Consider the following 112,127-nt stretch of genomic DNA (forward strand, 5'->3'; position numbering starts at 1 on the left):
TCACCAGCGCCCTGACCAGCGAAGTGAAGGGCGACGGCCAGAAGGTCACCGGCCTGATCTACAAGGACCGCAACTCCAGCGAATTCCATTCGCTCGAGCTCGAAGGCATCTTCGTGCAGATCGGCCTGGTACCCAACACCGACTGGCTCAAGGGCACCGTCGAGCTGTCGCCGCGTGGCGAGATCGTGGTCGATGCCCGTGGCCAGACCTCGCTGCCGGGCATCTTCGCGGCGGGCGACGTCACCACCGTGCCGTACAAGCAGATCGTGATCGCGGTGGGCGAGGGCGCCAAGGCCTCGCTGGGTGCCTTCGATCACTTGATTCGCAGCTCGGTATAAAGGCTACGGAAACAAAAAAGGGGCAGACGTGAGTCTGCCCCTTTTTATTGGTCCGAGTTCGTCAGACGCTAGCGATGGCTTCGGACGAAACGCCTTCGAGCTGGGCGACTTGCTGGTTGATCCAGTCTTCGGCGCGTTGGTTGAGCGCTGCGATCGCGCGTGGCCCTTCGCCTTCGGTATGTAGCGCAGGACCGATCACCACCTGAATGGTGCCAGGGTGCTTGGCCCAGCCAGCCTTCGGCCAGAACGAACCGGCGTTATGCGCGATTGGCAGGACCGGCAAGCCGGCATTGGCGGCCAGCGCCGCTCCACCACGGGAGAACTTGCCCGTCTGGCCTACCGGCACCCGGGTGCCTTCCGGGAAGATCAGCACCCACACACCCTGCTTGAGGCGCTCGTCGCCTTGTTTGGCCAGCTGCCGGAGAGCGGCCTTGGGATTGTCGCGGTCGATGGCGATCGGCTTGAGCAACGCAATGGCCCAGCCGAAGAACGGCACGAACAACAGCTCGCGCTTGAGGACCTGGCTCAGCGGTTCGAAGTACGCCGAGAGGAAGAAGGTCTCCCAGGTGCTCTGGTGCTTGGCCAGGATCACGCACGGCTGCGCCGGGATATTCTCCTGGCCGCTGACTTCGTAGCGGATGCCGACGACCACCTTGGCCAACCAGACGGCGCTGCGGCACCAGGCCTGTACCACGAAGCGATAACGAGCCCTGAAGGGCATGAAGGGCGCACAAACCATGCTGACCAGGCACCAGGCAAAGGCGCTGAAGGCGAGCAGGAAGTAGAACACGCCGGTACGAAGAGACTGCACGAAGCTCATCGCGTCTTCCCGAGTAGATGGTCCGCAACGGCGGAAAGGTCGTCGAATACCTGGGTGCCAGGAGGCAGGGGGTTCTGTAGCGTGCGTTGACCCTTGCCGGTCTTCACCAGACAGGGCACTCCGCCCAGCAGCATACCGGCGTGCAGGTCGCGATGGCTGTCGCCCACCACCGGTACGCCCGACAGGTCGGGCAGCTTGAAGTGATCGGCGATGCGCCGGAACAACCCCGGCTGCGGCTTGCGGCAGTCGCAGCCGTCGTCCGGGCCATGGGGGCAATGTACGATCAGGTCGATGCGACCGCCATGATCCATCGCCAGGCACTGCATCTTGAAATGCATGTCGCTGAGAACCGAGGCATCGAACAGGCCACGCGCCAACCCCGACTGGTTGGTCGCCACGGCGACCGTCCAGCCGGCTTGGCACAGTCGACCGATGGCTTCCAGCGAACCGGGGATGGGTATCCATTCCTCCGTCGTTTTGACGAAGTTGTCGGAGTCCTGGTTGATCACCCCGTCGCGGTCGAGAACGATCAGCTTCAAGGTTCTAACCCAGCGCGGAGATATCGGCGACGCCAAGGAACAGTCCTCTGAGTCGGGCCAGCAGCGCATAGCGGTTGGCACGCACCGAAGCATCTTCGGCGTTGACCAGTACCGCCTCGAAGAACGCATCGACCGGCTCGCGCAACAGCGCCAGACGCTCCAGGGCTTCGCGGTACCGCCGCTCGGCGCCCATCGGCAGGACGGCGTGTTCAGCCTGCTGGATGGCCGAGTACAGCGAAAACTCGGTCGCGTTGTCGAAATAACGGGGTTCCACCGCTTCGGGCAATTTGCTCTCGAACTTGCTCAGCAGGTTGGAGACACGTTTGTTCACCGCGGCGAGCGCTTCGGCTTCGGGCAACCGACGGAAGGCCTGGACCGCCTGTACGCGCTGGTCGAAGTCCAAGGCCGAGCCCGGCTGTACGGCACGTACCGCCAGGTAGGACGACACGTCGATGCCTTCGTCCTCGTAGCGCGCACGCAGGCGATCGAAGATGAATTCCAGTACCTGGTCAGCCAGTCCGGCGCTGTTGACCTTGTCGCCGAACTGGCCGATGGAGAAGTGCACCGCCTGGACCAAGTCCAGATCGAGATCCTTTTCGATGAGGATACGCAGCACGCCGAGGGCGGCGCGGCGCAGCGCATAGGGGTCCTTGCTGCCGGTGGGCAGCATGCCGATGCCGAAGATGCCGACCAGGGTGTCGAGCTTGTCGGCGACCGCCACGGCAGCACCAGTGAGGGTGCTCGGCAGCTCGGCGCCGGCACCGCGCGGCATGTACTGTTCGTTCAGCGCCAGGGCGACGTCTTCGGGCTCGTTGTCGTTGAGCGCGTAGTAGTAGCCGGCGACGCCCTGCATCTCGGGGAATTCGCCGACCATCTCGGTGGCCAGGTCGCACTTGGACAGCAGGCCGGCACGCGCCGCCCGCTGGCGATCGCCACCGATGCGTTCGGCGATGAAGGCGGCGAGGCGGGAAACGCGCTCGGCCTTGTCGAACACCGAGCCGAGCTGGGCCTGGAACACCACCTTGGCCAGGCGCTCGTTGAAGCGCTCGAGCGGCTGCTTCTTGTCCTGCTTGAAGAAGAACTCGGCGTCGGTCAGGCGCGGGCGCACGACCTTCTCATTGCCAGCGACGATCTGCTTGGGGTCGAGGCTCTCGATGTTGGCCACGGTGATGAAGCGCGGCAGCAGCTTGCCGTCGGCGTCGAGCAGGCAGAAGTACTTCTGGTTGTCCTGCATCGTGGAGATCAGGGCCTCCTGGGGCACGGCGAGGAAGCGCTCCTCGAACGAACACACCAGCGGAACCGGCCATTCGACCAGTGCGGTGACTTCATCGAGCAGCTCGCTGGGAACGATGGCGCGGCCCTGGTGCTCGGCGGCGAGTTCGGCGACCCGCTTGCCGATCAGCTGCCGGCGTTCGGCAAAATCGGCGATCACATGGGCGCTGCGCAGCTCGTCGAGGTAGCTCGACGGGCGCGAGATGCGCACCGCTTCCGGGTGATGGAAGCGATGGCCGCGCGATTCTCTACCGGCGTTCTGCGCCAGGATCTCGCAGGGTACGACCTGATCGCCGAGCAGCATCACCAGCCACTGGGTCGGGCGGACGAACTCGTCCTTGCGTGCCGCCCAGCGCATGCGCTTGGGAATCGGCAGGGCGCTGAGGGACTGCTCGACGATGCCGGGCAGCAGGTCACGGGCGGGCTGGCCGGGAATGCTGCGGCTGAAACGCAGCTTCGGGCCGCTGGTGTCGACTTCCGAGAGATCGACGCCGCACTTGCGGGCAAAGCCCAGCGCGGCCTGGGTCGGCTTGCCTTCGGCATCGAAGGCCGCCTGCAGCGGCGGGCCGTCGAGGTTGACGCTGCGATCGGGCTGCTCGGTGGCGAGCTGCTCGACGACGACCGCAAGACGGCGCGGCGCGGCATAGGCGCGGGCGCCGGCATGGTTCAGCCCGGCGTCGCGCAGGCCGCTTTCGATGCCGGCGAGAAAGGCGTCGGCGAGTTTCTTCAGCGCCTTGGGAGGCAGCTCTTCGGTACCCAGTTCGACCAGGAAATCCTGAGCGTTCATCATTCGGCCTCCTTCAGCTTGGCCAGTACTTCATCGCGCAGCTGTGCAGTGGCCATCGGGAAGCCGAGCTTGCCACGTGCCTGCAGGTAACTTTGCGCCACGGAGCGGGCGAGGGCGCGCACGCGCAGGATGTAGCGCTGGCGCTCGGTTACCGAGATGGCGCGACGCGCATCGAGCAGGTTGAAGGTGTGCGAGGCCTTGAGGACCATTTCGTAGGTCGGCAGGGGTAGCTCCAGCTCGATCAGCCGGTTGGCCTCGCTTTCGTAGAAGTCGAAGAGTTCGAACAGCTTCGGCACGTTGGCGTGCTCGAAGTTGTAGGTGGACTGTTCCACCTCGTTCTGGTGGAAGACGTCGCCGTAGGTGACGGTGCCGAACGGGCCGTCGGTCCAGATCAGGTCATAGACCGAGTCGACACCCTGCAGGTACATCGCCAGGCGTTCCAGGCCGTAGGTGATTTCGCCGGTGACCGGATAGCACTCAAGGCCGCCGACCTGTTGGAAATAGGTGAACTGGGTGACTTCCATGCCGTTGAGCCAGACTTCCCAGCCCAGGCCCCAGGCGCCCAGGGTCGGCGACTCCCAATTGTCCTCGACGAAACGCACGTCGTGTACCGAGGTGTCGACGCCGATGCGGCGCAGCGAACCCAGGTAGAGGTCCTGGATGTTCTCCGGGTTGGGCTTGAGCACCACCTGGAATTGATAGTAGTGCTGCAGGCGATTGGGGTTCTCGCCGTAGCGGCCATCCGCCGGACGGCGCGAAGGCTGGACGTAGGCGGCGTTCCAGGTTTCCGGACCGATTGCACGCAGGAAGGTGGCGGTGTGGAAGGTACCGGCGCCCATCTCCATGTCGTAGGGCTGCAGGACCACGCAACCCTGTTCCGCCCAGTAGCTTTGCAGGGCGAGGATCAGGTCTTGGAAGGTGCGCACGGCAGGCGTAGGCTGGGTCAAAATTTCACCTGTGCTGGGCTTCGACAGAAAGCCTCGGAGTATAACCGAATCCACCGGCGTACCGCCGTGCGGATCGAGCCCGCCGCTGTCGCCCAACCAGCCTTTCTGCCCGAGAAATTCCATGCCGCGCTGCGCCTGGTGTACTGACGACCCCCTCTACCAGCACTACCACGACAACGAATGGGGCGTGCCTCAACGCGACCCCCAGCGGTTGTTCGAACTGCTGCTGCTCGAAGCCTTCCAGGCGGGGTTGTCCTGGATCACCGTACTGAAGAAGCGCGAGCGCTACCGCCAGGTGCTGTTCGGCTTCGATCCGGCGCAGGTGGCACTCATGACCGACGCGCAGATCGAGGTCCTGATGCAGGATCCCGGAATCATCCGCAACCGACGCAAGCTCGAAGCGGCGCGCACCAATGCCCGGCGTTGGCTGGAGCTGGAAGACCCGTCCGGTTGGCTGTGGAGCTTCGTCGGTGGTTCGCCGCGGATCAACGGCTTCGAGCACCGCGAACAGGTACCGGCGGTGAGCGAGGAGGCCGTCGCCATGAGCAAGGCCCTGAAGAAGGCCGGCTTCAGCTTCGTCGGGCCGACCATTTGTTACGCCTACATGCAGGCCGCCGGGATGGTCATGGACCACACCCGAGACTGTGATCGCTACGCGATTCTGGGCAGCGGCCGGTGACCAGCGCCCGCATCGAAGCAGTTACACTAGGCGTTTGATTGTCGGGGAGTTCTCCTGTTGGAAAAGCTCAAAGGTGCCGTTGCGGTTGGATGTCTTCGGCTGCTCGCGTTGTTGCCGTGGGGCGCGGTGCAGCGGCTCGGCGATTTCATCGGCTGGTTGATGTACAAACTGCCCAACCGTTCGCGTGAAGTCGCGCGGATCAACCTGAGCAAGTGCTTTCCCGAGCTGAGCGAGGATGAGCAGGAGAAATTGCTGCGCGAAAGTCTGCGCGGGATCGGCAAGAGCTTTACCGAGAGCGCCTGCGCCTGGATCTGGCCAGCGCAGAAATCCATCAACCTGGTCAAGGAGGTCGAGGGGCTGGAGGTGTTGCAGGCCGCGCTGGCGTCCGGCAAGGGCGTGGTCGGCATTACCAGCCACCTGGGCAACTGGGAAGTGCTCAATCACTTCTACTGCGCGCAGTGCAACCCGATCATCTTCTACCGACCACCCAAGCTCAAGGCGGTGGACGAACTGCTGCAGAAGCAGCGCGTCCAGCTCGGCAACCGGGTCGCGCCCTCGACGCGCGAAGGCATCCTCAGCGTGATCAAGGCGGTCAGGCGCGGGGAGGCGGTCGGGATTCCAGCCGATCCCGAGCCTGCCGAATCCAGCGGCGTGTTTGTGCCCTTCTGCGCCACCCAGGCGCTGACCAGCAAATTCGTGCCGAGCATGCTCGCCGGGGGCAAGGCGCTCGGGGTCTTTCTCCATGCGTTGCGTCTGGAGGACGGGTCGGGCTACAAGGTGATCATCGAAGCCGCACCGCAAGAGATGTACAGCGAGGACGTCACCACCGCGGTCGCGGCCATGAGCGGGGTGATCGAGCGTTACGTACGGCAATGGCCGACCCAGTACATGTGGACCATGAAGCGCTTCAAGAAGCGACCACCGGGCGAGGCCCGTTGGTACTAACGTCAATCCAGCCAAACCAAGGGACGGACATGAGCAAACGGCAATATCCACGGACCGCGATGAAATGCCGAATCAAGATCAGCCACCCCTCGTTCGGCGAGGTGCTGGGCCAGACCCGCGACCTCTCCGACGGCGGTGTCTACGTCCGTCACCCGGAGCTGGCTGCGCTGGGCGTCGGCGATGTCGTCACCGGGCAGGTGCAGGATCTGCCGATCGAGGCACCGGCGCCGGTGCTGGAGATGGAAGTGATGCGCGTGGATGCCGAAGGCGTCGGCCTGCGCTTCGTCAACTGCGAATGACCCGGCCGCTCAGTGCGCTTCGTTGACTGCACTGAGAAAGGCCTGGGTACGCTCCTCGCGGGGATTGCCGAACAGCTCGGCCGGCGTTCCCTGCTCATGGATGTTGCCCTTGTGGAAGAAGCACACGCGATCGGCGAACTCGCGGGCGAAGCCCATCTGGTGCGTCACCATCAGCATCGTCAGATTGTGCTCGGCTCCCAGCTTACGAATCACCCCGAGTACTTCGCCGCACAGCTCCGGATCCAGCGCCGAGGTCACCTCGTCGAAGAGCATCACCTTCGGCCGCATGGCCAGCGCTCGAGCGATGGCCACACGCTGCTGCTGGCCTCCTGAAAGCTGCGACGGGTAATGTTGGTGCTTGTCACCCAGGCCCACCAGGTCGAGCAGCTCGCGTGCCCGTTCTCCAGCCTCCCGCTTGTTCATGCCGAGCACCTGTACCGGCGCTTCCATCACGTTCTGCAGCGCGCTCATGTGCGGGAACAGGTTGAAGCTCTGGAACACCATGCCGATCTTGCCGCGCACCCGCCGCTGGTGTCGTGCGTTGGCCGGGACCAGCCGGCCGGAGCGGCCGGGCATGTGCGTCAGGGGCTCGTCGTCGACGACGATCAGGCCGTCGTCGATCTGCTCGAGCGTCATCAGCGCGCGTAACAGGGTGGACTTGCCGGAACCGCTGGGACCGATGATCGCCACCTTTTCCCCCGCTTCGACGCTGAGGTTCAGGTTGTCGAGTACCGTGAGGTTGCCGTAGCGCTTGGTGACATCGGTGAAGCGAACGATGGGGCGGGGCATGGAGAGACTCCCTTGGAAATCGTAGGGTCAGCGCGGAGCCTGTTCCATGCGCGCTTCGAGACGTCGCACGAACCAGGCCAGGATCAGGCTGACCACCAGAAAGAACAGGCCGACCAGGGTGATGGGTTCGAGATAGCGGAAGCTTTCCGAACCGATGTTCTTGGCCTGCTGCATCAGCTCGACGACGGTGATCGCCGACAGCACCGGCGTGTCCTTGAGCATCGCCACCAGGTAGTTGCCCAGCGCCGGCAGGACCGGGCGTAGCGCCTGCGGCAGGATCACATCGCGGTAGGCCGTCAGCGGCTTCATGTTCAGCGCCGTGACCGCTTCCCACTGGCCACGTGGTACCGCGTCGAGGCCGGCGCGGTAGACTTCGGCCGTGTAGCAGGCGTAGTGCAGCGCAATGCCGATGATGCCGGCCTGCAGCGCGGTAAGGCTGATTCCGTAGTTGGGAAACACATAGAAGAGGAAGTACACCTGGATCAGCAGCGGGGTGCTGCGAATGAATTCGATCAGCCCCGTGGCCGGCCAGGAAAACACGGCCAGGCGACTGCGCCGCGCGATCGCCAGCAGCAGGCCGAGCACCAGGGCAATGGCGAACCCGACGGCTGTGATGTACAGCGTATTGAGCGAGGCGCGCAGCAGGTCGGGAAGAATGGCGAGCGCGAAGTCCCAGTCGAACAGCTTCATGACATCCCCCCGCGCATGCGGCCGCGACTCAGGCGGCGGTCGAGCAGGCGCATCGCCAGGTTGATCGCCTGGGCCATGATGAAATAGAGCACCAGGGTCAGGCCGAAAATCTCCAGGGTCATGAAGGTCGCTTGGTCCAGCTGGCGGGCGCGGAACGTCAGGTCCGAGAGCGTGATCAGCGACACCAGCGAGGTGTTCTTGAGCAGCTCGATCAGCAGGTTGGTCCCTGGCGGAATGGCCGCCAGCAGGGCCTGGGGCAGCACGATCCGGTGGAAACGCCGGACCGGGCTCATGTTCAGCGCCTGGCAGGCCTCGTACTGTCCCTTGTGCACCGAACGGATGGCGCCACGCATGACCTCGGCCCCGTAGGCGCCGATATGCAGGCCCAGGCCGATCACTGCGACGCTGAAGGCGCTGAGCTCGATGTTGAACGGCGGCATCGGCAGCACGAAGTACAGCCAGAACAGCTGTACCAGCAACGAGGTTCCGCGGAACAGTTCGATATAGGTCACTGCCAGCCAGCGTACTGGTGCAATAGGCGAAAGCCGGCCCAGAGCGCCGAGGATGGCCGAGGCGATGGCCAGCAGCGAGCCCCAGAACGTGACTTGCAGAGTCATCCAGGCGCCCTGCAGCAACAGGGGAATCAATTCATTCATAAGGGTCCCGATGCGGTCCGCGTGATACAGGCAGGCCGCCGTCGAGCGCTGCTCGCGGCGGTTGCCGTTCGGGCCTTACTGACCGCAGAGCTCTGCGGCGGTCTTGTCGGTCAGGTTGGAGCGGTCGAATCCGAATGGCTCGACCGTCGACAGGTGATCGTCGCTGCCCAGCCATTCCTTGAGCTGGTCATTGACCGCATCGCGCAGGGCCTTGTCTTGCGGGCGGAACGCCAGGGCGCCGTAGCCGGTGTGGGCCGGGTCATCCTTGAAATCGGAGATGGCCTCGACGCGGTCACCGCCTTTGTCGGCCAGCCCCTTCATGGTCAGCTGCGTGCCGACCGCGGCATCGGCGCGGCCACTGCGTACCGCCTGCAACTGCGCGGTGGTGTCGGGTACCTGGAGGATCTGCGCGTCGATGATGCCGGCGCCGCGGGCATAGCCGAGGTTGACGGTACCGGCCATGATCGCCAGTTTCACCTCGGGATTGGCGGCGATGTCTGCATAGCTGCCGAGCTTCTTTGGATTGCCCTTGGCCACCAGCAGGGTGTCGGGCAGCTGATAATGCGGGTCGGTGAAGAGCACCTGCTTGCAGCGCTCGGGGGTGATGTACATGCCTGCCGCGATCAGGTCGAAGCGGCCGGCGCCGAGGCCGGGAATCAGCGAGCCCCATTCGGTGAGCACCGGGTTGATTGTCTCGACGCCAAGCCGGTCGAAAATCTTGCGAACGATTTCGGGGGATTCGCCGGTCACCTTGCCGTCGAGTTCGGTATAGGCGAAGGGGGTTTCGTTGGCATAGCCGATGCGCACGCTGCTGCTGGCCTTGACCTTGTCCAGGGTATCGGCCATGACCAGGCCGCTGGCGAAAGTGGCGCAAAGCATCGAGCAGGCGATCGCCAGCCGAGCGAAGGAAGTGGTGCCTTTGGCGCTGCTCATCGTTGTATCTCCTAGTTTCTTGTCATCCACCCCTGGGTGGAACGCGCTTTTCATAGGAGGCAGTAATCAAGAGCGAGAGGTTGGAAACCCCAGGTATGGATTTTTTTTGATTTCTGTCGTGACTGTTCCAACCTGGTTCGAGCATACAAAAGGGCGTTTCGCCATTCGATTGCACTAGGACAATAGAGTTGGCAGCAGCGGCAGGGGATGCTTGCATGGCTCAATCGGACAAAGAGGCGGACATGCAGCACTGGAAACAGGCCCTATCCGCGGTGCGCTGCGGCGAGACCAAGTACAAACGGCTGGTACACGCCATCGTCGCCGATATCGAACAGGGCCGGCTCGGCGATGGCCAGCGGCTACCGCCCCAGCGCCAGATCGCCACCGCCTTGGGCATCAGCATGCAGACGGTGACCAATGCCTACAAGGAGCTCGAGCGCCAGGGGCTGGTGCGCTGCGAGGTGGGACGTGGCAGCTTCGTTTCCCGGCGCACCAGCGAGCGGGTCGCCACCTCGATGCTCGACAGCGAAGGCGAGCTGCTGGATTTTTCCAGCGCCCGCATCGTTCATACCCTCGAGCACGACCGTCTCTGGCAGCAGACCTGCCTGGAGCTGGCCGGCGAAGCCGAACAGCCGTGGATGCGCGCCTTTCGCCCGATCGCAGGCTTCGAGCGGCATCGCGAAGCGGCGGTCGGCTGGCTCGCTCATCTTGGTCTGACGGTGGAAAGCCGCGACCTGCTGCTGACCAATGGCGCGTCCCACGGTATCTTCCTGGCCCTGGCGTCTCTGGCGGGTCCCGACGACGTGGTGCTCTGCGCCGGGCTGTCCGACCACGGCGTGATCGGCGCATCGCAGGTGCTGGGCTTCACCCTGCGCAGCCTGGAAATGGATGCCGACGGGATCGATCCGGAGCACTTCGAGGACCTTTGCGCCAATGAGCGGATCACCGCCCTGGTCTGCACGCCGAACCTGAACAACCCCACCAGTTGCGTGATGCCCGACGCCCGGCGCCGTGAGATCGCCGGCATCGCGCGGCAATACGGCGTGCACGTGATCGAGGACGACGTCTACGGTCCGCTGCTGGCCGGCCAGCAGAAGGCGCGGCCGATCAGCCATTACTTGCCGGAACTGTCGTTCTATTGCACCAGCATGACCAAGTCGGTGCTTTCCGGCTTGCGCCTGGGCTACCTGGCGATGCCCAAGCGTCTGGCGCTGCGCACCGAGAGCATCCTGCGGGTCAATAGCTGGATGGCCACGCCGCTGCTGGGCGAGATCGCCACGCGCTGGATCGAGGGCGGCCAGGCCGAGGCGCTGGTGCAACTGCAGCGCCAGCTGCTGGCCAACCGGCAGGCCATGGTCGAGCAGGAGTTGGGTGAGCACCTGCTGCGCAACCATGTCTACTCGCTCAATGCCTGGCTGCGGGTGCCGGATTACTGGGAAGCCGAAATGCTGCAGCGCGAGCTGCGCCAGCGGCAGATCGCCCTGACCCTGCCCGATCCTTTCATGCCGCCCGGTGCCCCGCGTCCGCGAGCGATGCGCCTGTGCGTAGGGGCCGAGTGCAGCGAGGCGCAGATGCGCCAGGGGTTGCAAGCGGTGCGCGAAGTCTTCGAGCAGTACCCGCACATCCATCAGGATTTCTGACGCAGGCCTGTGTGAGCGGCGCTTTCGGGCCGATTGCCATGCCTGAAAAAAATAGCGTCCTAGTACATTCAGCGATTGTGCGGAGCACTTTTACACTCGCCCGAAATCGGACTTCACGGGAAGACCTTCGGGCCATGCAGACCCTCCAGCCAGACGCGATACAGGCCGCCCGCCAGCACATCGGTGAGCTGGTGCGGGTGACGCCGCTCGAACCTTCGGCGAGCCTTTCACAGCGGCTCGGCGTGCCGGTGTGGCTCAAGCTTGAATCGCAGCAGGCCACCGGCAGCTTCAAGCTGCGCGGTGCGGCCAACGCGGTGGCGCAGCTTTCGGCCGAGGCACGCCGCGGCGGCGTGGTCACCGCCTCGACGGGCAACCACGGGCGGGCCCTGGCCTACGCCGCCGCGCAGCAGGGCGTCAGGGCCACCGTATGCCTGTCGCGCCTGGTGCCGGCGAACAAGGTCGAGGCGATCCGTGCGCTCGGCGCCGAGGTGCGCATCTGCGGTGACAGCCAGGACGCCGCCGAGGCAATGGCGCTGAGCCTGGCCGCCGAGGAGGGCGCCACCTACCTGCCGCCGTTCGACCATCCGCACATCATCGCCGGCCAGGGCACCCTAGGGCTGGAGATCCTCGAGCAGTGCCCCGAGGTCGCCGAAGTGCTGGTGCCGTTATCCGGCGGCGGCCTCTTCGCCGGCGTGGCGCTGGCGCTCAAGAGCGCGCGTGCGCAGATCCGCCTTCACGGCATCAGCATGCGTCGCGGCGCCGCGATGCACGCCAGCCTACAGGCTGGCCATCCACTGGAAGTCGAAGAGCTGCCGACCCTGGCCGACTCGCTGGGCGGCGGTATCGGCCTGCAGAACCGTTACACCTTCGCCATGACCCAGTCGCTCTGCGACGAGCTGCACCTGCTCGACGAGCCGGCGATCGCCGCCGGCATCCGCCACGCCTACCGCGAGGAGCGGCAGGTGGTGGAAGGCGCCGGCGCCGTGGGTATCTCGGCCCTGCTCGAAGGGCTGATCGAGCCGCGCGGGCCGGTGGTCGTGGTGGTCAGCGGGCGCAACATCGACATTCAACAGCACCTGCGGGTGATCAACGGCGAGGTCAGCTGATCCGGCGGCGCCGGACAGCGATTCGGAGGAATACCATGGCGAACGTCGTTCTGCTCAATGAATCCGATCTGCGCGCCTGCGTCGGGCTCGATCACGCCAGCCTGGATGCCGTGGAGCAGGCCTTCGCGCTGCTGGCTACCGCGGCGGTAGCGATGCCGCCGATCCTGCGTCTGGACATTCCCGAGCATAACGGCGAGGTGGACGTGAAGACCGCCTACCTGCCGGGCATCCCGCGTTTCGCGATCAAGGTCAGTCCCGGCTTCTTCGACAACCCCCAGCGCGGCCTGCCGAGCCTCAACGGCATGATGATGCTGCTCTCGGCTGAAACCGGTCTGCTCGAGGCGCTGCTGCTCGACAACGGCTACCTGACCGCGGTGCGTACCGCCGCCGCCGGTGCGCTGGCGGCCAAATGGCTGGCCCGGGAAGACGCCAGCCGCGTCGCGATTCTCGGTGCCGGCGAGCAGGCACGTCTGCAGCTTGCCGCGCTGCGCCTGGTGCGGGATGTGCGCGAGGTGCGCATCTGGGCACGCGACGCCGGCAAGGCCGCCGCTTTCGCTGCCGACATCGAAGGGCTCGATGCCCGCGCCTGTTCGAGCATCGACGAGGCGCTGGCCGAGGCCGACATCGCCCTGACAACCACGCCCAGCCGCGAGCCGCTGATCGAAGCGCGCCACCTGCGTCCGGGGCTGCACATCACCGCGATGGGCTCGGACGCCGAACACAAGAATGAAGTCGCCCCGGCCGCACTGGCCGCGGTCGATCTCTACATCGCCGACCGCCTGAGCCAGACCCGTCTGCTCGGTGAACTGCACCACGCGCTGGAGGCGGGTTGCGTCAGCGACGAGAACGGATTCACCGAGCTGGGACGGGTGATTGCCGCAGAGCATCCCGGCCGCACCTCGCCGCAGCAGGTCACGCTGTGCGACCTGACCGGCACCGGTGCGCAGGACACCGCCATCGCCAGCTTCGCCTTTGCGCGCGCGCAAGCGCTCGGAAAGGGTTTCGCGTTTTCTTCCTAGTGCCAGCGGCAGGCGCCCGGGTCTCACTGCCAACGCCGTAACCCCATTATCGAGCCATACATGAGGGCAGTTGCATGTCCGAAATCGTCGTCAATCTCCCGTTCAGCCGGGAGGAATATGCCACGCGCATCGCCAAGACCCGCAAGGCCATGGAAGCGCAGGGCATCGAACTGCTGATCGTCACCGACCCGTCCAACATGGCCTGGCTGACCGGCTATGATGGCTGGTCCTTCTATGTCCACCAATGCGTGCTGTTGCCGATGGAGGGCGACCCGGTCTGGTTCGGCCGTGGCCAGGACGCCAACGGCGCGCGGCGCACCGCTTTCATGGGCGATGCCGACATCATCGGTTACCCGGATCACTATGTGCAGTCGCGGGTGCGTCACCCGATGGATTACCTGTCGCTGGAAGTCATCGTCGCCCGCGGCTGGGAGCGCCTCGGCATCGGTGTCGAGCTGGACAACTACTACTTCAGCGCCGCGGCCTACGGGTCGCTGCGCCGGCATCTGCCCTGCGTGCGCTGGTGCGATGCGACAGGGCTGGTCAACTGGCAGCGAGCGATCAAGTCGGCGAAGGAGATCGAATACATGCGCGTCGCCGCGCGCATCGTCGATCGCATGCATGAGGCGATCTACGAGCGGATCGAACCGGGCCTGCGCAAGAACGAGCTGGTCGCCGAAATCTACCGCGCCGGTATCTGCGGCGTGGAGGGTCATGGCGGCGACTACCCGGCCATCGTCCCGTTGCTGCCTACCGGTGCCGATGCCAGCGCGCCGCATCTGACCTGGGACGACACGCCTTTCAAGCGCGGTGCCGGCACCTTCTTCGAGATCGCGGGCTGCTACAAGCGTTACCACTGCCCGCTGTCGCGCACCATCTACCTCGGCAAGCCGCCGCAGCATTTCATCGATGCCGAGCAGGCGGTGCTCGAGGGCATCGCTGCGGGCCTGGAGGTGGCCAAGCCCGGCAACACCACCGGCCAGGTCGCCGCGGCGCTGTTCAACGTGCTGGAGAAGTCCGGCATCCACAAGGACAGCCGCTGCGGCTACCCCATCGGTCTGAGTTATCCGCCGGACTGGGGCGAGCGCACCATGAGCCTGCGGCGCAGCGATGAAAGCGTGCTGCAGCCGGGGATGACCTTCCACTTCATGCCGGGACTGTGGATGGAGGACTGGGGGCTGGAGATCACCGAAAGCCTGCTGATCACCGAAACCGGAGCCGAGACGTTCTGCGATGCGCCGCGCAAGCTGTTCGTCAAGGATTGAGCGCTTTGCCGCCTGGCCGCCCTGTCTGCAGGCGGACCACCGCGCAGCGTTTGTTCACCCGCCCACTGACGTCGAAGGCGGACAAGCCTTCGGCGTGTTCGCCCTCGCTGGATATCTGTCATGACCCCACTGCGCGACAACCCCATCAGCCCCACCGTGGATTTCGACCGCGACGGGGTACAGCACGGCTTTCTCAAACTGCCCTATTCGCGGGACGACTCCGCCTGGGGCGCGATCATGATTCCCCTGACTGTGGTGAAGAACGGCGCCGGCCCCACCGCATTGTTCACCGGCGGTAACCACGGCGACGAGTACGAAGGGCCCCTGGCCCTCACCAAGCTGGCGCGAGAGCTGGACGTCGAACAGGTGCGTGGACGAGTCATCATCGTCCCGTTCATGAACCTGCCGGCCGTGCACGCCGGCACCCGCACCTCGCCGATCGATCGCGGCAACCTCAACCGCAGCTTTCCGGGCCGGCCGGACGGTAGCGTGACGGAGAAGATCGCCGATTATTTCCAGCGCACTCTACTGCCGATGGCCGACCTGGTGCTGGACATCCACTCCGGCGGCAAGACCCTGGATTTCCTGCCCTTCGCGGCCTGCCACCTATTGCCCGACAAGGCCCAGCAGGCACGCTGCGAAGCGGGCATGCGCGCCTTTGCCGCGCCCTACTGCATGCAGATGCTCGAACTCGACGCGGTGGGCATGTACGACAGCGCCGCCGAACAGCAGGGCAAGGTGTTCGTCACCACCGAACTCGGTGGCGGCGGCAGCAGCACGGCAAAGAGTTTGGCCATCGCCGAACGTGGAGTACGCAACCTGCTGATCCACTTCGACATGCTCGAAGGCGAGCTGGAGCGGAGCGAGTCGGTGATCCTCGACATGCCCGACGACGGTTGCTTCCTGTGCAGCGAGAGCGACGGGCTGCTGGAGATGTGCAAGGACCTGGGCGAGACCGTGCAGACCGGCGAGCTGGTCGCGCGGGTCCACGACGCCCGCCGCACCGGCGTGGCCCCGGTGGAATACCGCGCGCGGCGCGGCGGCCTGATCAGCGCGAGGCATTTCCCCGGGCGGGTGCAGAGCGGGGATACGCTGGCGGTGATTGCGGAGGTGGTGGGGTGAGGGGAGCCTGGTCAGGTTTCCCTCATCTGTCCTGCGGCACCTTCTCCGGAGGGAGAAAGGAATCTGAAGCGCGTTTGCGGCGCGCTCTTTGAAGGGGTAAGCCCATGCACAAGATCGACCGCTATGACCTGAAGATCCTGCGCATCCTGTCCGAGGACGGGCGGATCACCAAGTCGGCGCTGGCCGAGGCCATCAACCTGTCGGTGACCCCGGCCTGGGAGCGCGTGCGCAAGCTCGAGGCCGCCGGGCTGGTGCGTGGCTATCGCGCGCTGATCGACTGGGGCGCGCTGTTCCGCACACAGCAGGTGCTGGTGGAAATCAGCCTCGCGCGGCACACCGCGCAGGACATGCGCCGCTTCGAGCAGCGCTTCGCCGAAGCCCCGGAAGTCGCCTTCTGCTATGCCACCGGCGGCGGCGTCGATTACATCGCGATGATCCGAGCCCGCGACATCGACCACTATCAGCGCTTCATCGACGCGCTGCTGCTGGAAGACCTGGGGATCGAGCGCTACTACACCTACATCGTGACCAAGACGGTGAAGACAGCCGAAGACCTTCCCCCGGCCGACGCCTACGAGTAGCTCACTCGGTGGCATCGACTGACGTAGGCGCGTCCTGCAGCTTCAGCTGCCTCGCGCGCGGTACTCGGGCATGATCGCAGCTTTGACCCACCGGAGACGCTGTCTTGGCCCTTGACCCGATTTCCCTCAAGCTCTTCATCCGGGTGGTCGAAGAGGGCCGCATCGCCGCGGCGGCGAACAGCGAGCACATTGCCGCGGCGGCGGTGAGCAAGCGCCTCGGCGAACTGGAAGCGACCCTCGGCACGCAGCTGTTGATTCGCACCAACAAGGGCGTGGTGCCCACGGCGGCCGGATTGGCTTTGCTCGGTCCTGCGCGCGCCGCGTTGCGCGGCCTGGAGCAGATCGAGTCGCAGATGGAGGACTACCGGCTCGGCGTTCGCGGCGACGTCCGGATTGCCGCCAACATCTCTTCGCTTTCGCAGTTCCTGCCCGGCGACCTCAAGGCCTTTTCGGCACGCTACCCACAGGTGAACATCCACTTGGAGGAAAGCGTCAGCACGCGGACGCTGCAGGCTGTCGCCAGCAATTCGGTCGACCTCGGCATCTTCAGCTACGGCAGCCTTCCGGTGGATCTGGAGGTGCGCCCCTATCGCCGCGATCAGCTCATGCTGATCACGCCGGCCGACCATGTTCTCGCGGGAAGGCAGAAGGTCCGCTTCCGGGACACGCTCGATTACCCGTACGTGGGCATGCGCGCCGACAGTGCCCTGTCGATCATGATGGCGGCGGCCGCAAACGAGATGGCGCGCCCCTGGCATGTACGGATGCACGTGGCCAGCTATGACGTGCTGTGCCTGATGGTCGATGCCGGGCTCGGGCTGGCGCTGCTGCCGAAACAGGTGGCCAGACACCACGCCAACCAGCTGGCGCTCGCGGTGGTCGAGATGGACGAGACCTGGACTTATCGCGAACTCAAGCTTTGCGTGCGGGATTACGCCGCGCTTCCGGTGGCCGCTCGCCTCTTGGTCGATCACCTGCAGGGCAAGCTCTGATCCAGCCTCTCGCCTGCTAGTCATCGCGAAACGCGATGGCGGGCTCGCAATCCATTGCTATGCAGCTCTGCCGGAACGCCCCTACATTGCCTCCAAACAATGATAAGGAGACGGCGATGGCAGAGGCCAAAACGCTCTTTCAGAAACTGTGGGACAGCCACCGGGTCGTCGACCTGGACGACGGCGAAGCACTCGTCTACATCGATCGCCATCTGGTCAACGAAGTGACCAGCCCCCAGGCGTTCGAAGGCCTCGGACGGCGTGGCCGAAAGCCCTGGCGAGTCGATGCGGTGCTCGCGGCCGCGGATCACAACGTACCCACGCTGATGCGCTCGCAGGGCATCTCCGACCAGCTGGCGCTGGTGCAGGTTCGCGCCCTGGCGAGCAACTGCCAGGCCCTGGGTATCACCCACTACGGCATGGATGACGCGCGCCAGGGCATCCTGCATGTCATCGCGCCTGAACTGGGCATCACCCAGCCCGGAATGACCATCGCCTGCGGCGATTCCCACACCAGTACGCATGGCGCCTTCGGTGCGCTGGCCTTCGGCATCGGGACCTCGGACATCGAACACCTGCTGGCGAGCCAGTGCCTGCGCATGCGGCCGCTCAAGACGCTGCGCATTACCGTCAGCGGCACGCTCGGCAAGGGCGTCTCGTCCAAGGATCTGGCCTTGGGCATCATCGCCCGGCTGGGTGCATCGGGCGGGGCCGGGCATGCCATCGAGTTCGCCGGCGACACCATCGAATCGCTGTCGATGGAAGCGCGCATGACCCTGTGCAACATGTCCATCGAGGCGGGCGCCAGGGTCGGTCTGGTCGGGGTCGACCAGACGACGATCGATTACTTGCAGGGACGGGTGGCGGTGCCCTCGGGCGATGCCTGGGAGCAGGCGCAGGCCTACTGGCGAGAATTCGTCAGCGACGAGGGCGCGCGCTTCGATCGCGAACTGGCCATCTCGGCGGAAAGCATCCAGCCGATCGTCACCTGGGGCACCTCTCCGGACATGTCCTGCACGATCGATGGTCGCGTGCCCCTCCCCGAGGACATCGAGCCGACGCGCAGGGACAGTTACACCCAGGCCCTGTTCTACATGGATCTCTGTCCGGGCATGGCCATCAGCGATATACGCCTGGACAAGGTCTTCATCGGCTCCTGTACCAACGCCCGCATCGAAGATCTGCGCATCGCCGCCTCGGTGGTGAAGGGACAGCGGGTGGCCTCCAGCATTCGCCAGGCGCTGGTCGTTCCCGGCTCCGGCATGGTCAAGGCGCAGGCGGAGGCCGAAGGCCTGGACCGTATCTTCGTCGACGCCGGATTCGAGTGGCGCGAGCCCGGTTGCTCCATGTGCCTGGGCATGAACGAGGATCGGCTGCTGCCCGGCGAGCGCTGCGCCTCCACTTCCAATCGCAATTTCGAAGGTCGTCAGGGGGCCGGTGGTCGATCCCATCTGGTCAGTCCGGCGATGGCCGCCGCGGCTGCCATCGCGGGGCATTTCGTAGACGTGCGCACCTGTTGAGGAGTCGGCTCATGCAACCTTTCACCACGCTAGATGGCCTGGTCGTTCCACTGGACAGGCGCGACGTCGACACCGACGCGATCATGCCCAAGCAGTTCATGAAATCGATTCGGCGCACCGGGTTCGGACAGAACCTGTTCGACAGTTGGCGCTACCTCGATGAGGGCGTGCCGGGTGCCGACTGCAGCAACCGACCGCTGAATCCGGAGTTCTCTCTCAACCAGCCTCGTTACCAGGGCGCGCAGATCCTGCTGTGTCGCGACAACTTCGGTTGCGGCTCCAGTCGCGAGCACGCCGTCTGGGGCATCGAGGAGTTCGGCTTCCGCGTGTTGCTGGGTACCAGCTTCGCCGACATTTTCTTCAATAACTGCCTGAAGAACGGCGTACTGCCCATACGGCTGGCGCCCGAGGTCATCGATTCGCTTTTCGTTCAGGTGGAGCAAACGCCGGGGCTGCGACTGCAGGTCGATCTGCCGCAGCAGCAGGTTCGTTGTGGCGAGCAGCAATGGCGCTTCGACATCGACGGCCACCGCAAGCATTGCCTGATCGAGGGGCTGGACGACATCGACCTGACGCTTGCGCGCACCGACGAAATCGAGCGGTACGAGCAGCAGCGGCAGCGACGCACGCCCTGGCTGTTCGAACCGGTCGAAGGACTGTAACGAGGTCGGATCTCGACGACATCAGGGCACCTTCCGACGCGGCGGATTCCGGCGCGTCGTAGCGCGGCTGGCCGCAAACACCCTCCGCGCGCGTTTCAGCTTCCCATTCCAATAACAAAACGGGGATATTCCTACGTGCTGACAATCATCATCATTCTGGCCATCCTGTCATCGATTGGTATCGGCTATTGGCTGAACATCAACATCGGCCTGCTGGCGATGGGCTTCGCCTACATCATCTCGGTGCTGGTGATGGGGCTGAGCAGCAAGGAGCTGCTGGGCTTCTGGCCGATCAACCTGTTCTTCATCATCTTTGCCATCACCTTCTTCTTCGGCTTCGCCATCAGCAACGGCACGCTGGACAAGATTTCCCACCGCACCGTCTACATGGCGCGGCGCATGCCGGCGATGATTCCTTTCGCCCTGTATGGCCTGGTGATGCTGATTTCCGGGGTGGGACCCGGGCACTACGCGGTATTCGTGTTCCTTTCGCCGCTGGTGATGTCGGTAGCGGCGCGTACCGGGATGAGCCGCGTGCTGGGGGCGATCATCGTCGTCTGTGGCGGCATGGCCACGACCTTCGTGCCCATCAGCATGGGCGGCCGGGTCACCCAGGGCATTCTGGAGAATGCCGGCTACGATGTGCTGACTGCGGCCAACCATACGCATGTGCTGCTGATCGACGCCTTTGTCGTCAACACGGTGATGTTCCTTGCGGCCTACGTCCTGCTCAAGGGCTACCGAACCCGCCACCTGGACAGCGAGCCGCCGGAGCCGCTGGACCCTGCGCAGCGGCGCACGCTGGCGCTGATTCTGGCGGTGATCGCCGCCATCGTGCTGCCAAGCGTGCTCGCCGCCGCGATGCCCTCGGTCGCCTTGCTGGGCACCATCGCCTCGCGGATGGATGCCACCTTCGTCTCGATCATCGGGATCGTACTGGCGCTGGTCCTGCGCGTCGGAAACGAAAAGGATGCGCTGGCCAAGGTGCCGTGGACGATCATCGTGCTGCTGTGCGGCATGGGCATGCTCATCGCGGTAGCGGTGAAGGCCGGGACCATCAGTGCGCTGTCGCAGTGGCTGGCGACGCACGTCAGCGCCGCCAATGTTCCCTACGCGACCGGCGTCTCCGCGAGCCTGATGAGCTTTTTCTCGAGCACGCTCGGTGTGGTGATGCCCACTCTCTTTCCGATGGCGCCGAGCCTGGCGGCGCAGACCGGCACCAGCGAGACGCTGCTGCTGGCAGTGATCATGCTTTGCGCCTCGATGACCGGCTTCTCGCCGTTCTCTTCCGCCGGTGCGCTGGCCCTGGCCGGCGTACAGAGCGAGGTGGAGCGAGGGCGACTGTTCTTCCAGCTGCTGCTGTTGCCGTTCATAGGCGTGTCCTGTGTCCTGCTGCTGGTGTTCTTCAGGCTGATCGGCTAACACCGATTCGGCGTCGACTGCCCCTTGGCGATCCTCGGTCGCCAAGGGGCCATTCCGCGAAGCGGTCATGCGGCGCGCATCATGCCGGTGAACACGGCGAGCTGGCTCGCGTCTGGCCATCCGACGCGACGAAAGCGCTGGCTGGTCCCCGCCGGCGGGGCTAGAATGCGCGCCGCCTCGGCCTGTCGGCGAGGCAATGGGTTCCCTCACCCCATCACCCTCAAAAAGGACATGCCATGCTGCAGATCCCTTCGTCGGTCCGCCGCGCCACCCTGGCCGGCCTGATCGCCTTCCACATCCTCATCATCATCGCCAGCAACTACCTGGTGCAGCTGCCGATGACCCTGTTCGGCTGGCACACCACCTGGGGGGCGTTCAGTTTTCCGTTCATCTTCCTGGCCACCGATCTGACCGTGCGCCTGCTCGGCAAGGGGCCTGCGCGGCGGGTAATCGCCCGAGTGATGATCCCGGCGTTGGTGGCCTCCTATGTGGTCTCGGTACTGTTTCACCAGGGCGTGTTCGGTGGCTTGGCCGCGCTCGGTGAGTTCAATCTGTTCGTGTTCCGCATCGCGGTGGCCAGCTTCCTCGCCTATGCGCTCGGCCAGATCATCGACATTCAGGTGTTCGACCGCCTGCGGCGGCTGCGCCAGTGGTGGGTCGCGCCGAGTGCTTCCACGGTATTTGGCAACCTGCTGGACACCTTCGTGTTCTTCTCCATTGCCTTCTGGCACAGCGACGATCCCTTCATGGCGGCGAACTGGGTGGAGATCGCCAGCGTCGACTACGTGATCAAGCTGATCATCAGCCTGGCGCTGTTCGTGCCGCTCTACGGCATGCTGCTGAACGTCATCGTGCGTTTGCTGCAGGGCAAGCAGACGGCCACGGCCTAACGCTGAGCGCCGACAGGGGCGCTGGGGGCTGGTCGAGCGGTCGCCGCCAGCCGCCTCGCCCGCGTCTGGCGTACGGTGTAAAACAGGCCCTTAGGCACCGAACGCGCCGACGGTCCACCATCGCGGCTGTGCCTCCAGCGTTTTGCCGTTTCACCCCCGGCAAACAGAAATTTCCGCTAGCGCATAGGCCTGCTACGGGAAAAACCCCAAGCCGCCCTTCCCTAGGATGTCTCCCATGCCACACGGCCCGGAGACGTCGTCATGCCGCTCAAACACCCCCTGCTGTTCAAATCGCTCTGCTACGTCGACGGCCAGTGGATCCACAGCCGCAGCGGCGCCAGCATCGCCGTACAGAATCCCGCCAACCAGGCCGAGATCGGCCATGTGCCAATGCTCGAGCGCGAGCAGATCGTCGCCGCGGTCGATGCCGCGCAGCGCGCCTTCGGACCCTGGCGGGCGCGTAGTCTGGACGAGCGGGCGGTCCTGCTGCGGCGTTGGGGCGAATTGATTCTCGAGCACCAGGAGGACCTGGCCTGGATCCTCAGCCAGGAGCAGGGCAAGCCGCTGGCCGAGGCGCGGGGCGAAATCCGCTACGCCGCCAGCTTCATCCCCTGGTTCGCCGAAGAGGCGCGCCGGCTCCATGGGCAAACCATTCCGAGCCACATCCCCGGCGCCGAGCTGGCCACGCTCAAGCAGCCGGTCGGCGTTTGTGCGCTGATCACGCCGTGGAACTTTCCCTCGGCGATGATCACCCGCAAGGCCGCGGCAGCGCTGGCGGCCGGTTGCTCGGTAGTGGTCAAGCCGGCACACGAGACGCCCTACTCGGCCTTCGCCCTGGCGCAGCTCGCCGAAGAGGCGGGATTGCCCGCCGGGGTGTTCAACGTGGTGCTCGGCGAGCCGCAGCTGTGCATGGAAACCCTGGTCGGTGACACCCGTGTACGGGCGGTGAGCTTCACCGGCTCGACCCGTGTTGGCAAACGGGTGCTGCAGGCGGTTGCCGAGGATGTGAAAAAGGTAGCGCTGGAGCTGGGCGGCAACGCGCCGCTGATCGTCTGCGACGATGCCGACCTGGAGCACGCCGTGCAGGTGGCGCTGGACGCCAAGTTCCAGACCAGCGGCCAGGACTGCTGCGCCGCCAACCGTATTCTGGTGCAGCGCCCCGTCTACGAAGCCTTTCTGCAGCATTTCGCCCGGGCGATCCGCGAGCTGCGTGTCGGCCCGGGCCTCGAGGAGGGCAACCGCATCGGCCCGCTGATGCACCAGGCAGCTTTCGACGCCACTGCCGAGCGGGTGGCCGACGCGCTGCAACAGGGCGCGCGCCTGCTGGTCGGCGGCGAGCCCCATGCTCTTGGCGGCTGGTTCTGGCAGCCGACACTGCTGGCCGACGTCAGCGTCGGCATGCGTATCTACCGCGAGGAAAACTTCGCGCCCATCGCCGGCGTGCGCGCCTTCGACAGCCTCGATGAAGCCGTGGCGATGGCCAACGATACCGAGTACGGCCTGGCGGCCTACGTTTGCAGCAACCGCCTGGACCGTGTGCACGCGCTGATCGCTCGTCTCGACCATGCCATGGTCGCGGTCAACGGCACGAAATTCACCGGCCACCCGGTCCCCTTCGGCGGCATGAAGGCGTCCGGCCTTGGCCGCGAGGGGGGTAGCGAAGGCTTCGAGCCCTTCGTCGAGACCAAATACGTCTGCATCCATACCCAGGGGCAACGTTACCAGGCGTAAACGCACACCCAGGACCATCCCCTTTCCACCGGGAGAGGGCCGGGTAGGGGACACGGAATTCGCGCCCCACCCATCACCGTCAACGGAGAAGCCCATGAGCCACCTCGAAACCCTGTTCGAACAGGACCGCGCGCACTTCATGCACCCGTCCACCCACGCCCATGACCATGCGAGCGGTGCGCTGCCGGGCAAGATCATCACCGGCGCCAGCGGTGTGCACATCCGCGATCACCAGGGCCGCGAATACCTCGATGCCTTCGCCGGCCTGTACTGCGTCAACGTCGGCTACGGCCGTGATGAAATCGCCGAGGCGATCTACAAGCAGGCCAAGGAGCTGGCCTACTACCACACCTACGTGGGCCACTCGAGCGAGGCGATCATCGAGCTGTCGACGCGCGTCATCGGCTGGGCGCCGCAGGGCATGAAGAAGGTCTACTATGGAATGTCCGGCTCCGATGCCAACGAGACCCAGATCAAGCTGGTGCGTTACTACAACAACGTGCTCGGACGCCCGCAAAAGAAAAAGATCATCTCCCGTCAGCGCGGCTATCACGGCTCGGGAATCATGACCGGCAGCCTGACCGGCCTGGCCAGCTTCCACCAGCACTTCGACCTGCCGGCGCCGGACATCAAGCACGCTGCCTGCCCGCACTTCTATAAGGCCCCGACCGGCATGGACGAGGCGGCGTTCGTGCGCCACTGCGTCGAGGACCTGGAGCGGCTGATCCAGGCCGAGGGGCCGGACACCGTGGCCGCCTTCATCGGCGAGCCGGTGATGGGCACCGGCGGCATCATCGTGCCGCCAGCCGGCTACTGGGAGGCGATCCAGGCAGTACTGGCCAAGTACGACATTCTCTTGATCGCCGACGAGGTGGTCTGTGCCTTCGGCCGACTGGGCGACCGCATGGGCAGCCAGCGCTACGGCATGCGCCCGGACCTGATCACCACCGCCAAGGGCCTGACCAGCGCCTACGCGCCGCTCTCTGCGGTGATCGTCGGCGAAAAGGTCTGGGATGTGATCGACTCGGCCTCGGCCCGCGACGGTGCCATGGGCCACGGCTGGACCTACTCGGGCCACCCGATCTGCGCGGCCGCGGCGCTGGCCAATCTGGATATCCTTGAGCGGGAGAACCTCACCGCCAACGCCGCCGAGGTTGGCGCCTACCTCAACGGGCAGTTGCGTCAGGCGTTCGAAGGCCATCCGCTGGTAGGCGAGGTGCGCGGTGACGGCATGCTCGCGGCGATCGAATTCATGGCCGACCGCGAGGCCCGCACGCCGTTCGACCCGGCCTTGAAGGTCGGCCCGAAGGTCTCGGCGGCCTGCCTCGAGCGTGGCATGATTGCCCGTGCCATGCCCCACGGCGACATCCTTGGTTTCGCTCCACCGCTGGTGCTGAGCAAGGCCCAGGCCGACGAGATCGTCGGCATCGCCAAGGCGGCGGTCGACGCGGTGGCCAGCGAGGTGCTCTGAGGGAACGCGCAGCGCCGCGGCGCTGCAGTGCGGCAGCGGGTCTCTGGCGTGATGCGCGCGGCTGTGCCTTTGCGCATTGCATCGCCAGGGCGGGCTCCCTAGAATGCGCGGCCTCGCGCCGGTTCCGCTAAAAGTCAGAACATCGCCGGCCGAGCAGGCCTCGCCGCCCGTCTTCATGCTCGATGACGTCCTGCACCGGGACGCTCCAGGCGCGCTCATGCCCACGCTCAAGGGCCTCGCAGCCGCGCCTTCCGCACCACCAAGCGCAACGCTTCACTCGTGTCCACGCAACCTGCTGGCCGGCCAGAGGGCTTTCCCCGTGCCTTGCGGCACCGTTGGCGGACACGCCATGCAATTCTTCCGTAGTAGGCAATTTCCTTCCATGAAAAAACTGTTAGTGGCACTGCTGGGCTTCAGCCTGATCGGCTGCTCCAAGCCAAGCGAGCCGGAAAAGACCGTCGACGTCTTGTTGATCGGCGGCGGCATCATGAGCGCAACCCTGGGCACCTACCTGCACGAGCTAGAGCCGGGCTGGAGCATCGACATCTACGAGCGACTGGACGCCGTCGCTGACGAGAGCTCCAACGCCTGGAACAACGCCGGTACCGGCCATTCCGCGTTCTGCGAGCTGAACTACACCCCTGAGACAGCCGATGGCAGCATCGACATCAGCAAGGCGGTGGCGATCAACGAGTCCTTCGAGATCTCCAAGCAGTTCTGGGCGCACCAGGTGCAGAACGAGGTACTTAAAGAGCCCAAGCGCTTCATCAACAACGTGCCGCACATGAGCTTCGTCTGGGGCGACGACAACGTCGAATTCCTGCGCAAGCGCCACGAGGCGCTGCAGCACAGCTCGCTGTTCCGCGGCATGGAGTATTCCGAGGACCCGGCGCAGATCGAGCAGTGGATCCCCCTGGTGATGGAAGGTCGTGAGGCGACGCAGAAGATCGCCGCCACGCGCATGCCGATCGGCACCGACGTCAACTTCGGCGAGATCACCCGCCAGCTGGTGGGCGCGCTGACCCGTAGCGACAACGTCAACCTGCACCTGCAGCACGAAGTGCGCGGCATCACCCGCAACGACGACGGCACCTGGACGGTGATGGTCGCCGATCTCGCCAAGGGCGAGGCCGAAACCCAGGTCAAGGCCAAGTTCGTCTTCATCGGTGCCGGTGGCGGCGCGCTCAAGCTGCTGCAGATGACCGACATCCCTGAAGCCAAGGGCTATGCCGGCTTCCCGGTCGGCGGCCAGTTCCTGGTGACCAAGAACCCGGAAATCGTCGCTCGCCATCAGGCCAAGGTCTATGGCCTGGCTTCGGTCGGTTCGCCGCCGATGTCGGTGCCGCACCTCGATACCCGCGTGATCGACGGCGACAAGGTACTGCTGTTCGGACCGTTCGCGACCTTCTCTACCAAGTTCCTGAAGAACGGCTCGCTGATGGACCTGCCGAGCTCGATGAGCACCGACAACGTCATCCCGATGATCCAGGCCGGTACCGACAACTTCGATCTGAGCAAGTACCTGATCGGCCAGTTGATGCTCGACCAGGAAGACCGTATCGCCGTGCTGCGTGACTACTTCCCCGAGGCCCGCTCCGAGGATTGGGAGCTGTGGACCGCAGGCCAGCGTGTGCAGATCATCAAGGACGATCCGGCAAAGGGCGGCATCCTGCAGTTCGGCACCGAGGTGGTGAGCTCCGCCGATGGCAGCATCGCCGCACTGCTGGGGGCTTCCCCAGGTGCTTCGACCGCCGCGCCGATCATGCTCAACCTGCTGAAGAAGAACTTCGCCGAGCGCGTCGAGTCGCCTGAGTGGCAGGCCAAGCTCAAGCGGATCATCCCCTCCTATGGTCGCCAGCTGAACAACGACCTGGCACTGACCAACGAGATCCGTGCGTACAGCAGCGAACACCTGCAGTTGCGATTCGACGAGGTCATGCCCGAGGACGGGCAGACCGCATCGCTCGCCGACGCCCGCTAACCAGGCGGAAAAAAGGAGCCCGCTTCGGCGGGTTTCTTTTTTTGGGACGAGCGAAACCCTTCAGAAGGGCTCGTTTCTGCCGACATCGTGCACAAGAAATCCGGCTGGCCGCATAAGAACAATCTCCAGCGTTTCGCACTAGAAAATGTTTGTCATTGGAGATGTTTTTATGAAGAGCTGGTTTGCAAACATCAGCGTCACCAAGAAGCTGGCGCTGGGTTTCGGCGTAGTCCTGGCGCTAACCGTGATGCTGGCCTGGAACGGCTGGAACAGCCTGGGCAGCGTGATTCAGCGCAGCCTGTGGATGACCGAGATCACCCACCTCAACACCACCTGGACCAACGTGCGCATCGCCCGGCTGCAGTTCATGGTGGACAACGCCGATCAGGTCAGCACCGACCGGCTGAAGACCAACCTGGGCATTTACATCGACCAGCAGAAGAAGCTGCTGGCCACCTTCAAGAATCCTGTGAACGTCGAGATGCTGAAGCAGCAGGCGGCCATCAACGAGGACTACCAGCGTTCGCTCCAGGTCATGTTCGATGCCTATGCGCTCGCCAACGGTGCCCGCCAGGAGGTTGCCGCACAATCGGAGAAGGCCAAGCAGGCCATCGCCGGCATCACCGCGGCCACCCTGCGCCTGCCCGCCGAGAACGACAATCGCTTCGCGCGACTCCTGGCCACCACTGAGATCAAGGAAGACCTGCTGCAGCTCGACTACCTGATGGCGGCCTACCGCGCCAGCGCCAACCCGCAGACCGAGCAGGCCCTGCTACAGTCTGTCGACGACATGGTCGCAAGCGTGCCGCAGCTGGCGAGCGCCATGTCCGGCGACGAGCGCATGCTGGTGCAGCAGATCGAAGGGGCCGTCAACGCCTATAAGGCGGCGGTAGGCAACTACACCAAGGCCAACAAAACCATTGCCCGGTCGCGCCAGGAAATGACCCTGCAGGGCTATGAAATCAACAAGATCAGCGACGCACTCTACAAGTTCCAGGTCGATCGCCTAGGAATCGAGAGCGGCGAGGCACGTAACGTCCAGCTGATCAGCGCGTTGCTGGCGGTGCTGTTCGGCGTGCTGGCAGCCTGGCTGATCACCCAGCAGATCATTCGTCCGCTGCGCGAAACCATGACCCATGTGGAGCGTATCGCCTCCGGTGACCTGACCAGCAGCGCGCAGATCACCCGCCGTGACGAGATGGGCGTGTTGCAGCAGGGCATCCAGCGCATGGGTTCGACCTTGCGTGAGCTGATCAGCGGCATCCGCGACGGTGTTAGCCAGATCAGCAGCGCCGCCGAAGAACTGTCGGCGGTGACCGAGCAGACCAGCGCCGGGGTCAACAGCCAGAAGGTCGAGACCGACCAGGTGGCGACTGCCATGCACGAGATGTCCGCCACCGTGCAGGAAGTCGCGCGCAACGCCGAGGAGGCGGCGCAGGCGGCCGTCGAAGCCGACAACGAAGCCCGCGAAGGCGACCGGGTTGTCGCCGAAGTCGTCGCCCAGATTGAGCGTCTGGCCAGCGAGGTGGGTCGCTCCACCGAAGCGATGAAGGTGCTGGAGAAGGAAAGCAACAAGATCGGCAGCGTGATGGACGTGATCAAGGCGGTCGCCGAGCAGACCAACCTGTTGGCGCTCAACGCCGCCATCGAGGCCGCTCGCGCCGGTGAGGCCGGTCGCGGTTTCGCGGTGGTCGCAGACGAGGTACGCGGGCTGGCCCAGCGCACCCAGAAGTCCACCGAGGAGATCGAGGAGCTGGTCGCCGGCCTGCAGAGCGGTACCCAGCAGGTTGCGACCGTGATGCAGAGCAGCCGCAACCTCACCGACAGCAGCGTCGAGCTGACCCGTCGCGCCGGTGGTTCGCTGTCGAACATCACCCGCACCGTGTCGAACATCCAGTCGATGAACCAGCAGATCGCCGCGGCGGCCGAGCAGCAGAGCGCGGTGGCCGAGGAAATCAGCCGCAGCATCCTCAACGTGCGCGACGTTTCCGAGCAGACCGCCGCGGCCAGCCAGGAAACCGCCTCTTCGAGCGTGGAGCTGGCGCGCCTGGGCAACCAGCTGCAGATGTTGGTCAGCCGCTTCCGCGTCTGACCGGGGCGGTCGGCGCGCGCAGGCGTGCCGGCCCTTGCGGGTCAGCGCTGCTTGTCGAGCTTGCGCAGAAACACCGTCATTTCCTTTTCGGCCTGCTTGTCGCCCTTTGCCTGGGCGGCGGCCAGGCCCTGCTCCCAGGCCGCGCGCGCGGCCTCGGCGTCGCCACGCTGCTGGTGCGCCTTGCCGAGCAGCTTCCACGCCGCCGAATAGCCCGGATCCTGCTTGACGCAGCGTTGCAGGTGCTCGCTGGCGCGGGCCGCATCGCCGGCATCCAGATAACCCTTGCCGAGGCCAAAGCGCAGCATCGGGTTGTCCATGCCCTTGGCGAGCATCTTTTCCAGCGATTCGAGCATCGGTACCCCTCCGGGCGGCGTGCTAGAAGAACGTCAGGCCGGCCTGGAACAGCCGTTCGACGTCGCGGATGTGCTTCTTGTCGACGAGGAACAGGATCACATGGTCGCCCGACTCGATCATCGTGTCGTCATGGGCGATCAGCACCTGCTCGTCGCGGATCACCGCACCGATGGTGGTGCCCGAGGGTAGGGCGATCTGTTCGACCGTTCGCCCGACCACCTTGCTCGATCGCGGGTCGCCGTGGGCGATCACCTCGATGGCTTCGGCGGCGCCGCGGCGCAGCGAGTGCGCGCTGACGATATCGCCCCGGCGCACATGGGTCAGCAGCGAGCCGATGGTGGCCTGCTGCGGGCTGATGGCGATGTCGATCTCGCCGCCCTGCACCAGATCCACGTAGGCCGGGTTGTTGATGATGCTCATCACCTTGCGTGCGCCCAGGCGCTTGGCGAGCAGCGAGGACATAATGTTGGCCTCGTCGTCGTTGGTCAGGGCGAGGAACACGTCGGCCTCGTTGATGTTCTCTTCCACCAGCAGGTCGCGGTCCGAGGCGCTGCCCTGCAGCACGATGGCGCTGTCGAGGGTCTCGGACAGATAGCGACAGCGCGCGGGGTTCATCTCGATGATCTTGACCTGGTAGCGGCTCTCGATGGCTTCGGCCAGGCGCTCGCCGATGTGGCCGCCGCCGGCGATGACGATGCGCTTGTAGCTGTCGTCGAGGCGGCGCATTTCGCTCATCACCGCGCGGATGTGGGCACGCGCGGCGATGAAGAAGACTTCATCATCCGCTTCGATGACGGTATCGCCCTGGGGCAGGATGGCGCGGTTGCGACGGAAGATCGCCGCCACCCGGGTGTCGACGTTGGGCATGTGCTGGCGCAACTGGCGCAACTGCTGGCCCACCAGCGGGCCGCCGTAGTAGGCGCGTACCGCGACCAGCTGCGCCTTGCCTTCGGCGAAGTCGATCACCTGCAGCGAACCGGGATGCTCGATCAGCCGCCGGATATAGTTGGTGACCAGCTGTTCGGGGCTGATCAGCACGTCGACCGGTATCGCCTCGTTGCTGAACAGGCCGCCGCGGATCAGGTAGGCGGACTCGCGCACCCGGGCGATCTTGGTCGGCGTGTGGAACATGCTGTAGGCCACCTGACAGGCGACCATGTTGGTTTCGTCGCTATTGGTCACCGCCACCAGCATGTCGGCGTCATCCGCACCGGCCTGGCGCAGCACGGTGGGAAAGGAGCCGCGGCCGTGGATGGTGCGAATATCCAGGCGGCTGCCGAGGTCGCGCAGGCGATCGCCATCGGTGTCGACCACGGTGATGTCGTTGGCCTCGCTGGCCAGGTGTTCGGCCAGCGTTCCGCCGACCTGCCCGGCGCCGAGAATGATGATCTTCACTGAAGGTTCTCTGTGCTGCGCGGGCCCGCCGCGATCTTGATCAGTTTGGCATAGTAGAAGCCGTCATGGCCGTCGGGCTGTGGCAGTAACTGGCGGCCATGGGTCTGCTTGAGGCCGAAGTCGCCGGCAATGTCCAGCTCGCGCGCGCCGGGAGTGCGGGCGAGAAACGCCGCGATCACCTCGCGGTTCTCGGTCGGCATCACCGAACAGGTCGCATAGAGCAACACGCCGCCGACCGCCAGGGTCGGCCAGAGCGCATCGAGCAGCTCGCCCTGCAGCGCCGCCAACGGTGCGATGTCTTCGGGCTGGCGGGTCAGCTTGATGTCCGGATGGCGACGAATCACGCCGGTGGCCGAGCAGGGCGCGTCGAGCAGGATGCGCTGGAACGGCTGGCCGTCCCACCAGCGCGCGGTGTCGCGGGCATCGGCGGCCACCAGCTCGGCGGAGAGGCCGAGGCGGGCGAGGTTCTCCTCGACGCGCGCCAGGCGCTTGGGTTCGAGTTCCAGGGCAACCAGCCCGGCAAGACCCGCCTCGCGTTCGAGCAGGTGGCAAGTCTTGCCGCCGGGGGCGCAGCAGGCATCGAGCACGCGCTGGCCGGGTGCCAGGTCGAGCAGGGCGGCGCTGAGCTGCGCGGCTTCGTCCTGCACACTGACCCGTCCCTCGGCGAAACCCGGCAGCTGGTGCACGTCGCAGGCCTGGGCCAGGCGGATGCCATCTTCGCTGTAGCGGCAGGCCGCCGCCTCGATACCCTGTGCGGTGAGTTCGGCCAGGTAGGCGTCGCGCGAGCCGTGGCGACGGTTGACCCGCAGGGTGAATGGCGGATGGGCGTTGTTGGCCGCGCACACCTGTTCCCACTGCTCGGGCCAGTGCGCTTTCAACGCTTTTTGCAGCCAGCGCGGATGCGCCACGCGAATCACTGGGTCGTGCTCGAGTTCGACGAACAGGGCTTCGCCGTCGCGTTGCGCCCGGCGCAGCACGGCGTTGAGCAGGCCTTTGGCCCAGGGCTTTCTCAGCTTATCGACGCAGCCGACTGTTTCGCCGATGGCCGCATGGGCCGGGACGCGGGTGTAGAACAGCTGGTAGAGGCCGACCAGCAACAGCGCCTCGGCGTCGCGATCGGCCGCCTTGAACGGCTTCTGCAGCAGGCGCTCGGCGAGCCCGGCCAGGCGCGGCTGCCAGCGTGCGGTGCCGAGCGCCAGCTCCTGGGTCAGGCCGCGGTCGCGGGCGTCTACCTTGGCTAGCGCATCGGGCAGGGCGCTGTTGAGCGAGGCCTTGCCGGCAAGCACCGAGGCCAGGGCGCGGGCGGCGGCCAGGCGAGGATTCATCGGCAGGCCCTCATTGGCCCAGCACCGCGCCGAGTGCGAACTGCTCGCGGCGGCTGTTGTAGAGATCGCCGAACGCCAGCGGCTTGCCGCCGGGCAGCTGCAGGCGGGTCAGCAGCAAGGCGCCTTCGCCGCAGGCGACCAAGAGACCGTCGCGGCTCGCTTCGAGCAGGGTGCCCGGTGCGCCCATGCCTTGGCCGAGTCGCGCGGCATGGATCTTCAGGCTCTCGCCCTTGAGGTTGCTGTGGCAGAGCGGCCAGGGGTTGAAGGCGCGAATCTGCCGCTCCAGCTCGGCGGCCGGGCGGCTCCAGTCGAGCAGCGCCTCCTCCTTGCTCAGCTTGCGCGCGTAGGTCGACAGGCTGTCGTCCTGCGGCTCGCCGATCAGGGTGCCAGCGGCCAGCGCATGTACGGCCTCGACCACCGCCTGGGCGCCGAGCGTGGCTAGCCGGTCGTGCAGGCTGCCGCCGGTGTCCTCGGCGGTGATCGGCGTATTGACCTTCAACAGCATCGGCCCGGTGTCGAGGCCTGCTTCCATCTGCATCACGGTGACGCCGCTTTGCGCGTCGCCCGCTTCGATCGCCCGCTGGATCGGTGCCGCACCGCGCCAGCGCGGCAGCAGCGAGGCGTGGCTGTTGATGCAGCCCAGGCGCGGCGTGTCGAGCACCACCTGCGGCAGGATCAGCCCGTAGGCGACCACCACCATGAGGTCAGCCTGTAGCGATGCTAGCTCGGCCTGGGCGGCCGGGTCGCGCAAGGTCGCCGGCTGGCGAACCTCGATGCTGTGGTTCACCGCGAGCTGCTTGACCGGGCTTGGCATCAGCTTCTGGCCGCGGCCGGCAGGTCGGTCCGGCTGGGTGTAGACGGCCACCACCTGCTGGCCGGCATCGAGCAGGGCCTGCAGGTGCTGAGCGGCGAATTCGGGGGTGCCGGCGAAAACGATGCGCATGGGTATCTCGCTACGAAAAAAGGCTTGCCGCGGCAAGCCTTTCTGGGACGGAAGAGGCGGATCAGGCCTGCTGGCGATGGAGCTTTTCCAGCTTTTTCTTGATCCGGTCGCGCTTGAGCGTGGACAGGTAATCGACGAAGAGCTTGCCGTTGAGGTGATCGCATTCGTGCTGGATGCACACCGCCAGCAAACCTTCGGCGATCAGCTCGTAGGGCTGGCCGTCGCGGTCCAGCGCCTTGACCTTGACCTTCTGCGGGCGGTCCACGTTCTCGTAGAAGCCGGGCACCGACAGGCAACCTTCCTGATACTGGTCCATCTCCTCGGTCAGCGGCTCGATCTGCGGGTTGATGAAAACCCGCGGCTCGGTCTTGTCCTCGGACAAGTCCATCACCACCACCTGTTTGTGCACGTTGACCTGCGTCGCCGCCAAGCCGATGCCCGGTGCGTCGTACATGGTCTCGAACATGTCGTCGACCAGCTGGCGAATGTTCTCGTCCACTTCGGCGACCGGTTTGGCGATGGTGCGCAGCCGTGGATCAGGAAATTCGAGGATGTTCAGAATCGCCATATGCGTTTGTGATGCACTTATGGAATAAAGTCAAAATCCGCTGCTAAGATGCCCAGCAGCTTGGAAACGGCTTCACGCCGCGTCCTACAAGGGTTTCGCGGCGCTAGGGCGCTTTACGTGAAGACACATAATAAAGGGATTCACCACATGAGGAAATCACTACTCGCCCTGTTGCTAGTGGCCGTCGGCGGGTTGGCCCAGGCTGCGGTGCAGCTGAAGGACGGGCATCCGGAGCGGTATACCGTAGTGAAGGGGGATACGCTCTGGGATATTTCCGGCCGGTTCCTGCGCGAGCCCTGGAAATGGCCTGAGCTCTGGCATGCCAACCCGCAAATCGAAAACCCGCACCTGATCTACCCCGGCGATACGCTGAGTCTGGTCTACATCGACGGTCAGCCGCGTCTGACGCTCGATCGCGGCGCATCGCGGGGCACCATCAAGCTGTCGCCGCGCGTTCGCAGCACGCCGATGGCCGAGGCGATCCCGACCATTCCGCTGGAAGCGATCAACAGCTTCCTGCTGAAGAATCGGATCATCGACAGCCCCGCCGAGTTCCAGGGCGCGCCCTATATTGTCGCGGGTAACGCCGAGCGCGTGATCAGCGGTTCCGGCGACCGTATCTACGGCCGCGGTCAGTTCCAGGAAGGCCTGCCGGCTTATGGCATCTTCCGTCAGGGCAAGACCTATACGGATCCGGAAACCAAGGAATTCCTCGGCATCAATGCCGATGACGTCGGCGGTGCGGAAATCGTCGATGTCGAAGGCGATATCGCCACCCTGTATCTGCTGCGCACCAACCAGGAAGTCCGCCTGGGCGACCGCCTGTTCCCCACCGAAGAGCGTGCGGTCAATTCGACCTTCATGCCCAAGGCGCCGGAAGCCGAGATCAACGGCCTGATCCTCGACGTTCCTCGTGGCGTGACCCAGATTGGTCAGTTCGACGTGGTCACCCTCAACAAGGGCGCTCGTGACGGCCTGGAGGAAGGCCACGTGCTGGCTGTCTACAAGACCGGCGAAACCGTTCGCGACCGGGTCACCGGCGAGTACGTGAAGATTCCGGACGAGCGTGCCGGTCTGCTGATGGTGTTCCGCGCCTACGACAAGCTCAGCTACGGGCTGGTCCTCCAGGCGACCCGGTCACTGTCGGTGATGGACAAGGTTCGCAACCCCTGAGTCAACCAGAGCCCCGCCGATGCGGGGCTTTTGCTTTATGCTGCACTCGCCGCACGGACGCGGTGTTTCGAACAAGGATGTCCCATGCCTGCCATTTCCCCTGCCGAGCTCGAAGCCCGGCTGCGCCTTCATCTGATCCCCGAGCTGGGTCCCCAGCGCCTGCGCAAGCTGATCAGTGCCTTCCCCGATGCGTCTTCTGCGATGAGCGTGCCCGCCAGTGCCTGGCGCGCGCTGGGTTTGCCGAGCGTCTGCGCCGAGGCACGGCGCAGCCCACAGGTGCGTGAGCGGGCGGCCGAAGCCCTGGGCTGGCTGGAGGCGAGCCATCATCGCCTGCTGATGTGGGACGATCCGGATTACCCGGCGCTACTGGCCGAGCTGTCCGATGCGCCGCCACTGCTGTTCGTCGAGGGCGATTCCGCACTGCTCGAGTTGCCGCAACTGGCCATGGTCGGTAGCCGTCGGGCCTCCCTTGGCGGTCTCGACAACGCTCGGGCGTTCGCTCGCAGCCTCGCCGGCGCCGGTTTCGTGATCACCAGTGGGCTGGCGCTGGGCATCGATGGCGCGGCCCATCAGGGCGCACTCGATGCCGGCGGGCGGACGGTCGCGGTGCTCGGTACCGGTCTGTGCAGGCTCTATCCGCACCGCCACAAAACGCTCGCCGCGGATATCGTCGCCGGTGGCGGTGCACTGGTCTCGGAATTGCCGCTGGATTGCGCGCCGCATGCGAGCAACTTTCCCCGACGCAATCGGATCATCAGCGGTTTGTCCCTGGGCGTACTGGTGGTGGAGGCGAGTCCGTCGAGCGGGTCGCTGATCACCGCTCGTTTGGCGGCAGAGCAGGGCCGCGAGGTGTATGCGATCCCCGGGTCGATCCATCATCCCGGCGCGCGTGGTTGCCACCAGTTGATCCGGCAGGGCGCGGCGCTGGTCGAGTGTGTCGAAGACGTGTTGCAGGCGTTGCGCGGCTGGCAGCAAGTGACGGCGGAGAACATTCCGGTTTCGTCCGAGTCCGCACCGGTTCATCCCTTCATCACCGAGCTGCGCGCCGCACCGCTCAGCAGCGAAGCGCTTGCGCTGGCGTTGGATCAGCCGCTGGGCCAGGTCCTTGGCGAGCTGACAGAACTGGAAGTGCAGGGCCTCATCGCCTGCGAGAACGGCCGCTGGACGGTGCTCGGACAGTCCGGCCACTACTGATCGCCCCAGGCCTTGGTTACACTGCCGGCAGCCTTGGGTTAAGGGGAACGGAGATGATCAATAGCTGGCGAGTGAAACAGGCGGCGCGGGTAGTATGGGCCGGCGGGGTGATCGCCTATCCGACCGAGGCGGTCTGGGGGCTGGGGTGCGACCCCTGGGACAGCGATGCGGTGCACCGGCTGCTGGCGCTCAAGGAGCGGCCAGTAGACAAGGGATTGATCCTCATCGCCGACAATCACCACCAGTTCGACTTTCTCCTCGACGACCTGCCGGACGCATGGCTGGACAAGCTCTCCAGTACCTGGCCGGGCCCCAACACCTGGCTGGTGCCGCACCAGAACCGGCTGCCGCAGTGGATCACCGGGCAGCACGACACCGTTGCCCTGCGGGTCACCGATCACCCACTGATCGGTGAACTCTGTGCGCTGACCGGCCCGCTGGTTTCCACCTCGGCCAATCCGGCCGGGCGCCCGGCGGCGCGCAGTCGCCTTCGTGTCGAGCAGTACTTTCCGCGTGAACTCGACGCCGTGCTCAACGGCCCGCTTGGCGGACGCCGCCATCCGAGCACGATCCGCGACCTGCGCAGCGGTGAGGTGATCCGCCCGTCCTGAGCCGGCGGGCGGGCTTGGCGTCAGGGCAGCAGGATGGTCGAACCGACCGTCTGCCGCGCCGAGAGCGCCTCCTGCGCCTTGGCCGCGTCCGCCAAGGCATGGCGTTGGCCGATTTCCACCTTGATCTTTCCACTGCCGATCATCTCGAACAGCTCGTCGGCCATGGCCTGCAGGCGCTCGGCCGAATCGGCGTAGCCGGCCAGTGTCGGGCGGGTGAGGAACAGCGAGCCCTTCTGCGCCAGTACGCCAAGGTTGACGCCGGTGACGGCCCCTGACGCGTTGCCGAAGCTCACCAGCAGCCCGCGCGGTGCGACGCAATCAAGCGAGGTTTCCCAGGTGCTCTTGCCGACCGAGTCGTAGACCACTGGGCATTTTTTGCCGTCCGTGAGTTCCATGACGCGGCTGACGACATCTTCCTGGCTATAGTCGATGGTCGCCCAGGCACCGAGCGACTTGGCGCGCTCGGCCTTTTCCGCCGAGCCGACCACGCCGATCAGTTTCCCGCCCAGCGCGTTGGCCCACTGGCAGGCGATCGAACCGACCCCGCCGGCCGCGGCATGGAACAGGATGGTTTCGCCTGCCTGGACCTGGTGGGTCTGACGCAGCAGGTATTGCACGGTCAACCCCTTGAGCATCACCGCGGCGGCCTGCTCGAAGCTTATCGTTTCCGGCAGCTTGACCAGGTGACGGGCCGGCAACAGATGATGCTCGCCATAGGCGCCCAGCGGCCCGGTGGCGTAGGCCACCCGGTCGCCCGGCTTGAACGTGGTGACCCCATCGCCCACCGCTTCGACCACCCCGGCTCCTTCGGTGCCCAGGCTCGACGGCAGGCTCGGCGGCGCATAGAGACCGCTGCGGAAGTAGGTGTCGATGAAGTTGAGGCCGATCGCATGGTTACGCACCACCACCTCGCCGGAAGAGGGCGTGGGCGTGGCCACGTCTACCATGTCGAGTACCTCGGGGCCACCGTGCTGGCTGAATTGGATGCGCTTGGACATGTCGGTTCCTCGGGACGGAAAAGTCCCTATCCAACCTCCCCGAGCGGCTGTTCGTCAATCGGTCCGATGCTATGCTTGCCGGCCAACCGCCAGGTTGAACGCATCATGCGGGCCGCAAAGGCCGGCCGTCGTCCAGACCGATGCCGCGTCGGTCGCTGCTGGGGTGAACTCTTGAACACGCAAACCGAAGCCGTCAAAACCTACCTGCTGGACCTGCAGGACCGAATCTGTGATGCCCTGCAAGCCGAGGACGGCGGCGCTCGTTTCGTCGAGGATGCCTGGGAGCGCCCGGCTGGCGGTGGCGGACGCACCCGCGTGCTGGAGAACGGTGCGCTGATCGAGAAAGGCGGCGTCAATTTCTCCCACGTGTTCGGCGCCGGGCTGCCGCCCTCGGCCAGCGCGCATCGACCGGAGCTTGCCGGCCGTGGATTCCAGGCCCTCGGCGTGTCGCTGGTGATCCATCCCGAGAACCCGCACGTGCCGACCTCCCACGCCAACGTGCGGTTCTTCATCGCCGAGAAAGAGGGCGAGGAGCCGGTCTGGTGGTTCGGCGGCGGCTTCGACCTGACGCCCTACTACGGCAACGAGGAGGACTGCCGGCACTGGCACCGGGTAGCGCGTGACGCCTGTGCGCCGTTCGGCGCGGACGTCTATCCCCGCTACAAGGAATGGTGCGATCGCTACTTCCACCTCAAGCATCGCAACGAGCCGCGTGGCGTGGGTGGCCTGTTCTTCGACGATCTGAACGAGTGGGACTTCGACACCAGCTTCGCCTTCATGCGCGCTGTGGGCGATGCCTACATCGAGGCTTATCTGCCCATCGTTCAACGCCGCAAGGCGACGCCGTTCGGCGAGCGCGAGCGGCAATTCCAGATGCTGCGCCGCGGCCGCTACGTCGAGTACAACCTGGTCTACGACCGCGGCACGCTGTTCGGTCTGCAATCGGGCGGGCGCACCGAGTCGATCCTCATGTCGCTGCCGCCGCTGGTGAGCTGGGGCTACGACAAGCACCCCGAGCCCGGCAGCGAGGAGGCCCGGTTGACCGAGTATTTCCTGCAGGATCGCGACTGGCTGGGCGAGGCGGGGATTTGATGGATCGCTATGGCGTTTTCGGCAATCCCATTGGGCACAGCAAGTCGCCGCAGATCCACCGGTTGTTCGCCGAGCAGACCGGTCAGGCGCTGAGCTACGAGGCGCTGCTGGCGCCGCTGGATGACTTTCCAGGCTTCGCCCGCGGGTTCTTCGCCGAGGGCCGAGGCGCCAACGTCACGGTCCCGTTCAAGGAGCAAGCCTTCGTCTTGGTCGACGAACTCAGCGAACGGGCACAGCTTGCCGGCGCGGTGAATACCCTGCTCAAGCGCGACGATGGCAGTCTCTATGGCGACAACACCGATGGCGCCGGTCTGCTGCATGACCTGCTCGACAACGCCGGCGTCACCTTGCGGGGCAAGACCATCCTGCTGCTGGGGGCAGGCGGCGCCGTGCGCGGCGTGCTCGAACCGCTGCTGGCACAGGCGCCAGCAGCGCTGGTGATCGCCAACCGTACGCTGGAAAAGGCCGAGGCGTTGACCCGCGCTTTCGCCGATTTTGGGCCGGTGGCAGCCGCAGGCTTCGACTGGCTCGAGGAGCCGGTGGACCTGATCATCAACGGCACCTCGGCGAGTCTCGGCGGGGAGCTGCCGCCGCTCGCGCCGGGCCTGATCGTGCCCGGCCACACCCTCTGCTACGACATGATGTACGCCGCCACGCCCACTCCGTTCTGCCAGTGGGCCGCGGCACTCGGCGCGCAGACCCGCGACGGGCTGGGCATGCTGGTCGGCCAAGCGGCCGAAGCCTTCGAGCTCTGGCGCGGCGTTCGGCCGGACACCGCGCCCGTGCTGGAAGCGCTGCGGCGTCAGCTCAGCGTTGCCTGAGGCGAGTGCTCAGGGCTCAAGGACAAAGTTGATCCGTTCATGGATGTGCTGCGGCATTTCCAGCTCGTCGACGATACCCGCCGCGATGCGTCGCAGCTGGTAGCGCGGATCGTCCGGCCTGTCCTTCGGCACCACGCTCAGGTCGTCGATCGACAGGCCGTGACCGGCGGGCGGCGCGTTGACCAGCGTCCAGCCCAGCGGATGCACCGCCAGTCGCTGGAGGGCTGCCTCGACCTCCGGCGCGCTGGCCAGGGTATCGAAGTCTGCGATCAGGATCAGCCGATGCACCTGCACCCGTGGCAAACCCACCAACAAGGCATCGACCGCCTGATAGAAACCTTGCGGCCCCTGGGGGGCGGTGTGGTCGGGTGAATGGGGCAGGCGAGGGCTGTTGTGCAGGCAGATGACGGCATCGAATCCCGCCACGCTTTCGCTGACGCTTTCCGGATCCTGGAGATCGGCCAGCTTGGTGCGCAGCCCGGGCCGCGCAGCCAGCGAATTGAGGTCATCCATCAGCGCCACCGCCTCATGCTGGCGGCTCAGCAATTCACAGATCAACGCACTGCCGAGACTCGAGTGCGCCCCGTATAGGGCGAACTTGAGCCTCGGCGTTTCGGCGTTCCTCATGGCGAGGGGATTCGCTCAGCGGCGAGTGACCAGATAACCGATCAGCGCGCAGGCGCCGGCGGCCAGGGCCAGGGTGGAAAGGGGATGTTCGCGGGCGCAGTCCTTGGCCATGCGGCTGGCTTCGCGAGTCTTGCGAGAGAGGTCGGCGTAATGCTCGTCGAGGTGGACATCGTTCCACAGAGATTCAGCGCGCGAGCGCAGCGAGGCGAGGCGGTGGCGTGAGTCGCGATTGGCGCTGTGCTTGAGCTCGTCCAGGGCGCTCATCAAGCTGTGGATCTCGTGCTCGATGTCTTCACGGGTGGTCGACTTGCGTGCGAACAGGGACATGATCAGTCCTCCCCTTTGCTGTAAATGTCAGCGTTGGACCGTGGGTTTGGACAGACGTGCGATGCGCGACGCACCGGCGGACGGGAGTCAACGGGCCGGCCCGCCGCGGCGATGCATTCGAAGCTTGTAGTTGATCTATAATGTTATGTTATAACGTATAGATACGAAACTAGGCCGATACGCTGAGGTTGCTGTAGTGGGCGTCAGGCAGGCGCGGTGAACGGACGGGCCGCAACCCGAGCCGACGGCAAGGCAGCGGCTCGCCGTGCTTGCCGTTGTCCTGACGCTCTGTTTTGATGCACATCACTTCAGGTGTCCCATGCACGGCATGGGGTTAAACGGGAAGCCGGTGCGTCATCTCAAATGATCAGTCCGGCGCTGCCCCCGCAACGGTAAGCGAGCGAAGCATTCGAAGGACCACTGTGCCTCGGCATGGGAAGGTGAATGGCTTCATGACCCTCGCAAGCCCGGAGACCGGCCTGAAGGTTCGATTGGCAACCCGCGGTGGGCGGGCGCAGGCCGGTTTTCGGACGCTTGCCGTCCGCGACTCCTCATGCGTGTTTCCCTCCGGGCCTTGGTTCTTCTTCTTTCAAGTGGAATGACATGTCCCGCATTTCCTCTTCTGCAACAAAACGGCTGGCGCTGGTCGGCGGCTTTGCTCTGACGGTGCTGCCCCCTGGGGCTATAGCCGAAGACGACGACGATCCTTCGACCCTGACGCTACCACCGATGGCCGTCATCCATGAGGGTCACCGGGGGGAGTCGCCGAGCGCCCCGGCCCGCACCGGCTCACGCCTCGACCTGCCGGCAAGGCAGATCCCGGCCAGTACCAGCACGCTCGACGAGCACGCCATCTCCCAGCGCAACAACCTGTCGGTGCAGGACGCCGTCACCCGAATTCCAGGTATCACCTCCATCGCCAACCCGGGCAATGGCAACACGGCGCTTTCGGCGCGCGGTTTCACAGGGCATACATCGGTCATGACCCTGTTCGACGGTAACCGGCTGTACACCGGCGCCGGTACCCAGACTTTTCCGGTCGACCCCTGGATGGTGGAGCGCATCGAGGTGATTCGCGGGCCGGCTTCGGTGCTGTACGGCGAAGGGGCTACGGGCGCGGCGGTGAGCATCGTGCCGAAGAAGCCGTTCGAGGGTGAGATCCTCAACCGGATCCGTGTCGGTTACGGCTCGGACGATCACCAGCAGCAGGCCCTGGACAGCGGCGGCTCGCTGTCCGAGACCCTCAGCTATCGCCTGACCCTCAACCGTCAGGCCAGCAATGGCTGGGTCGACCGCGGCGACTCGCAGAGCCATGCCTTGAGCGCTGCGCTGCGCTGGCAACCCAGCGACGACCTGAATGTCACCCTGGCCCACGAGCGCGGCGACAGCGAGCCGGCCCGCTACTTCGGTACGCCGCTGATTGGCGGACACCTGCTCAGCAGCCTGGAGGAGAACAACTACAACATCCGCGACGCCGTGCAGCACTACCGCGACGAGTGGACCCGCCTCGACACTGACTGGAACCTGAGCGAGGCCATCAGCGCCAGCAACCAGCTCTATTTCATCAAGAGCCGGCGTCACTGGCGCAACGCCGAGGCTTACCGCTGGGACGACAGTCGCGGGCAGCTGCTGCGCGGGGACTATCTGGAGATCCGCCACAACCAGGAGCAACTCGGCGCGCGGCAGAGCTTCACCATGGAGCATTCCTTGTTCGGCCTTTCCAGCAAGACCGTGGTCGGTACCGAGTACAACCGAATTCGCTTCGGCGCCGACAACAATGCGCCCTATACCGATGTCGGTGGCGATTACATCGATCCCTGGAATCCGGCCGACGGCTATTTCCAGAGCGCATCGCCCTATGGCCCGAACAACCGCAGCCGTACGCGTACCTTCGCTCTGTTCGCCGAGAACGCGACCCGGCTGTCCGAGCGCTGGACGCTGGTCAGCGGAGTTCGCCGCGACCAGAACCATATCGACCGTGACGACGAACGCGCCGGCACGCGGAGCGGCCGCAGCCTGAGCGGCGGTAACTGGCGCGCCGGTCTGGTGTTCGCCCTGACGGACGAGCTTTCTCTCTACGGGCAGTACGCCACCAGCCAGGACGGGATCAACAACCTCATCTCGCTGACGCCCAGCCAGCAACAGATGGCGCTCACCCGTGCCCGGCAAGCCGAGTTCGGCCTCAAGCAGAGCTTCTGGCAAAGCCGCGGGCAGTGGACGCTTGCCGCTTTCCAGATCACCAAGAAGAGACTGTTGAGCCAAACCGCAGCCAACGAGCCGACCCAGCAGATTGGGCAGCAGTCGTCCGAAGGGCTGGAGGCATCGCTGGAGCTGGCGATGGCCCGAGGCTGGCATCTGTCGGCCAATGCCTCGCTGCTGCGCGCCGAATACGACGATTTCAGCGAGGCCGTCGGCGGCGCGCTGATCTCGCGTGACGGCAACACGCCGGTCGGCGTGCCGCGCAGGACGGCCAATCTCTGGGTCAGCAAGCGGATCGGTGCGGATCTGGATGCCGGGCTCGGCCTGCGTTACGTCGACAAACGCTACGCGGACACCGCCAACATCGGCTCGCTGCCCGGCTATACGGTGCTCGACGCCAACCTGGAATGGGCCGCCACCCGCGACATCCGTATTGGGCTCGAGGCCTACAACCTGCTCGACCGGCGTTATGCGAGAACCTACTACGGCAGTGCCGAGCAATGGCTGCTGGGCCAGCCGAGGTCGTTCCTGGTCACCGCCGATTACCGCTTCTGACCCGTCACGGCGCGACGGCCTTGCCGCCCGCCTGGAGCAAATGCCATGTCATCGTTGCACCTGCGAGACGTCAGCTGGTCACCCCGCGAAGCCAAGCGCGAGGCCCCGTGGCTGATCGACGCCGTCGACCTGTCGGTACGACCCGGCGAGTTCGTCGGGCTTATCGGACCCAACGGCAGCGGCAAGACCAGCGTTCTGCGCTGCGCTTACCGCTTCAACACGCCTCTGCGGGGTGGGGTACGGCTCGACGGGCAGGATCTGGGCCGCGTCTCCGAAAGGTGGACGGCGCAACGTATCGCCGTCGTCCTGCAGGAGTTTCCGCAAGAGTTCGGACTCACCGTGGAAGATGTCGTGCGTATGGGGCGTATCCCCCACAAGCGCTTCTTCGACACCGACGGGCCGGGCGACGAGGCGCTGGTGAAGCGGGCGTTGCAGGCGGTCGGAATGGGGCCGCTTCGCCGGCGGGTGTTCGAGCAGCTGTCGGGCGGCGAGAAGCAGCGGGCTCTGGTTGCCCGGGCGCTGGCTCAGGAGCCGACCCTGTTGATTCTCGACGAACCGACCAATCATCTGGACCCGCGCTTTCAGATCGAACTGCTGAGGCTGCTGCGCGGCCTGCGGTTGAGCACCCTGGCCAGCTTTCACGACCTCAACCTGGCTGCGGCCTTCTGCGACAGGCTCTACGCCATCCAGGATGGCCGCATCGTGGCGCAGGGGACCCCCGAAGCGGTGCTCACCGCCGAACGGGTCAAGCAGTTGTACGGTTTGAACGTCATCGTCGACCGCCATCCCTATGCCCACCACCCACGCCTGACCTGGATTACCTGACCGTGAACCTTCGCCATGTCCTGCTCTGCCTCGCTGGCGCGCTCTCGTTGCCGGCTTCCGCCTCCAGCTATCCGCTGACCGTACGCAGCTGCGACCGCGAAGTGGTCTTCGAGCGTGCGCCGACACGGGCCGTCAGCCATGACATCAACATGACCGGCATGCTGGTGGCGCTCGGGCTGACCGAGCGCATGGGCGGCTATACCGGCATCAGTGGCTGGAAGACCCTCGACCCGGAGCTGAGCGAGGCCCTGCAGGGGCTGCCGGAGCTGGCCAGCCGCTATCCCTCGCTGGAAACGCTGCTCGATGCCGGTGCGGATTTCTTCTTTGCCGGCTGGAGCTACGGCATGCGCGCCGGAGGGCCAGTCACGCCGACCACCCTGGCCCCGCTGGGCATCCCGGTCTACGAACTGAGCGAATCCTGCTCGAGGATCGGCCGGCGGGACCGTGCGAGCCTGGAAGACCTGTATCGAGACATCCAGGCCCTCGGCCGGATCTTTTCGGTCGAGTCACGGGCCGAGGCGCTGGTGACGCAGATGCGCGAGCGGGTTTCGGCCGTCCAGGCGCGGATCGATGGCCAGGCCAGGAGGCCCCGGGTGTTCCTCTACGACAGCGGCGAGGATCGGCCGACGACCTCGGGCAGTCTGGGCATGCCCCAGGCACTGATCGAGGCCGCCGGCGGTAGCAACATCATGGAAGACGTCGCGGCCAGCTGGACCCAGGTCGGCTGGGAAAGCGTCGTCGAGCGCAACCCGGAAGTGATCGTGATCGTCGACTACGGCCCCCTGTCCTGGCAGCAGAAGCGCGATCTGCTGCTGCGTCAGCCGGCGCTGGCCGATGTCGAGGCGATCCGGCACCAGCGGTTCGTCGTGCTGCCCTACATCGCGGTCACGCCCTCGGTACGCAACGCCGATGCCATCGAGGTCCTGTCCGATGCCCTGAATCCACAGAAGCAAGGGCAGGCCCATTGAGGCAGGCGGATACCTCGCTTCGCTACTCGGCGCTCATCGCGCTGCTGTTGGCGACTTTGGGGCTGTCGAGCCTGTTGTCGCTCGGCCTGGGCGCCGCCCAGATGAGTCCGGACCGCCTGCTCGGCATCCTGGCCTACAAGGCCGGGCTGGCGCCTGCCGGTAACTGGAGCGCGGGCCAGGAACATATCGTCTGGCTGATCCGCGCGCCGCGGGTGCTGCTGGGCATGTTCGTCGGCGCCGGGCTGGCGCTGATCGGCTCGGCTTTGCAGGCGGCCACGCGCAATCCGCTGGCTGATCCGCACCTGCTCGGCGTCAGCTCCGGCGCTGCCCTCGGGGCGGTGATCGTGATTCTCTACCTCGGCGAGTTCATCGGCGCGGCGAGCCTGCCGCTGGCTGCCTTTCTCGGCGCCCTGGGCAGCACCTTCATGGTGTTGCTGGTGGCGCGCCGCGGTGGTCGTTTCGATGGCGAGCGGCTGGTGCTGTCCGGCGTGGCCGTGTCATTCGTGTTGTCGGCCTTGACCAGCCTGCTGCTATTCACCGGCGACCACCGTGCGGCGAGCTCGGTGATCTTCTGGATGCTGGGTGGGCTGGGGTCGGCCCGCTGGGAGCTGGTCTGGCTGCCGGCGGTTTCGGTCGTCGCCGCCGGGATGGCGCTGGTGGCCTGGGCGCGGCCGCTCAATGCGCTGATGGCCGGCGAGCAGACCGCCGTGAGCCTAGGTGTCAGTCCTGCGCGGCTGCGCCTGTTCATCTTCGTCTCCACCTCGGCGCTGACCGCCGTGCTCGTTTCGCTGACCGGCGCCATCGGCTTCGTCGGGCTGATGATTCCCCACATGGCCAGGCGCCTGGTGGGAGCCGATCATCGCCGGCTGATCCCGGTGGCCGCGCTGATGGGCGCGCTGTTCGTCGTCTGGGTCGATGCCTTCGCGCGTACCGCGCTGGCGCCCGAAGACTTGCCGATCGGCATCGGCACCGGTCTGCTGGGCGGGCTCTACTTCATCTACCTGCTCTGGCGCCGGGACGGTCGCTGAAGGCGCCGCGGGGTGTCCGCGATCGATGCTCCGTCGATGCAACGATGGCGACCCGTCCCACTCAAACGACTACACCGTCTTCAGACGCACCGGGAAGCGACCGTCGAATGAGCACGCCTGACAACACCTATGTCGACTGGCTGGTCAGCCAGTCCATGCTGCACGCCGCCCGCGAGCGGGCACGTCTCTATGCCGGCCAGTCCCGCCTGTGGCAGCGCCCTTACGCCCAGGCCCGGCCGCGCGACGCCAGTGCCATCGCCTCGGTCTGGTTCACCGCCTACCCGGCGGCCATCGTCACCCCCGAGGGCGGCACCGTGCTCGAAGCCCTCGGTGACGACCGCTTGTGGAGCGCGCTGTCGGAGCTGGGCGTGCAGGGCATCCACAACGGGCCGATGAAGCGCTCCGGCGGGCTGCGTGGACGCGATTACACGCCGACCATCGACGGCAACTTCGACCGCATCAGCTTCGAGATCGACCCCAACCTCGGCACCGAAGAGCAGATGTTGCAGTTGAGCCGCATGGCCGCGGCGCACAACGCCATCGTCATCGACGATATCGTTCCGGCCCATACCGGCAAGGGCGCTGATTTCCGCCTGGCCGAAATGGCCCATGGCGATTACCCGGGCCTCTACCACATGGTCGAGATCCGCGAGGAAGACTGGCCATTGCTGCCCGAAGTGCCGGCCGGACGCGATGCGGTCAACCTTTCGCCAGTGGTGGTCGACCAGCTCAAGGACAAGCACTACATCGTCGGCCAGCTGCAACGGGTGATCTTCTTCGAGCCGGGCATCAAGGACACCGACTGGAGCGCCACCGGCGAGATCACAGGCGTCGACGGCAAGGTGCGGCGCTGGGTCTATCTGCACTACTTCAAGGAGGGCCAGCCCTCGCTGAACTGGCTGGACCCGACGTTCGCCGCCCAGCAACTGATCATCGGCGATGCGCTGCATGCCATCGATGTCTCCGGGGCGCGGGTACTGCGGCTCGACGCCAATGGCTTTCTCGGCGTCGAGCGGCGTGCCGAGGGCACCGCCTGGTCGGAGGGCCACCCGCTGTCTGTCACCGGCAATCAGCTGATCGCAGGGGCCATCCGCAAGGCTGGCGGCTTCAGCTTCCAGGAACTGAACCTCACCGTCGACGACATCGCCGCCATGTCCCACGGCGGGGCGGACCTGTCGTACGACTTCATCACCCGCCCGGCCTATCACCACGCGCTGCTCACCGGCACCACCGAATTCCTGCGGCTGATGCTCAAGGAAATGAACAGCTTCGGCATCGACCCGGCCTCGCTGATCCATGCGATGCAGAACCACGACGAGCTGACCCTGGAGCTGGTGCACTTCTGGACGCTGCACGCCTACGACCATTACCACTACAAGGGCCAGACGCTGCCCGGCGGGGTCCTGCGCGAGCACATCCGTGAAGAGATGTACGAGCGCCTGACCGGCGAACATGCGCCCTACAACCTCAAGTTCGTCACCAACGGCGTGGCCTGCACCACGGTCAGCGTCATCACCGCCGCCCTCGGCATCCGCGACCTGAGCCGCATCGGCCCGGCCGAGATCGAGCAGATCCAGCGGCTGCATATCCTGCTGGTGATGTTCAACGCCATGCAGCCGGGCGTCTTTGCGCTGTCCGGCTGGGACCTGGTCGGCGCGCTGCCGCTGGAGCCGGAGCAGGTCGAGCATCTGATGGGCGACGGCGACACCCGCTGGATCCACCGCGGTGCCTACGACCTGGCCGACCTCGCACCGGAGGCCGAAACCTCCGCCGAAGGCCTGCCGCGGGCCCGCGCGCTGTACGGCAGCCTGCCCGAACAGTTGCAGAACACCGGCTCCTTCGCCTGCCAGCTCAAGCGCATCCTCAGTGTGCGCCGCGCCTACGACATTGCCGCGAGCAAGCAGATCATGGTGCCGGACGTGGAGGCGCCCGGGCTGCTGGTGATGGTCCACGAGCTGCCGGCAGGGAAGGGCGTGCAGATCACCGCGCTCAACTTCAGTGCCGAGCCGATCAGCGAAACCCTCTGTCTGCCCGGGGTTGCGCCGGGGCCGGTGGTGGACATCATCCATGAGCGGGTCGAGGGAGACCTCACCGAGACCTGCGAGATGACGCTCAACCTCGACCCGTACGAGGGCCTTGCGCTGCGGGTGGTGAGCGCCGCGTCATCGGTGCTCTGATTACCTGTGCCGGTTGTTCGGGTCGCCGTTCGGCGCGGCAGGTGCATTGACCGCGGCGTCGAGTGCTTCCAGCGCGACTGGCTTGACCAGGTGGGTCTCGAAGCCTGCCTGCTTGGAACGCTCGAAATCCTTGGTCTGCCCGTAACCGGTCAGCGCCACCAGGCGCAGCCGTTCCGGGGGGAACGAGGCGCGCAGGGCTTTGGCCAGCGCGTAGCCGTCCATGCCGGGCAAGCCGATATCGAGCACAGCGACATCCGGGTGGAACTGCTCGGCCAGCTGCAGCGCCTGCAGCGGCTCACTCGCCGTCCTCACGTCGTGGCCCTGATGGGCAAGATAGTCGCGCAGGCTTTCCAGCGCATCGATGTTGTCGTCCACCACCAGCACGCGAACCGCGGCGTGCCGCAGTCCGGGTACAGCGTCGCTGGCGTGGGTGATGATCGCTGGCTGGTTCAGCAGCGGCAGCGAGACCCTGAAGGTCGAACCGCAGCCGATGCCCGCACTGCTGGCCGTGACCGAGCCCTCGTGCAGTTCGACAAAGGATTTCACCAGCGCCAGCCCGATGCCGAGTCCGCCCTTGGCGCGATCGATGGTGGCGCTGCCCTGCTCGAAGATCTTGAACAGCTTGGGAAAGAGGACTGGGCTGATGCCCGAGCCGTTGTCGCGCACGGAAATCGTGACCTGTTGCCCCGACGTTTCCAGGGTGACCTCGATACAGCCGCCGCGGTCGGTGTATTTTGCCGCGTTCGACAGCAGGTTCGCGAACACCTGCATCAGCCGGGTCGGGTCGCCGAACACCCAGACCGCCTGCTCGGGTAGGCGTGTGGTCAGGGTATGGCCGCGTTCGTGGAACAGTGCGCTGGCCGCCTCGATGGCGCGTTCGAGCAGGTTGGTCAGGTCCAGGGGTTCACGCTTGAGCTCGACCTTGCCTCGGATGATACGGGTGACGTCGAGCAGGTCGTCGAGCAGGCGAGACAGATGCTTGGCCTGGCGCTCGATGATTTCGTGCTCACGCGGCAGCGGCTGGCCCTTGCTGCGCAGCTTGACCAGATCCAGGACGGTGATGATGGGCGCCAGCGGATTACGCAATTCGTGACCGAGCATGGCGAGGAACTCATCCTTCGCGCGGCTGGCCTGCTCCCGTTCGAAATCCGCACGTGCGGTCTGCACGCCCGTGGTGGCGAGCGACGCAGCCGCGCGCAGAAACGCGAGTTGGGACGTGGTCGGGAAATCCTCCCGGTCCGAGCCGAACCAGATATTGCCCCCGAAGTTGCCGTAACCCATGCTCAGCCGCACCACGCGCATCGGCTGGAGCGGCGTCGCCAATTCATGGATACGCCCGTCCGGCAATCGAGTCTGTTCCCATTGAGCGGCCGCAGCCTCCCAGGCTATGCGCTCGGGCTCTTCGACGTTGCGCCCATCCAGGCGCAGCAGGCAGTACCTTGGGGTGTCTGGGAGCAGATCGATGCCGGCCATGGCGAAGCGGATGGGCACGATGCGCTCGGCTGCCTCGATGGTGATTTGTAGGATGGTCTTTCCGTCACGCCCGGCCCACATGGCAGGCAGGGCCAGCAGTCCCATCAGATCGCGGATGCTGTGGTCGTCTACGGAGCTGCCCAGACGGCCTGGCGCAGCTTCCGTTTCAGGTTTGACCTGCCCTGGCCCGGATGAGGGGTCATTCGGCATGTGTGGCGTGACGTTTGGCTTCTCGGCTGCGCAGCTCTTCGAGCATCTCCGAGGCGGGCGTATAGAAAGGATTCTCCTGCACGATGCCGTTGATCAGCGTAAGAGGATGGGTCCGCAGCAGGTCCATCATCATCGAGCCGCTGAGTTTGGACGTGTCGTAGACGCAAATGGCCGGGTGGCGATTCTGCGACAGCACTTCGTTGACCTCTGCCTCGTAGGCCAGAAGATCGCGGGCGCCATTCTTCTCGACGAACAGCCAGTCCATGTTTCCCATGATGCGCACGCGCGGAAATCCGTCCTCGGTGGCCGCCTTGCAGATCGAACTCAGGTTTTCGAGCATCCGGTCCTTGTCGAACTCACCCTCGTCGTCCAGGTAGGCACCCCGCCAGGGTTGCAGCTCGAGCTGACCGCAAGCTTCGCAGCCATGGGCGTCGATGCCCGCATCGATCAATCGCTGACGGTGCTCGTCCAGGAGCGCCGGATTGAGGATGTGGATGGTTTTCTCTCCCTGGTCGATCGCTTCCTTGAAGAAAGGAAGCAGGACTTCGTATTCCTGCTCGCGGCTGTCGAAAAATGCGCAAACGTGAAAATGTTCGATCGGTGTGCCTGCCAGCGAAAGCTCGTTCATGATTCGGTCCTCGTTCAAAACGCGGGAGATGGCCACTCGGAGAGAAGTGGCCAGTCGCCATTTTAGCGATGACGCCGTCGGTTGTTCGTAAACCTCGGGTCGTTTGCGATAAACGGTCCGGCCTATACCTGCGTGGCCGGTTGTGCACAACCGAATGGGCTGGCTTTCGTGCCGCTCGCGTATGCGGCGCGGACATTGCCACAACACGTCGGACCTAGCCACCGCTGTCGTTCGGCCCCGGACGGTCGGCCAGCATAGATCGCCCCGAGGCCGCACCTTGTATCGGCGTATCTGCCTCCGTTCGCCGCATACCCAGGCTCGATCCTCTATCATGCGGCGCTCTTTCGGGCCCGGACGACCTCATGATTCCCAAGCTGCGTACCCTCCTGATCGTTTCTGTCTCCGTCGCGCTGTTGGCGGGCGCAGCCGCGATCTGGATGCAGGACGACCCGCTCGACGAGCAGGCCGTGGCATGGATGGAGGCCGTCAACCAGCAGGGTGGGAGCAGCGAGGGTTATCTCTATCTGCTCGGGCTGGACGCCGCGCAGGAGCCGCTGGCCGCCGGGCGGGCGCGCCAGGCCGAATACCGGCGATGGCTCGATAGCCGTTCGGTGGTCGATTCGTCGTTTCGGCCGGCGGTGGTCGAGCCCCTGCCACGATCCCTTGTCGAGCAAAGCTGCGGCGGCGAATGGCTGTATTGCCTCGAGCAGGTTCTGGCAGGCAAGCGGGACGTCGACGCGCTGCTGGAGGATGGTGCTCAGGTGCTAGAGCGCTATCGCCGGGTTATCGGCTTCGAGCATCTGCTCAGCCGCTCGGCACTCACCGCGTCGTCGCCACTGCCTAGCTATTCGGCTTTGATCGCGGGCAATCGACTGCTCGCCCTGCAGGCCTATCGGCTGATCCTCGAGGGGCATGCCGACCAGGCCAGGGCGCTGCTCGAAGCGGATTTTGCCCGTTGGCGGCTGCATCTGGCCGAGGCCGATACCCTGATCCAGAAACTCGTCATCTCTCACCTGATGGCAGCCGATGTCGGCACCCTGAGCGTGCTGCGCCAGCGAAATCTAATCGCTGCGCCGGTCGAGCTGGAGCCTCTATCGGTTGCCGAGCGCTCCCTGCAGATCGCCATGCGCAGCGAGTTCGTGATGGTCGCCAACGGCTACGCGGCCATGCGCGACGACCCCCAGATCATCCGCGAGCAGGGCCGGTTGTTTATGCGTGTACTGTTCAAACCGAACATGAGCATCAACGCCACGCTGCCAAGCTACCGCAGCGTGGCCGACGCCTCGCAGCAGGACGCGGCGACATTCGTCGAGTGGCTCCGCCAACCGCAACCGGCCGTCAGCCGGGATTGGCGCAATCCTGTCGGCAACGTGCTGCTCGATGTCTCCAGCGTCGACATGAACCGCTACCTGGGGCGCCTGCATGACCTCGATGCGCGCATCCACCTTTATAACCGCCTCAATACCCTCGCCCCGGGCTTCACCGAGGCACAGGCCGTTGCCGCCGTCGAGGGCGGCAACCCCTACGCCATGCATCCGGCCAGGGTGCTCGAAGACAAGCCCCGCTGGCTCTGCTACGACGGCCCCCTGAAAGACCGCAGGCATCTGCGCTGCCTGCCGCTCGTCACTGGCGGGCGCTGACGCAAGCCCCAAGCGTGACGGTGTCCGCAGGCGATTCGTCGGCTGCCCGGCACGGCCAGGAACCATCCTCTCGCTGCACGCCTCTGCTGACTACCTGGGTCGCCATTTGCCTGGCAAGCCAAGCGCAGCGGGCGCTGACGTCCCGTTACAAGCAACGCGAGGTGACGGACATGAATGACGTGGAACAACGCATACGCGAACGGGCTTACCAGCTCTGGGAAGAAAACGGCCGCCCCGAAGGCCGTGACGTCGATTACTGGCTACAGGCGCGCGATGAAATCGAACCCTTCTACAAGGAAGGCGACGCTACGGCCGGCAGCGTGGAAAGCAGTGTCGCGATCCCTATGCCGAGGCGGGAGGACGACGAGTAGCGCCTGGTTACCGGCGAGTTGACCGGCAGGCTCGCATTCCCAGATGCCTGCCGCGAGACCTTGAAAGTATCGCCTCATAAGCCTTCATCAGCGGGCGGCAGCGCGGCGGGGTCGAACTCCACCTTTCGATAGGTCCCGCCGGCCCGGACGTTGTGGCCGAACCCGCAGTCGGTGCCATCCTGGTCGACCGTCAACACATCACGCTCTGTAGTGAAGGTGAACGTGCAGGCGTAATCCGGGCTTGCCTCGGCCATTGAGTAGCTGGCCCGGCCGTCCACGAAGTCGAGGGTGGCGCTCAACTGGCCCATGTTGGGCCCGTAATACATGGCCATCAGGCCCGGAGCGTAGCCTTGAAACCATGCCTGATACTGCGCACCCGCCTTGCGCAGGGAAACCACGTTCCACAGCGACTTGCCCGCATAGAGCCAGTAATCACCCTCCAGGCTGCGGCTCGCGTCCGACTCGGCTTGTTCGATTTGCGTCTTGTACTTGCCACGGTTGAATACCGACTTGGCATCCTGCGCATCAATGCCAAGCCAGGCGCGGGCCTTGAGATAGTTGCCTTCGTGCAGGTGCGTCAGGGCGACGTTGTTGTAGGCCGTGGCAATTCGGCCAGCGTCGAGCTGACAGCTTTCCGACCAGGCGGCTTGGGCCTCGTAGCGCTCTCTGGCCTCGGCATAGGCTTTGACGCGATACAGTCGATCTCCCTCTGCCGCGAGGTTTTTGACGTTGTTGCAGTCAGCCTCGGCTTGCTCGGCGGTGACCTGGGCGTGGGCTAAACCGCAGAGCATGACGAGGGACAAGCCGGCTAGGGTGATCTTCATAAGTAGTCCTTCTCATCGATAGTTACCGATGTAATCGAGGCCCGAGAAAACGGCGCATGCGCACGTGCTACCCGCCGCGCCACCTTTCCTGGACGAGATAGCGCACCCTGGCCGAACGCGCGGGCCTGGCCTGCCTTTACCCGACGCCAGCTCGGCGCCATCAACGCGCTGCGAACAGCCACGTCCAATAATGCTTATACGCATTACGATTCCTCGGTGCGGTGGGCAAGCCGACACTAGGAGCACAGGTGGCAGGTTTATGATCGGCACCGGGCGTTTCGGCGAGTGTCGACGGGCGGTCTGCGCGGAGCGTGAGTGGAGAAGGCCAAGGGGCTATTTACCAGCTGCCGTACGGGATGCCGTACTTTTCTACATAGCGTTTTGAAAAGTCGGATTGCGGGTAATAGTGCCCGCCCGATTTACCCAAATGCGGCCCTAGCGGCTCGATCTCGGCCTGCGCCCGAGCGACTTTTACCGTGTTACTGCACTCGTCTCGCACCCATACCTGCACCGTGCCGCCGGGTGCCAGGCCGAGGTATAGCGATGCCGCGTAGCGGGGGGCCTGGCCAGGGGTTTCTGCACACGGTCGGCGAGTTGAAAAGTGCATGATCTGCCGGGCCTCTTCGGGTATGTCCACCCAGGCACGATAGGTTTGGGGTTCCACCACGGACTGCCAACGTACGTAAACACGTTTGGGCAGGTCTGCACCGACAACACCACGTACACGGCCTCCTAGCGCACGCGGCCAACCCCGAGCCAACTCACTGGCATTGCCGTAATCCACGCTGCCAGTGCCAATGACGCCACCGCTGCCATGGTCGAGAAGCCGGCCTTTGACGTCTTCCACCTGGCTGGCCTCAACCCAGCCGGTCATATAGATCGGCGCCATAAACTCAAGGCTCCACCATGGCTCTTTCGCGTAATGTTTCTCGGACAGCGGGCCGGTCGCCTGGCAGCCGTTCAACAGCAGAATGCCCAGCAGGACAATCAATGGCTTCATCACAATATTGTCCATTCAGGTACATGGGGATGTTGTACGCGCACGCCATTGGCGTTGGGGGCATTGATATAGACCATCTGTAACCCGCTGGGCATTGCCTTTCCAAGCGGGTGATTCCAGTGCGCAGACACATGAATGTACCGCTCTTTGAGCAGCGCTTCGTCTGCAGCGGTCGTGCTGTAATCACCCGCCACAAAGCGGTCATGAAGTGATCGGAGCTCTGCTGGAATGAAATGGCTGGGATCATTCTCGTCGATTGCTTCGAAAGGTACGCCTTTCTGTTTGGCCAACTCGTACATTACCCGCATATAGACCCGCGATAGCTCCGCCCTCACCCTGCGCTTGAGCTGCAAGCCGGCGTACACCCGTTGTTGCCTGGGAGTCAGGCGGTCCTGAGGGTCGGCGGGAAGCAACGTCGGGGGCGGCGTGACGATTTCCAGCACGGACGCCGGCCATCCTTCCGAGATCATTTTGGCCCTGGCCTGGACGGCATCGCGGTAGATCGAGGTCGTCTTTACATCAACGCCCTGCCGTACGGTCAGCGCCTGCATGGGGCTGACCAGCACTCGTTCTTCGGCATCGACCCGATAGCCCCCTCCGATATCGGAGTGTGCGCCGGGCAGGACGATTTCCTGATGGTCAGGTTTCACGGTGCTCAGGGCAAAGTTCGCGCGCAGTTCGTCACGAGCCACCAGATGTACGACATTGCTGAAATACTTGGGGGCCAAGTGCAGCTTGACGCCCGGCGTGATGGCGCTGCGGACATTGCCCAGGTTGGTCAGGCCGGCCACCGACGCGACGGTATCGAACAGGCCGATGAAGCCCATGTTGATGTCGCGCTGGTACTGGTCGACAAAGGTCGAGCTGAAGGCCCGGGCATTGTCCCGAAGGGCCGAGCCCAATGCTCCTTGCCGGCCGCGGACGACTTCGTTGGCGAAGTGCCGGGCTGCCGCGGCGCCTCGGCTAAAACCGAAAGCATCGAACGTTAATGAACTGATTTCAGCGTCTGGATTTCCTTTAAGGACATCCTTGATGAGCGCATTGATCAAACCAAAAGCCTGTTGTACCCGCCCCTCGACACCTGTAACGCCCCGGCCAGTACCGGAACCGATTAGGCTGTCTTTATCACCTGATTTCGTGCCGATTCCCTCTACATATAGCACTCGTGAGGTACGGCTGTACTGGCCCTCTCCCTGTAGCGCTGGAGTATCCAGATAGAGGTCACTCAGCTTTCTGACATTAGTCACATCGTTGCCATAGCTGCTATCCGGATCACCCATATACGGCCTGCAACTGGCGTCGAGGTCTTCCTGTCGCACCGGATGGTGCGCGCCGCAGAGCACTCCGAATGCGCTGTTGCTGGCGTTGTTGCCGGTGCCGTCAAAAAACAGCCCGATCCGCAAGGCGATCTTTATCTTCTCCGCCGGCGGGGCAGGCTCCTTGCTGTACTTCTCGTATTCCGCCCATCGCTGCGCGTGAAGATCTGTGGGCGTGACCCGTTCAAGCTCGGCTTCCCGTTTGGCCTGGGGAATATTGGCGACGTAACCACTCATTCCTGATACCTGTCCTTGGTAAGAGCAACGCTGCACGATAGCCGTATCTCAACGGCAGCTCTGCCTATTCAGGCGCATTTCGAGCAATGAAGCGGACCCATGGGTCACGCAGCCAAGGTGAGGCTGTGTTCTGAACGCACCCACCCGCTCCTGGTCGGAAATTAAACAACCACCGGGAGACGCAGCGATGACGACAGCCAGCAATCTTTTATGGGGCGCTCTGGCGATAGGCGTGGTGACGGGCATGCGCAGCATGCTGGCGCCGGCCATGGTGAGCCGGGCGCTGGCCGAGCGGCCGGACATCGGCGAGGCGGACGAGCCGGCGCGCACGCTGGCGTCGCAACGTACGCGCCAGTTTCTGATGCCGCTGGCAGCCGCTGAGCTGCTGGGCGACAAGATGCCCTTCGCCCCTGACCGCACCATCGCGCCCTCGATGCTGGCACGCGCCCTGTCCGGTGGGGTCAGCGCGGCAGCGTTGGCGGCGATTCGGCGGCAACCGGTGCTGGTGCCGGCGCTGATCGGGGCGACGGCTGCCTGCGTGGCGGCCAAGGTCGCGATCGACCTGCGCAAGCGCTACCGCACCAATGACCTGGTCAATGCCGCCTTGGGGTTCACCGAGGATTGCCTGGCCATCTCCCTCGGCAAGGCCGGGCTGCGGCGCGCCCTCTAGAGCCGTTTGATGCTCGTGGAGCCGGCTGCCGTAGGGTGGACAACGCTTTGCTTGCCCACCGGCTTCGATACGTCGCATCGCTCCGTTCGGCTCGGCCGCGAGCATGGAGTCTGGCAACCCCTTCGGTCGGCCGCAGGGCCTGTGACGCATCGCTTTCTCGTGGATGGGCGTGCATCATGGCCGCCCCTTGAATCGATCCGCCGCATCTCATGAACCTGCGCTTCTGCCTCATCGCCATGACCGCGCTCGCGGTCGTTACCGATAACCTGATCATCCCGTTCTATCCGCAGTATTTCGCGGAGCGTTTCGGCAATCCGCCCGCCTCCCATGTGGGACTGTATCTGGCGGCGATCAGCCTGACCGTGATGACCGCTTTTCCCTTCTGGGCCCGGCTGGGCAAGCGCGTGCATCCGGTGCGCATCCTGGTCAGCGCCCAGTTCATCGCCGGCAGCCTGACCGCCGCCTGCACCTTCATCGACTCGCTGCCGCTGTTCTGGGTGGTCTCGCTGGTGATGATCGTGTTCAAGGGCAGCTATCTGCTGATGTACCCCTACGTGATGAGCCTTCAGCAGCAGGAAAGTCATACCCAGACCATCGGCACGCTCTCGGTCGTGGTGCACTTCGGCGCCATCCTGGGCGCGGCGGTGGGTGGGCTGATCCTGCAGGTGATGAATATCGGCGATGTTTTCCTGATCATGGCCGCTGGCGACTTCATCCAGATGGCGATCTGCATGCACCTGCTGCGCCGCGGTCTGCCCGACGCCGGCTCGCCGAGCGAGCAGGCCGCCGAAGCCCCTGCGCCTGAGGACGCCGGGGGTCGGGGCCGCAGCCTGGTGGCCATCTACAAGCTGTGCGTCGTGATGCTGCTGTTCTATTGCGTGGGCTACATCACCCGGCCGTTCTTTGCCGTGTATTGGCAGGAAGTGGCACGCTGGAACAGCGAGCTGATGGCCGGGTTCGTCTACTCGCTGCCCGGTGCCATCGCCGTGCTCGCGTTGTGGTGGAGCCGGCGTGCCGCCAACAAGGGCTCCACCCGCGACGGCATTCTCGCGGGACTGCTGCTGGGCGCCGCCGCGACCTTCCTGCAGGGCTTCGAGAACCAGTGGCTGATCCTGCTCGGCCGGGTGCTGTTCGGCTGGGCGCTGTATCAGGTGACGGTACGCCTGGACGCGCTGCTCTTCGAGCTGAGCACGCCGGAGAACTACGCGGTGGACTTCAGCAAGGTGAACATCTTCCAGTGCCTGGGCAACATGGGCGCCGCCTATGGCGCCGGATTACTGGTGAGCCACTACGGCACGGCGATGCCGTTCTGGGTGGGTGCGGCCGGGCTGGTGCTGACGGCGCTGCTGTTCCCCTGGCTGGTCCGCGCGCCGGCAACCGCTCGCACGGCGCAGGCCTGAAGGATTCGAGCGAGCGGCACGCTTTTGTGGGAGTGGCCTCGACGAGCGGCAAGCTATGGCGCCTGCGCCTCGTCCGGCGGGATCTTCAGCAGGGCCTTGGCGATGGATTCGGCCAGGTATTCCACCGAGAACACCCCGCCGTAGGTCCAGGTGGACGGCAGCGAGCCGAAATGCCCGGCTTTGACGAAGGGCATGGCCTGCCACAACGGCGTGCCGAAGATCGCGTCCTGCTGGGCGAAGGGTTCGATATGCAGCACTACGCCGTCACGGATCGCGCCCAGGGTGGTCACCGACGTCTGGGTGATGCCCCAGTCGCTCGCCGGCTGCGGGAAGGCCGGTTCCAGCTGCAGGAGGTCCATGGCCCGCTGCACCATCGAGTTCTGCCCATTGATGTACACCACCGTGGGCGACGAGAAACGGATGACGGTGACCTTCGGCGGCTTGCCTGAGAAATGCGCGAAGAGCTGCTGGCGCAGTGCGTCGATGTGCGATTCCATCTCCGCCAGTCGCTCCTGGGCGAGCGCTTCGCGCCCAAGATGCCGTGCCAGGGCGAGATAGCTGTCGCGCTGCAACGCGTAGTTGTCGGCATCGCGGGCGAAGCTCCTGTAGGACAGCACCGGCGCGATGCGTTCGAGCGTCTTGCGCATGTCCTCCAGCATCGGCGGTATCACGATCAGCCCGGGACGCAGCCTGGCCAGCAGCTCCAGGTTCGGCTCGGTGCGAGAGCCGACGTCGACCACCTGTTCCGGCAGGTCCGGGCGGACCACCCAGGCGCGATAGTCGCCCGCGTCGGCCACGCCCAGCGGCGTAACGTCGAGCTTGAGCAGGTGCTCGGCCGACTCCCAGCTCAGGGCGACCACCCGGGCCTCGTCGGCCGAGGCGGTGAAGGCCAGCGCCGCGCCGAGCAGCGCCAGCAGGCGAGCCCACCTCATGCGAGCCTCCGGCGGACCAGCAGGTAGACGAAATAGGTGCCGCAGATGACCGAGGCAACGATGCCCACCGGTATCTGCAGCGGGAAGATCAGGGTGCGCCCGAGCCAGTCGGCCAGCAGCATGAGGGAGGCGCCCAGCGCCGAGGCCAGCAGCATCTGCGGCAGCGCGCGGCGCGCCCCGAGGATCGCGGCCATGTGCGGCGCCAGCAGGCCGAGGAAGGCCACCGGCCCCATCAGGCTGGTCACCAGCGCGCATAGCAGCGACACCAGCACCAGCAGCCCGACCCGGGTCAGGGTGACGTTCAGGCCCCGGCTGCGCGCCACGCCGTCGCCGATGGAGATCAGGGTCAGGGCGCGATGGAACACCAGGCTCAGGCTGCCCAGCACCAGCACGCCGACGGTCAGGGCGACGGCCTGGGCGGGACTCACCCGGTAGGTGGAGCCGGCCAGCCAGCCGAGCAGCGCGAAGGCATCGGCGGTGCCCTTGGCCAGGCCGAACTGCAACGCCGCATTGAGCAGGGCCGTCAGGGAAATGCCCACCAAAGCCATCAACGCCGGCGAATAGGCATGGCGCCGGCCCAGCAGCAGGAGGATCGCCAGCACCACCAGGCTGCCGACGAAGGCCGCAATGGGCGCCGTGAAGCCCAGCAGCGAGCCGCCGAAGAGCATCAGCGCGACCATCACCGCTAGGGTGGCGCCGGCGGAAAGGCCGAGGATGTCCGGACTGGCCAGCGGATTGCGTAGCAGGCGTTGCAGCATCATCCCCGAGATCGCAAGCCCGCAGCCCGCTGCAGCGGCGGTGAGCATGCGCGGCCAGCGCAGCGACCAGATCAGTGCGTCCGGCCAGGCGAACGACCAACCGTCGAGGCTGCGGGCAAGGGCGACGCTGACGGTCAGCGCCGCGACGGCGAACAGCACGGCCCAGGCCAGATGGCGGCGGTCCATGCGCTCGGCGCCATCGGGAAGCTGCAGGCCACGCGGATCCTCAGCCGAGAGCTGGCGCCGGGACAGCCAGAGCAGGGCCGGCGCGCCGATCAGGGCGGCGGCCGCGCCGCTGGGCACCAGGTCCGTCGTCCAGGTGTTGATGTACAGCGCGACGGCGTCGGTGGCCGTCAACAGCACGGCGCCGAGCAGGGTGCTGAACAGCAGCTCGTCACGCGAGGTCCGCGCACCGAACAGCCGCGCCAGGTTGGGCGTCAGCAGACCGATGAAGCCGATGAGCCCGACGGCGGTAATCGACACCGAAGTCAGCCAGATCGACACCAGGAACAGCGTCAGCATCACCGGCCAGAGGCTCAGGCCGCGCGCCCGCGCGCCGTCGGCGCCCAGCTGCAGCAGGGTCAGTGCGCGGGGTGCCAGCGCCATCACCAGCAGACCCACCAGCAGCTTCGGCCAGAGCCATTCCACCCGGTGCCAGTCGATCTGCGCCAGATCGCCCGCGCCCCAGACGAACAGCCCGCGGGTGTACTGGTTGTTGACCAGGGTGACGCCTGCCGCCAACGCGCCGAGCAGAAGATTCATGGCCATGCCGGCCAGCACGATGGGCAGGCCGGCGATGCCGTCGCGCCCGGCGATCAGCAGCACCAGCCCCACGGCGAACAGGGCGCCGGCGAGCGCGGCCCATTGACCGTGACCGGCCGCCACCGAGGGCAGCCAGAGCGTGGCGCACACCAGGCCCAGCCAGGCACCGGAGCTGGCGCCGATGGTCATCGGCGAGACGAGCCGGTTCTGCGTCATCTGCTGCAGCACGCTGCCGGACAAGCCCATGGCCGCGCCGACCAGCAGGGCCATCACCAGCCGTGGCAATGCGGAAAGACCGAACTCCAGCGCCTCGAAGCTGCCTTCGGCCGCGCCGGTGATGACCGCCCATTGCCGGGCGAAGGGCAGGGCGCTTGCCAGATGCAGGTGGGCGAACACCAGGGGAATGAGCAGCGCGAGCGTCAGGATGTAGCGCCAGGCGTCGCCACGCCGCGCCGGCAGCGCCGGCTCGGCCAGGGCCCGGCTCATCACGGTGCCACCACGGCGATCCGCCGGGCGGCCCCTGGTTGCTCGACCAGCTGGATGTCGATGTCGTAGAGCGCGCTCAAAAGCTCACTCGAAAGCAGTTCGTCCGGCGTGCCGTCGAAGAACACGCGGCCCTGCTTGAGGGCGATGACGCGGTCGGCGAAACGGGTGGTGAGGTTGACGTCGTGCAGAATGGCGACGATGCCGCGGCCGGCCGTCTGGTTGAACATGCGCAGCAGGGCCATGAGTTCGTACTGGTGCGACAGGTCCAGCGCTGACGTGGGTTCGTCCAGCAGGATCAGCGGCGACGCCTGAGCCAGCAGCATGGCGATCCAGGCCCGCTGGCGCTCGCCACCGGACAGGGTGTCGGCCAGATGGTCGGCGAACTGGAGGACGTCGGTCTCGCGCATCGCCTGCTCGACCGCGTCGAGGTCCTCGGCGCGCCAGCGCCCGAGCAGGCCGCGCCAGGGGAAGCGACCGAGCCGCACCAGCTCGCGCACGGTCAGCCCGGCCACTTCGGGCAGGCGCTGCGGCAGAAAAGCCACGCGCCGCGCAAACTCGCGCTGGCTGTAGGCGTCGAGCGGGCGGCCGTCGAGGCGCAGATGACCATGGGCCGGTTCGGCCTGCCGGGCGATGAGGTTCATCAGCGTCGACTTGCCCGAGCCGTTATGGCCCAGGATGACGGTGAAGGCATCCTCTTCGATGTCCAGATGGGGAATGTCCAGGGTGACGCGTCCATCGTGGCGGACGGTGATGTCCTGCATGTTCAGCATTCGGCGGCCAACTCCTGGCGCAAACGTTCGATCCGTTCCGCCTCGCGAATTTTCGGGCAGGTACTGCACAGTACGCCATCGGATCGACGGAAATGTTGGCAGCAGACCTTGCGGCCCAGAGCCAGCCGGTCGCGACCGTCGTCGAGGTGGACGTCGATCAGCGTGCTGTCGCCCTTGAGGCCCAGCGCGGTCAGCCAGCGCTCTTCCAGCACATGGGCCTGGTCGTTGCACAGGCGCTGCTGGCGCTGGACGAGCAGCAGCGCCGCCAACACGTGGTCGGCGGCCAGACGGTTCGCCATCTTCGTGTGGATCGGCGTAATCGCTTGAAATTCTTCCAGCTGGCGCACCATCTGCTCGCGCAACTGCTCGGCGGCAAAATCGATCAGCGCTGTCTGGGCGGCATGGCGCGGGCAGTGCTCGGGGAGGCAGAAGCCGGCCACCACGCCGTCGTTGACCGACTGGCCCATGCCGGTGAGGCATGGCGCGCGCTCGGCCAGGTGTACCGCCAGCAGGCTGAGGTAGATGGGTTGCCAGACCAGCAGCGTCCAGCTGCGGGCGGACCAGTAATGCGGCCCGGCCTCCGGGTGCGCCAGGCGCAAATAGGTGTGCAAGGCGGCGATGCGTTCCTGGTTGCCGATGTCCCCGACCTTCAGTTGGTCGCGCTCGGCTTCACCGACACGGCCGGTAAGCCCCGGAAGGCTATGGGCGGTGACGTCGAGCAAATGCAGAAGGTCGGGATTGGCCTGATACATCGTGGTCGCGTGGAAGCAAAAGAGTGATGCCGGTAAATGCCGGGACGGAGCCGGCAGTTTACTCATCCATTCGCGATTGCATCAAATTATCATTCGCACAACCGATGGGGCGGAGTGTCACGGGCAAGCAGCGGCTCGCGCATTACGCAGGCCGGACGGTTCCCTCGGCAGGCGGACCGTGTTGCGGAATCTGGGATGGGGTATTGGCTGGATAGTCCGGTGTGGCGAAACCCGCGCCCCTTCCCAAAAGGGAGGGGGCGAGAGTGAGTTGGCCCGTCATACATGGGCTGGCGCGATGTGCGTTCGGCTTGCGGCGGGTCAGTCCAGATCCGAGGCAGCGTGGCGCTCGGGCACCTGGTCGGTTTCGTCGCCCCAGGTGCGGTTGACCTTGCGGCCCCGAATCACGGCCGGCCGCTTGGCGATCTCGGCGGCCCAGCGCTGCACGTGCTTGTACTCCTGTACCGAGAGGAATTCCCCCGCCTGGTACAACTCGCCGAGAGCCAGCACGCCGTACCACGGCCAGATCGCCATGTCGGCGATGCTGTATTCATCGCCCGCGATGTAACGCCGCTCGGCGAGCGCGCGGTCCAGCACGTCGAGCTGGCGCTTGGTCTCCATCGCATAACGGTTGATCGGGTACTCGAGCTTCTCCGGCGCGTAGGCATAGAAATGCCCGAAGCCGCCACCGACGAAGGGCGCCGAGCCCATCTGCCAGAACAGCCAGTTCAGCGTTTCGGTACGCGCCGGCCCCTCGCTTGGCAGGAAGGCACCGAACTTTTCCGCCAGGTGCACGAGGATCGAGCCGGACTCGAACACCCGTACCGGCGCTTCGCCGCTGTGGTCCACCAGCGCCGGGATCTTGGAGTTGGGGTTGATCTCGACGAAGCCGCTGGAGAACTGATCGCCCTCGCCGATGCGGATCGGCCAGGCATCGTACTCGGCGCCGCTGTGGCCGAGGGCGAGCAGCTCCTCGAGCATGATGCTGACCTTCACGCCATTAGGCGTGGCGAGCGAGTAGAGCTGCAGCGGGTGCTTGCCCACCGGCAGGACTTTTTCTTCGCGTGCGCCAGCGGTGGGGCGGTTGATGCTGGCAAAGGTGCCACCCGAAGGCGCGGTATCTGTCCAGACCTTTGGCGGCACGTACGCGGTGTTGTCACTCATGGCGATCTCCTAGTCGGATAGAGACGAAACAGCCAAGCACCATGCAGGAAGTGCGGGATGGCGTCTGGCCGATGGATAAAGCCTGCTCGCGCGGCGGCGGGAAGACAACGATTACGTCTTCCCTGGTAGCGGGTCAGGTCGACGACAGCTTCATCAGCACCAGACCGCTGATGATCAATACCGCGGCGAGAAGCCGCATCGCATTGGCGGGCTCGCCCAAGACGGTGATGCCGACGATAAACGCGCCAACCGCCCCGATGCCCGTCCAGATCGTATAGGCCGTGCCGAGCGGCAGCGTTTTCATGGCGGTCGCCAACAGCGCGAAGCTAGCAGCCATCAGGACCAGGGTGAAGAGCGTGGGTGCCAGGCGGGTGAAGCCCTCGGACTGCTTCATCGAAAACGCCCAGGCCACTTCAAGGACGCCCGCAACTATCAGATATAGCCAAGCCATGACGGTTCTCCGTAAAGAACCGGGCCGTCCCGGAAGAGTTGCCCCACGCTGGGGTGAGGTCGTCCTCGCGGCGAGTATAGCGGCTAAAAAGGCGGAGCCGTGCCGAGCGGCATCAAGGCGCGGCTTCCTGAAAAGCCGTCGGCGATTGGAAGTACATCGCCTGGCCTGAATGGCTCCATGTTCATATTCGAACGACGGGGCACTAAACTTTTCCCTTTCATGCGCTGAACGGCGGTGATAGTTTCTGTAACGAAAATGTAGTATTTCGTTTTCGCACATAACAAGAAACCGGAGCCTGTCCATGTTCGCGTTTTTCCGCCCCGCCGCCCACAAGGCGCCTCTGCCTGAAGAAAAGATCGACAGCACCTACCGCCGCCTGCGGTGGCAGATCTTCGCCGGTATCTTCATCGGTTACGCCGGCTATTACCTGCTGCGCAAGAACTTCTCCCTGGCCATGCCATACCTGATCGACGAGGGATACACCCGCGGCCAGTTGGGAGTTGCGATGTCGGCCATCGCGATTGCCTACGGCCTGTCGAAATTCCTCATGGGCCTGGTGTCCGACCGCTCCAACCCACGCTACTTCCTGCCCTTCGGCCTGATGGTGTCGGCCGGGGTGATGTTCATTTTCGGATTCGCGCCCTGGGCCACGTCCAGTGTTGCGATCATGTTCGTTCTGCTGTTCATCAACGGCTGGGCCCAGGGCATGGGATGGCCGCCTAGCGGGCGGACCATGGTGCACTGGTGGTCGCAGAAAGAGCGCGGCGGCGTGGTGTCGGTATGGAACGTGGCGCACAACGTCGGTGGCGGTCTGATCGGGCCTTTGTTCCTGCTGGGTATGGGCTGGACCAACGACTGGCATGCGGCGTTCTACGTACCGGCTGCGGTGGCGATGATGGTCGCGGTGTTCGCATTCGTCACCATGCGCGACACCCCGCAATCGGTCGGCCTGCCGCCGATCGAGCACTACAAGAACGATTACCCGGAAGGCTACGACGCCAGCCATGAAGAGGAATTCAGCGCCAAGGAAATCTTCGTCAAGTACGTGCTGCGCAACAAATTCCTCTGGTACATCGCTCTCGCCAACGTCTTTGTCTACCTGCTGCGCTACGGCGTGCTGGACTGGGCGCCGACCTACCTGAAGGAAGCCAAGCACTTCGACGTCGACAAGACATCCTGGGCGTACTTCCTCTATGAGTGGGCCGGCATTCCCGGCACGCTGTTGTGCGGCTGGATGTCGGACAAGATCTTCAAGGGCAACCGCGGCCTGACCGGCATGGTGTTCATGTTCCTTGTGACGATTGCGACCCTGGTGTACTGGCTCAACCCTGAAGGCAATCCGACCGTCGACATGATCGCGCTGGTGTCCATTGGCTTCCTGATCTACGGCCCGGTCATGCTGATCGGCCTGCAGGCGCTGGAGCTCGCGCCCAAGAAGGCCGCCGGGACTGCGGCAGGCTTCACCGGCCTGTTCGGTTACCTGGGCGGTTCGGTCGCGGCGAGTGCGGCGATGGGCTACACCGTGGACCACTTCGGCTGGGACGGCGGCTTCGTGCTGCTGATCGGCGCATGCATCCTGGCGATGGCCTTCCTTGCACCGACGTTGCGCCACAAGCAGGTAGCCAGCACCTCGCGCACCGTCGAGGCTTGATACGCCGCGCGCGTGAGCTACGCCTGCAGACTCCGGTCTGGCACGCGTGGCTGCGTCAGCACGATGGCATTCAACGCCTCGTGCTGGCGCCTTCGCTTCTCTACTCCTCGAAGCGCCCCGTGCCTTCACGGTCGTGCGCGTATCGTCTCCTGAGCGTAAACGGCGGCAACCAGGCCTCGCGGCGGACCGTCCAGCATTCGTAGGTGGGCGTGAGCTGGTCGGGAGCATCCAGGGACCCCAGGTTCACCTCGATTTCATCTGCCGTGCGGGCGAATACGGACGAGCCGCAGCGGGGGCAGAAATGCCGTCCCGCGAAGTCGCGCGTCTCGCCCTCGACCGTCACCGCCTCCTCGGGGAACACCGCTGCTGCGTAAAACAGGGCGCCATGGTGCTTGCGGCAGTCCAGGCAGTGGCACAGGCCGACCCGATAGGGCCGCCCCGACGCCTCGATTCGGACATTGCCGCACAGGCACCCACCAGTGAATCGGTTCATGGGAGTCTCCTCTGAGTCGCTGCACGTTCGGGTAATGAGCGCGGTAGCGCCGGAGTCATTGGCCGAGCGGCGGCACCACACCTTCGGACAGCATCTTCAACAACCGCGCGCGCCGGCGTTCGAGATCCGCGATCTGCCGTTCGATGGATTTAAGCCGGTCGCGTTGAACCGCAGAGGTCTGCTCGCAGGTAGCGGCCCCTTCGATCATCAGCATGCAATCCGGGAAGCTGCGGATATCCGCCAGGCTGAACCCGGAGGCGATCATTCGCTGGATTTGCCTGACCTGCGTGACGGCCAGCTCGGGAAAGGCCCGGTAACCGTTCTCGCTGCGTGTGGACGCGAGCAGGCCCTGCTCGTCGTAGTGACGTATCGAGCGGACGCTGGCGCCCGTCCTGCGCGCGAGCTCGCCGATACCGAGTGAGGTTTCAAGGGCCGTTCTGCTCATGGCTATCGCGTCTGGTGAGTTGAGAAAAAAGCGCGCGCTCGCGGCTTGACTCTAACACCGGTGTGAGGGTTGAAGCTTAGGCTCCCCGTCCTGTTTGGAGCGATATCATGCCTTATCCTTTGGCCCTCCGTTACCTCTGCGCACTGCTTGTTTCAGCCACCCTACTGGCGACCCAGGCGCTCGCCGACAGCGAACCCATACGCTATACGGTCACCGCGCCAGACGGCGTTTCGTTGGCAGTGCAGGAAGCCGGAAACCCCGATGGTCCTGCCATCGTGTTCGTTCATGGCCTGCTGGGCAGCCGCCTGAACTGGAACGCACAGGTCAACAGCGCGCAGCTGCAACGCTACCGAATGATCACTTACGACCTGCGCGGTCATGGCCTTTCCGGCAAGCCATCGGGCGCCGAGGCCTATACAGAGGGCAGCCGATGGGCGGATGACCTGGCTGCCGTGCTGCACGCAACGCAGGCCAGGCGACCCGTGTTGGTGGGGTGGTCGCTGGGCGGTGCGGTGATCTCCAACTACCTGGCCAGGCATGGCGATGACGACATCGCCGGCGCGGTCTATGTCAACGGGGTGATCGAACTCAGCCCCGAGCAGATCGTGGCGCACCCCGAACTCTACCGGGACTTGAATTCGGCGGACCTGCAGACGCATCTGGAAACCGTGCGGGCGTTCCTGAAGCTCTGCTTCGATACCCAGCCTGACCCGGATACGTTCGAGCTGCTGTTCGCCAACGCGGCGATGGCGTCCTGGGATATGCAGCATGCGGTTCAGTCCATGGGCATCGACGCCGCCAAGGGATTGAGCAACGCCGGCGTGCCGGTGCTGTTGCTCTATGGCGCACGCGACGCGTTGATTCACGCCGAGCCTGCCATTGCGCGTGCCCAGCAGCTGAATCCACACGCCAGAAGCCTTCTATATGCAGGCTCCGGACACGCGCCCTTCTTGGAGGAGTCCGAACGGTTCAATCGCGACCTGGCGCGGTTCGTGGACAGTGCTGGGAAATGAGGCAGGGCTGCTGCGCAGAGCGGCAGGTGGTCGGCCATCGGCGTGCAAGCGCCTCTACCGGCCGTGGCGTGCCAACCCTGAAAGCTCGCGGTCAAGACTGTTCAATGGGCCTTCACATTTCGCATCGATCAGGTGCGCTGCCAGCGACGACCCATCCGGCAAGGCAGTTGCGCCGATCAAACGTCGCCACGGGGAAAGCGGCAGTGGCCGTCATTGCTCATCCATGCCGGGCGACACACGGCCAGCACAAACAAGAACGTGTCACCTCAAACGTATGAGCCATTGAGGGCTTAACCGGAGGTGTTCCATGAGTATCGATCCGCTCGACCGACCCCATGACCAACAGCCCGTACCTGGGCAGGACCAGAATCCGAGTCATTCCCCTGATTTCGTCACCGATAACCCGGACGTTCAGGGAGTCCCCGGTAATCCCGGTGGGCCATCCAGACGACCGGATAATGACCCGACCGAGCCGGGTCTTGGCAACCCGCTTCCTTGAGCGCAACAGGGGACAGACCACGATTCCGGTCAGCCGAAACCTGGTCCGTCCTCTTTTATTTGGAGTCCTCGTGACTGGCCTCGCCGGCCAGAAGCGGACGATGGTAGTGGGCCACAAGGCAATCCGCGATCAAAAACCCGCGGGGCGACGTTGTCACGAGACATCATCCCTGTGGTGTTGCACCAGGAAGTCCACAAAGGCCCTCACCCGAGCAGGCGTCGCCGCGCCGCCAACGAACACGGCGTTGATTGGCTCCCGATCGCCCGGATTGTAAGCCTGGAGCAGCGGGACCAGATTGCCGTCTTTCAAATCCTGCTCCACGGAAAAGGTACCGACACGCGCAATGCCAGCACCGAGCCTCGCCAGCTGGGACAGGGCATCACCGCTGTTGCTTTCAATCGTGCCCGCCACCTTCAAGAAGAAATCGCGCCCCTCCCGGCGAAAAGGCCAATCGGGGAAGGACCGACGAAAATTGAAGCGCAGGCAGTTGTGCTGGAGCAGATCTTCAGGCAGCTGTGGGGTGCCGTGGCGGGCCAGATAGCCAGGGGAAGCGACAATAACCTGGCCGGTTTCGCCTATCTGGCGGGCGGTCAACGGGCTGTCTGCCAGTTGACCGAAGCGGATCGCCACATCCGCCTCCCCGCCCAGGATATCGACCACTTCGTCGCTTAGCACCAGATCCACAAGGATGCCTGGGTAGCGGGCGCCGAACGCGGCTATCAGCGGCAGGACTGACAATCGCCCGTGCGCCAGTGCCGCGCTGACCCGAAGCCGCCCACGTGGCACACCCTGATTAGTGATCGCGTCCTCGACCTCAGCCATGTCCGCGAGAATCCGCCGAGCGGCGCGCAGGTATGCCTCTCCTTCGGCCGTGAGCGTAATGGTTCGGGTAGTGCGTATCAGCAAGCGGGTGCCGATGCGCCGCTCGATGCGCGCGATGATCCTGCTGACGGACGATGGCGTCAGTCCCAAGGCACGCGCGGCAGCAGAAAGGCTGCCTTCCTGCGCGACGGTGGCGAATACGGCCATCTCACCGGAACGCCCGCTCATGTCCATTTGTGCCTCCTGCGCAAAGGTGTTGGTCCTGGCCAACGACTACCGCCAGAAAGCGCTCGATCGTAGCATTTGACTCATAAATGAGGAGCCACCATGCGCATCAACCCACCGCTCGTAGCACTTTCCATCGGCGCCTTCGGCATCGGTGTCACCGAGTTCGCCCCCATGGGCATGCTGCCCGGCATCGCCGCCGACCTCGGCGTGTCGATACCCATGGCGGGTCTGCTGGTCAGCGCCTATGCCATGGGCGTCCTGATCGGCGCTCCGTTGATGACCCTGGCCACTGCCAAGGTGCCGCGCCGTTACCTGCTGATTGGTCTGATGGCCATTTTCACCCTGGGCAACCTGCTGTCGGCGCTGGCCACCGATTACCAGACCCTGCTCATGGCACGCGTGGTCACCTCGCTGAACCATGGCGCGTTCTTTGGCATTGGCTCGGTCGTCGCAGCCAGCCTGGTGCCGCCTGACAAGCGCGCCGGGGCGGTCGCAGCGATGTTCATGGGGCTGACCCTCGCGACCATTGGCGGCGTGCCCCTCGCCGCCTGGTTCGGTGAAACCTTCGGCTGGCGGACGGTTTTCTGGGGCATTGCCGGCCTTGGCGCGGTGGCGATGGCGTCGTTGTGGTGGGCCTTGCCGAACGTTGCTGCGCCCAAAGGCGACGGCATGATGGCGGAAATCCGAGTACTTGGGCGCGGACCAGTGTTGGCAGCGCTGGCGCTGACAGTGGTGGGGTCCAGCGCAATGTTCACCGTATTCACCTACATCGCGCCGATCCTGCGTGAGGCTACGCAGGCGTCGACCAATTTCGTCACGGCAATGCTGGTGCTCTTCGGTGTCGGCCTGACCCTTGGCAACATCTGGGGCGGCAAGGCTGCGGACCGTTCAATCGACCGCACCTTGATCCTTTCGCTTGTGGTGCTCATCGCCGTGCTGGTCGCGTTCTCGGTACTCATGCGCTGGCCAGTGCCGGCCGCCATGGCGATCCTGATCTGGGGTGCAGCCAGTTTCGCCCTGGTGCCGCCATTGCAGATGCGCGTCATGGAAGCGGCGAAGGATGCGCCCAACCTTGCGTCTGCTGTGAACATCGGTGCGTTCAACTTCGGCAATGCCATCGGCGCTGCGCTGGGCGGCGCGGTCATCAATGCGGGCCTGGGATACCCTGCGATCTCGCTGGCGGGCGCGGCAATGGGTGGGGTAGGACTGCTGATGGTGCTGGCCATGACCTGGCGTTCGAAGCGCGGGATGCGGCAGGCCTGCCCTGCTATAGCTGAGTGAGGTAACCGCAATTAGGCGGCCGGGATCGGCCGCTTCGGCTAAAAGCAGACATCCGCAGGTGTTTGAATCGGGGCTCTAGGAGGACGATCGATTTAGACACAGACCACCGCTGTCCACAGCACGCTGATCAGTGTCGGATCTCGCCAACGTCCACTTATCGGCTCTCGTTTCGTTGAGGATTCTCGCGGCATCCCGCGCAGGGGGAAGGCCGAATACTCGAGCATAATCCCGAGTGAATTGCGTGGCGCTTTCATAGCCCACCTCGAACGCGGCGGCCGTGACGCTTTTGGCACTGGCTACCATGAGCGTTCGGGCCTGGAGCAGGCGAACCCGTTTCTGATACTGCAATGGGCTTAGCGTCGTGACTGCTTTGAAATGCCGGTGAAAAGCCGAAACGCTCATGGCCGCTTTTCGCGCCAGGCTTTCCACTCTGATGGGTTCAGCAAAGTCGCGTCGAATCCACTGAATGGCCAGGTTTACACGGGCCATGGCGGTGTCCGGTGCGGCTATCTCTCGCAACATCCAGCCGTGCGGGCCCTGTAACACGCGAAACAGGATCTCGCGCTCATACGCGGGCGCTAGTGCTGCGATGGCGTCGGGGTCGCCCATGAGTCGAAGCATGCGCACCCAGGCATCCATCAGTTCTGGCGTGACGGCCGCCACCGAAAATCCGGGGTCGTTGTCATATCGCCCCGTCGGTTTGGGAAGGTCGGCCAGCAATGTGGCGAGCACCGTCGGATCGAGTGTCAGGCTGACGGCCAGATACGGCTCGCCTGATGCAGCGGCGTGCACCGCCCCCACCGCGGGCAAGTCGATGGACATCACGAAATACGTCGCCGGGTCATAGCGCAGGGTGCGGTCCCCCACCGTCATCGTTTTGCTGCCTTGCAGGATCAGGTTGATCATCGGGTCGTAGACGGCAGCCAGCATGTGCTCGGGAATTTTGCCCTGGACCATGGCCACTCGCGGGATGCCCGTCTCGGTGCGGCGATTTTCGGCCTTGGCCGCCAAGGCGCGCAGTTCAGGCAGTTGATTTTTCATGAGAGAGATGTTGACCGTAGACCGATGCGCCGCACAAGGGAAAAGCAGAAACAGGCAAGTTTGGAGTAGGAACTGCTGCGTCGGCGAGGGGGTGCGTCGCTACTGTGGTGACTCATTCATCGACAGCGGAGCACCCCATGAGCGTTATCGTCATCACCGGAGGCAGCCGTGGGATCGGTGCCAGCACGGCGCGGCACATTGCCGAGCGTGGCACGGGGGTCATCCTGACTTACAACAACAATGTTCAAGCGGCGGCAGAGGTCGTAGGCAGTATCGAGCAGGCCGGTGGTAAAGCCGTTGCGCTCGAACTGGATGTCGGCGAGGTAGGCGGTTTCGAGGCTTTTCGAGAAGCGGTCGTGATGACCTTGAGGGACGTCTGGGGCATCAGCACGCTCGCTGGCCTGGTCAACAATGCGGGGTATGGCTTGTTCAACCCATTGCAGACGGTCAGCGAAGCGCAGTTCGACGGTTTGTTCAATGTTCACCTGAAAGGTCCGTTCTTCCTGACCCAGGCACTTCTTCCGTTGCTGGAAGAGAACGCCAGCATCGTCAACCTGACCAGCGCCACCACCCGTGTTGCCACTGCCGGGGTGGCACCATATGCGGCGTTCAAAGGTGGGCTGGAAGTGCTTACGCGCTATATGGCCAAGGAGTTCGGTGATCGGCGTATACGGGCCAATGCGGTTTCACCTGGAGCAATCCGAACCGAATTGGGCGGCGGGCTCAACGATGAGTTCGAGGCGATGCTGGCTGGGCAAACCGCGCTGGGCAGGGTGGGCGAGCCTGAAGATGTGGCGCGGGTCATTGCCATGCTGTTGTCCGAAGACGGCGCCTGGGTCAATGCCCAGACCATCGAAGTGGCGGGCGGCTACACCATTTGAACAAGCGAGGGCTTTGACATGCTGGATCATATTTTTCTGTCGGTCAGTGACATTGATCGCTCCATCCGCTTCTACGAAGCGGCGCTGACGCCGCTTGGCATTACCGCGCGTCTGGACTACGACGGCCAAGATGGTCCGCCAGGCCATCCTGATCTCAAAGGCTTCGGCGCCAATGGCCGGATGTTCTTCTGGCTGCGCGAGGGTGTGGTCGAGGGGCGAGCGGCTCATGTAGGTTTCGTGGCGAGCAGCAAGGCCGAGGTCGAGGCCGCCTATGCTGCCGCGATGAGTCAGGGCGCTGTCGACAATGGCGCGCCGGGTCCCCGGCTGCATTACGACCCTAACTACTATGCCGCGAACGTGCTGGACCCGGATGGGTACAGTGTGGAGTTCGTCTACAAGAACTGGCAGCACGCCAAATGAGAACTTTGCTGATTTACGGCGCGACGGGTTACACCGGCCGCATGGCCGTCGAGCGGGCGGAAGGACTGGGTCTCAATCTCGAAATAGCGGGGCGTAATGAAGATCGGCTGGCTCATCTTGCTGAGCAGCTAGAGATTCCTTATCGCGTATTCGCAGCAGATGCTCAGGCCGCAGAGGCGCTGGATGGCGTAGACGTGCTGCTGAACGTTGCCGGGCCTTTCGTCCAGACCGCCGAGGCTCTGATGCACGCGTGCATGAAAGCTGGTGTGGATTACCTGGACATCACTGCCGAAATCAATATCTATCGACTCGCAGAACGGCTGGGTGCTCAGGCTGCCAAGGCGGGCGTGATGCTCCTGCCAGGCGTCGGCTGGGATGTCGTCCCCACGGACTGTCTGGCCATGCACGTGGCCCAGCGGGTTGCCAGCCCTCATGCGCTGAGCATTGCGTTGCAGGTTCCGGGGTCCATGTCGCGGGGTTCGGCAATGAGCGTCAGCGAAATCATCGGGGCAGGCCTGCTCGCGAGGGTCAACGGTCAACTCGTTGCGACGCCTGATGCGCAGCCTCGGCAGTTTGATTTCGGTGACGGGCCGGTGACGTGCCAGCCGTTGTCTTTCGGTGACCTGGTGACCGGGTGGCATTCGACAGGCATCCCCAACATCGCAATGTTCGTGCATATTTCGGGCGACGCCTTTCCCGAGGGCGACGTGTCACAGCTGCCTGATGGCCCCAGTGCCCATGAGCGGGACGCCCATCGGGCTCGCGCGGTGGCAGAGGTCACTGCCGCAGATGGCAGCGTTGCACAATCCATGATCGAGACGGTGAACGGATATTCCTACACGCCATTGGCTGCCATCGAAGCGGCGCGCCGCGTGTTGAGCGGCGAGCGCAAGCCGGGTTTTGGAACGCCTGCGCGGACCTTCGGTGGTGGGTTCGCCGAGAGCATCGCCGGAACGACCATCACTGATCGCTGAGCCCCCTGGGTGAGCGGCAATGCGGCGTTGCTCAGGGATTAGTAGCGCCGTCGCTAGCTTCGAACTCAAGGGAAATCAGCTTGCCGGCAAGCTGCGCCACTTCCACCAGGCGCCTGAGAGACATGCCACTGCACGCCGCCGCCGACAGCCCCCGCAGGGTGATGAGCACGTAGTCAGCCAGCACCTGAGCGGCGTCCGGGCGGACCTGATCAAGGTAACGGCGTATCGCCTGGATGCCAACGTTACCCAGTTTCTCGGCCATGTCTCGGGCGGTCGGATCGTCCGCGCGCATGCCCTCGGTGATCAGGCAACCGCGCATAGCCCGGTCTCTTCCGTATTGCTTCGCAGCGGCAACCAGCAGTGCGGTCAGTGCTTGTGCAGGCGGTCGATCCGGCCCCAGCAGCTTGTCCATAGGCAGCGCGTTTTCACCGGCGTAGCGATGCATCGCACGCTCGAACAGCTCGGCTTTGCTGCCATAAGCGGCGTAAAAGCTCGGCGGCTTGATGTTCATGGCCTCGGTCAGGTCGGACAGGCTGACCGCGTCGAAACCGCGCTGGTGAAACAGCGCCTGTGCGATGGCTATCCCTTGCTCACGGTCAAAGGCGGGGCGGCGCTGCCGGGGTTTTTCGTTCATGGCGATCTCGTACAGTCGATGCGATTAATGTAGCGATCACTACAACAAATTTCAATCGAGGAGCGCTAAACAAGCAATGTAGCAGTCACTAAATAGATTGCGCCTCGCTATTTACCTATGTAGTGTTCACTACATATTCACTCCCAGAGGTATTGCCTCATGCTGTTTGAAAACAAGGTGGTTCTGGTCACTGGTGGCTCTTCGGGCCTTGGCTTCGCCATCGCGGAAGCGTTCGCCAGCCAGGGCGCCAAGCTGGTCATCACCGGGCGCCGCCAGCCTCAGCTCGATGAAGCCGTTAAAAACCTCGGCGAGAACGCCTCCGCCGTCTGCGCGGACATTTCCAACCCTACCGACCTGGCCGAGCTGTACAGCCACATCAGCGCGGTGCATGGCCGTATCGATGTGCTGATCGCCAATGCCGGGACGGGTGAAATCGAGCCCCTGGGTGCGATCACCGAAGCAGGCTTCGATCGGCTCTTCACGACCAATGTCAAAGGCACGACCTTCACCGTGCAGGGCGCGCTGCCGTTGATGGGAGAGGGAAGCAGCGTCGTCGTCATCGGCTCGACCGCCTCGATCAACCCCGGTCCCGGTTTGAGTGTCTACGGAGCCACCAAGGCCGCACTCCGTTCGCTGGTGCGCAGCTGGATTCTGGATATCAAAGGCTCTGGTGTGCGCATCAACCTGCTCAGTCCTGGCCCGGTGGACACCCCGTCCCTGCGCAACGTGCTGGGTGAAAACGCGCAGAAGGTGATTGATGCACTCAGCGAAAAGAGCACCCTCGGTCGGATCGGCCAGGCGCATGAGATCGGTCAGGCCGCGCTCTTCCTGGCGAGCGATGCATCGAGCTATGTCAATGGGGCTGAGTTGTTCGCGGACGGTGGGGCTTCCCAGATCTGAGATGTCGCTGAGCAGCCGCGTCGTCCTGCGGCGATCCCTATCTCAAGGATAGGGGTCATGAGCTTCCACTACGTCAGTGCCGGGGGAAACTTCGTGCCCGGTGGGCCTATAGCCTCCGACGTAGATGCACTGTTTTCGCTATTCGCCAATGTGAATGTAGCGATTTTGCTGCTTGCTCGACCTGTCGTGCGGTCGGCAACGGCCGTTGTTGATACGCGCCCTACAACCTGCCGAGCGATCGGCGTCTTATGGAGTTATCTGATGAGTGAGTTCGCGGGTTCAGCAATCGATCATGTCGGCATCGGTGTTTCGGACATAGCGCATGCGCGCGTCTTCTATGAGCAGGCACTCCAGCCGCTAGGAATCACATTGATTATGGAGGCCTATCCTCCGCGATCGAAGCCTCGGCGACTGGGTTTCGGTTCCGCAGGAAAGCCATTCCTCTGGCTGCATGAAGCTGCCGTCCCCAGCCAAGGGGCGCATATAGCGTTGATCACGCAGAGTCACAGGGAGGTGGACGCGTTCTATGAGGCCGCCATGGCAGCTGGCGGACGCGATAATGGAGCGCCGGGCATCAGGCCCCATTACCACTCCAACTATTACGCGGCTTATATATTGGCCCCTGACGGAGTGAATCTGGAGGCCGTTTGCCAGCTACCGGCTTAAGTGCCGGCTGTAGGTAAGCGGTCGTTCTCGCACAAGTTTCCTAGGCATGGCTGCGGGATGAAAAACAGGTCTTTGTCTAATTTCTCGGGTCTCAGTTCTACTTCATCGCTTCGTGAGAAGTACAAGCTGCATCCACCATCAAAAGCGCGAAAGTGGATGCATGTTTCCCTTGCACCCGTCAGCTTTTAGGCGCTCCTTGCTCAACCATTGCGCGCCAAATTTGAACGCTGGAACGCTCCTGCATCTTTGCATGCCACGCTTTGAGCGCGACGCAGTCTTCAGGCACTGGAAGCTTGACCAATGACGCGAAGATCATTCCACCCAGGACCGCGATGTCAGCCATCGAAAACTTGTCACCCGCTACGAACGGCCGAGACTTGAGCAGGTGATCGAAGTAACGCATGCCCCGGACCGCCTTCTCACCCATTTTTGTGCCCCACTCAGCGTTTTGGTACAGCTCCACCTTCGGCCCCAGGCCTGGCGTGGCGTGGTGGAAATAAACGCTCACCGCATCAAGAAATTCGATCTCGGCGCGTTTGGTCATCATGTGGATGATTCCCTTCTCTAATGGCGTTTCGCCCGTTAGCGTCGGATTACCATCCAGCGTATCCAGATACTGAGTGATCGCGGTGCATTCTGCGATCAGGGTTCCATCCTTGAGCTCAAGCACGGGAAGTGTTCCCGAGTAATTGATAGCCAGGAAGTCGGGCTCTTTGTGTTCGCCTGTCCAGAGATTTACAGACACGAAATCAATCTTCGGTAACAGCCCTTTCTCCGCCAAAGCAATTCGTACCCGGGCTGGATACGGGCCATCGAACCAGTCGTAGATTTTCATGGGAGAAATTGCTGAAGCGTCAGCCTGCTGTGATGCGATGGTCATGGTGAGCTACCTGCCTGTCAGTTGGTAGGTAAAGACTGCGCCGCCACTGTTTGCTTGTCAACACCCTACCTGTCAGTTGGCAGGTATAGGGGGCTAGAGTAGGATGTGGTCACACGAGCCTTAAGATAAAGCGAGGTTGGACAGTGAGCGAAAACGCTCGAGAGGCCATTCTGACGGCGGCTAGGTCTGCAGCCCAGTTGCACGGTTATAGCGGAATCAATTTCCGTAGCATCGCTGATGAAATTGGTATCAAGAATGCGAGCATCTATTACCACTTCTCCAGCAAAGCAGCCTTAGGCGCTGCAGTTGCCCGGCGTTACTGGCAAGACACGTCGACCTTGCTCGCAGAAATTCGCGCGCACAATCCTGATCCATGGCAACGCTTACGGGCGTTCCCATCGATATTCCGTAAGTCCCTAGAGAATGCAAACAGACTCTGCCTTTCCAGTTTCATGGCGGCCGAATACGAGGATCTGCCCGAGGAAGTCCTGGCTGAAGTCAGGGCATTCGCGGACGTCAATGTGGCGTGGTTGACTGAAGCGCTGGCGGACGCTGGCTGGGGCAGCGCGCAAGACCGTGATCGACGAGCTCGTGCCATCTACACGGCCGTTGCGGGTGCGCAACTGATAGCGCGGTCCCGGACAGATCTTCACTTGTTCGATGATCTGATATCGAGCTATCAGGAGGCAGGTTTGATTCCAGCCTGATTCTTACCATTTACAGCCTCGTACGGTTGGTGCGCACTGAACCGAGCAGCTGTCGTGGGGTCTGCCGTTGCGGGCCCCACAACGGTACGACCGCATGACCACGCTTGAAGCCGACCGCCAGCGACTGGAGCGTTACGACGTCCACGCGGACGAATATCTACTGGCAATCATCACCGATGAAGACCATGCCTCGCAGGTCGAACTCGACGACGGGCAGGTCGCCTGGCGCTCCACCTTGCGACATGATCGCCTGCACCGTTTTGTTGACGACGCCGGCCGCGCGCACTATCGCTTAGAGGATATCCCGCCCGAACAAGGCGGTGAATTTCAGCTGGTCAGCCTGATCGCCGAAGGCGGCCGGGGAGCCGAGTTCTCCGAGCTGGTCATGTTCGGTAAGCGACTGCTGACCTTCGACGACCGCACCGGGCTGATCTGCGAGATCCGAGCTCAGAACCAGTTGGTTCCTCGGCAAATCCTGATGACCGGCAGCGGCGATGAGCGTTTCAAGGGATTCAAAAGCGAGTGGGCCACACTCTGGGAGGATCGCCTGGTGGTCGGCAGCCACGGCAAGCGGTCCGAGGAGGAGTGGGTCAAGCTGGTCGACCGCAACTACGGCCTACAGAGCATCAATTGGCAGGATCGCTATGCACTCATCCGCGAAGCGCTGGGCGTCGGGGAACACGGCTACGTGATTCACGAGGCCGTAGAATGGCACCCGTATCGGCGCCAATGGCTGTTCTTCCCGCGCAAGGTATCCACCGAGCCTTTCGACGAGTTGATCGACGGGCGCGAGCGCGGCAGCAACAAACTGGTAGTCGCCAGCGAGGATTTCAGCGATATCCGGGTGCTCGAAGTCGGTGACTGCGTGCCCGAGCGCGGAATCTCATCGTTTAAGCTGGTGCCTGGCCATCCGGACGAGTGTGTCGGCCTCAAGAGCGTAGAGGTCGGCGATCGCACCGAGAGTTATCTCTTCTGCTTCAATCTCGATGGCCAAGTCCTCACCGACGATCTATTCATCGGTGATTACAAGTGTGAGGGCGTGGAATTCCTCTAGCTGGGACAACAGGCCAGCAAACTCTAGCGCGAATGTGACGGGGGCGTTTCTTCCCTAGGGTCAGACCTGGCGGAGTGCGGAGTGCAAAACATGTGGTAGGCGTAAGACATTTGTCCGAGAGCCGAATAAATTGGTACTTTCCGCCGCCGCCGGCTATTGGTTACAAAGCTCGGCGGGCAAATGCTTCATGCTCTCACGAAAGAAGCGCCTCTCTGTAGGGCGGAGGCTATTCTTCAAGCTTTCAAGGCGATCAACCGCATCGTAGGCCTGCTTGCATAACCCTTGCTCATACGCGGAATACCACGCCGTCTCGAGCAACAAATTAGCCAGCTGTAGGGGTGGATACTGAACTCGTGACGTGTCGCTCTCTTCTACCGCAAATGCGGCGGCGCTAGACCAATCAGTGAAACCTTTGGCCTTTGAAAAAGCGGCATGGAACGGCCGAACGGCTTCCAGCGCGCTCATCAGCACCAGCGGCAAAAGGCATGACGATGCGGCAAAACGCATGGCCATTATCAAGGAAGCATTCAAAAGCATGGCGTTGATGTAACCGAGCCGGAGTATCCGTTCGCAGATCCTCGGTACTCAGATGAACCTAGCCTTGTTGGGTATTTAAAGCGCAGCCCCAGTGTCTTCACTCCGCTTCGACGATGATGTTCGAATCATAGCGATCGCGCGCGGCGCGGAAATCTCCAGCGCTTTCTATGACCCACATCCACAAGGGAATCATATTCGCGAGCAGGCCTCGGCCCAGTTCGGATAATTCGTAATCGACACGCGGCGGTACTTCGCTGTGATCGCGCCGCACGATCAAACCGTCCCTTTCAAGCTGGCGCAAACTGCGGGTCAACATCCGCTGCGTTACGCCCTCCATACGTCTGGCTATCTCTGCATGGCGCAGTCGCCCCTCGACCCCCAATGTATGGACGATTCCCAGCGACCAGCGATTACCGGCATGGCTTAGTACTTCGCGCTTCAGGCCATCGTCTTCAGCACTTAACGCTTCGCACGCCGCTTGCGACTGTCTGATGATTTCATCGTGGTCCATTCGCCCCCCAGGATCACTCGTGTGCCTACTTCTGCCGCTAAAACAATGGTGACAGCATAACCCCCGAGCTTCATTGGACGGCTAGCGGGAGATGATTGATGCAAACGCCAAACCCAACCCAGGACATCCTTGTGCTAGGCGCAGGGGAGCTCGGGGTGTGTGTATTACGCGAGCTGGCAAGGGTCGCTTCGAGCAAGGGCGAGCCTCGTATTAGCGTGCTGTTGCGCCCCTCTGCCATCGCTACCGGAGACGCTTCCAGGAAGCGCTTGGTTGAAGAAATCCATCGACTCGGCATAGGCATTCTGCGGGCCGATGTCATTAACGATTCAATTGATGCGCTCAGTGAACACTTCAGCCGATTCGACACCGTCATCAGTTGCGTTGGTTTTACGGCAGGCGCCGGAATCCAGTTGAAAATCACTCGTGCGGTGCTTGCGGCAGGGGTGAAACGCTACGTGCCATGGCAATTCGGCGTGGATTACGACGTGATCGGCAAGGGCAGCCCGCAAGATCTTTTCGATGAACAGCTCGACGTTCGAGGGTTACTGCGAGCACAACAAAAGACCGAATGGCTCATTATCTCAACGGGGATGTTCACCAGCTTCCTGTTCGAACCAATCTTTGGTGTGGTCGATCTGGAAAAGAACACCGTTCATGCCCTCGGTAGTTGGGACACTGAAGTCACCGTGACGACACCGGAAGATATAGGGCTGATGACGGCGCACATTCTATTCGCCGAACCGCGCGTGGCCAATCAGGTGGTGTTCGTGGCAGGTGACACGCTGAGTTATGCACAACTGGCCGATGCCGTGGATGCAACGCTCAACCGCACCGTACTTCGGGTCGAGTGGACATTGGATAAGCTGAGAGACGACCTGGTCGCCGATCCGGATGACCCGATAAAGAAATACCGAGCGGTGTTCGCCGAAGGCGAGGGAGTCGCGTGGCCCAAGCGGCGTACCTACAACGCCGAACACGGTTTGAACCTGACGACCACGGCGGACTGGATCGAACAGCATATGAATTACACGTAGCAATACCTACGCATAGCGGAGCGCTGTCCGTGTTGACTTGCCTGGTCCGCTTCGGCTCTCAAGCGGACGGCCATCACATCAAACTTCTTTATGCCCTAACAGCGCTGCGATTGCTGGCTGCAGTCCGGCGTGGTCCTTGATCGGTGGGTGCGCAAAGCTGCCCTGTCGCGCGGAGCCAGGCTTCAACCGTGTGAGCAGTTCAGCCTGGCATACGCCGCTGGATACCCCGTCCACGACGGGTACCGGCAATTGGCCCGCCAGGCTACGGGCCAAGCCCGCCAGCGGGGCGCCGGCCAGGATCAGCACGTCCGCGCCGTCCTCCGAGACGGCCTTCTGGCTGAGTTCGAGCAGGCGGGCGGCGTGATCGACCTGGACGGTGCCGGGGTCGCGCAGGGGGTCGTTCAGGTGGCGAATGCATGCCAGGCGCGACAACAGCCCGTACTGGTCGACGCATTCGCGGTACCAGGCGGTGATGCGGTGGGAGATGGCGATGATGCCGATGCGCTGGCCGAGCTGGGCCGCCGTCATCAGGGCCGCCTCGGTCATGCCGACGACGGGTACGTCCAGCGCCTCCTTCAACGCCTGCAGGCCGGGATCGCCAAAGGCCGCGACGAGCAAGGCATCGTATTCGCCAAGCCGCTCACCGGCGATGGTGGCCACGGCGTGCGCGCCTAGCAGGGCTTCGAAGCGCGTCTCGATGTAGGCCACGCCGGCAGCGGCCGTAGCCATCGTAATCGCCGTGTCGGGAGCCGCTACGCGCCGGGCTTCCGCCTCGATCAGATCGGTGACGCTCCGGGAAATGTTCGGATTGACGATCAACAGTTTCATGCCTGCTCCAACGTGTCGGGCATCTGGGAGAAGCCGAGGGGTGCCATTTCCAGGGCCAGTGTGACCTCGACGAGCGCTCCCAGGCGGAGCACGTCGTCATCGTAAAAGCGTGGCCCTACGATCTGCAGCCCCAGCGGCAATCCCTGCGCGCCAAGCCCACAGGGAACCGAAAGGGCTGGAATGCCAGCCTGATTGAACAGCGGGGTGAAGACCGCATGACCACGCGGGCCAGCCGGCCGGCCGCCAATGGTCGAAGGCCCGAGCACATCCAGTGACCAGGGCTCGACCGGGACGGTCGGGCACAACAGCAGGTCCACCGTTTCGAACAGGGTCGCCGTGTTGCGGACGATGGCGTCCCGCAGTGCGGCCAGCGCCACCATCTGCGTCGCGGGTACCGCGAAGCCGGCTTCGATCTGCTCGGCGATGGCCGGATCGAAGCGGGTCGGATCGGCGCGGTAAGCCTCACCGAAATGCGTGGCGAGTTCCGCATGCTGCGCTGCCAACAGGGGGGCGGCGGACAACCCCTGCGGCCAGCGGGGTGTGAACGGCCGTACCTGCAGGCCAGCCGATTGCAATCGACTCACCGTCTGCTCGAACAGCGCGGCAACATCCGCATCGACGGCATAGCCCAGCCCAAGGTCGAGGCTGTAACCGATGCGCAAGGTCTCAAGCGGGCGGGGCGCCACCGTAGGCATGGGCGTGGAGAAGCGGTCCGCCGGGTGCACGCCGGTGAGCACGTCGAGCATCAGTGAGACGTCGGCGACACGTCGCCCCAACTGGGCGATCACGTTCAGTTCGCGCCCGATGACGGGAAAGCCCCAGGGATCTGCGATCCGGCCAGCGCTCGGTTTGAAGCCCACGACACCGCAGTGCGCTGCGGGCCGACGCGAGGAGCCCCCGGCATCGGTGGCCAGGGCCAACATTCCCAATCCGGCGGCCACTGCTGCGGCGGCGCCACCGGATGAGCCGCCAGGCGTGCGGGTCAGGTCCCAGGGATTGCAGGTCGCGCCATATACGCGGTTGTCGGTCACCCCCTTGCAGGCGAATTCCGAACAGTTGCTCACGCCCACCAGCAGGGCGCCCGCCTGCCGCAGGCGGGCCACGGCCCAACTGTCACGCGGCGCACGGTGGTTGCGGTAGAGCCAGGACCCACAGGTGCTGATCTGCCCTTGCAGCCACAGATTGTCCTTGATGGTGACCGGAACGCCGGCCAGCGGCAGGTCTTCACCAGCGGCGCAGCGTGTGTCGATAAGCGCTGCCTGGCGCCGTACGTCTACGGCATCCACTTGCACAAGTGCGTTAAGTGACGGATTCAACGCAGCGATCCGCGCCAGTTGACGCTCGGCAATGGCGACGGCGCGAGTTTCGCCGGAGCGGACCCGCGCCGCCAGTTTCAATGCGCTTACCGGCGTACTCACCGGCTCAACCGAAGATCGCTTCGAGGTCCACTTCGGTGTCCTCGGGCAGCGAAAGATCCAGCGTGGCCTCGATGTGATCGAGGTGTCCGACCATCAGCGCAATGGCTTTCTCTATATTGCCTTCTTCCATCGCCGCGATGATGTCGGTGTGCTCATGGTTCGGGCAGGCCGGGACGTTGGGCGAGTCGTAGAGCAGGATGATCAGGCAGGTCAACGATGACAGCTCACGCATCAGCTTGATCAGCGGCGGGCTGGCGACCATTTCGGCGATCAGCAGGTGGAATTCTCCGGACAGCCGGATCACCGCGCGCTTGTCGCCGCGTTCCCTGGCGTCGCGCTCTTCGGCGACATGTGCGTGCAGCTTCTGGAAGTCCTCGGGGCTGCCCTTGTCCACCAGGCTGCGAATTAGTGCCGGCTCCATGATTCGGCGCGCCTGGAAGATATGCCGGGCCTCTTCCACCGACGGGCTGGCAACAAAGGCGCCACGGTTCGGAATGGTGGTCACCACCCCTTCATAGGCCAGCCGGGACAGCACCTCGCGGATCCGGGTCCGATTCACCTGGAAAACGCCGGCGAGCTTTTCCTCGACCAGCTTGGTTCCGGGAATCAGGCGGTGCTCCATCACGGCAGCCAGGATTCGCTCGTATATGGCGTCCAGTTTGTCGTTCGTTCCCAGTATCTGCCCAGTGCTGCGCGCTTTGCGCGAGCGTGAAGGTTCTTTCTCGGTCAACACATCGATTCCTTGCACCTGCCCTTCGCCTGTTACGTCGGCGGAGAGGATTGTCACAAAAAAGAAAGCAATTGTGCAAATTTGCACCGCTGACGAACATTTCTCAGCAACTTGCACCCTCATCGTGCATGGGCGTCAGCACCTCACGTCACATGTAGCCGTCCAGCCAGCCCAGATCGCAGCGGTCGAGATTATGCATCGACGGGCCGCAGCGCCCTGAATACCGGCGCTGCGGCAAGGTCGCGAACGGTCCGTGCCAAGCCTGATCCGGAGATTTCCACAATGGTGGCATAGCGGTTGCAAACGTTTTGCCACAACGAGACATCATTTTTGTGACAATTACGGAGCCTCGACATGCGACCCATCCGCTCGTCCTATGCTGTACTCAAGCGCGCTGCCGGCACCCTGCTGGCGCCGCTGATGCTTACCGCCGCCCTGGCCCCTGCTCTGAGCCAAGCGCAGGAAGCCGAACCGATCAAGCTGGGCTACGCCAAGTGCGCGCACTGCACGCCGCTGTCGCTCACTCCGCAGAACGCCACGGGCGTGAAACTCGACGCTATCTCTTTCAACACCGGCAACGACGTGCTCACGGCCCTGCTTTCCAAAAGCATCGATGTAGCGCAGGTCACCTATCTGCACTACGCCACCGCCCTCGACAAAGGCTTCGACATAGTGGGTATTTCTGGCCAGATCAATGGTGGGTCCCAGGTTCTCGTGGGCAACGAGCTGGCCGTCGAGCCGGGTGACTGGGAAGGCCTGAAGCGCCTGATCGCGCAATACAAGGACGAAGGCAAGCCCTTCCGGGTGGCGGCTTCCCGTGGCAACGCGCAGGACATCCACATGCGCGGCGCCTTCCTGACCCATGGCATCGATATCAACAAGGATGTGCGGTTCATCAACATCCCCAACCCGTCCGACCATGTGCAGGCGCTGCGCCGTGGCGAAGTCGAGCTGATCACGTCGGTCGATCCGTTCGCCACTCAGATCCGCGAAGTGAAGGCCGCCAAATTCTTCGACTTCCCCTATGACCAGGCCGCTGGAAAGCTGACCAACCTGATCGTTACCCGCTCGGACGTGATCAAGAACAACCCGAAAGGCGTCGAGGAGGCCGTGCGCGCCATCGTCAAGGTCAACGAGATGATGGCCGACGACAAACCGCTCTTCGTCGACACCATCCAGAAGGTCACCGGCCTCGACAATGCCATTGCCACCGGCGCGGTCGACAACCTGTATCCCGACTACAAGATGTACCGCGAATCCGCCGTGGCCATCGCCCAGATGATGCGCGACCTGAAGTACATCAACACGGACGTCACCGAGGCGGTCGAGAAGAACCTCGACTACAGCTTCCTGGAAAAAGTGACCGGCAAGTCCAAGACCGACCTCGGCTATTGATTCAGGACCCGTGATGTCTTCTTCACTCTCGCAACGCCTCTATAAAAGGATCGAGCGCTTCATCGTGCCGGTCCTGCTCCTTGCCGGCTGGGAGACCTTCTCCCGCTCCGGCATCCTGCCTCCCGCGCTGTTGCCGGCGCCGTCCCAGGTCATGCTGGCCTGGGCGGACTGGATCTTCTCCACGGACGGCAACACCCAGAGCTATTCCGGTCGCTGGCTGTCCGATATCGCGGCGAGTTCCGGCCGGGTGTTCGCCGGGTTTCTGATCGCAACCGTACTGGGCGTCGGCATCGGTATGGCCATCGGCTGGTCGCGCCAGATCGAAGCGCTGTTCGAGCCGACACTGCAGACGCTGCGACCGATTCCACCGGTGTCCTGGATCCCGCTGGCGATCATCTGGTTTGGCATCGCCGACAAGCCCGCCATCTTCCTGGTGTTCATGGGCTCGTTCTTCCCGGTATTGCTCAGCACCATTCACGGCGTGAAGACCTGCGACCGCAACCTGCTGCGCGCCGGCGCCATGACTGGCGGCACGCCGTCGAAGCTGCTGCGCCACATCGTGTTCCCCGCCGCCTTGCCGAGCATTTTCTCCGGTCTGCGCATCGCCATCGGCTCGGCCTGGATGCTCACCGTGACGGCCGAAATGGTCGCGGTGAAAAGTGGCGTCGGCTATGTGCTGTGGGATTCGTACTACTTCCTGCGCTACGACATCGTCATCGCCTCGATGGTGAGCATCGGCCTGCTCGGTTTCCTCAGCGACTACGTCATCAAGTACATCGCCGGGCGTGTCCTGCGCTGGCAGCGCGGCTCCACCCTGCAAGCGAAGGAAGGTTGAGACCATGGCTCTGATTACCATCGACAGCGTATCCCGCGTGTTCGAGGACAGCCAGCGCAAGCAGGTCGTCACCGCACTGGATAACGTCAGCATTCAGGTGAAGCGCAACGAGTTCCTCTGCCTGCTCGGTCCGAGCGGCTGCGGCAAGTCCACCCTGCTCAACATGATCGCCGGCTTCGACAAGCCGTCGTCCGGTACCGTCACCGTTGGCGGTCAGGTCATCACCGAGCCGGGAGCCGACCGCGGCGTCGTGTTCCAGCAGGCCAACCTGATGCCGTGGCTGCCCGTCTGGGAGAACGTCGCGTTCCACCTGAAGATGCGCGGCGCCAGCAAGGCCGATCGGCGCGAAAAGGCCCAACGCTACATCGAGATGGTGGGCCTGAAAGGCTTCGAGAACCACTTTCCGAGCGAGCTTTCCGGCGGCATGAACCAGCGCGTCGGTATCGCCCGCGCGCTATTGATGAATCCGGAAGTGATCCTGATGGACGAGCCGTTCGGCGCGCTGGACGAGCAGACCAAGATGGACATGCACGGCGAGCTGATCCGCATCTGGCGCGAAAGCCAGAGCACCATCGTGTTCGTCACCCATGGCATCGATGAGTCGCTGGCGCTGGGCACCCACGTCGCGGTGATGTCGGCTCGGCCGGGGCGAATCCGCGAGCTTCTGCCTATCGAGCTGGAGCGGCCACGCGACCCGACCAGCGCCGCGTTCAACGACTACAAACGCCACATTCTCTCGCTGCTGCGCCCGGAAACGGTGAAGGAACCGGCCTGAGATGACCACGCTGATCACCGGAAGCAGTGGCTTCGTTGGCCTTGCGCTCGCGGAGCATCTGCTCGCGACGGGCGAGACGGTAATCGGTTTCGATCGCTCACCGCCGACCGAAGCCGCCAGCTGCGCGTTCGCAGCGCTACCCGGTCGGTTCGTGTCCTCCATCGGTGACGTACGGGATGTCGATGCACTGCGCGCCGTGATGAGTGAACACCGTCCGCAGCGCGTCGTCACGCTGGCCGCGATCACCGCCAACGAGGCGCGCGAGCGGCATGCCGCGCAGACGATCTTCGAGGTCAACGTCGGCGGTGTGCTTGCCGCTATCAATGCGGCCGCCGATACGGGTGTCGAGCGTGTACTGCATGCCAGTTCCGGTTCCGTATACGGACGAAGCGGACGTTCGCCGGCGGCGCTGCGCGAAGACGACACCCCACTGCTGCCGGAAGGCCTCTACGGCATGTCCAAGCGCGCCGCCGAAGAGGCCGCCATGCGTCTGGCGACCATTCGAGGCCTGCCATTGGTGGTCGGACGCCTGGGCACCTGTTTCGGCCCTTGGGAAGCGGACACCGGCGTACGGGACACCCTGAGTGCGCCACTGCAGGTTCTGGTACGCGCCCGAGACGGCGAAACGGCAATCCTGCCCCGTGCTGGCCGGCGCGATTGGCTGTACGTGCGCGACGTGGCGGAGGCCATGGCCACGCTGCTGGACCAGCCAAGCTGGGCCTATCCGCTCTACAACCTGGCGGCCGGATTCGAATGGAGCCTGGCCGACTGGTGCGCATGCATCGCACCTCGCTACCCGGACTTCAGCTGGCGCCTGGCCGAATCGGGCGAACGGCCCAACATCGACTATTTCGCCGACTACGACCGCGCCTCCATGGCCATCCAGCGGCTTCTTGGCGACAGCACCTTCCGGCCACGCTTCGGGCTGACCGAGGCGGAAGCGGACTACCACTATTGGATAAAGGAGCACGGCACCGAGCTATCCGGCGCCAGAGCACGCAATGACTGAGCACATCCCGTTTCCCTCCGCCCGCTTCGATATGAGCGGCAAGGTCTGCATCGTCACCGGCGCAGCCTCCGGCATTGGCCGTGCCATCGCCCGCCAGCTGGCTGCCAATGGCGCCGAAGTGGTGATCGCCGACGTGACGACCGAGGTCATCGAAGGTGGCGAGCCGACTGCCGAGCTCATCGCCCGCGACGGCAACAGCGCCACCTTCTTCCGCACCGATGTCGCCGATACCGCGCAGGTCGACGCGCTCGTGGGGCAGACCGTGGCACGTTTCGGCCGCCTGGACGTGCTGGTCAACAATGCCTGCATTCGCCATGCACGGCCGCTGCTGGAGCTCGACGAAGCCGACTGGCAGCGCTTGCTGGACGTCAACCTGACCGGCGTCTACCGCTGCTGCCGCGCCGCCGTGCGTCAAATGGTGGAGCAGACCCCCGTCAACGAGGTGCGCGGTCGGCTCATCAACCTGTCGTCCCAGCACGGCCTGATCGCCGCGCCTGGTGATCTCGGCTATGGCACCACCAAAGCGGCGATCGACTACATGACCCGGCAGATCGCCACCGACTACGCGGCCGACCTCGTCGTCTGCAATGCCGTGGCGCCGGGCAAGATCCAGACCGGCGCGGGCGGCCGGGCGGTGGACCCGGGCGTGCTTGGTCGCGCATCCAGCCGCACCCCCTGGCCTCGCCTGGGTCGCCCTGAGGATATCGCCCAGGCCGTGCTGTTCCTGGCCAGTGACCACTCGACGTACATGACCGGCACCACCCTGATGGTGGACGGCGGGTGGATGGCTGCCTGATGACTTACGACATGCTCGACTTGCTGATCACCGATGCGACATTGCTGCTGGCTGGCGGCGTCGCGCGCACGACCAATCTGGGTATCCGTGGCAGGCAGATCGCCTTCATCGGCGACGAACGCCCGGCAGCGGCTCGGACCCTGGCCTTGCCCGGCCGGGTCGTCACCCCTGGCTTCGTCAACACCCACTACCACGCGGGCCTCAACTTCGTCCGAGGTGTGGCGCCGGACTGCGGTTTCGCTCCGTCCTACACGCCGGGTCTGCCACAGGCGTCCTGGTTGAGCGAGGACGAAGCACTCGCCCTGTCGCGCCTCGGTGCGCTGGAAGCGCTGCGCGCCGGCTGCACCACGCTGGTGGACAGTTTCGTCCACGCCGAAGCCACCGTTGCCGGCATGGCGGAGACCGGCGTGCGCCTGTTCGCCAGTCAGCGCCTGGCGGATGTCGATTTCGCTTCGGTGCTGGAAGGCGACCGTCGCTTCGATCGCGCCCGTGGCGAGCGGCAATTGGAGCGCGCCGCCGCGTTCGTCGAGCGCTGGGCCGGGCAGGCCGATGGCCGCATCCAGGCGCACCTGACCGCCCACGCACCGGATACCTGCTCGGTAGCGTTCCTGCGCGAGATCGCCGCTCTCGCCGAGCGGCACGACCTGCCCATCAGCACCCATCTCGCACAGAGCCAGGACGAAGTGGACTGGGTTCGCGCACGACACGACCGTTCTCCCGTGGAGCTGCTGGACGAGCTGGGCCTGCTGAACGACCGCCTGCTGGCTGGCCACTGCATTCACGTCGACGATGCCGATATCGCGCGGCTCGGCCGCAGCGGCGCACACGTGGTGCATATCCCGGTGGGCAATGCGATGTCCGGGCGGATCGCCCCGACCCGCCGCCTGATCGATGCAGGGGCGCCGATCTGCCTCGCCACCGACACCATGCACGGCGACATGATCGAGGTGATGCGCTGGACCCTGGCCGTCGGCCGTCTGCAAGCCGGCTTCGTCGCGGACGACTGGCAGCCCCGCGACGTATTCGCCATGGGCACCGGCAACGGCGCCCGCGCGCTGGGCTGGGCGGATCGCCTTGGCCAGATCGCCGTGGGCATGCTCGCCGACCTCGCCATACTCGACTTCCGTCAGCTGCACCTCACGCCCTGCATCGACCCGCTGGGCAGCCTGATCCACAACGCCACGGCCGCCGACGTGGAAAGCGTTCTGGTCAACGGCGAACTGGTCATCGACCGGGGGCGCGCCACCCGTGTCGATGAGGCTGCAATACGCGCCGAGGCCGACCGCGTCTGCCAGGCCCTGTGGCAGCGTTGCCCGAACCCGCTCCGTCCCTATCCGTCCGTTGCTGGAACTCTTCGATGAGCCAACGTATCCGCCTGGGCATCCTCACGCCCTCTTCAAATACTTCGCTCGAGCCGCTCACCCAGTCGCTGGTCTCGGGCCTACCGGAAGTCAGCGTGCATTTCGCGCGGTTTTCCGTCACCCAGATCGCTCTCAGCCCCGACGCGCTCGGGCAGTTCCAGCAGACACGCATTCTCGACGCCGCGAAGCTGCTCGCCGATGCCCATGTCGATGCGATCGGCTGGAGCGGTACCTCCGCCGGTTGGCTGGGGTTCGATCAGGATGAAGCGCTCTGCGCGGCCATCACCGAGGCCACCGGCGTGCCCGCCAGCACATCCGTCCTCGCGTTGAACAAAGCGCTCGAGGCTTTCGGCATCAGGCGGCTGGGGCTCGTTTCCCCGTACCTTGCCGACGTGCAGGACAAGATCGTCGCCAACTACGCCAGCGTCGGCATCGATGCCCGCGCCGAAAGTCATCTGGGGATTCAGGAGAACTTCGCCTTCGCCCTCGTCGATGAAGCCACGCTGGACCGCCAGATCGGGGACGTGGCCGCGGCCGGCGCGCAAGCAATCACCACCTTTTGCACCAATCTTTACGCCGCTCACCGGGTCGCCCACTGGGAAGCCGAACACGGCGTCCCGGTGTTCGACACCGTGACCACCGTGGTCTGGGACATGCTGCGCCGCACTGGCGTGGACACCCGTCGCATCACCGGCTGGGGCCGGCTACTTCAAGAGGCCTGACATGCAACCGTTCGATACCGTCATCCGTAACGCCCGCGTGGTCACTGCCGCGGACACCTTCACCAGCGACATCGGCATTCGTGGCGGGCGCATCGCCGCGCTGGGCTTCGACCTGCCGGCCGGTGCCCGCGAAATCGATGCGAAAGGACGCCACGTCACGCCCGGTGGCATCGACAGCCATGTGCATCTCGACCAGCCCACCGGCGACGGCTCGATCATGGCCGACGACTTCCTCAGCGGCACCGTTTCGGCAGCCTGTGGCGGAACCACCACGGTGATCCCGTTCGCCTGTCAGGAAAAGGGCAAGAGCCTGCGCGCCGCCGTGGAGGACTATCACCGCCGCGCAGGGGAGAAGCCGGTGATCGACTATGCCTTCCACCTGATCGTCACCGACCCGACACCCGAGGTCCTTCGCGACGAACTGCCGGCCCTGATCGCCGAGGGCTACACCTCGTTCAAGATCTACATGACTTACGACGCGCTGAAGCTCAGCGACCGCGAGATCCTCGACACCCTGTCGGTCGCTCGCCGCGAGGGCGCGATGGTAATGCTGCACGCCGAGAACGCCGACTGCATCGCCTGGCTCACCGAGCGTCTGCTTGCCGCCGGGCACACGGCGCCGCGTTACCACGCCACGTCGCGGCCGATGCTGGTGGAGCGCGAAGCGACCCACCGCGCCATTGCCCTGGCGGAGCTGGTGGACGTACCGATCCTGATCGTCCACGTCTCCGGCCGCGAAGCCGTCGAACAGATTCGCTGGGCGCAAAGCAACGGCCTCAAGGTGTACGCCGAGACCTGCCCGCAGTATCTGTTCCTCACCGCCGACTCGCTGGGTTGCGACGACAGCTTCGAGGGTGCCAAGTGCATCTGCAGCCCGCCGCCACGGGACAAGGCCAACCAGCAGGTCATCTGGGACGGGCTGGAGAACGGCTCGTTCGAGGTGTTCTCCTCGGACCACGCGCCCTTCCGCTACGACGGCCCGGACGGCAAGAAAGCGCACGGCGAGCAGGTGTCCTTCGACCAGGTCGCCAACGGCATTCCCGGCGTCGAGACGCGCATGGCCCTGCTCTGGTCCGAGGGCGTACTCACCGGGCGGATCACGCCCCAGAGCTTCGTCGCGCTCACATCGACCAACGCCGCCAAGCTCTACGGTCTTTATCCGCGCAAGGGCAGCATTGCCATCGGTTCGGACGCGGACCTGGTGATATGGGACGAAGGGCAGACCTTCCACCTGGACAACGACCGCCTGCACCATAACGTCGACTACACCCCTTACGCCGGCATGCATCTGAGCGCCTGGCCAGCGATGACGCTGTCCCGTGGTGACGTCGTATGGGACGGCGAACAGCCACGCGGCGACGCAGGCCGTGGCCAATTCCTGCCCTGTGCCCGACCCGACCCGGCCAAGCCGCGCCGCCGCCAGACCGAGATCCCGATGTGAGCGAGGCCCACATCGACGCCGTTGCCAGGCGCCTGATAACCGGCTGGCGCACGGGCCAGCGCCAGCCCCTCAGCGGGCTGGCTTTGCCCGACACCGCTGCGGCCTACGCTGTACAACGGCAGGTCAGTGAAGCACTGGGTTGGTTCGCTGGCACCCGCCCGACGGCCTGGAAACTCGGTGGTGCACCGGGCGGCCTGATCAGCGCGGCCGCGGTTCCGGCTGCAGCGATTCACGCCTCCGGCTGGTGTGTTCCGCCCGCTTATGTGACCGCGCTCGGTATCGAGGGCGAGCTGGTAATCCGTCTTGGCCGGGACCTTTCCGACACGCCTGATCTGGCCGAAATCCGCGCCGCGATCGATGCCTGGATGCCGGCGATCGAGCTCTGCGACACCCGTCTGCAAGACGGTACCAGCGCCGACCCGCTGCTTCGACTTGCCGACCAGCAGCTCAACCGCGCCCTTATCTTCGGCAAGCCCATGCAGCTGACGGAGCTGCCTGACTGGTCACGCCAAACGGCGACGCTGCGGGTCGATGGCCAGGAACTGCTCAGGTCCACCGGCTCGCATCCGTTCGTCGACCCGCTGTCTTCCTTGCCCTGGCTGGCACGGCACGCCGCAACACAAGGCACGCCCCTGCGCGCCGGCGACCTGATCGCCACGGGCAGTTGGACTGGTATCCATTGGGCAACCACGGGCCAGGCAATTACCTTCAGCCTGGGTAGATTTGGCGAAGTTGCGCTGAACGCCTGACTCTTCAAGCATCAACGCGTCCGGCGCGTACGTCACCTTCGAACCCGGCGCCCGTTTGGCCTTGCATACGCACCCCAGCGGCCAGTATCTCGTCGTGACTGCCGGTGTTGGGGCGCACGCAGCAGGGGGCAAGCCGGTCCAGGAAATCAAACCCGGGGAGATGGCGTGGTGCCCGCCCGGCGTCAAGCATTGGCATGGGTCGGCGCCTGAAACCGCCATGACACACATTGCGGTGACCGGTGTCGATGAACAGAACCGGAACGTGGAGCGGCTCGAAAAGGTTAGCGATCGGTTGTACAAAGGGGAAAACTAGCGTGACGACCTCATAGGCTACGTGCAGGAGCACCGTGTGAAACCAGCAGATCCAGGCCTTTTCGTTCACATCAACGACGTGCTTTGCCGTTTTTTTCTTGCCTTCGACCTGAAGGATTGGCCATTGATGACCGAGTGCCTGGCTCCGGAGGTTGAGATCGATTACGCCTCCTCGGGCCGGGAGCAGCCGTCGACCATGAGCGGCCATGACTTCGTCGAGCGCCGGCAGAAGGCGGTCGACAGGCTGGCCAAGCACCACAGTTTCTCGAACCTGCTCGTTACCCAGGCCTCGGAGACCCGCGTCAGCGCACGATGCAACTACCTGATCCTGCGGTTCAGCTCACTGCCCGAGGCGGCGGATGAGGATTTCTTTCACTCCTGCGGCAGTTACGAATTCCGGCTCAGCTTCATCCAGGGGCGTTGGAAGATCGCGAGCATCAAGCAGAACGCCCTGCGCAGCTGGGGTAATTCGAGCCTGCATGGGGGCTCGGCGCATGGCAAGAAGTGAGTCGCCAACTGCTGATGGAGCTGCTTCGGTGTGCTTCACCTTGGGATGCTGAACTGCGCGTTGATGCGGCCGAGTCGATTTCGAACTGGCTCTGCTTTCTGGCTGGGCGAAATACCGAAGCGGGGTGGAGTTGGAAGCGGATGAGGCGCGATTGCTGTTCGTAGCGACGACCGATTGGCAGCCCTGCTCGGGTTAATGGCGCGGGTGCAGGAGACGATTGGGGCGGAGGGGCGTGGCGATAAGGGAGTTGCGCTTGATGCAAAAGTAAATCTGCCTCGCTACTCGCCGTGCGGGCGAAATCGGAGGGCCGCAGCGGGGCATAAGTATTGCCCCGCTGCGGTTGGACCATCAGCGATTCGGGTGGCCTCGTCGGCCATATGCATGATAGATGCTGCCCTTATTGCCCTCCGATAGAGAAGCTCGATCCTTGGTAACTTCCCTGAAAAATCTGGATGTCTTTGCCTATCTGCCCCATCACTGCCCTTCGTAAGCGTGCGTAGTTATCGCTCTCACGGCTATAGGCAGAGCCCCCATTGATAACTACTGTCCGTACAGTACCGGCACCCTCGACGCTCGAGGGGTAATAGCTGGAGAGCAGTATGAGCTTTATGTTGTGTTGTCCTTGGGTGATTCGCCAGGTTACGGATTCATAGGAACTCAAGACCAGAATAAGGGGCTTGGCTGTCGGGCGAATAGCGAGGCTGACGCTGCCAGGCCGGTTGCCCGGCCCGTTAGGCAGCGTTGCTGATGATTCGTAAACGCCGATGCCTTCGATTTGCGCGTCCTTGGCGACATCAGCAAAGGGCACGGATGGCTGCCCATAATCGAGTCGGGGTGGCGGCACAGCGAAAGGCATCTGGGCAGTGTAGGGCGGGCGTGATAAACGCGATCCTCCGCCCCCGAGCGTGTTTTGGCCGCTCGACTGCTGCGTCATGGTTTCGAGCTTTGCCATCTGCCGGTCAAGGTTCCGTTCGCTCAGAAAGTCAGCCAGCGCAACGGGCTTCCCCTGTTGCAGATGGAGGCCGAACCATACGCCGTCATGGTCGCGCCGCATAAAGCCGGCTCTGCCATCGAGCTCATAAAGGATCCCGGCGCTACCTTCTTTCGTTTCGATTGGTGAGAGCGAAGCGTCTTCAATATTCAGAGCCCAGGAGCGGGTATTGACGGACCTTTCGTATGAATCCACCAAGACGGTGGACTCGCTTAACTTAGCGTACCGATTTGCTATGAAGTCCCCAGTTGCCCAAAGTGTTTCCTGACCTGAATCCAGATCGAATGTCATCAGATCGCGGCTACTTACAAAAAATAGTGAGCGCCCATTCAGCATCGATGTGGGTCGCAAGGACGTAACTCCTTGCCCTGTTTGGATCGTGAAGCTTTTGAGTATCGTCCCTTGTATCCCGGTTATTCCACGCTCAAAGGCAATGAGCGCAAGCGTTCGGCCAGTGCCTGTCGCAACCTGGCCGCCCTGCAGCGGTACGGCCCAACTCGGTCGCTTCAGCCCAGGTACTTCGACGGCATGTTCACCGGTTTGGAAATCGATAATGGATAGTTGGCCGCCTGAGTCGTTTGCCATCGCGGCAGAGATATCGGGCAACCAAGCCAGCAATTTGGAGATCGTCCTATCCTGCCAGAGTACCGCCCCGGTTTCTGTGTCGAAGAAGGTCACCCCCTTTCCATAGCCTCCCGGCAGCGCCAGGACTCTCCCATTGGGCGACAGTAACGCCTCGTTGAACCGGCCCTCACTAAGCGTTGGCAATCTGACAATGGGCTTGCCACTCGGAACTTCAATTGAGAGCAGTTCTCCACGAGTGCCGCTGAGAACTGCGACTCCGGCGGTAGGTGCCGATATGCCTGAATAGATGGAAACTCCAGGTGAAACCAGGGTGGGTGTTTCGAGAGGTGTCATGGGGCGCAACGCCGGTTGTGACAACCGTTGCTCGACCTGCTTAATCTGAAGAAAACGCAGCAGGATTTCGTCTTGCTCGTTCAGACAGTTACGGCTCACCGGGAGCTTCTTGATCTCCGCCACTGAGTCGAATCTTGCGACCGTGAGATTCTTCGAACAGGTCAAACCGCGAATCTCGCGCAAAGCCCCATATTTTGCAGCGAGGCTCTTCTGCGCGGACTTATTGCCGTCCAGCAAGTTGCGCAGTGTTTCTTCAGCGGTGCGGACTTCTGCACTGGGTGGGAACGCCCTGTTCACCTTTTCGCCGGGAGTCAGGAACACTTCTTCGACAAGGGAGCAGCCCGACAGGCTCAGGGCTAATAGTGACGCCGCAGTTATTCGCACAGGGAACTCCATTTCCTGTTGTGCCTAGCCCAAGTGGGACAAGCTGTTGGATACTGCTCGATGCTAGTGGCTTGAGAGGCAAAGAAGCAAGCAACGGCCGATCTCCACTCACACGTCTTCAGGAGCGATTTCGGTGATCGGTAACGCCGCGAATCCGCACTTCGCCGGGCGCCCCTTGAGCATCGGTTGCTCGCCGACTTGCTGGCGCTCGGTCGCCTAACGCGCGCGTAGGTCAGGCGTTTATCAATCGCTCTTCATGCGTCCGGTCGTTGAACCTCGGAATGTAGCCCTTCTCACCCAGCCGCCGCAGCGCGCCGATCAGGCAGTCCTCGGTGCTGACCGCCTCGGTGAAGCCGGCGCGGCGGATCTTGCCCATGTCCGAGACCATGTCGAATTCAGTGTTGAAGATGAAATCACCGAAGGGCCAGCCCACCAGCTTCTCGAACGGCACCGATTCCAGGCCATGGCGATCGGCGAGCCGCTGCCAGATGTTGGCCATCTCCGGCATCTGCTTAGCCAGCGAGAACGGCAGCGGCTCGGCGACTTCCAGGCCCAGCGCCTCGCCGACCTTGTGCCAGATGCGCTCCCAGCGAAACGGCTCGCCAACCAGGTTGAATGCCTGGTTGCGCGCCGCCGGGTCCAGCGCAGCCCACAGGCTCGCACGCGCCAGCCAGCGCGCATCGGTCAACTGTGCGAGCACGCCACGGTAGGTCTTGACCGAGCCGGGGAAGCGCAGTGGCACGCCGGTCTCCTGGCTGAGCGCGGCGAATGCGCCGATCACCAGGGCAATGTTCATCGGATTGCCGGCGATATCGCCTACCACCACATCGGGCCGCAGGATCGACCACTCGAACTCGCCCTGCTCGGCTCGTTCGCGCAACAGGTCTTCCTGATTGAAGTAGAAGTTTGGCCCCACATGACGGGGCGTCTCGTCCTCATAGAACGGCGCCGTGCTCGGGCCCAGGTGCACGCCATAGACCTTAGCGCCCTGGTAATGCACGACACGCTGCAGCTTGGCCCCGGCCGCCTTCAGTCCATCCAGCAGGCTGCGCAGCATGGCGCCGTTGACCTCGGCCTCGCGGCCCAGGTTGGCATCGGGCTTTAGCGCGGCATAGAACACGTGGGTGGTGTCTCCGGCGCCGGCAAGCGCCTCGCGGGTTGCCTGCGCATCGGTGAGGTCGAGGTTCAGCGTCTCGACATCAGGGACGAAGGTGCGACGCACGGCGCGTACCTTCCAGCTCCCATCCTCCACAAGCGTCTCGACCAGGGCGTGACCAATGATGCCGCTGGCGCCTACCACCAGCGCGACTTTCGAATCTGTCATAACGACTCCGCTGTGCGGCTGCCTCTGTGCTGCAGCCGGGTTTGTAGGTTCGGTTCGTTAGTAGTGACAGGGAACAGCGTGCGTTGATCGCCGTGAGGCGATGCGTGGCGTTGTGTAGCTGGCAAGGGGATCTTGCCCGCCATACCCGAAAGCAAATCGCCAAACTGTACGGGAGAAAAGGGGACAGATTTATATTTGCAGATGTCCCGTCCCGCTAAAACATAAATCTGTCCCCTTTATGTGTCGTCCCCTTTAGGTGTCCGGTATATATTCATGAGTACTTTAATTGAGATCTTGTTTTTGTGTAGCGGGGCTTTTGCGGTGCTTTATAAAATGAGGCGGTCAGATTTAAAGGTCTCCGATTTGTTTTTTCTTAAATCCATTATTGGTGGCGTGCCATTGAAAGGTGGGCGTAAGCAGCGATTGATTATGGATGTATTGTTTTACTTCTTTATGTTTATGTCCATGGTTGTGGTGGTCGTTAAGCATATCGCTAAGTCAGGCTAATATCAGATAACGGGGAAGGGGCGGATCTATCCGTCGTCCTCTCTGCGTTGCTGGACGCCATTAATCAAATCCAAACATCATTCAAAGCCGTCCGCTCATTCGTCTCGTCGCCGGTATTCAATACGCCCCTCGGCTCTATCAACAGCAGCTTCGTCTCGCCGGCGGCGCTGGGCTTGTGCTCGATCCCCTTCTTCACCACGTACATCTCACCGGCGCCCACTCTTACTTCACCGTCTCGGAAATAAATGACCAGCTCGCCCTCCAGCACGATGAAGGTTTCGTCGGTTTCAGAGTGGGTGTGCCAGATGAATTCGCCTTCCAGCCGGGCGATTTTGAACTGGTAGTCGTTCATCTCGGCGACGACCTTGGGCGCCCATTGTTCATGGAACAGTGCGTATTTCTCGGCGAAGTTGATGGCAGAGTAAGTCGAGGGTGTTGCGTGAGTTGTCATGGCGAGGCTCGCTGTCCGGTGTGGTGAGTGCCCACTACGCTAGCGTCTCGCCTGCCCTCCGTATTGCATGATCGTGCAAGGTCCGCCTGGGGCGGTTATCGGTTCCTGATCATCCTCAACCAGCGCGCCGGCGATATGCCGAAGGTTTGGGTGAACAGGCGGGTCATGTGGCTTTGATCGAAGAAGCCGCTCTCAAGCGCCGTATCGGGTAGCGACTGACCCGCCAGCAGCCGGTTGCGCGCCTCTGAAAGGCGCCGCTGGGTGATGTAGCGATAGGGGCTGGTGCCGTATAGCGCGCGGAAATCGCGCGACAGGCTCCAGCGGTCGCGACCACTGGCCTGCACCAGCGCATCCAGGGTGATGCCTCCTCCAAGCGCGTCATGAATGAATGCTCGGGCCCGCTCTGCCGCCACGTAATCGACCGCCTGCCGGCCGCGCGGTTTGCCAGCGGCAGCTTTCAGCGCCAGCGCCAGATCGTAGATCGCGTCGTCTTCTTCGAGCGGGTCGAGTGCGGCGTGCAGGCTGTAAAGCAAACGACGGGTGGCTGAAAGCAGCCGGGGATCGTTCGACAGTCCACCCGGTACGAAAGGCAACGGCTCGCCGCCCAGCACGTCCTGGATAAGTGACGGTTCGATGTAGAGCATACGGTAGCGGAAGCCGGCCTCTGTACCGGCCTCGCCATCATGGATTTCGTCGGGGTGGAGCACGATGGTGCCGCCCGGCAGGCTGTGCCGCATCGATTGGCGGTAATGGAAACGCTGTACGCCCGATAGTGTGCTGCCGATGGCGTAGGTGTCGTGCCGATGGGGCGTATAGCCGTGCCCGCGAAAGAAGGCCTCGATGCGCTCCATCTTCGTCGATGGGGCTGCACGCTCAAGCCAGTCGCGGTCGGTGCTGGGTCTGTTCATCGGCGTCGACGCTGAATATCTGAGGGGCCATTACCCATCATGACTCAGAGATGGCCAGACGTCCTCTACAAAGCCACATCAGGGAGCGAGCAGAGCCGCAAGTTAAAGTAACTTCAAAAGATACGTTAGATAAGGCAGGATAGATTAATCCGGAACGTGCGCTCAAGGCGAAGGCGCCCATCAGCTCGGGCAGCCTGCACGCTCTGGATACTCGATGCCCACCACACCGGCTTCTGTCGTCGCTCTGGTAACCACCATGACCCAAGACAACCAATCACCCTTCGCCGATGCGGCCGCCGTCGCGTCATATGCGCAGGACACGCCGCGTAAGGTGCCGGGGCTGGCCGATCTGCATCGGATGGCCACCCTGCTTCTCTCTGAACAGGCACCGCGCGCAGCGCAGATCCTCGTGATCGGTGCGGGCGGCGGGTTGGAAACAAAGGCTATGGCCGAGGCAAGGCCCGACTGGCGTTTCACCGGCGTCGATCCGTCACCCGCCATGCTGGACCTTGCGCGCCAGGTTGTTTTGCCGTTCGCGCATCGCGTCGATCTGCTGGAGGGCACCGTTGACCAGGCGCCGGCCGGCCCTTTCGACGGCGCCACTTGCCTGCTCACGCTGCATTTCCTCAACCGGAGCGAGCGGCTGCACACGTTGCAGGAAATCCGCCGCCGCTTGAAGCCGGGTGCACGCCTGGTGATCGCTCATCACACGGCGCTCGGGCCAGACCCTGAGCGCTGGATGACGCGCTCCGTTGCCTTTGGCGATCGCGGCGCCACCGATTGGGTTAAAGCCCAAGCGGCGGGCAAAACGATGACCGAGCGCCTGCCGTTGCTTACACCACACGAGGAGGAAGCGCTGCTGCGCGAAGCGGGGTTCGTTGACGTCGCGCTGTTCTACGCCGCGTTATCGTTTCGTGCCTGGGTGGCGGTTGCTGCCCCCGTTGAAGGCTCGTTGTGACAAGGAGCGCCAAGCGCCGCTCCGACTAGCAACAGCAGGCACTCCGTTCTCGCCTTCAATCCACCACAAACAACCGGGCCCCCACCGCGGTGAACGACCGATGCGGCTCGGCCCCGTCCGCTACCTGATAGCTCGTGCCCGGCGTGAGGATGAAGCGGCGGCCGTCCGGGAGTTCGGTGTGCAGTTCGCCTTCCAGGCACAGCAGGATGTGGCCTTTGTTGCACCAGTGGTCGGCGAGGTAGCCGGGTGTGTATTCGACCATGCGCACGCGGATCGGGCCGAACTGGCGGGTGCGCCAGTAGGCGGTGCCAGTTTCGCCTGCGTGCTCGGTGGGTTCGAGGGTCGACCAGTCGGTGGTGCCGAAGGGGATGTCCTTGATGTCCATGGTGAGCCTTTCGGTGGGTAGCGGAGCTGTGTGTGGGCGTAAGGAATGGGGGCTGGGTGCCTTGAGGGTGTTCGCGAGCAAGCTCGCTCCTACGAGTGGGTGGCGGTTTCCGTGATCGACAAAAAAAGCCGCTGCCAGAGGAGTCGGGCAGCGGCTTTTTTGTGCCGGTTGCGACTACTGGCGAGCGCCCCGCACGCCAGTACTCAGCTCGCGGCACAGGCCAAGTACGCCGTCGATGGCTTGCTGTCCGCTTTCAGCTTTGGCGATCTGGTCGATCAGGGCCGAGCCTACGACCACGCCATCTGCCAGGCGGGCGATGGCGGCGGCCTGTTCCGGGGTGCGGATGCCGAAGCCGATGGCGACGGGCAGGGCGGTGTGGCGCTTCAGGCGCGCGACCGCTTCTTCGACGTGTTCCAGGGTCGCCGAGCCGGCGCCGGTCACGCCGGCCACCGAGACGTAGTAGACGAAGCCGGAGCTGCCGTTGAGCACGACCGGCAGGCGCTTGTCGTCGGTGGTCGGGGTGGTCAGGCGGATGAAGTCGATGCCCGCGGCCTGGGCCGGGTCGCAGAGGTCTTCGTTATGTTCGGGCGGCAGGTCGACGACGATCAGGCCATCGACACCGGCCTCAACCGCTTCGCCGATGAAGCGCTCGACGCCCATCTTGTGGATGGGGTTGAAGTAGCCCATCAGCACGATCGGGGTGGTCTGGTTGCCCTGGCGGAATTCGCGAACCATCTGCAGCGTCTTGGCCAGATCCTGCTTGGCGGCCAGGGCGCGGATGTTGGCCAGCTGGATCGCCGGGCCGTCGGCCATCGGGTCGGTGAAGGGCATGCCCAGTTCGATCACGTCGGCGCCGGCTTCCGGCAGGCCCTTGAGGATGGCCAGCGAGGTGGCGTAGTCCGGATCGCCGGCGGTGATGAAGGTCACCAGCGCGGCGCGGTTCTGTTGTTTCAGCTCGGCGAAGCGCGTCTGCAGGCGGGAGCTCATATGTGTTCTTCCTGTTCGTCGAAGTGGTGCATGACGGTCTGCATGTCCTTGTCGCCGCGGCCGGAGAGGTTGACCACCATCAGGTGATCCTTCGGCAGGGTCGGCGCGCGCTTGAAGACTTCGGCCAGCGCGTGGGAGGACTCCAGCGCGGGAATGATGCCTTCGAGGCGGCAACAGGTGTGGAAGGCGGCGAGCGCTTCCTTGTCGGTGATGGAGGTGTACTCCACGCGGCCGATGTCGTGCAGCCAGGCGTGTTCCGGGCCGATGCCGGGATAGTCCAGCCCTGCGGAGATCGAGTGGGCGTCGATGATCTGACCGTCTTCGTTCTGCAGCAGGAAGGTGCGGTTGCCGTGCAGTACGCCGGGTACGCCGCCGTTGAGGCTGGCCGCGTGCTGGCCGGTCTCGATCCCGTGGCCGGCCGCTTCGACGCCGATGATCTTCACGCCGGCGTCATCGAGGAAGGGATGGAACAGACCCATGGCGTTGGAGCCGCCGCCGATGCAGGCCACCAGCGAGTCGGGCAGGCGACCTTCCTGGGCCTGGAGCTGGTCGCGGGTTTCCTTGCCGATCACGGCCTGGAAGTCGCGCACCATGGCCGGGTATGGATGCGGGCCTGCCACGGTGCCGATCAGGTAGAAGGTGCTGTCGACGTTGGTCACCCAGTCGCGCAGGGCTTCGTTCATCGCGTCTTTCAGCGTGCCGGTGCCGGCGGTGACCGGGATGACTTCTGCACCGAGCAGCTTCATGCGAAAGACGTTGGCCTGCTGGCGGTCGATGTCGGTAGTGCCCATGTAGATCACGCACTGCATGCCGAAGCGCGCGGCCACGGTGGCGGTGGCCACGCCATGCATGCCGGCGCCGGTCTCGGCGATGATGCGCTGCTTGCCCATGCGCCTGGCCAGCAGGATCTGGCCGATGCAGTTGTTGATCTTGTGCGCGCCGGTGTGATTGAGCTCCTCGCGCTTGAGGTAGATCTTCGCGCCGCCGCAATGCTCGGTCAGGCGCTCGGCGAAATAGAGCGGGGAGGGGCGGCCGACGTAGTCGCGCTGGAAATAGGCCAGTTCCTTGGCGAACTCGGGATCCTGCTTGGCCTTCTCGTATTCGGCGGCGAGCTGGTGAATCAGCGGCATTAGGGTTTCGGCGACGTATTGACCGCCGAAGTGGCCGAACAGGCCCTTGGCGTCGGGGCCGTTGCGATAGGAATTCTGTGAACCGGACATGGCCTGCATCCCGTGGCTTGAGAGGACAATGGCGCAAGTCTACGACGGGTAGACGCCGCGCAATATCGACAATTGCGCGCATATGTGTGAGTTTTTATCAACTAAAGGGAGCGAGTTGAATGAAGGTGCTATGGATCTTTCCGATTATCGGTGCACTGGGACTGATAGGCGCCGCTGCGCTTCAAGTGGTGCGTATCAGTGATGAGACGCGCATGGTTGCCACCACGGCGCAGGTGATCGATGTCATAGATGGCTGTCCAACCGTTGAGTTTTCCACCGCATCCGGACAGCCTTTCGAGTACCGTAGCCGCACCTGTAGCAAACCCCCAAGCTTGCGGCGCGGGGATGAGGTAACGCTGTACTACGCGGCAGAAATCCCAACGACGCGCGCATCGATAGCTTCGTCGGTAACTGGCTGGGCAGCTTGATTCTCGGCGGCTTAGGCGGACTCTTTCTGCTGGTCGGCGCCGCCTTCGTGGCGCCGGGCCTCTGTCGCGCCGCCGCGCGGCCGAGTTGGCGGTCAGCGGTCAGCCGGTGGAGGCCGAGATCCTGGAGGTCAGGCTTAACCCGTCGCTGGTGGTCAACGGCCGCAGCCCCTGGAAGATCGTTGCCCAGTGGCAGAACCCGGAGACCCAGAAGCTGCACATCTTCAACAGCGACAACATCTGGTTCGACCCGAGCCGCTTCGTGTCCGAGCTGAACCAGGTGCGTGTTTTCATTGACCGGCAGAATCCCAAGCGCTACAGCATGGATACCGGATTCCTGCCCGAACTTGCGGAGTGACTTGTGCTGCCCTCGTTGAACGCCTTGCATGCTTTCGAAGCCGCCGCGCGGCTGCTCAGTGTCAGGCGCGCGGCTGACGAGCTGCATGTCACCCACGGGGCGGTCAGCCGGCAGATCAAGGCGCTCGAGGGTCAGTTGGGCGTGAGGCTGTTCACCAAGGACGGGCGCGGCCTGCGGCTTACCGATGCGGGATTGCGGCTGCGTGATGTCACTGGAGAGGTCTTCGAGCGGCTGCGCAGTACCTGTGCCGAGCTACGCCAGCAAACGGCCGATGCGCCCTTCGTGCTCGGTTGCCCGGGCAGCCTGCTGGCGCGCTGGTTCATCCCGCGCCTCGACCTGCTCAATCGTGAACTGCCCGATCTGCATCTGCAGCTATCCGCTAGTGAGGGGGAGCTTGACCCGCGCCGCGCTGGGCTGGATGCCACGCTCTGGTACGCCGAGCCGCCCTGGCCGGCGGACATGCAGGTGTACGAGCTGGGCGAGGAAGCCATCGGGCCGGTGCTGAGTCCCTATCACCCGCACTTCGCGGCCTTGCGCCAGGCGCCTGCGGAGGCTTTGCTCGACCAGGCATTGCTGCACACCACCTCACGCCCCCAGGCGTGGCCGACATGGGCGGCGGGCCGAGGATTGGCGGTGGACAGGCTGCGCATGGGGCAGGGCTTCGAGCATCTTTACTACTTGCTGGAAGCGGCGCTGGCGGGCCTCGGCGTCGCCATCGCTCCGCAGCAGTTGGTGGCCGATGACCTGGCCAGCGGGCGGCTGGTCGCCCCCTGGGGTTTCGTCCGCACTTCGGCCCGCTTGACTCTCTGGGTGCCGGCTCGGCGCCAGGACAGGCGCGCCGAGCAGCTGGCCGGCTGGTTGCGCAAGGCGCTCGGCTGAGCGCCGAAGCGCTCAGCTGGCCAGAGCGGCAGTGGCCGGTTCCGGTGTTTCGACCGTGTAACCGTTCGGGTTGCGGCTCTGCCAGCGCCAGGCGTCGGTGAGCATCGTCGCGAGGTCCTTTTCGGCACGCCAGCCCAGTTCCTTCCATGCCTTGCTCGGGTCCGACCAGCACTGGGCGATGTCGCCGGCACGACGGGGCTGGAGGCTGTGGGGCAGCGGACGACCGATCACCCGCTCGAAGGCGATGATCATCTCGCGGACCGAATGCCCCTTGCCGGTACCCAGGTTCCACACCGAGACGCCCTTTACGCTCTCCAGGCGGTCGAGTGCCTTGAGATGGCCTTTGACCAGGTCCACCACATGGATGTAGTCGCGGATACCGGTGCCGTCCGGGGTGGGGTAGTCGGCGCCGAACACGCTCAGTTGCTTTCGCCTGCCGACCGCCACCTGCAGCATGTAGGGCAACAGGTTGTTGGGAATGCCGTTGGGGTCCTCGCCGATCAGCCCCGAGTCATGGGCGCCGATCGGGTTGAAGTAGCGCAACAGGCCGATCGACCAACGCGGGTCGGAGTCTGCCAGGCCACGCAGCACGTTCTCGGCCATCAGCTTGGACTGGCCGTACGGGTTGGTCGGAATTCCGGTCGGGCAGCTTTCGGTGATCGGCATCACCGGCGACTCGCCGTAGACGGTGGCCGAGGAGCTGAACACCAGCTTGAAGATTTCCGCTTCGGCCATCGCCTGGCACAGCGCGATGCTGCCGCTGACGTTGGTCTCGTAATAGCGCAGGGGTTCGCGCACGCTTTCGCCTACGGCCTTGAGACCGGCGAAGTGCATCACCGCGGTGACCGGGTAAGCGGCGAACAGGGCGTTGAGCAGGGGGCGGTTGCGCACGTCCCCCTTGACGAAATGCAGCGGCCGGCCCGCCAGCTTCTCTACCCGCTCGAGCGCTGTTCGCGAGCTGTTACAGAGGTTGTCTAGCACCAGCACGTCGTGGCCTGCCAGAAGCAGTTCCAGGACCGCATGGGAACCTATGTATCCCGCACCCCCTGTCACTAGAATCATGTTTCTACCTCCGGATTTGCACTTTTCGAACACGGTCGAAGACACAGCAGCTCGCCTTGACGGGCAGCGGGCGAGTCAGTCTCCAGAAATGGGATCGGCGGGCCGGGGCAGGCACGTCAGCCGCATCGAAGTGCGCTGGGCTGCTGCCGGCTAAATCAGACGTCCTGTGAATAGTGACGAGGACGTGGCTGGCAAGTTCCGGATCGGGGTCAGCCAGCCGACAGCGGGTAGTACGAAGCGGTTGTACGCCGTCGATTTGGAACCCTCGACGTTTGCCATCGTCCATAGCCGGCGGGGTTGCTCTCGTTGAAGCGTCCGAGCGTCCCGACAATTCCCACCGAATTGCTGTTTTAGGCAAGGAAGCATTGGCTTCGAGCGCGATGCGCGGAGATGGACGAACTGCGCGCCGCCAACCGTGAACAGAGGTGCCAGAATGAGTTGGGCCGGTCCCTACCAGTACGACATCGGCAAGTCGCGCAGCCCGGATCAGCCACCGGTCGAAGTGGTCTTCGACGAGCAGATTCCGACGTTGTTGTGTCTTTCCCACCTGCGTTGGAGTTTCGTCTACCAGCGTCCGCAGCACCTGATGTCGCGTTTCGCCCGCGACTACAACGTGCTGTTCTTCGAAGAGCCGATCAGTACCGAGGACGACCAACCCTGGCTTGAAGTGCGCCCTGATGTAAGCGGCGTGCAGGTGCTGGTACCGCGGCTGCCCGAAGGTTGCCAGGGCGACGATGCACTGCGCATCCAGCGTCAGCTTCTGGACGGCTACCTGGAAAAGCTCGGCGTGGGCGACGATCTGATGCTCTGGTACTACACGCCGATGGCGCTCGGCTATGCCGGGCACCTCAAGCCCAAGCTCACGGTTTACGACTGCATGGACGAACTCTCGGCTTTCCGCGGCGCGCCACCGGCGCTGGTAGAGAACGAGCGCATCCTGCTGGACCGGGCCGACGTGGTCTTCACCGGCGGCTACAGCATCTGGGAAGCCAAGCGCGAGCTGCACGACAACGCCCACGCGTTCCCCAGCAGCGTCGATGTCGAGCACTTCGCCGCTGCCCGTCGGCCGCAGGCCGATCCCGAGGACCAGGCCATGATCGGTCGGCCGCGCCTGGGCTTCTACGGTGTGATCGACGAGCGCTTCGACATCCAGCTGGTCGCCGAAGCCGCCGAGATGCGGCCGGACTGGCAGTTCGTGCTGGTCGGGCCGGTGGTCAAGATCGACCCGGCCGAGCTGCCGCGGCGCGACAACATCCACTACCTGGGCGCCAAGACCTACGACGAGCTGCCCAAGTACCTGGCCGGTTGGGACGTGGCCATCATGCCGTTCGCGATGAACGAGTCGACGCGTTTCATCAGCCCCACCAAGACCCCCGAATACCTGGCCGGCGGCTGCCCGGTGGTGTCCACGCCGATCAAGGACGTGGTGCGCACCTATGGCGATACCGAGATCGTCTACATCGCCGCGACCACCGATGAGTTCGTCGCCGCGGTCGAGGATGCCCTGGCCGATGCCGCCGACCGCGACCGCCTGCTGGCCACCGCCGACGAGATCTTGGGCGACATGTCCTGGGATTACACCTGGAGCCTGATGAAGGAGAAGATGCAATGCGCCCTGTAAGCGTCCAAGACAGCAATCCCAACCAGGCTTCCGGTCGCAGCGACCACACCCGGCCAGCAGGCGACACGCCCTCCCGCTCGACCCGTGAACGCGGTTTCGACTACCTCATCGTCGGCGCCGGTTTCGCCGGCAGCGTGCTCGCCGAGCGTCTGGCGGCAGGCCTGAACAAGCGCGTGCTGGTGGTCGACCGTCGCCCGCACATCGGCGGCAATGCCTACGATCACCATGACGAGGCCGGGGTGTTGATCCACCGTTACGGCCCGCACATCTTCCACACCAACTCGCAGCGCATCGTCGATTACCTGTCGCGCTTCACCGAGTGGCGGCCCTACGAGCACCGCGTGCTCGGCCAGGTGGACGGCCAGCTGGTGCCGATCCCGATCAACATGACCACGCTGAACAGGCTCTACGGCCTGAACATGACCACCGAGCAGGAGGCCGCCGATTACCTGGCCAGCCGCGCCGAGCCGGTGGAAGACATTCAGACCAGCGAAGACGTGGTGATCAACGGCATCGGCCGCGAGCTCTACGAAAAGTTCTTCCGCGGCTACACCCGCAAGCAGTGGGGGCTGGACCCGTCGCAGCTGGACAAGTCGGTGACCTCGCGGGTGCCGACACGCACCAACACCGATGACCGTTACTTCACCGACACCTTCCAGCAGATGCCCAAGCATGGCTATACGAAGATGTTCGAGAAGATGCTGGCGCATCCGAACATCAAGGTGATGATCAACACCGACTACCGCGAGATCCGCGACGAGGTCGAGTACGACCACCTGATCTACTGCGGCCCGATCGACGAGTACTTCGACTACCGCTTCGGCAAGCTGCCTTACCGCTCGCTGAAGTTCGAGCACAAGCAGCTCGACCAGGCCCGGTTCCAGCCGGTCGGCACGGTCAACTACCCGGCCGAAGACGTGCCCTACACGCGCATCAGCGAGTACAAGCACCTCACCGGGCAAGAGCACCCGAAAACCAGCATCACCTATGAGTACCCCTCGGCCGAGGGCGATCCCTACTACCCGATCCCGCGGCCCGAGAACGCCGAGCTGTACAAGCGCTACCAGAAGCTCGGCGACGAGACGCCGGGTGTGACCTTCATCGGTCGGCTGGGTACCTACAAGTACTACAACATGGACCAGGTCGTCGGACAGGCACTGGCCGCCTACAAACGCATCGAGGAAGCCGAGCTGGGCCCCGAGGCGGGCGAAAGTGCCGAGCACGCCCGCGGCCTGGCGGAGCAGGCACCTTGAGTCGAACGGCGCGTAACGCGCCTTACCGCTGCCCCCGATCGCCGAAGACCGTGGGGGCTGCGCTTGTCGAGTGAAGAGACGATGCATCGACCGACAGTTTTCGACAGCTTCTTCATGGGCGGCTTCGAGTGTTCCAACCACCGCCGCGGCGACGGCCGCCGTCTGGACCTGCTCGACGCGACCGGACATGACCGGTTCGCCTCCCACGACTACGCCGCGCTGCAGCGCTACGGGCTGCGCACCGTCCGTGACGGCGCGCGCTGGCACCTGATCGAACGGGTGCCGGGCCAGTACGACTGGTCCAGCTTTCTGCCGATGCTCCAGGCCGCGCACCGCCAGGGCACCCAGGTGATCTGGGATCTGGGCCATTACGGCTGGCCGGACGACATCGACATCTGGCGGCCGCAGTTCGTCCAGCGCTTCGCGCGCTATGCCGCCGCCCTGGCGCAGCTGGTCAAGGACGAAACCGGCGCGGTGCCGTTCTTCGCACCGCTCAATGAGATTTCCTTCTGGGCGTGGGCTGGCGGCGACGTGGCGTATTTCAACCCGATGGCACGGGGTCGCGGCCCGGAGCTCAAGCACCAACTGGTGCGCGCGACCATCGCCGCGATCGACGCGATTCGCGAGGTCGAACCGCGGGCGCGTTTCGTCCAGGTCGATCCGGCCATTCACGTCGTGGCACGCAACGATCGCCCGGGTCCGCAGCGCGAGGCGGAGAATTTCCGCCTGTCACAATTCGAGGCCTGGGACATGCTCTGCGGCCAAGCCTGGCCTGGCCTGGGCGGTGCGCCCGAATATCTGGACATCCTCGGGGTCAACTATTACTCGGACAATCAGTGGTACTACGGCGACGGTCAGACCATCGATCGCGGCAATCCGGATTACCGTCCGTTCAAGGGTATCCTGCAGGAGATCTGGCGGCGCTACGATCGCCCGCTGGTGGTTGCCGAAACAGGCGCCGAAGGCGATGTGCGTGGCGAATGGTTGCGTTACGTGGCCGAGCAGGTCGGCCTGGCCATGCAGCGCGGCGTACCGGTCGAGGGTATCTGCCTGTATCCGGTAGTGGACTATCCCGGCTGGACGGACGACAGGCACTGCCCGGTCGGGCTTCTCGGCTTCCCCGACGATAACGGCACGCGAAAGCCGCACGACGGCCTGGCCGACGAGCTGCGCCTGCAACAGGCACGCTTCGCCCACGCCGAACATCCCGAGACGAAGACGGTAGACATAACATCATGAGCGCCCAGGCCGCGTCGAAGGGTCAACCACTTCTTCCCGGCCAGCCGGTGGCCTTTCTCTGGCATTACATCCGCGTCAGACCCTGGCATTTCGCCGGGTTGCTGGCGCTGATCATCGGCGCGGCGTCCTGCGCGGTGGCGGTGCAGTACGGGATGAAACTGCTGGTCGACGCCATGTCGACCCGCGACCGCTCCGAGGCCGACGTCTGGTTCCCCCTTGGGCTGTTCATCAGCCTGATCGTCCTCGAGAACGTGTTCTGGCGCCTGGGCGGCTGGCTCGGCTGCCGCACCGTGGTGGCGAGTGTCGTGGATATCCGCGTCGACCTGTTCAAGCACCTGACCGGGCACCCGATGCGCTATTTCACCGAGCACTTCGCCGGCTCGCTCGGTAACCGCATCTCGGCGCTGGGGCAGGCCGCTGGCGCCATCTACGGCGGGTTAGCCTGGAAGATCGTGCCGCCGATCGTGGACTTCCTTGGTGCGGTGGTGGTGCTGCTCACCGTCGACGGGCGGATGGCGGTGGCGCTGATCATTTTCGTGATGATCGTTGCCGCGCTGATCACCGGCTTCGGCATTCGTGGCCGCTCCAAACACCAACGCTTCGCCGCGCAGGCCGCGCGGGTCGGCGGCGAGCTGGTCGATGCGGTCTCCAACGTCTGGACCATCAAGGCGTTCTCTGCCCGTGACCGCGAAAGCGAGCGGCTCGCCCAGGAGATAGGCTACGAGGCGCGTGCCCAGCGGCGCAGCTGGATGTATCTGGAAAAGGCCCGGATGATGCACGACATCTGCCTGTCGCTGATGGCTGGCGGCATGCTGATCTGGGCGATCAATCTCTGGATCGGCGGCTCGGTGACGGCCGGCGACGTGGTGCTGGTCAGTGCCCTGACGTTCCGCATCCTGCACGGCTCGCGCGATCTGGCCCTGGCGCTGGTGGACACGACGCAGCAGATCGGCGCGATCGACGACACCCTGCGCATCATCGTTCAGCCCCACGGCCTGCACGATGCCGAGACCCAGCTCAAGCTTGCCGAAGGCGACATCACCTTCGAGGAGATCAGCTTCGCCTATCCCGACCGTGGCGCGGTGTTCGAGAAGTTCGACCTGCACATCCCGGCCGGACAGCAGGTGGGCATCGTCGGCTCCTCGGGGGCCGGCAAGTCCACGCTCATCAACCTGATCCAGCGGCTGGACGACGTCCAGGCCGGGCGCGTCCTGATCGACGGGCAGGACGTGCGCAGCGTCAGCCAGGACAGCCTGCGCGAGAAGATCGCGGTGGTGCCCCAGGAAACCGCGCTGTTCAATCGCAGCATCCGCGAGAACATCCGCTACGGCCGTCCCGGTGCGACCGACGAAGAAGTGGTCGAGGCGGCGCGCAATGCCTTTTGCGACGGTTTCATCCGTGAGCTGCCTGAGGGCTACGACACCATGGTCGGAGAGCGTGGCGTGATGCTTTCCGGTGGCCAGCGCCAGCGGCTCGGCATCGCCCGGGCCTTCCTCAAGGACGCACCGATTCTGATCCTCGACGAGGCCACGTCGGCGCTCGACACCCAGTCGGAGGCCGAGATCCAGGCGGCGCTGAGCAAGCTGGTACAGGGCCGCACGGTGGTTGCGGTGGCGCATCGCCTGTCCACGCTCGCATCGTTCGATCGTATCGTCGTGCTCAAGAACGGCAAGCTGATCGAGGACGGCACGCCGCAGGAGCTGCGTAACCGCGGCGGCGAATTCGAGTCGCTCTGGCGAATGCAGTCCGAGAGTTTTACCGCCAAACCGGCGACCCCGGCCGCACCGGCCCCTGCTGAGTGAGATGAGCGCACACAAGCCCCGCAGGAGCGGCCTCGGCCGCGAAGGGCGCGCAAAACGCCCCGATCCGGCGCCCATCGCGCGCGCACGGGTCGAGTCCGAAAGCCTGCGCAGCGTCGGCTACGATCCCGCCAGGCGCGTCCTGGAAGTCGAATTCCAGGGCGACGGCGTGTACCGCTACGAGGACGTGCCGCCCGAGGTGGTGCTCGAACTGCTCGAGGCCGAGTCGATGGGCACCTATTTCAATCAGGTATTCAAGGCCCAGGGCTTTCGCTACCGGCGCCTCGATTGAGCGGTATCGGCCGCGGTGATCGCCCCCGTATCGCTGAACTTCTTCCCGCGTTCGCGGGCCTGAAATAGGGCAGGGACGCGTACAAACGGGCCGGACGCCTATCCAACCCATTCCAGGGGAGAGGCTATGACTGATCACCACACGTACAAGAAAGTCGAAATCGTCGGTTCTTCGCGCAACAGCGTCGATGAGGCGATCCAGAACGCGATCACCGAGGCCAGCAGCAGTCTGCAGAACGTCGAATGGTTCGAAGTGGGCGAGATTCGCGGCCACGTCGAGAACGGCAAGGTCGGCCATTTCCAGGTCACCATGAAAGTAGGCTTCCGCCTGGCCAACAGTTGATCGCGCAGGGCTGTGTGCAGCCCTCCGTTACCTTCGGGACCGAGCCGGTTCCGTCAGAAACAGCG

General features: G+C 64.2%; 112 protein-coding genes and 1 riboswitch. Of the genes, 66 read left to right on the plus strand and 46 right to left on the minus strand.

Features of this window, described 5'->3' with window-relative positions:
* Positions 1-338: FAD-dependent oxidoreductase (locus G7026_RS20030; protein ID WP_181072768.1), on the plus strand; the 338-nt coding region annotated here is incomplete at its 5' end.
* Positions 339-399: 61 nt separating this feature from the next.
* Here the strand turns inward: G7026_RS20030 and G7026_RS20035 are convergent.
* From G7026_RS20035 to glyQ, 4 genes are read right to left on the minus strand one after another with little or no spacing between them, the layout of a single operon-like run.
* The gene (locus tag G7026_RS20035; RefSeq protein ID WP_181072770.1) at positions 400-1,158 is read right to left on the minus strand and encodes a lysophospholipid acyltransferase family protein; all 759 of its coding nucleotides are present in this window, start codon (positions 1,156-1,158) and stop codon (positions 400-402) included.
* Positions 1,155-1,697, minus strand: coding sequence for a D-glycero-beta-D-manno-heptose 1,7-bisphosphate 7-phosphatase (gene gmhB / locus G7026_RS20040; protein ID WP_181072771.1), 543 nt, complete (start codon positions 1,695-1,697; stop codon positions 1,155-1,157). Before gmhB ends, G7026_RS20035 begins: the two co-directional genes overlap by 4 nt.
* Before the next feature lie 4 nt (positions 1,698-1,701).
* Positions 1,702-3,756 (minus strand): glycine--tRNA ligase subunit beta, encoded by a 2,055-nt coding sequence (gene glyS, locus G7026_RS20045; RefSeq protein WP_181072773.1) that lies wholly within the window; start codon positions 3,754-3,756, stop codon positions 1,702-1,704.
* Positions 3,756-4,703, minus strand: coding sequence for a glycine--tRNA ligase subunit alpha (glyQ, locus tag G7026_RS20050; RefSeq protein ID WP_181072980.1), 948 nt, complete (start codon positions 4,701-4,703; stop codon positions 3,756-3,758). The genes glyS and glyQ overlap by 1 nt, the downstream gene beginning before the upstream one ends.
* 121 nt (positions 4,704-4,824) lie before the next feature.
* Here glyQ and G7026_RS20055 point away from each other — a divergent pair, with 121 nt between their 5' ends.
* From G7026_RS20055 to G7026_RS20065, 3 genes are read left to right on the plus strand one after another with little or no spacing between them, the layout of a single operon-like run.
* Positions 4,825-5,382 (plus strand): DNA-3-methyladenine glycosylase I, encoded by a 558-nt coding sequence (locus G7026_RS20055; protein WP_181072775.1) that lies wholly within the window; start codon positions 4,825-4,827, stop codon positions 5,380-5,382.
* Positions 5,383-5,439: 57 nt separating this feature from the next.
* Positions 5,440-6,327 (plus strand): lysophospholipid acyltransferase, encoded by an 888-nt coding sequence (locus G7026_RS20060; RefSeq protein ID WP_181072777.1) that lies wholly within the window; start codon positions 5,440-5,442, stop codon positions 6,325-6,327.
* A gap of 29 nt (positions 6,328-6,356) precedes the next feature.
* Complete coding sequence (locus G7026_RS20065; RefSeq protein WP_181072779.1) at positions 6,357-6,626, plus strand: PilZ domain-containing protein; 270 nt, start codon at positions 6,357-6,359, stop codon at positions 6,624-6,626.
* Between the two features lie 9 nt (positions 6,627-6,635).
* On the opposite strand, the gene ehuA is transcribed toward G7026_RS20065, so the two are convergent.
* From ehuA to ehuB, 4 genes are all read right to left on the minus strand, one after another.
* Entirely contained in the window at positions 6,636-7,415 is a 780-nt protein-coding gene (ehuA, locus tag G7026_RS20070) for an ectoine/hydroxyectoine ABC transporter ATP-binding protein EhuA (RefSeq protein WP_181072781.1), read from the minus strand.
* A gap of 27 nt (positions 7,416-7,442) precedes the next feature.
* Positions 7,443-8,105, minus strand: coding sequence for an ectoine/hydroxyectoine ABC transporter permease subunit EhuD (gene ehuD / locus G7026_RS20075; RefSeq protein ID WP_181072783.1), 663 nt, complete (start codon positions 8,103-8,105; stop codon positions 7,443-7,445).
* Entirely contained in the window at positions 8,102-8,761 is a 660-nt protein-coding gene (ehuC, locus tag G7026_RS20080; protein WP_181072785.1) for an ectoine/hydroxyectoine ABC transporter permease subunit EhuC, read from the minus strand. The genes ehuD and ehuC overlap by 4 nt, the downstream gene beginning before the upstream one ends.
* A 75-nt stretch (positions 8,762-8,836) precedes the next feature.
* On the minus strand, positions 8,837-9,694 hold the full coding sequence (gene ehuB / locus G7026_RS20085; RefSeq protein ID WP_181072787.1) for an ectoine/hydroxyectoine ABC transporter substrate-binding protein EhuB: 858 nt from the start codon (positions 9,692-9,694) through the stop codon (positions 8,837-8,839).
* A gap of 242 nt (positions 9,695-9,936) precedes the next feature.
* On the opposite strand from ehuB, the gene ehuR reads away from it, so the two are divergent.
* The 15 genes from ehuR (at position 9,937) to G7026_RS20160 (ending at position 29,188) form a co-directional block, all read left to right on the plus strand.
* Positions 9,937-11,334, plus strand: coding sequence for a MocR-like ectoine utilization transcription factor EhuR (gene ehuR / locus G7026_RS20090; protein ID WP_181072981.1), 1,398 nt, complete (start codon positions 9,937-9,939; stop codon positions 11,332-11,334).
* 134 nt (positions 11,335-11,468) lie between these two features.
* Complete coding sequence (gene eutB, locus G7026_RS20095) at positions 11,469-12,440, plus strand: hydroxyectoine utilization dehydratase EutB (protein WP_181072789.1); 972 nt, start codon at positions 11,469-11,471, stop codon at positions 12,438-12,440.
* Between the two features lie 35 nt (positions 12,441-12,475).
* A complete protein-coding gene (locus tag G7026_RS20100) occupies positions 12,476-13,459 on the plus strand; it encodes a cyclodeaminase (RefSeq protein ID WP_181072791.1) in 984 nt (327 codons plus the stop codon).
* Between the two features lie 74 nt (positions 13,460-13,533).
* The gene (doeA, locus tag G7026_RS20105; RefSeq protein WP_181072793.1) at positions 13,534-14,724 is read left to right on the plus strand and encodes an ectoine hydrolase DoeA; all 1,191 of its coding nucleotides are present in this window, start codon (positions 13,534-13,536) and stop codon (positions 14,722-14,724) included.
* A 120-nt stretch (positions 14,725-14,844) separates the two neighbouring features.
* Positions 14,845-15,846: a N(2)-acetyl-L-2,4-diaminobutanoate deacetylase DoeB gene (gene doeB / locus G7026_RS20110; RefSeq protein ID WP_181072795.1), complete on the plus strand. Its 1,002-nt coding sequence runs from the start codon at positions 14,845-14,847 to the stop codon at positions 15,844-15,846.
* A 104-nt stretch (positions 15,847-15,950) separates the two neighbouring features.
* On the plus strand, positions 15,951-16,427 hold the full coding sequence (locus G7026_RS20115) for an Lrp/AsnC family transcriptional regulator (RefSeq protein WP_181072796.1): 477 nt from the start codon (positions 15,951-15,953) through the stop codon (positions 16,425-16,427).
* A gap of 104 nt (positions 16,428-16,531) precedes the next feature.
* Positions 16,532-17,419 carry a LysR substrate-binding domain-containing protein gene (locus G7026_RS20120; RefSeq protein ID WP_181072798.1) on the plus strand — a complete coding sequence of 296 codons (888 nt, stop codon included), beginning with the start codon at positions 16,532-16,534 and terminating at the stop codon, positions 17,417-17,419.
* Between the two features lie 116 nt (positions 17,420-17,535).
* Positions 17,536-18,939, plus strand: coding sequence for a 3-isopropylmalate dehydratase large subunit (gene leuC, locus G7026_RS20125; RefSeq protein ID WP_181072800.1), 1,404 nt, complete (start codon positions 17,536-17,538; stop codon positions 18,937-18,939).
* An 11-nt stretch (positions 18,940-18,950) separates the two neighbouring features.
* Positions 18,951-19,601: a 3-isopropylmalate dehydratase small subunit gene (gene leuD, locus G7026_RS20130; RefSeq protein WP_181072801.1), complete on the plus strand. Its 651-nt coding sequence runs from the start codon at positions 18,951-18,953 to the stop codon at positions 19,599-19,601.
* Positions 19,602-19,736: 135 nt separating this feature from the next.
* Positions 19,737-21,023, plus strand: coding sequence for an SLC13 family permease (locus tag G7026_RS20135; protein WP_181072802.1), 1,287 nt, complete (start codon positions 19,737-19,739; stop codon positions 21,021-21,023).
* A gap of 236 nt (positions 21,024-21,259) precedes the next feature.
* Positions 21,260-21,913 carry a 7-cyano-7-deazaguanine/7-aminomethyl-7-deazaguanine transporter gene (locus tag G7026_RS20140; protein ID WP_181072803.1) on the plus strand — a complete coding sequence of 218 codons (654 nt, stop codon included), beginning with the start codon at positions 21,260-21,262 and terminating at the stop codon, positions 21,911-21,913.
* A gap of 261 nt (positions 21,914-22,174) precedes the next feature.
* The gene (locus G7026_RS20145; RefSeq protein WP_181072804.1) at positions 22,175-23,644 is read left to right on the plus strand and encodes an NAD-dependent succinate-semialdehyde dehydrogenase; all 1,470 of its coding nucleotides are present in this window, start codon (positions 22,175-22,177) and stop codon (positions 23,642-23,644) included.
* 94 nt (positions 23,645-23,738) lie between these two features.
* Positions 23,739-25,115 (plus strand): aspartate aminotransferase family protein, encoded by a 1,377-nt coding sequence (locus G7026_RS20150; protein ID WP_181072805.1) that lies wholly within the window; start codon positions 23,739-23,741, stop codon positions 25,113-25,115.
* Between the two features lie 382 nt (positions 25,116-25,497).
* Positions 25,498-27,096 (plus strand): malate:quinone oxidoreductase, encoded by a 1,599-nt coding sequence (locus G7026_RS20155; RefSeq protein ID WP_181072806.1) that lies wholly within the window; start codon positions 25,498-25,500, stop codon positions 27,094-27,096.
* Positions 27,097-27,265: 169 nt separating this feature from the next.
* Positions 27,266-29,188: a methyl-accepting chemotaxis protein gene (locus G7026_RS20160; protein WP_181072807.1), complete on the plus strand. Its 1,923-nt coding sequence runs from the start codon at positions 27,266-27,268 to the stop codon at positions 29,186-29,188.
* 41 nt (positions 29,189-29,229) lie between these two features.
* Here G7026_RS20160 and G7026_RS20165 read toward each other — a convergent pair whose 3' ends face one another.
* The 5 genes from G7026_RS20165 to def all read right to left on the minus strand — a co-directional run bounded on the left by G7026_RS20165 (position 29,230) and on the right by def (position 33,773).
* Positions 29,230-29,541: a tetratricopeptide repeat protein gene (locus G7026_RS20165; RefSeq protein ID WP_181072808.1), complete on the minus strand. Its 312-nt coding sequence runs from the start codon at positions 29,539-29,541 to the stop codon at positions 29,230-29,232.
* A gap of 22 nt (positions 29,542-29,563) precedes the next feature.
* A complete protein-coding gene (gene trkA, locus G7026_RS20170; protein WP_181072810.1) occupies positions 29,564-30,937 on the minus strand; it encodes a Trk system potassium transporter TrkA in 1,374 nt (457 codons plus the stop codon).
* The gene (rsmB, locus tag G7026_RS20175) at positions 30,934-32,262 is read right to left on the minus strand and encodes a 16S rRNA (cytosine(967)-C(5))-methyltransferase RsmB (protein ID WP_181072812.1); all 1,329 of its coding nucleotides are present in this window, start codon (positions 32,260-32,262) and stop codon (positions 30,934-30,936) included. The genes trkA and rsmB overlap by 4 nt, the downstream gene beginning before the upstream one ends.
* Positions 32,263-32,272: 10 nt before the next feature.
* Positions 32,273-33,205, minus strand: a complete 933-nt coding sequence (gene fmt / locus G7026_RS20180) for a methionyl-tRNA formyltransferase (protein ID WP_181072814.1) — start codon at positions 33,203-33,205, stop codon at positions 32,273-32,275.
* Positions 33,206-33,266: 61 nt separating this feature from the next.
* Positions 33,267-33,773 carry a peptide deformylase gene (gene def / locus G7026_RS20185; protein ID WP_181072816.1) on the minus strand — a complete coding sequence of 169 codons (507 nt, stop codon included), beginning with the start codon at positions 33,771-33,773 and terminating at the stop codon, positions 33,267-33,269.
* A gap of 147 nt (positions 33,774-33,920) precedes the next feature.
* Between def and G7026_RS20190 the strand changes: the two genes are divergently transcribed.
* The 3 genes from G7026_RS20190 to G7026_RS20200 all read left to right on the plus strand — a co-directional run bounded on the left by G7026_RS20190 (position 33,921) and on the right by G7026_RS20200 (position 36,751).
* Positions 33,921-34,946 (plus strand): LysM peptidoglycan-binding domain-containing protein, encoded by a 1,026-nt coding sequence (locus tag G7026_RS20190; protein ID WP_181072818.1) that lies wholly within the window; start codon positions 33,921-33,923, stop codon positions 34,944-34,946.
* A gap of 84 nt (positions 34,947-35,030) precedes the next feature.
* A complete protein-coding gene (gene dprA / locus G7026_RS20195; RefSeq protein ID WP_181072819.1) occupies positions 35,031-36,140 on the plus strand; it encodes a DNA-processing protein DprA in 1,110 nt (369 codons plus the stop codon).
* Positions 36,141-36,193: 53 nt separating this feature from the next.
* Positions 36,194-36,751, plus strand: a complete 558-nt coding sequence (locus G7026_RS20200; RefSeq protein WP_181072821.1) for an L-threonylcarbamoyladenylate synthase — start codon at positions 36,194-36,196, stop codon at positions 36,749-36,751.
* Positions 36,752-36,771: 20 nt separating this feature from the next.
* Here the strand turns inward: G7026_RS20200 and G7026_RS20205 are convergent, their stop codons facing one another.
* On the minus strand, positions 36,772-37,749 hold the full coding sequence (locus tag G7026_RS20205; RefSeq protein WP_181072822.1) for an NADPH:quinone reductase: 978 nt from the start codon (positions 37,747-37,749) through the stop codon (positions 36,772-36,774).
* Positions 37,750-37,920: 171 nt separating this feature from the next.
* Here G7026_RS20205 and hemF point away from each other — a divergent pair, with 171 nt between their 5' ends.
* Together hemF and aroE are read left to right on the plus strand one after the other, a co-directional pair.
* Positions 37,921-38,841 (plus strand): oxygen-dependent coproporphyrinogen oxidase, encoded by a 921-nt coding sequence (hemF, locus tag G7026_RS20210; RefSeq protein WP_181072824.1) that lies wholly within the window; start codon positions 37,921-37,923, stop codon positions 38,839-38,841.
* Positions 38,841-39,662 (plus strand): shikimate dehydrogenase, encoded by an 822-nt coding sequence (gene aroE / locus G7026_RS20215; protein WP_181072826.1) that lies wholly within the window; start codon positions 38,841-38,843, stop codon positions 39,660-39,662. Before hemF ends, aroE begins: the two co-directional genes overlap by 1 nt.
* 9 nt (positions 39,663-39,671) lie before the next feature.
* On the opposite strand, the gene G7026_RS20220 is transcribed toward aroE, so the two are convergent.
* Both G7026_RS20220 and G7026_RS20225 read right to left on the minus strand, forming a co-directional pair.
* Entirely contained in the window at positions 39,672-40,289 is a 618-nt protein-coding gene (locus G7026_RS20220) for an NAD(P)-dependent oxidoreductase (RefSeq protein ID WP_181072828.1), read from the minus strand.
* A gap of 15 nt (positions 40,290-40,304) precedes the next feature.
* On the minus strand, positions 40,305-40,616 hold the full coding sequence (locus G7026_RS20225) for a DUF883 family protein (protein ID WP_181072830.1): 312 nt from the start codon (positions 40,614-40,616) through the stop codon (positions 40,305-40,307).
* A 293-nt stretch (positions 40,617-40,909) separates the two neighbouring features.
* Positions 40,910-41,113, plus strand: a riboswitch (cobalamin riboswitch).
* Positions 41,114-41,219: 106 nt separating this feature from the next.
* On the opposite strand from G7026_RS20225, the gene G7026_RS20230 reads away from it, so the two are divergent.
* The 5 genes from G7026_RS20230 (at position 41,220) to treS (ending at position 48,368) form a co-directional block, all read left to right on the plus strand.
* Positions 41,220-43,370 carry a TonB-dependent receptor gene (locus G7026_RS20230; protein ID WP_181072832.1) on the plus strand — a complete coding sequence of 717 codons (2,151 nt, stop codon included), beginning with the start codon at positions 41,220-41,222 and terminating at the stop codon, positions 43,368-43,370.
* A gap of 45 nt (positions 43,371-43,415) precedes the next feature.
* A complete protein-coding gene (locus G7026_RS20235) occupies positions 43,416-44,195 on the plus strand; it encodes an ABC transporter ATP-binding protein (RefSeq protein ID WP_181072834.1) in 780 nt (259 codons plus the stop codon).
* Between the two features lie 2 nt (positions 44,196-44,197).
* Complete coding sequence (locus G7026_RS20240; RefSeq protein ID WP_181072836.1) at positions 44,198-45,163, plus strand: ABC transporter substrate-binding protein; 966 nt, start codon at positions 44,198-44,200, stop codon at positions 45,161-45,163.
* Entirely contained in the window at positions 45,160-46,191 is a 1,032-nt protein-coding gene (locus tag G7026_RS20245; protein WP_258190380.1) for a FecCD family ABC transporter permease, read from the plus strand. The genes G7026_RS20240 and G7026_RS20245 overlap by 4 nt, the downstream gene beginning before the upstream one ends.
* 107 nt (positions 46,192-46,298) lie before the next feature.
* A complete protein-coding gene (gene treS, locus G7026_RS20250; RefSeq protein WP_181072838.1) occupies positions 46,299-48,368 on the plus strand; it encodes a maltose alpha-D-glucosyltransferase in 2,070 nt (689 codons plus the stop codon).
* On the opposite strand, the gene G7026_RS20255 is transcribed toward treS, so the two are convergent.
* On the minus strand, positions 48,369-49,946 hold the full coding sequence (locus G7026_RS20255) for a hybrid sensor histidine kinase/response regulator (RefSeq protein ID WP_181072840.1): 1,578 nt from the start codon (positions 49,944-49,946) through the stop codon (positions 48,369-48,371).
* 94 nt (positions 49,947-50,040) lie between these two features.
* Positions 50,041-50,679: an MEDS domain-containing protein gene (locus tag G7026_RS20260; RefSeq protein WP_181072842.1), complete on the minus strand. Its 639-nt coding sequence runs from the start codon at positions 50,677-50,679 to the stop codon at positions 50,041-50,043.
* Positions 50,680-51,041: 362 nt separating this feature from the next.
* On the opposite strand from G7026_RS20260, the gene G7026_RS20265 reads away from it, so the two are divergent.
* Both G7026_RS20265 and G7026_RS20270 read left to right on the plus strand, forming a co-directional pair.
* Positions 51,042-52,319, plus strand: coding sequence for a hypothetical protein (locus tag G7026_RS20265; protein ID WP_181072844.1), 1,278 nt, complete (start codon positions 51,042-51,044; stop codon positions 52,317-52,319).
* A 170-nt stretch (positions 52,320-52,489) separates the two neighbouring features.
* On the plus strand, positions 52,490-52,690 hold the full coding sequence (locus G7026_RS20270) for a DUF2934 domain-containing protein (RefSeq protein WP_181072846.1): 201 nt from the start codon (positions 52,490-52,492) through the stop codon (positions 52,688-52,690).
* 74 nt (positions 52,691-52,764) lie between these two features.
* On the opposite strand, the gene G7026_RS20275 is transcribed toward G7026_RS20270, so the two are convergent.
* From G7026_RS20275 to G7026_RS20285, 3 genes are all read right to left on the minus strand, one after another.
* The gene (locus G7026_RS20275) at positions 52,765-53,514 is read right to left on the minus strand and encodes a tetratricopeptide repeat protein (RefSeq protein ID WP_181072848.1); all 750 of its coding nucleotides are present in this window, start codon (positions 53,512-53,514) and stop codon (positions 52,765-52,767) included.
* Positions 53,515-53,851: 337 nt separating this feature from the next.
* The gene (locus G7026_RS20280) at positions 53,852-54,514 is read right to left on the minus strand and encodes a DUF2931 family protein (protein ID WP_181072849.1); all 663 of its coding nucleotides are present in this window, start codon (positions 54,512-54,514) and stop codon (positions 53,852-53,854) included.
* The gene (locus tag G7026_RS20285; protein ID WP_181072851.1) at positions 54,514-56,067 is read right to left on the minus strand and encodes a phospholipase effector Tle1 domain-containing protein; all 1,554 of its coding nucleotides are present in this window, start codon (positions 56,065-56,067) and stop codon (positions 54,514-54,516) included. Before G7026_RS20285 ends, G7026_RS20280 begins: the two co-directional genes overlap by 1 nt.
* A gap of 187 nt (positions 56,068-56,254) precedes the next feature.
* Between G7026_RS20285 and G7026_RS20290 the strand changes: the two genes are divergently transcribed.
* On the plus strand, positions 56,255-56,737 hold the full coding sequence (locus G7026_RS20290) for a DUF4126 domain-containing protein (RefSeq protein WP_181072853.1): 483 nt from the start codon (positions 56,255-56,257) through the stop codon (positions 56,735-56,737).
* Between the two features lie 209 nt (positions 56,738-56,946).
* Positions 56,947-58,137, plus strand: a complete 1,191-nt coding sequence (locus G7026_RS20295; protein ID WP_181072855.1) for an MFS transporter — start codon at positions 56,947-56,949, stop codon at positions 58,135-58,137.
* Positions 58,138-58,190: 53 nt separating this feature from the next.
* On the opposite strand, the gene G7026_RS20300 is transcribed toward G7026_RS20295, so the two are convergent.
* The 6 genes from G7026_RS20300 to G7026_RS20325 all read right to left on the minus strand — a co-directional run bounded on the left by G7026_RS20300 (position 58,191) and on the right by G7026_RS20325 (position 64,209).
* On the minus strand, positions 58,191-59,069 hold the full coding sequence (locus G7026_RS20300; RefSeq protein ID WP_181072857.1) for an ABC transporter substrate-binding protein: 879 nt from the start codon (positions 59,067-59,069) through the stop codon (positions 58,191-58,193).
* Positions 59,066-61,075, minus strand: a complete 2,010-nt coding sequence (gene fhuB, locus G7026_RS20305; RefSeq protein ID WP_181072859.1) for a Fe(3+)-hydroxamate ABC transporter permease FhuB — start codon at positions 61,073-61,075, stop codon at positions 59,066-59,068. The genes G7026_RS20300 and fhuB overlap by 4 nt, the downstream gene beginning before the upstream one ends.
* Positions 61,075-61,845 (minus strand): ABC transporter ATP-binding protein, encoded by a 771-nt coding sequence (locus G7026_RS20310; protein WP_181072861.1) that lies wholly within the window; start codon positions 61,843-61,845, stop codon positions 61,075-61,077. Before G7026_RS20310 ends, fhuB begins: the two co-directional genes overlap by 1 nt.
* Complete coding sequence (locus G7026_RS20315) at positions 61,839-62,597, minus strand: siderophore ferric iron reductase (RefSeq protein WP_181072863.1); 759 nt, start codon at positions 62,595-62,597, stop codon at positions 61,839-61,841. The genes G7026_RS20310 and G7026_RS20315 overlap by 7 nt, the downstream gene beginning before the upstream one ends.
* Positions 62,598-62,915: 318 nt before the next feature.
* On the minus strand, positions 62,916-63,758 hold the full coding sequence (yghU, locus tag G7026_RS20320) for a glutathione-dependent disulfide-bond oxidoreductase (protein WP_181072865.1): 843 nt from the start codon (positions 63,756-63,758) through the stop codon (positions 62,916-62,918).
* A gap of 133 nt (positions 63,759-63,891) precedes the next feature.
* Positions 63,892-64,209: a DMT family transporter gene (locus G7026_RS20325; protein WP_181072867.1), complete on the minus strand. Its 318-nt coding sequence runs from the start codon at positions 64,207-64,209 to the stop codon at positions 63,892-63,894.
* A gap of 301 nt (positions 64,210-64,510) precedes the next feature.
* Here G7026_RS20325 and glpT point away from each other — a divergent pair, with 301 nt between their 5' ends.
* Positions 64,511-65,860, plus strand: a complete 1,350-nt coding sequence (gene glpT / locus G7026_RS20330; RefSeq protein ID WP_181072869.1) for a glycerol-3-phosphate transporter — start codon at positions 64,511-64,513, stop codon at positions 65,858-65,860.
* 100 nt (positions 65,861-65,960) lie between these two features.
* On the opposite strand, the gene G7026_RS20335 is transcribed toward glpT, so the two are convergent.
* Together G7026_RS20335 and G7026_RS20340 are read right to left on the minus strand one after the other, a co-directional pair.
* Positions 65,961-66,353, minus strand: a complete 393-nt coding sequence (locus G7026_RS20335) for a GFA family protein (RefSeq protein ID WP_181072871.1) — start codon at positions 66,351-66,353, stop codon at positions 65,961-65,963.
* 55 nt (positions 66,354-66,408) lie between these two features.
* On the minus strand, positions 66,409-66,798 hold the full coding sequence (locus tag G7026_RS20340) for a MerR family transcriptional regulator (RefSeq protein WP_181072872.1): 390 nt from the start codon (positions 66,796-66,798) through the stop codon (positions 66,409-66,411).
* A 107-nt stretch (positions 66,799-66,905) separates the two neighbouring features.
* Between G7026_RS20340 and G7026_RS20345 the strand changes: the two genes are divergently transcribed.
* Positions 66,906-67,811, plus strand: coding sequence for an alpha/beta fold hydrolase (locus tag G7026_RS20345; RefSeq protein WP_181072874.1), 906 nt, complete (start codon positions 66,906-66,908; stop codon positions 67,809-67,811).
* A gap of 652 nt (positions 67,812-68,463) precedes the next feature.
* On the opposite strand, the gene G7026_RS20350 is transcribed toward G7026_RS20345, so the two are convergent.
* Positions 68,464-69,366, minus strand: coding sequence for a LysR substrate-binding domain-containing protein (locus tag G7026_RS20350; protein ID WP_181072876.1), 903 nt, complete (start codon positions 69,364-69,366; stop codon positions 68,464-68,466).
* A gap of 93 nt (positions 69,367-69,459) precedes the next feature.
* Between G7026_RS20350 and G7026_RS20355 the strand changes: the two genes are divergently transcribed.
* Entirely contained in the window at positions 69,460-70,641 is a 1,182-nt protein-coding gene (locus tag G7026_RS20355; RefSeq protein ID WP_181072878.1) for an MFS transporter, read from the plus strand.
* A 75-nt stretch (positions 70,642-70,716) separates the two neighbouring features.
* Here G7026_RS20355 and G7026_RS20360 read toward each other — a convergent pair whose 3' ends face one another.
* Complete coding sequence (locus G7026_RS20360; RefSeq protein ID WP_258190382.1) at positions 70,717-71,682, minus strand: AraC family transcriptional regulator; 966 nt, start codon at positions 71,680-71,682, stop codon at positions 70,717-70,719.
* Positions 71,683-71,819: 137 nt separating this feature from the next.
* Here G7026_RS20360 and G7026_RS20365 point away from each other — a divergent pair, with 137 nt between their 5' ends.
* The 3 genes from G7026_RS20365 to G7026_RS20375 are packed head-to-tail and all read left to right on the plus strand — an operon-like array spanning position 71,820 to position 73,957.
* Positions 71,820-72,563 (plus strand): SDR family NAD(P)-dependent oxidoreductase, encoded by a 744-nt coding sequence (locus G7026_RS20365; protein ID WP_181072880.1) that lies wholly within the window; start codon positions 71,820-71,822, stop codon positions 72,561-72,563.
* 18 nt (positions 72,564-72,581) lie between these two features.
* Positions 72,582-72,983 (plus strand): VOC family protein, encoded by a 402-nt coding sequence (locus tag G7026_RS20370; RefSeq protein ID WP_181072882.1) that lies wholly within the window; start codon positions 72,582-72,584, stop codon positions 72,981-72,983.
* A complete protein-coding gene (locus tag G7026_RS20375) occupies positions 72,980-73,957 on the plus strand; it encodes a saccharopine dehydrogenase family protein (RefSeq protein WP_181072884.1) in 978 nt (325 codons plus the stop codon). Before G7026_RS20370 ends, G7026_RS20375 begins: the two co-directional genes overlap by 4 nt.
* 31 nt (positions 73,958-73,988) lie before the next feature.
* Here G7026_RS20375 and G7026_RS20380 read toward each other — a convergent pair whose 3' ends face one another.
* Complete coding sequence (locus G7026_RS20380; RefSeq protein WP_181072885.1) at positions 73,989-74,591, minus strand: TetR/AcrR family transcriptional regulator; 603 nt, start codon at positions 74,589-74,591, stop codon at positions 73,989-73,991.
* Between the two features lie 159 nt (positions 74,592-74,750).
* On the opposite strand from G7026_RS20380, the gene G7026_RS20385 reads away from it, so the two are divergent.
* Both G7026_RS20385 and G7026_RS20390 read left to right on the plus strand, forming a co-directional pair.
* A complete protein-coding gene (locus G7026_RS20385; RefSeq protein WP_181072887.1) occupies positions 74,751-75,491 on the plus strand; it encodes an SDR family NAD(P)-dependent oxidoreductase in 741 nt (246 codons plus the stop codon).
* 57 nt (positions 75,492-75,548) lie between these two features.
* Complete coding sequence (locus G7026_RS20390) at positions 75,549-76,157, plus strand: VOC family protein (RefSeq protein WP_258190383.1); 609 nt, start codon at positions 75,549-75,551, stop codon at positions 76,155-76,157.
* A 178-nt stretch (positions 76,158-76,335) separates the two neighbouring features.
* Here the strand turns inward: G7026_RS20390 and G7026_RS20395 are convergent, their stop codons facing one another.
* Positions 76,336-76,992 (minus strand): glutathione S-transferase, encoded by a 657-nt coding sequence (locus G7026_RS20395; RefSeq protein WP_181072984.1) that lies wholly within the window; start codon positions 76,990-76,992, stop codon positions 76,336-76,338.
* Positions 76,993-77,180: 188 nt separating this feature from the next.
* On the opposite strand from G7026_RS20395, the gene G7026_RS20400 reads away from it, so the two are divergent.
* A complete protein-coding gene (locus tag G7026_RS20400; protein WP_181072889.1) occupies positions 77,181-77,744 on the plus strand; it encodes a TetR/AcrR family transcriptional regulator in 564 nt (187 codons plus the stop codon).
* A gap of 94 nt (positions 77,745-77,838) precedes the next feature.
* A complete protein-coding gene (locus G7026_RS20405) occupies positions 77,839-78,798 on the plus strand; it encodes a hypothetical protein (RefSeq protein ID WP_181072891.1) in 960 nt (319 codons plus the stop codon).
* 153 nt (positions 78,799-78,951) lie between these two features.
* On the opposite strand, the gene G7026_RS20410 is transcribed toward G7026_RS20405, so the two are convergent.
* Both G7026_RS20410 and G7026_RS20415 read right to left on the minus strand, forming a co-directional pair.
* Complete coding sequence (locus G7026_RS20410; RefSeq protein WP_181072894.1) at positions 78,952-79,305, minus strand: hypothetical protein; 354 nt, start codon at positions 79,303-79,305, stop codon at positions 78,952-78,954.
* Positions 79,306-79,432: 127 nt separating this feature from the next.
* Positions 79,433-79,846, minus strand: coding sequence for a winged helix-turn-helix transcriptional regulator (locus tag G7026_RS20415; RefSeq protein ID WP_181072895.1), 414 nt, complete (start codon positions 79,844-79,846; stop codon positions 79,433-79,435).
* Between the two features lie 98 nt (positions 79,847-79,944).
* Between G7026_RS20415 and G7026_RS20420 the strand changes: the two genes are divergently transcribed.
* Entirely contained in the window at positions 79,945-80,880 is a 936-nt protein-coding gene (locus tag G7026_RS20420) for an aromatic alcohol reductase (protein ID WP_181072897.1), read from the plus strand.
* Between the two features lie 78 nt (positions 80,881-80,958).
* Here G7026_RS20420 and G7026_RS20425 read toward each other — a convergent pair whose 3' ends face one another.
* From G7026_RS20425 to G7026_RS20435, 3 genes are read right to left on the minus strand one after another with little or no spacing between them, the layout of a single operon-like run.
* A complete protein-coding gene (locus G7026_RS20425; RefSeq protein ID WP_181072899.1) occupies positions 80,959-81,708 on the minus strand; it encodes an aspartate/glutamate racemase family protein in 750 nt (249 codons plus the stop codon).
* Positions 81,705-83,126: an amidase gene (locus tag G7026_RS20430; RefSeq protein ID WP_181072901.1), complete on the minus strand. Its 1,422-nt coding sequence runs from the start codon at positions 83,124-83,126 to the stop codon at positions 81,705-81,707. Before G7026_RS20430 ends, G7026_RS20425 begins: the two co-directional genes overlap by 4 nt.
* Before the next feature lie 4 nt (positions 83,127-83,130).
* A complete protein-coding gene (locus tag G7026_RS20435; protein ID WP_181072903.1) occupies positions 83,131-83,979 on the minus strand; it encodes a GntR family transcriptional regulator in 849 nt (282 codons plus the stop codon).
* Positions 83,980-84,210: 231 nt separating this feature from the next.
* Between G7026_RS20435 and G7026_RS20440 the strand changes: the two genes are divergently transcribed.
* From G7026_RS20440 to G7026_RS20490, 11 genes are read left to right on the plus strand one after another with little or no spacing between them, the layout of a single operon-like run.
* Complete coding sequence (locus G7026_RS20440; protein WP_181072905.1) at positions 84,211-85,251, plus strand: ABC transporter substrate-binding protein; 1,041 nt, start codon at positions 84,211-84,213, stop codon at positions 85,249-85,251.
* A 13-nt stretch (positions 85,252-85,264) separates the two neighbouring features.
* Entirely contained in the window at positions 85,265-86,086 is an 822-nt protein-coding gene (locus G7026_RS20445) for an ABC transporter permease (RefSeq protein ID WP_181072907.1), read from the plus strand.
* A 4-nt stretch (positions 86,087-86,090) separates the two neighbouring features.
* The gene (locus G7026_RS20450; RefSeq protein ID WP_181072909.1) at positions 86,091-86,861 is read left to right on the plus strand and encodes an ABC transporter ATP-binding protein; all 771 of its coding nucleotides are present in this window, start codon (positions 86,091-86,093) and stop codon (positions 86,859-86,861) included.
* Between the two features lies 1 nt (position 86,862).
* On the plus strand, positions 86,863-87,870 hold the full coding sequence (locus G7026_RS20455) for an NAD-dependent epimerase/dehydratase family protein (RefSeq protein WP_181072911.1): 1,008 nt from the start codon (positions 86,863-86,865) through the stop codon (positions 87,868-87,870).
* Positions 87,863-88,666 (plus strand): SDR family NAD(P)-dependent oxidoreductase, encoded by an 804-nt coding sequence (locus tag G7026_RS20460; protein ID WP_219858524.1) that lies wholly within the window; start codon positions 87,863-87,865, stop codon positions 88,664-88,666. The genes G7026_RS20455 and G7026_RS20460 overlap by 8 nt, the downstream gene beginning before the upstream one ends.
* On the plus strand, positions 88,666-90,027 hold the full coding sequence (locus tag G7026_RS20465) for an amidohydrolase family protein (protein ID WP_181072918.1): 1,362 nt from the start codon (positions 88,666-88,668) through the stop codon (positions 90,025-90,027). The genes G7026_RS20460 and G7026_RS20465 overlap by 1 nt, the downstream gene beginning before the upstream one ends.
* Positions 90,024-90,749: a maleate cis-trans isomerase family protein gene (locus G7026_RS20470; RefSeq protein ID WP_181072920.1), complete on the plus strand. Its 726-nt coding sequence runs from the start codon at positions 90,024-90,026 to the stop codon at positions 90,747-90,749. The genes G7026_RS20465 and G7026_RS20470 overlap by 4 nt, the downstream gene beginning before the upstream one ends.
* A gap of 1 nt (position 90,750) precedes the next feature.
* Positions 90,751-92,190: a dihydropyrimidinase gene (hydA, locus tag G7026_RS20475; protein WP_181072922.1), complete on the plus strand. Its 1,440-nt coding sequence runs from the start codon at positions 90,751-90,753 to the stop codon at positions 92,188-92,190.
* Positions 92,187-92,939, plus strand: a complete 753-nt coding sequence (locus G7026_RS20480; RefSeq protein ID WP_308811820.1) for a 2-keto-4-pentenoate hydratase — start codon at positions 92,187-92,189, stop codon at positions 92,937-92,939. Before hydA ends, G7026_RS20480 begins: the two co-directional genes overlap by 4 nt.
* 10 nt (positions 92,940-92,949) lie before the next feature.
* On the plus strand, positions 92,950-93,252 hold the full coding sequence (locus G7026_RS20485) for a cupin domain-containing protein (RefSeq protein ID WP_181072986.1): 303 nt from the start codon (positions 92,950-92,952) through the stop codon (positions 93,250-93,252).
* Positions 93,253-93,288: 36 nt separating this feature from the next.
* On the plus strand, positions 93,289-93,759 hold the full coding sequence (locus G7026_RS20490) for a nuclear transport factor 2 family protein (protein WP_181072925.1): 471 nt from the start codon (positions 93,289-93,291) through the stop codon (positions 93,757-93,759).
* 397 nt (positions 93,760-94,156) lie between these two features.
* Here G7026_RS20490 and G7026_RS20495 read toward each other — a convergent pair whose 3' ends face one another.
* Both G7026_RS20495 and G7026_RS20500 read right to left on the minus strand, forming a co-directional pair.
* On the minus strand, positions 94,157-96,052 hold the full coding sequence (locus G7026_RS20495; RefSeq protein WP_181072927.1) for an outer membrane protein assembly factor BamB family protein: 1,896 nt from the start codon (positions 96,050-96,052) through the stop codon (positions 94,157-94,159).
* Between the two features lie 232 nt (positions 96,053-96,284).
* On the minus strand, positions 96,285-97,376 hold the full coding sequence (locus G7026_RS20500; protein WP_181072929.1) for an SDR family oxidoreductase: 1,092 nt from the start codon (positions 97,374-97,376) through the stop codon (positions 96,285-96,287).
* 273 nt (positions 97,377-97,649) lie between these two features.
* On the opposite strand from G7026_RS20500, the gene G7026_RS20505 reads away from it, so the two are divergent.
* Positions 97,650-97,883, plus strand: coding sequence for a hypothetical protein (locus G7026_RS20505; protein ID WP_181072931.1), 234 nt, complete (start codon positions 97,650-97,652; stop codon positions 97,881-97,883).
* A 64-nt stretch (positions 97,884-97,947) separates the two neighbouring features.
* Here the strand turns inward: G7026_RS20505 and G7026_RS20510 are convergent, their stop codons facing one another.
* Complete coding sequence (locus tag G7026_RS20510; RefSeq protein WP_181072933.1) at positions 97,948-98,334, minus strand: cupin domain-containing protein; 387 nt, start codon at positions 98,332-98,334, stop codon at positions 97,948-97,950.
* A gap of 95 nt (positions 98,335-98,429) precedes the next feature.
* Positions 98,430-99,242 (minus strand): AraC family transcriptional regulator, encoded by an 813-nt coding sequence (locus G7026_RS20515; RefSeq protein ID WP_181072935.1) that lies wholly within the window; start codon positions 99,240-99,242, stop codon positions 98,430-98,432.
* Between the two features lie 256 nt (positions 99,243-99,498).
* Between G7026_RS20515 and G7026_RS20520 the strand changes: the two genes are divergently transcribed.
* Positions 99,499-100,200, plus strand: coding sequence for a class I SAM-dependent methyltransferase (locus tag G7026_RS20520; RefSeq protein WP_181072937.1), 702 nt, complete (start codon positions 99,499-99,501; stop codon positions 100,198-100,200).
* Positions 100,201-100,255: 55 nt separating this feature from the next.
* Here G7026_RS20520 and G7026_RS20525 read toward each other — a convergent pair whose 3' ends face one another.
* The 3 genes from G7026_RS20525 to trpB form a co-directional block, all read right to left on the minus strand.
* Complete coding sequence (locus G7026_RS20525; RefSeq protein WP_181072939.1) at positions 100,256-100,585, minus strand: DHCW motif cupin fold protein; 330 nt, start codon at positions 100,583-100,585, stop codon at positions 100,256-100,258.
* A gap of 174 nt (positions 100,586-100,759) precedes the next feature.
* Positions 100,760-101,572 carry a tryptophan synthase subunit alpha gene (trpA, locus tag G7026_RS20530; protein ID WP_181072940.1) on the minus strand — a complete coding sequence of 271 codons (813 nt, stop codon included), beginning with the start codon at positions 101,570-101,572 and terminating at the stop codon, positions 100,760-100,762.
* A complete protein-coding gene (gene trpB, locus G7026_RS20535) occupies positions 101,569-102,792 on the minus strand; it encodes a tryptophan synthase subunit beta (RefSeq protein ID WP_181072941.1) in 1,224 nt (407 codons plus the stop codon). Before trpB ends, trpA begins: the two co-directional genes overlap by 4 nt.
* Positions 102,793-102,911: 119 nt before the next feature.
* On the opposite strand from trpB, the gene G7026_RS20540 reads away from it, so the two are divergent.
* From G7026_RS20540 to G7026_RS20550, 3 genes are all read left to right on the plus strand, one after another.
* The gene (locus tag G7026_RS20540) at positions 102,912-103,220 is read left to right on the plus strand and encodes a DUF3592 domain-containing protein (RefSeq protein WP_181072942.1); all 309 of its coding nucleotides are present in this window, start codon (positions 102,912-102,914) and stop codon (positions 103,218-103,220) included.
* 85 nt (positions 103,221-103,305) lie between these two features.
* Positions 103,306-103,575, plus strand: a complete 270-nt coding sequence (locus G7026_RS20545; RefSeq protein WP_181072943.1) for a hypothetical protein — start codon at positions 103,306-103,308, stop codon at positions 103,573-103,575.
* 3 nt (positions 103,576-103,578) lie between these two features.
* Complete coding sequence (locus tag G7026_RS20550; RefSeq protein ID WP_181072944.1) at positions 103,579-104,454, plus strand: LysR family transcriptional regulator; 876 nt, start codon at positions 103,579-103,581, stop codon at positions 104,452-104,454.
* Between the two features lie 12 nt (positions 104,455-104,466).
* On the opposite strand, the gene galE is transcribed toward G7026_RS20550, so the two are convergent.
* Positions 104,467-105,516: a UDP-glucose 4-epimerase GalE gene (galE, locus tag G7026_RS20555; protein WP_181072945.1), complete on the minus strand. Its 1,050-nt coding sequence runs from the start codon at positions 105,514-105,516 to the stop codon at positions 104,467-104,469.
* A 433-nt stretch (positions 105,517-105,949) separates the two neighbouring features.
* Between galE and G7026_RS20560 the strand changes: the two genes are divergently transcribed.
* The 6 genes from G7026_RS20560 to G7026_RS20585 all read left to right on the plus strand — a co-directional run bounded on the left by G7026_RS20560 (position 105,950) and on the right by G7026_RS20585 (position 112,062).
* Positions 105,950-107,137, plus strand: coding sequence for a glycosyltransferase family 1 protein (locus tag G7026_RS20560; protein ID WP_181072946.1), 1,188 nt, complete (start codon positions 105,950-105,952; stop codon positions 107,135-107,137).
* Complete coding sequence (glf, locus tag G7026_RS20565; protein WP_181072947.1) at positions 107,125-108,390, plus strand: UDP-galactopyranose mutase; 1,266 nt, start codon at positions 107,125-107,127, stop codon at positions 108,388-108,390. Before G7026_RS20560 ends, glf begins: the two co-directional genes overlap by 13 nt.
* Positions 108,391-108,471: 81 nt before the next feature.
* Entirely contained in the window at positions 108,472-109,629 is a 1,158-nt protein-coding gene (locus G7026_RS20570) for a beta-glucosidase (protein WP_181072948.1), read from the plus strand.
* Positions 109,626-111,431, plus strand: a complete 1,806-nt coding sequence (locus G7026_RS20575) for an ABC transporter ATP-binding protein (RefSeq protein ID WP_181072949.1) — start codon at positions 109,626-109,628, stop codon at positions 111,429-111,431. Before G7026_RS20570 ends, G7026_RS20575 begins: the two co-directional genes overlap by 4 nt.
* A 73-nt stretch (positions 111,432-111,504) precedes the next feature.
* Complete coding sequence (locus tag G7026_RS22695; protein ID WP_181072987.1) at positions 111,505-111,720, plus strand: KTSC domain-containing protein; 216 nt, start codon at positions 111,505-111,507, stop codon at positions 111,718-111,720.
* 126 nt (positions 111,721-111,846) lie between these two features.
* Positions 111,847-112,062 carry a dodecin gene (locus G7026_RS20585; RefSeq protein WP_181072950.1) on the plus strand — a complete coding sequence of 72 codons (216 nt, stop codon included), beginning with the start codon at positions 111,847-111,849 and terminating at the stop codon, positions 112,060-112,062.
* Positions 112,063-112,127: the final 65 nt, after the last annotated feature.

It is taken from the genome of Stutzerimonas azotifigens, from assembly GCF_013522725.1.
Classification (GTDB): Bacteria; Pseudomonadota; Gammaproteobacteria; order Pseudomonadales; family Pseudomonadaceae; genus Stutzerimonas; species Stutzerimonas azotifigens_A.

Excerpts from the sequence above, each read along its gene's own strand:
- G7026_RS20230 (WP_181072832.1), top strand. The coding sequence starts at position 41,220 with ATGTCCCGCATTTCCTCTTCTGCAACAAAACGGCTGGCGCTGGTCGGC.
- G7026_RS20410 (WP_181072894.1), bottom strand. The coding sequence starts at position 79,305 with ATGCGTTTTGCCGCATCGTCATGCCTTTTGCCGCTGGTGCTGATGAGC.
- hydA (WP_181072922.1), top strand. The coding sequence starts at position 90,751 with ATGCAACCGTTCGATACCGTCATCCGTAACGCCCGCGTGGTCACTGCC.
- G7026_RS20510 (WP_181072933.1), bottom strand. The coding sequence starts at position 98,334 with ATGACAACTCACGCAACACCCTCGACTTACTCTGCCATCAACTTCGCC.
- G7026_RS20425 (WP_181072899.1), bottom strand. The coding sequence starts at position 81,708 with ATGAAACTGTTGATCGTCAATCCGAACATTTCCCGGAGCGTCACCGAT.
- G7026_RS20420 (WP_181072897.1), top strand. The coding sequence starts at position 79,945 with ATGCAAACGCCAAACCCAACCCAGGACATCCTTGTGCTAGGCGCAGGG.
- G7026_RS20540 (WP_181072942.1), top strand. The coding sequence starts at position 102,912 with ATGAAGGTGCTATGGATCTTTCCGATTATCGGTGCACTGGGACTGATA.
- G7026_RS20360 (WP_258190382.1), bottom strand. The coding sequence starts at position 71,682 with ATGAAAAATCAACTGCCTGAACTGCGCGCCTTGGCGGCCAAGGCCGAA.
- G7026_RS20260 (WP_181072842.1), bottom strand. The coding sequence starts at position 50,679 with ATGAACGAGCTTTCGCTGGCAGGCACACCGATCGAACATTTTCACGTT.
- G7026_RS20265 (WP_181072844.1), top strand. The coding sequence starts at position 51,042 with ATGATTCCCAAGCTGCGTACCCTCCTGATCGTTTCTGTCTCCGTCGCG.
- ehuB (WP_181072787.1), bottom strand. The coding sequence starts at position 9,694 with ATGAGCAGCGCCAAAGGCACCACTTCCTTCGCTCGGCTGGCGATCGCC.
- G7026_RS20370 (WP_181072882.1), top strand. The coding sequence starts at position 72,582 with ATGCTGGATCATATTTTTCTGTCGGTCAGTGACATTGATCGCTCCATC.
- galE (WP_181072945.1), bottom strand. The coding sequence starts at position 105,516 with ATGATTCTAGTGACAGGGGGTGCGGGATACATAGGTTCCCATGCGGTC.
- G7026_RS20145 (WP_181072804.1), top strand. The coding sequence starts at position 22,175 with ATGCCGCTCAAACACCCCCTGCTGTTCAAATCGCTCTGCTACGTCGAC.
- trpA (WP_181072940.1), bottom strand. The coding sequence starts at position 101,572 with ATGAGCTCCCGCCTGCAGACGCGCTTCGCCGAGCTGAAACAACAGAAC.
- G7026_RS20575 (WP_181072949.1), top strand. The coding sequence starts at position 109,626 with ATGAGCGCCCAGGCCGCGTCGAAGGGTCAACCACTTCTTCCCGGCCAG.
- G7026_RS20235 (WP_181072834.1), top strand. The coding sequence starts at position 43,416 with ATGTCATCGTTGCACCTGCGAGACGTCAGCTGGTCACCCCGCGAAGCC.
- G7026_RS20290 (WP_181072853.1), top strand. The coding sequence starts at position 56,255 with ATGACGACAGCCAGCAATCTTTTATGGGGCGCTCTGGCGATAGGCGTG.
- G7026_RS20285 (WP_181072851.1), bottom strand. The coding sequence starts at position 56,067 with ATGAGTGGTTACGTCGCCAATATTCCCCAGGCCAAACGGGAAGCCGAG.
- G7026_RS20160 (WP_181072807.1), top strand. The coding sequence starts at position 27,266 with ATGAAGAGCTGGTTTGCAAACATCAGCGTCACCAAGAAGCTGGCGCTG.
- treS (WP_181072838.1), top strand. The coding sequence starts at position 46,299 with ATGAGCACGCCTGACAACACCTATGTCGACTGGCTGGTCAGCCAGTCC.
- G7026_RS20450 (WP_181072909.1), top strand. The coding sequence starts at position 86,091 with ATGGCTCTGATTACCATCGACAGCGTATCCCGCGTGTTCGAGGACAGC.
- G7026_RS20525 (WP_181072939.1), bottom strand. The coding sequence starts at position 100,585 with ATGGACATCAAGGACATCCCCTTCGGCACCACCGACTGGTCGACCCTC.
- doeA (WP_181072793.1), top strand. The coding sequence starts at position 13,534 with ATGTCCGAAATCGTCGTCAATCTCCCGTTCAGCCGGGAGGAATATGCC.
- G7026_RS20570 (WP_181072948.1), top strand. The coding sequence starts at position 108,472 with ATGCATCGACCGACAGTTTTCGACAGCTTCTTCATGGGCGGCTTCGAG.
- ehuC (WP_181072785.1), bottom strand. The coding sequence starts at position 8,761 with ATGAATGAATTGATTCCCCTGTTGCTGCAGGGCGCCTGGATGACTCTG.
- G7026_RS20520 (WP_181072937.1), top strand. The coding sequence starts at position 99,499 with ATGACCCAAGACAACCAATCACCCTTCGCCGATGCGGCCGCCGTCGCG.
- G7026_RS20560 (WP_181072946.1), top strand. The coding sequence starts at position 105,950 with ATGAGTTGGGCCGGTCCCTACCAGTACGACATCGGCAAGTCGCGCAGC.
- aroE (WP_181072826.1), top strand. The coding sequence starts at position 38,841 with ATGGATCGCTATGGCGTTTTCGGCAATCCCATTGGGCACAGCAAGTCG.
- G7026_RS20515 (WP_181072935.1), bottom strand. The coding sequence starts at position 99,242 with ATGAACAGACCCAGCACCGACCGCGACTGGCTTGAGCGTGCAGCCCCA.
- G7026_RS20035 (WP_181072770.1), bottom strand. The coding sequence starts at position 1,158 with ATGAGCTTCGTGCAGTCTCTTCGTACCGGCGTGTTCTACTTCCTGCTC.
- G7026_RS20225 (WP_181072830.1), bottom strand. The coding sequence starts at position 40,616 with ATGTCCCTGTTCGCACGCAAGTCGACCACCCGTGAAGACATCGAGCAC.
- G7026_RS20415 (WP_181072895.1), bottom strand. The coding sequence starts at position 79,846 with ATGGACCACGATGAAATCATCAGACAGTCGCAAGCGGCGTGCGAAGCG.
- G7026_RS20310 (WP_181072861.1), bottom strand. The coding sequence starts at position 61,845 with ATGCTGAACATGCAGGACATCACCGTCCGCCACGATGGACGCGTCACC.
- G7026_RS20395 (WP_181072984.1), bottom strand. The coding sequence starts at position 76,992 with ATGAAAATCTACGACTGGTTCGATGGCCCGTATCCAGCCCGGGTACGA.
- leuD (WP_181072801.1), top strand. The coding sequence starts at position 18,951 with ATGCAACCTTTCACCACGCTAGATGGCCTGGTCGTTCCACTGGACAGG.
- G7026_RS20340 (WP_181072872.1), bottom strand. The coding sequence starts at position 66,798 with ATGAGCAGAACGGCCCTTGAAACCTCACTCGGTATCGGCGAGCTCGCG.
- G7026_RS20375 (WP_181072884.1), top strand. The coding sequence starts at position 72,980 with ATGAGAACTTTGCTGATTTACGGCGCGACGGGTTACACCGGCCGCATG.
- G7026_RS20255 (WP_181072840.1), bottom strand. The coding sequence starts at position 49,946 with ATGGGACTGCTGGCCCTGCCTGCCATGTGGGCCGGGCGTGACGGAAAG.
- G7026_RS20350 (WP_181072876.1), bottom strand. The coding sequence starts at position 69,366 with ATGGACATGAGCGGGCGTTCCGGTGAGATGGCCGTATTCGCCACCGTC.
- G7026_RS20315 (WP_181072863.1), bottom strand. The coding sequence starts at position 62,597 with ATGTATCAGGCCAATCCCGACCTTCTGCATTTGCTCGACGTCACCGCC.
- G7026_RS20380 (WP_181072885.1), bottom strand. The coding sequence starts at position 74,591 with ATGAACGAAAAACCCCGGCAGCGCCGCCCCGCCTTTGACCGTGAGCAA.
- G7026_RS20220 (WP_181072828.1), bottom strand. The coding sequence starts at position 40,289 with ATGAGGAACGCCGAAACGCCGAGGCTCAAGTTCGCCCTATACGGGGCG.
- G7026_RS20150 (WP_181072805.1), top strand. The coding sequence starts at position 23,739 with ATGAGCCACCTCGAAACCCTGTTCGAACAGGACCGCGCGCACTTCATG.
- G7026_RS20270 (WP_181072846.1), top strand. The coding sequence starts at position 52,490 with ATGAATGACGTGGAACAACGCATACGCGAACGGGCTTACCAGCTCTGG.
- G7026_RS20280 (WP_181072849.1), bottom strand. The coding sequence starts at position 54,514 with ATGAAGCCATTGATTGTCCTGCTGGGCATTCTGCTGTTGAACGGCTGC.
- G7026_RS20100 (WP_181072791.1), top strand. The coding sequence starts at position 12,476 with ATGGCGAACGTCGTTCTGCTCAATGAATCCGATCTGCGCGCCTGCGTC.
- G7026_RS20365 (WP_181072880.1), top strand. The coding sequence starts at position 71,820 with ATGAGCGTTATCGTCATCACCGGAGGCAGCCGTGGGATCGGTGCCAGC.
- G7026_RS20165 (WP_181072808.1), bottom strand. The coding sequence starts at position 29,541 with ATGCTCGAATCGCTGGAAAAGATGCTCGCCAAGGGCATGGACAACCCG.
- fmt (WP_181072814.1), bottom strand. The coding sequence starts at position 33,205 with ATGCGCATCGTTTTCGCCGGCACCCCCGAATTCGCCGCTCAGCACCTG.
- G7026_RS20335 (WP_181072871.1), bottom strand. The coding sequence starts at position 66,353 with ATGAACCGATTCACTGGTGGGTGCCTGTGCGGCAATGTCCGAATCGAG.
- G7026_RS20275 (WP_181072848.1), bottom strand. The coding sequence starts at position 53,514 with ATGAAGATCACCCTAGCCGGCTTGTCCCTCGTCATGCTCTGCGGTTTA.
- G7026_RS20585 (WP_181072950.1), top strand. The coding sequence starts at position 111,847 with ATGACTGATCACCACACGTACAAGAAAGTCGAAATCGTCGGTTCTTCG.
- G7026_RS20295 (WP_181072855.1), top strand. The coding sequence starts at position 56,947 with ATGAACCTGCGCTTCTGCCTCATCGCCATGACCGCGCTCGCGGTCGTT.
- doeB (WP_181072795.1), top strand. The coding sequence starts at position 14,845 with ATGACCCCACTGCGCGACAACCCCATCAGCCCCACCGTGGATTTCGAC.
- G7026_RS20435 (WP_181072903.1), bottom strand. The coding sequence starts at position 83,979 with ATGAGGGTGCAAGTTGCTGAGAAATGTTCGTCAGCGGTGCAAATTTGC.
- eutB (WP_181072789.1), top strand. The coding sequence starts at position 11,469 with ATGCAGACCCTCCAGCCAGACGCGATACAGGCCGCCCGCCAGCACATC.
- G7026_RS20390 (WP_258190383.1), top strand. The coding sequence starts at position 75,549 with ATGAGCTTCCACTACGTCAGTGCCGGGGGAAACTTCGTGCCCGGTGGG.
- rsmB (WP_181072812.1), bottom strand. The coding sequence starts at position 32,262 with ATGAATCCTCGCCTGGCCGCCGCCCGCGCCCTGGCCTCGGTGCTTGCC.
- G7026_RS20460 (WP_219858524.1), top strand. The coding sequence starts at position 87,863 with ATGACTGAGCACATCCCGTTTCCCTCCGCCCGCTTCGATATGAGCGGC.
- G7026_RS20470 (WP_181072920.1), top strand. The coding sequence starts at position 90,024 with ATGAGCCAACGTATCCGCCTGGGCATCCTCACGCCCTCTTCAAATACT.
- G7026_RS20325 (WP_181072867.1), bottom strand. The coding sequence starts at position 64,209 with ATGGCTTGGCTATATCTGATAGTTGCGGGCGTCCTTGAAGTGGCCTGG.
- def (WP_181072816.1), bottom strand. The coding sequence starts at position 33,773 with ATGGCGATTCTGAACATCCTCGAATTTCCTGATCCACGGCTGCGCACC.
- trpB (WP_181072941.1), bottom strand. The coding sequence starts at position 102,792 with ATGTCCGGTTCACAGAATTCCTATCGCAACGGCCCCGACGCCAAGGGC.
- yghU (WP_181072865.1), bottom strand. The coding sequence starts at position 63,758 with ATGAGTGACAACACCGCGTACGTGCCGCCAAAGGTCTGGACAGATACC.
- G7026_RS20205 (WP_181072822.1), bottom strand. The coding sequence starts at position 37,749 with ATGTCCAAGCGCATCCAATTCAGCCAGCACGGTGGCCCCGAGGTACTC.
- ehuD (WP_181072783.1), bottom strand. The coding sequence starts at position 8,105 with ATGAAGCTGTTCGACTGGGACTTCGCGCTCGCCATTCTTCCCGACCTG.
- G7026_RS20445 (WP_181072907.1), top strand. The coding sequence starts at position 85,265 with ATGTCTTCTTCACTCTCGCAACGCCTCTATAAAAGGATCGAGCGCTTC.
- ehuA (WP_181072781.1), bottom strand. The coding sequence starts at position 7,415 with ATGCCCCGCCCCATCGTTCGCTTCACCGATGTCACCAAGCGCTACGGC.
- G7026_RS20190 (WP_181072818.1), top strand. The coding sequence starts at position 33,921 with ATGAGGAAATCACTACTCGCCCTGTTGCTAGTGGCCGTCGGCGGGTTG.
- leuC (WP_181072800.1), top strand. The coding sequence starts at position 17,536 with ATGGCAGAGGCCAAAACGCTCTTTCAGAAACTGTGGGACAGCCACCGG.
- G7026_RS20055 (WP_181072775.1), top strand. The coding sequence starts at position 4,825 with ATGCCGCGCTGCGCCTGGTGTACTGACGACCCCCTCTACCAGCACTAC.
- G7026_RS20155 (WP_181072806.1), top strand. The coding sequence starts at position 25,498 with ATGAAAAAACTGTTAGTGGCACTGCTGGGCTTCAGCCTGATCGGCTGC.
- G7026_RS20405 (WP_181072891.1), top strand. The coding sequence starts at position 77,839 with ATGACCACGCTTGAAGCCGACCGCCAGCGACTGGAGCGTTACGACGTC.
- G7026_RS20200 (WP_181072821.1), top strand. The coding sequence starts at position 36,194 with ATGATCAATAGCTGGCGAGTGAAACAGGCGGCGCGGGTAGTATGGGCC.
- G7026_RS20140 (WP_181072803.1), top strand. The coding sequence starts at position 21,260 with ATGCTGCAGATCCCTTCGTCGGTCCGCCGCGCCACCCTGGCCGGCCTG.
- glf (WP_181072947.1), top strand. The coding sequence starts at position 107,125 with ATGCGCCCTGTAAGCGTCCAAGACAGCAATCCCAACCAGGCTTCCGGT.
- dprA (WP_181072819.1), top strand. The coding sequence starts at position 35,031 with ATGCCTGCCATTTCCCCTGCCGAGCTCGAAGCCCGGCTGCGCCTTCAT.
- G7026_RS20385 (WP_181072887.1), top strand. The coding sequence starts at position 74,751 with ATGCTGTTTGAAAACAAGGTGGTTCTGGTCACTGGTGGCTCTTCGGGC.
- G7026_RS20115 (WP_181072796.1), top strand. The coding sequence starts at position 15,951 with ATGCACAAGATCGACCGCTATGACCTGAAGATCCTGCGCATCCTGTCC.
- glyS (WP_181072773.1), bottom strand. The coding sequence starts at position 3,756 with ATGAACGCTCAGGATTTCCTGGTCGAACTGGGTACCGAAGAGCTGCCT.
- G7026_RS20345 (WP_181072874.1), top strand. The coding sequence starts at position 66,906 with ATGCCTTATCCTTTGGCCCTCCGTTACCTCTGCGCACTGCTTGTTTCA.
- G7026_RS20505 (WP_181072931.1), top strand. The coding sequence starts at position 97,650 with ATGAGTACTTTAATTGAGATCTTGTTTTTGTGTAGCGGGGCTTTTGCG.
- G7026_RS20455 (WP_181072911.1), top strand. The coding sequence starts at position 86,863 with ATGACCACGCTGATCACCGGAAGCAGTGGCTTCGTTGGCCTTGCGCTC.
- G7026_RS20500 (WP_181072929.1), bottom strand. The coding sequence starts at position 97,376 with ATGACAGATTCGAAAGTCGCGCTGGTGGTAGGCGCCAGCGGCATCATT.
- G7026_RS20300 (WP_181072857.1), bottom strand. The coding sequence starts at position 59,069 with ATGAGGTGGGCTCGCCTGCTGGCGCTGCTCGGCGCGGCGCTGGCCTTC.
- ehuR (WP_181072981.1), top strand. The coding sequence starts at position 9,937 with ATGCAGCACTGGAAACAGGCCCTATCCGCGGTGCGCTGCGGCGAGACC.
- G7026_RS20355 (WP_181072878.1), top strand. The coding sequence starts at position 69,460 with ATGCGCATCAACCCACCGCTCGTAGCACTTTCCATCGGCGCCTTCGGC.
- G7026_RS20440 (WP_181072905.1), top strand. The coding sequence starts at position 84,211 with ATGCGACCCATCCGCTCGTCCTATGCTGTACTCAAGCGCGCTGCCGGC.
- fhuB (WP_181072859.1), bottom strand. The coding sequence starts at position 61,075 with ATGAGCCGGGCCCTGGCCGAGCCGGCGCTGCCGGCGCGGCGTGGCGAC.
- glpT (WP_181072869.1), top strand. The coding sequence starts at position 64,511 with ATGTTCGCGTTTTTCCGCCCCGCCGCCCACAAGGCGCCTCTGCCTGAA.
- G7026_RS20465 (WP_181072918.1), top strand. The coding sequence starts at position 88,666 with ATGACTTACGACATGCTCGACTTGCTGATCACCGATGCGACATTGCTG.
- G7026_RS20065 (WP_181072779.1), top strand. The coding sequence starts at position 6,357 with ATGAGCAAACGGCAATATCCACGGACCGCGATGAAATGCCGAATCAAG.